The organism is Sphingomonas sanxanigenens DSM 19645 = NX02 (assembly GCF_000512205.2).
Lineage (GTDB): Bacteria > Pseudomonadota > Alphaproteobacteria > Sphingomonadales > Sphingomonadaceae > Sphingomonas_D > Sphingomonas_D sanxanigenens.
On record NZ_CP006644.1, the window covers coordinates 2,880,181 to 2,995,523 of the forward strand.

Here is a 115,343-nt window from a genome sequence, read left to right on the forward strand (position 1 = left end):
ATCGCCTTGCGGCAGATCGTCTCGGCATCGCTTTCATATTCGTTGAGCCCGCGCGCGCCAGCCAGCGCGAAATTGCCGCCCGATCCGATCGCGGCGATGCCCTCGACGGGTTCGAGCACGTCGCCATTGCCGGTAAGGATCAAGGTCACATCCTTGTCGGCGACGATCATCATCGCTTCGAGGTTGCGGAGATATTTGTCCGTCCGCCAGTCCTTGGCGAGTTCGACCGCGGCGCGCAGCAGCTGGCCATGATGCTGCTCCAGCTTGCGCTCCAGCCGCTCGAACAAGGTGAAGGCATCCGCAGTCGCGCCGGCGAAACCGCCGATCACGCTGCCGTCATGCAGCCGTCGAACCTTGCGCGCATTGGGTTTCATCACGGTCTGTCCCATCGAGACCTGACCGTCGCCCACCACCACGACCTTGCCGCCCTTGCGGACCGAGAGGATCGTGGTGCCGTGCCATTTGGGTAATTCGCTCATTGCCGTCCCGCTCGTGGTAGGTGGGGCGCGATATGGGAAGCGTGCCGCCGTCCCGCAATCGCACACCGCGGAGAGACGCGGGCTCAGCCCCGCGCGGTGCGGAACGCGGCGAGCCCGCCGGCGAGATCGGCGATCAGGTCGTCCGCATCCTCCAGCCCGACATGCAGCCGCACCAGTAGCCCCGCGCCCTCCCATTTCGCGGCGGTGCGCACGGGATCGGCGGGCACCGCCAGGCTCTCGAACCCGCCCCAGCTATAGCCGATGCCGAACAGCTCCAGCGCATCGATCAGCGCCGCGCGCTCGGTCTCGTCGCCGCCGTCGAGCTCGAACGCGAACAGCCCCGACGCCCCCTTGAAGTCGCGCACCCACAGTTCGTGGCCCAGGCAGTCGGGCAGCGCGGGGTGAAGCACACGCGTCACCTCGGGCTGCTCCGCCAGCCAGCGCGCGACCTTCAGCCCATTGTCGTGATGCCGCGCCAGCCGCACATCCATCGTGCGCAGCCCGCGCGCGCCGAGATAGGCATCGTCGGGGCTGACGCACTGGCCGAAGCCATAGGTGGTCGCGCGCAGATTTTCCCAACGGTCGGGTGCCGCCGTCACCGAGCCCAGCATCACGTCGCTGTGGCCGACGACATATTTGGTGCAGGCGAGGATGGTGAGGTCGATGCCATGCGCCATCGCCGGGAAGAACAGCGGCGTCGCCCAGGTGTTGTCGAGCAATGTCACCAGCCCGCGCGCTTTCGCCGCGGCGACGATCGCCGGCACATCCTGCACCTCGAAGGTCAGGCTGCCGGGGCTCTCCATGAACACCGCGCGGGTGCGCTCGCCGATCAGTTCGGCGATGCCCGCGCCGATCGTCGGATCATAATAGCGTGTGGTGATGCCGAACGTCTTGAGCTGCCTGGCGCAGAAGGCGCGGGTCGGGCCATAGGTGCTGTCGACCATCAGCAGTTCGTCGCCGGGCGCGAGCACGCTGAGCAGCGCCATCGTCACCGCCGCCACGCCCGACGGGTAGAGCAAGGTGCCGGCAGCGCCGGGCTCGAGCTGCGTCAGCGCGTCCGCCAGCGACCATTGCGTCGGCGTGCCGCGCCGGCCGTAATAGAGGCGGTGGTGGGTATCGTCGCCCACCGCGCCCATCGCGGCCATATCCTCGTAGAGGATCGTCGAGGCGCGCCACACCGGCACATTGACGATCCCCTGCGTCCACTCGCTGCGGCGCCCCGCCCCTACCAGTTGCGTGGGCAGGCGACGCTTCGCATCATTGCCGTCGGTCATGCAGCGCCGGTCGCCTTCGGCGTCGCGGGGTCGGCACCCCATTCGGACCAGCTACCGTCATAAAGGCCGACATCGGTCTTGCCGAGCAGATGCGCGCCGAACAGCACGACCGCGGCGGTGATGCCGCTGCCGCACGTGGTGATCATCGGCTTGTCGAGGTTCACGCCCGCGTCGGTGAAGGCGGCGCGCAGCGCGTCGCCCTGCTTCCAGGTGCCGTCGGCGTTGAACAGCCGGCTGTAGGGCAGGTTCTTGGAGCCCGGGATGTGGCCGGAGGCGACGTCCGCGCGCGTTTCCGGCTCCTCGCCGGTGAAGCGGCTGGAACTGCGAGCGTCGACCACCTCGTTCACCTCATGGCCGAGATTGGCGAGCAGATCCGCCTTGGTGCGCGCCGCCGTCTCGTCCTGCCAGACCGTGAAGTGGCGATGGCGGACCGACGGCTTGCCGCTTTCCAGCGCGCGCCCTTCGGCCTTCCACTTCGGGAGGCCACCATCGAGGATGGCGACATCGTGCGAACCGAAGATCTTGAGCATCCACCAGGCGCGCGCCGCGGTTTTCCAGGGGCTGTTGTCGTAGACGACGATGCGGCTGCCGTCGCCCAGCCCCAGCGCCTGCATGCGGCTGGCGAACTTCTCGGCCGGCGGCAGCATCGAAGGCAGCGGATCGTTGGTATCGCGCAGTTCCGCGAGGTTGAAATAGACCGCGCCCGGAATATGCTCCGCCTCGAATTCGGCGGCGGGATCGCGGCCGGCCTCCGGCAGCACGAGGGTCGCATCGACGATCCTGAGGTCCGGCGCCCCGATCTCTCCGGCAAGCCATTCGGTGGAAACAAGCGCGTCCATCTTCATCTCCCTGCGGCCTTTGTCGCCGATCTAGTCGGTGGCCGAATTGAGGGAAAGGGTCTTAAGTCCTATAGGGGCATTCATGCAGACCACCCATCTCGGGCAGACGTCGATGCTTCCGCACAGCCCGGAAGCCGCGACGCTCGACTATGTCCCCAATCCGCGGCCCGGCCGCCCCTATCTGGTGCGCTTCACCGCACCCGAATTCACCTCGCTGTGCCCGGTCACCGGCCAGCCCGATTTCGCGCATCTCGTGATCGACTATGCCCCGGCTGAAACGATCGTCGAATCGAAGTCGCTCAAGCTGTTCCTCGGCGCGTTCCGCAATCATGCGGCGTTCCACGAGGATTGCACCGTCGGCATCGGCGAGCGGCTGTTCACCGAGATGAAGCCGGTCTGGCTGCGCATCGGCGGCTATTGGTATCCGCGCGGCGGCATTCCGATCGACGTGTTCTGGCAATCGGGCGCGCCGCCGCAGGGGATGTGGCTGCCGCCGCAGGACGTGCCGGGCTATCGCGGCCGGGGCTGATCCCTCGGCCGCCGATCACCATCTTTCGACCAGTGGCGTTGCCGCGGTGCGGCGCAACCGCTATCTCCGCGTCGACACAGACAAGGGACGCAGATGCCGCTCATTCTCGATATTCTCCAGTATCTGATCAACATCGTCTGGTGGATCATCGTCATCCAGGCGATCCTGTCATGGCTGGTCGCCTTCAACGTGATCAACACCAGCAACGACTTCATCCGCCAGTTGCTCTACGCGCTGGATCGGCTGACCGAGCCGCTCTACCGCCCGATCCGGCGGATCTTGCCGGATCTGGGCGCGCTCGACCTGTCGCCGCTGGTCGTGCTGATCATTCTTGCGATCCTCAGCATGGCGATCAACCGCGCCTACTTCATGCTATGACGTCGACGGCGTCGATCATCGACGGCAAGGCCTTCGCGCTCGGGCTGCGCGCGCGCATCGCCGAACTGACCGCGGATTTCGCAGCGGAAGCAGGCCGCGCGCCCGGCCTTGCGGTGGTGCTGGTCGGCGAGGATCCGGCGAGCGCGGTCTATGTGCGGTCCAAGCACAAGGCCTGCGTGGAAGCAGGGATGGCGAGCTTCGAGCATCGCCTTCCGGCAGACACGTCGCAGGTCGAACTTCTCGCGCTCGTCGGCACGCTCAATGCCGACGATGCGGTGGACGGCATCCTCGTACAGCTGCCCCTGCCCGCGCAGATCGACGAGAACCGGATCATCGCCGCGATCGATCCCGACAAGGATGTCGATGGCTTCCACCCGGTCAATGCCGGCCGGCTGGCGACGGGGCTCGACGGCTTCGTACCCTGCACGCCGCTGGGCTGCCTGATGCTGCTCAAGAACCGGCTCGGCAGCCTTTCCGGGCTGGACGCGGTGGTGATCGGCCGCTCCAACATCGTCGGCAAGCCGATGGCGGCGCTGCTGACGAAGGAAAGCTGCACCGTCACCGTCGCGCACAGCCGCACGCGTGACCTGCCCGCGGTCGTTCGCCGCGCCGATATCGTCGTCGCCGCGGTCGGCCGCGCCGACATGGTGAAGGGCGACTGGATCAAGCCGGGTGCCACCGTGATCGACGTCGGCATCAACCGCGTCGATGGCAAGCTGGTCGGCGATGTCGACTTCGCGAGCGTTGCCAGGGTCGCGGGTGCGATCACCCCGGTGCCCGGCGGTGTCGGCCCGATGACGATCGCCGTGCTGCTACGCAACACGCTGGTCGCGGCGCACCGCAATGCCGGCGTGGCGCTCGCCCCCGACGCGATCTGATGCTGCCGCTGCTCCTGCTCGCCGCCGACACCCAAGCGCTGGCGCCTGGCGCCAAGGCCGCGGTGGATGGCGCGGTGAAGGCGGAGCGGACATTCGCCGCGGATGCGCAGCAGGGCGGGCAATGGCCCGCATTCCGCACGACCGCCGCACCCAGGGCCGTGGTGTTCACGCCGCAGGCGACGCCGGTGGAAGACGCGTTCAAAAAGCCGCCCGAACCGGCGATCCCGGTGATGTGGTGGCCGGCGACGGTGTTCCCGGCGTGCGATGGCGCGTTGGCGGTCAACACCGGCCCGTGGGTGCTTGCCGCCTCCGCCACCACCGGCACCTTCACCACCGTGTGGACGAAGCAGTCGAACGGCCGCTGGCGCTGGCAGCTCGATCATGGCCGCGACACGCCGCACATGGTCCCCGCCGGCAAGGAACCGCAGGTCCGCGCGCCCGCCTGCGCCGGTGCCGACGCCGCGACCGCGCCGGAGCGCAACGCCGCCTTCCAGGGCACGATGGCGCGGCTCGCGGAGGTTGCCGAAAGCGGCATCACCTCTTCGATGCTCGATGGTCTCGTCGCCGAGGATCTGCTGCTCCAGCGCGACGATGCGATGCCGGCGACGGGCGTCAAGGCATTGCCCGCCGCCACCTATGGCGCGCGCATCGGCTTCGGCAACGACTCGCTGTGGACATTGGTCTGGGAAAGCTATGCGACCTCGACCGGCGGGCATGACCTGCGCGTGTGGCAGTGGCGCGGGCCCGATCTGGGCTGGCGCCTCGCGCTCTACGAGCTCGCCGAGCCGCCACGGCCATGATCGAGCTCTTCGTCTCCACCTTCGTCACCTTCTTCGTCGTCATCGATCCGCCGGGCTGCGCCCCGATCTTCGCGGGACTGACGTCGGGAACGTCGGCCGCGCATCGCCGCGGCATGGCGATCCGCGCGGTGCTCTATGCATCGGGTATCCTGCTCGTCTTTGCGCTGTTCGGAGAGAATTTCCTGCGCGCGCTAGGCGTCAGCCTCGATGCGTTCCGCATCGCCGGCGGCATCATGCTGTTCCTGATCGCGCTCGACATGGTGTTCGAGAAGCGCACCGAGCGCCGCGAGGAACGCGCCGCCAAGGTGAAGGAAACGGCGGAGGCGGAAGATATCTCGGTGTTCCCGATGGCGATCCCGATGATCGCGGGCCCGGGTTCGATCGCCTCCGCGATGCTGCTGATCGGCAAGAGCGAAGGCTGGGTGGAAGGTGCGGTCGTGCTCGCCGCGCTTGGCTCGATCCTGTTGCTGACACTGGTTGCGCTGCTCGCATCCGGCCCGATGATGCGGCTGCTGGGGCACAAGCTGGAAGCGATGATCACGCGGCTGCTCGGGGTCATCCTTGCGGCGCTGGCAGCGCAATTCGTGATCGACGGCATCAGGGAAAGCTTCGCCTGATCCTGCGCGCCGTCAGCCGCCCGCGTCGAGCACGACCACCATCGGCCCCAGGGGCGCCCCGCGATCCTCGCGACCGGCAGCGGGGTCCCAAAGCCTCGAGATCGAGCCGTCGAGATAGAGCGCGTCGCGGCAGCCCAGTTCATCGCGGAACAGGCGCGCGAAACGACCGAACGACACGCGCTCTTCGCTGATCGCGAAGATCGCATTGCCCTCCTCATCGATACCGACGCCATTGCGGATATGCTTCGATGTCCCATCGGGTGCGAAAGCCGGATGCAAGCGGCCCTCGATCACCAGCATCGGGCCGGACTGGGTGGCGAAGTCAATGCGCCTCGGCCGGTGCGCGGCGAAGGCGTCGGTCGCGGCAACATGCCACCCACCCGCGTCCCCGTAGAAAACGCCATTGGGCTTCAGGTGAAAATTACCGCTGCCGTCGCGCCGGCTGAGCGCCGCCTGCTCCACACCCGCCTCGACATGGAGCCCGATCGGTCGCCCGCCCAAGTCGTACATGCCGGCATTCATCGCGAACGCCACGCGCCGGGCATCCGTGCCGAGATAGACCTTCAACGTCGAGAACTGCCGCAACGGCCGCCCGCCGGCGTCGAGATCCGCGAGGCGAATGCGATGATCGCCGGAGCGGGCGGTGCAGATGGTGAAGCGGCTGCCCTCGAACGCGAGCGGCCGGCATGCCGGCGCCACCGCACCCGTCGGCCGAGGGAGCGAGTCCCCGGCATTGAGCAGGGTGACGGCAAAAGCGGTGAGCGTGAGGCGAGCGAGCATGGCGCGCACCCTAGTGGCGCCGGCGCGGAACGCGAAAGGCGCTTTGATGGAGATGCTGTGCAGACTTGGCGCGCGGCCATTTTCGCGCGAGGGAGCGACGATGCTCCAGATACTCGTCGATGCCGATGCCTGCCCCGTCAAGGAAGAGATCTACAAGGTCGCCTTCCGTCATGCGCTGCCCGTCGCGGTGGTCAGCAACAGCGCGATGCGCGTGCCGGTGCATGACCTGATCCAGCGCGTGGTGGTGAGCGACGGCTTCGACGCCGCCGACGACTGGATCGCAGAACGCGCGGGCCCGCAGACGATCTGCATCACCGCCGACATCCTCCTCGCCGACCGCTGCCTGAAGGCCGGCGCCGCCGTGCTCGCCCCCAACGGCAAGCCCTTCACCGACAATTCGATCGGCGCCGCCATCGCCACCCGCGCGATCATGGCCGATCTGCGCGCCGGCGGCGACGCGATCGGCGGGCCCCCGCCCTTCTCGAAAACGGATCGGTCACGCTTTCTGTCGGCGCTGGACGAGGCGATCGTGAAGCTGAAGCGGGGGCGATGACGCTGCGGCCTTGAGTCAGATGAACCCGTTTGCCCTGCGTAACGGCTGAGCAAAGCCGAAGACGCGTATCGAAGGGCTTGCTCCGAGCTAGCGCTGACCGCTCCGCCGCCTTCGTCGATCACCCCTATGTCAACCATGCCGAACTTCTCTATGATGAGAATGGCTTGCCGCAAGCTGGCGATGGGCCGCCGGCAACGGCAGCAAGGCACAAGCCCGTGTCAAGGAATCGCGCGTGATTGCGCTGCTTCTCGCGCTTCAACTGGCTGGCCAACCATCCGAACCAGCCATCGCTGATCTGACCCAGCGTCAGTTGGACGAAATCTCCACCGAATGTGGCACGCCAAAACGGTGGCTAAGAGAAGGTCCTTCGGTTCGCTTTCGCCCTTCGCCTTCCGCCAAATATGCGCAGATCGACTGCATCCTGATAAGGCTGAAGCGCGACGGTTACGCTGGTCCGGTTGGCATCATCGGCAATGAAACATCGGATCGCGATCAACCGAGATGATCGACCGGAGACATAGGCGGCAAAAGAAAAGGGGCCGGAAAACCGGCCCCTTCCCTTGATCGTTCCGTTCGGAAGCGGATCAGCGCTTCGAGAACTGGAAGCTGCGACGCGCCTTGGCGCGGCCATACTTCTTGCGCTCGACCGCGCGGCTGTCGCGGGTCAGGAAGCCGGCGGCCTTCACCGGGCTGCGCAGCACCGGCTCGAACTTCGTCAGCGCCTGCGCGATGCCGTGCTTGACCGCACCGGCCTGCCCCGAAAGGCCACCGCCCTTGACGGTGCAGATCACGTCATACTGACCCGCGCGCTCGGCAACGTCGAACGGCTGGTTGATGACGAGACGCAGCGTCGGACGCGCGAAATAGATTTCCTGATCGCGGCCGTTGACCGTGATCTTGCCGGTGCCCGGCTTCAGCCACACGCGGGCGACGGCGTCCTTACGACGGCCGGTGGCGTAGGAACGGCCATAGGCGTCGACGTCGCGCTCGCGCAGCGGCGTGGTCGGCAGAACCGGAGCCTGCGGCGCCTCGCCCTCGGCTTCGGGAGCATCGACGACGGCCTGGGTGCCGATCGCCGTGGTGAGGTCCTTCAGGTCGGACAGCGACTGACGGTTATCGGACATTATGCGCCCACCTTGTTCTTGCGGTTCATCGACGCGACATCGAGCACCTCGGGGCTCTGCCCCTCGTGCGGATGCTCGGTGCCGGCATAGACGCGCAGGTTGCGCATCTGCTGGCGGCCCAGCGGACCACGCGGGATCATGCGCTCGACGGCCTTCTCGATAACGCGCTCCGGAAAGCGGCCTTCGAGCACCTTGCCGGCGGTCACGCCCTTGATGCCGCCGGCATAGCCGGTGTGCCTGTAGTAGATCTTGTCCTGCAGCTTCTTGCCCGTGAAACGGATCTTGTCCGCGTTGATCACGATGACATTGTCACCGCAGTCGACGTGCGGGGTGAAGCTCGGCTTGTGCTTGCCGCGCAGGATGTTGGCGATGATGGTTGCCACACGGCCGACCACCAGGCCATCGGCATCGATCAGATGCCACTTCTTCTCCACCTCGGCCGGCTTCGCCGGCTTGGTGGTCTTCATCAGCGCCTTCATGGGGCCAGACCTCTTGAAAATGACTGCGCCGCCCGTTCTCAGGGCGGCGTTGGTGGGGCGCTAATGACGAGTCGACCCCGAAAAGTCAAGCAAACTGCGGCTTTCCCGACGGGTATCAGGATACCCAGTCGCCGAACCGGCGTCTTTCCTCCACCACCTGCTCTCCCTTGGCGGAGCGGATCCGCTTTATCGACTGCGATGCGGTGATGAGGCCCCAGTGGCGCGAGACGGTATAGTCGACGGTCTCGTCGAAGGAGAGCGTGCCCATCGCCGCGAGTTCGCGCTCCAGCTTGGTGCGCTCGGCCGTGTCCGACGCGGCGGAAAGCTGGCGCGCCAGATCGGCAATGCGGCGGTCCAGTTCGGGTCCGCCCGAACGCGTGGTGCTGCGATAACGCGCACTGTCCGCATCGACGTCGATCCAGCCCGAGGCGATGTCGACCGGGATGGTGCCGCCGAACGGCGTCGGCGTCTCGCGCGTTTCGCTGGTCTGCACCGACGCGCCCGCCTGCCGGCCGGCGAAGGCAAGCAGCCGTTCCGGATCCTCGCGCAGCATCCGTTCGCGCGCCGGGAGCGGCAGTGCGATCAGCGCATCGAACACGCGGCGGACCAGCACCTGCCCGTCCGGCGATTTGCTTCTGGCCAGTTGCGCGTCGCGGATCGCCGGCAGCCGGCTCCAAACCGCATCGCTGTTTTCCACCGACACCACCTTGCCCGTGCGATCGATGCGGAAGCCGATCTCGATATCGGCGAGCAGCGCGGTCGACAGGCGGAAATTATCGCCGCGCCCGCCCGCCGCATCGGTGAACGCCTCGATCGCGCGGGAGGTCATGCGATAGCCACCATCGCCCGCAGGCACGAACTGCACCTCGCGGACGATCGTGTACCGCTCCTTCCCCGCCTCGCCATCGCGGATCTGCGTGGTTTCGTAGCGCAGCTTTCGTCCCGTCGGCGGCGCGAACGGCAGCATGACGGTTGCCGCGGTGCCGGCCGGCGCCTGCGCCTGCGCCTGCGCGGCAGCCGGCGTCACCATCGACAGCAGCAGCGCCGCGATCGGCCATCCCCTCACGCCGTCACCCCATCGTGCCAGGCGCTCGACGCCATCATGTTGACGCAGCCCGCCAGCCCGTCCTCCACCACCGGCTGCCCGATCCGCTCCGCCTCTTCGGCGTCGGCGAACAGCGCATAGCCGCAGGCGAGCGCGCTCATCGCCGCGATCCCAGCCGGTGTGCCGCCGCGGCCGCGGCAGCAACCAGCAACGCCCCGACCGCCTGGTGGGCGACGGCAACGTCGATCAGCACGCCGGTCAACAAGGTGGCGATACCAAGTGCGATCTGGGTGACGATGAGAAGGCCGAGCAGCAGCGCCACCCCGCCCCGCGCACGCCACGCGAGCAGTGCCAGCATCCCGGCCGCAACCCAGGCAAACCAGCGATGCGCGAACTGCACCACGATCGGATTGTCGATGAGGTTGCGCCACGCCGGCTCGATCATCGGCGTCGCCGCCGGGAACCATTCCTCGCCCATCTTCGGCCAGCTCGAAAAGGCGAAGCCGGCATTGAGACCGGCGGTGAAGGCGCCGAGCAGCAGCTGCACGAACAGCAGCGCCAGCACCGCCAGCGCGAAGCCGGTCAGCCGCGCCGGCCGTGCGCGATAGTCGCGGTGAAGCGCGCGCAGGTCGAGCGCGGTCCACACCAGCCCGCCCAGAATGAACAGCGCGGTCAGCAGGTGGACGGCGAGCCGGACATGGCTGACGTCGGTGCGGTTGACGAGGCCCGACGCGACCATCCACCAGCCGATCGTCCCCTGCAGCCCGCCGAGCAGCAGCAGCGCCACCAGCCGCGGGCCATAGCCCGCCGGGATCGCGCGCTTCATCCAGAACCACAACAGCGGCAGCGCGAAGGCCAGTCCGATCAGCCGGCCGAGCAGGCGGTGGATATATTCCCAGAAGAAGATGAACTTGAAATCGGCAAGGCTCATGCCGCGGTTGATCTGCTGATATTCCGGCGTCGCCTGATAGGCGCGGAACGCCGCTTCCCATTGCTCATGCGTCAGCGGCGGGATCGCGCCCGTCACCGGTTTCCATTCGACGATCGACAGCCCCGACTCCGTCAGCCGGGTGATGCCGCCGACGACGACCATCGCGAAGACGAGCAGGGCAACGAGCAACAGCCAGCGCGACAGCGCCAGCGGACGAGGCCGCGCCGCGCGGGCGGCACCGGAAGCGGCAAACGGAAGAGCCATCGCCGGCCTATGCGCCGCGCAGCCGGCCGAAACAAGCGAGGCGTGAGCGCCGCGCCGCGCAGATCCGCGCCAAATGTTATGTTGTCACGTCGCCATCTTCGTGGCACAGCGGCTGCCGACAAGAGGAGTCGTCGTGAGTAGCCTGCTGGTGCGTGAGGGGATGCTGGATCGGCTGGCCATCGGCCTGTCGGGCATTTGCCTCGTCCACTGCATCGCCACCTCGCTGATCCTCGCCCTCGCCGCGTCCGCCGGCGGGCTGTTGTTCGATCCGCTGGTGCATGAGATCGGTCTCGGCGTCGCCATCCTGCTCGGCGCACTGGCGCTTGGCCGCGGGGCGATGATGCATGGCCAGATGCTGCCGGTCGCGATCGGTTCGCTGGGCCTCGGCGTCATGATGGGCGCGATGAGCCTGCCCCACGACGGCAGCGAGTCGCTGTTCACCATCGTCGGCGTCGCGCTCCTCGCCTACGGCCATCATCTGAACGGCCGCGCGGCCGCGCTCGCCTGAACTTGCCGCGGGGCCACCATGGCCCTAGATTCAGGTCATGGCCGATCATCATCATGCGCTCCACGAGGGCGAGTCGCTGACCACTGCCGCGCAAGGCGCCCTCGAACGCGCCGGCGAGCAATGGACGACGATGCGCGCGAGCGTCTTCGAGGCGCTGGCGGGCTTCGAACGCCCCGCCTCCGCCTATGACATCGCCGAGGCGGTTTCGAAGGCGGAAGGGCGCCGCGTCGCGGCCAACAGCGTCTATCGCATCTTGGACCTGTTCGTGACCGCGAACCTCGCGCATCGCGTGGAGAGCGCCAACGCCTATATCGCCAACGCGCATCCGGCCTGCCGCCACGATTGCATCTTCCTGGTGTGCGATGTCTGCGGCCAGACCACGCACATCGATGACGATCATCTGTCTGACGCGGTGCGCGGCGCTGCGCGCGGCGCGGGATTCGTGCCGGAACGCCCGGTTATCGAAGTGCGCGGGCGGTGCGCGGCGTGCATGGAAAAGCAGGCGGCCTGATCGCTCCCCGGGAGTGACTTGCCTAGCCTCCCCTCACCGTCCGCCCCGCGCGACGTCGCGATCGGGAGACGGCCTCCGTACCGCGCCCCCCGCAGGGGAAGCGCCGGCCGGTCGGTCCGCAACGATTCTTCATCGCATCTCCATTCGACACTTTTATCCGGCTCGGCTAGACCCCCGAGCTTAGAGGAAAAATATGTCAGATTTGCCGAAGACCCCGCTGCTCGATCAGGTCAACACGCCAGACGATCTGCGCAAGATCCCCGTCGAATCGCTGCGCCAGCTTGCCGATGAGTTGCGCCAGGAGACGATCTCCGCGGTGGGCACCACGGGCGGGCATCTGGGTTCGGGCCTCGGCGTCGTCGAACTGACGGTCGCGATCCACTATGTGTTCGACACGCCCAACGACCGGCTGGTCTGGGACGTCGGCCATCAATGCTATCCGCACAAGATCCTCACCGGCCGGCGCGATCGTATCCGCACGCTCCGCCAGGGCGGCGGCCTCTCCGGCTTCACCAAGCGCGCCGAGAGCGAATATGATCCGTTCGGCGCGGCGCACAGTTCCACCTCGATCTCGGCGGCGCTGGGCTTCGCGATCGCCAACAAGCTCGCCCGCAAGCCCGGCAAGGGAATCGCGGTGATCGGCGATGGCGCGATGTCCGCGGGCATGGCCTATGAGGCGATGAACAATGCCGCGCAGGCCGGCAACCGGCTGGTGGTGATCCTCAACGACAACGACATGTCGATCGCGCCGCCGGTGGGCGGGCTTTCGGCCTATCTCGCGCGCCTCGTTTCCAGCCGCGAGTTCCTCGGCCTGCGCGAACTCGCCAAGCGGCTGGCGCGCAAGCTGCCGCGCCCGCTGCACAAGGCGGCGCGCAAGACCGAGGAGTTCGCCCGCGGCATGACGATGGGCGGCACGCTCTTCGAGGAACTCGGCTTCTATTATGTCGGCCCGATCGATGGCCATAATCTCGAGCATCTCATCCCGGTTCTGGAGAATGTGCGCGACGCCGCCGCGGGCCCGATCCTCGTCCACGTCGTGACCCAGAAGGGCAAGGGCTATGCTCCGGCCGAGGCTGCGGCGGACAAATATCATGGCGTCCAGACGTTCGACGTGATCTCGGGCGAGCAGGCCAAGGCCCCGCCGGGGCCGCCGAGCTATACCGGCATCTTCGCCAAGGCGCTCGCCGCCGAGGCGGAACGCGACCCGAAGATCTGCGCGATCACCGCGGCGATGCCGGGCGGCACCGGCATCGACCTGTTCGAAAAGCGCTTCCCCGACCGCGCGTTCGACGTGGGCATCGCCGAACAGCATGCCGTCACCTTCGCGGCGGGGCTTGCCGCGCAGGGCATGCGCCCGTTCTGCGCGATCTATTCGACCTTCCTGCAGCGCGCCTACGATCAGGTCGTCCACGACGTGGCGATCCAGAACCTGCCGGTGCGCTTCGCGATCGACCGCGCCGGGCTGGTCGGCGCCGACGGCAGCACCCATGCCGGCAGCTTCGACGTCACCTATCTGGCGACCTTGCCCAATTTCGTGGTGATGGCGGCGGCCGACGAGGCCGAACTGGTCCATATGGTCCACACCTGCGCGGTTCATGATTCCGGGCCGATCGCGCTGCGCTACCCGCGCGGCAACGGCACCGGTACTGCGTTGCCCGAAACGCCCGAGCGACTGGAGATCGGCAAGGGCCGCATCGTCCGCCAAGGCAAGACGGTGGCGATCCTCTCGCTCGGCACCCGGCTGGAAGAGGCGTTGAAGGCGGCCGACCTGCTGGAGGCGCAGGGGCTGTCCACCACCGTCGCCGACCTGCGCTTCGCCAAGCCGCTCGACGAGGCGCTGATCCGCAAGCTGCTGACCAGCCACGAGGTCGCGGTGACCATCGAGGAAGGTGCCGTCGGCGGGCTCGGCGCGCATGTGCTGACGATGGCGAGCGACCAGGGGCTGATCGATGGCGGGCTCAAGCTGCGCACGATGCGGCTGCCCGACATCTTCCAGGATCAGGACAAGCCCGACAAGCAATATGCCGAAGCGGGGCTCGACGCGGCGGCGATCGTCCAGACGGTGTTGACCGCGCTGCGCCACAACAGCGCCGGCGTCGCGCAGGGCGCGCGCGCCTGACGGGCGCGGTGGCCACCCTCCCCCTGCGCTGGGCGGATCATCTCCGCCGCGACCGCCGCCGCTCCCCCCACACGGTGCGCGCCTATCAGGCGACGGCCGAGCGGCTGATGGCGTTTCTGACCGATCATCTCGGCGGCCCGGTCGATGCGGCCGCGCTGGCGCGGCTGGAGGCTTCCGATCTGCGCGCCTTCCTCGCCGCGCGGCGTGGCGACGGCATCGGCAACCTCTCGGCTGCGCGTGAGCTTTCCGCGGTGCGCGGTTTCCTCGCCTTTGCCGGCGGCGAAGGCGCCACGGTGCCGCGGTTGCGCGGCCCACGCGTCAAGAAGGGCGTGCCCCGCCCGATTTCGCCCGACGAGGTGATCGCGCTCGCCGAGGATGTCGCCGAACAGCAGGAGGAACCGTGGATCGCCGCGCGCGACTGGGCGGTGCTGCTGCTGCTCTACGGCGCGGGGCTGCGCATCGGCGAGGCGATGGCGCTGACCGGCGCGATCCTGCCGCTGGGCGAAACGCTGGCGGTCACCGGCAAGCGCAACAAGACACGGATGGTGCCAGTGCTGCCGCAGGTGCGCGACGCGCTGGAGGCCTATGCAAGGCTCTGCCCCTGGGCCCCGGCCCGCACCGAACCCCTGTTCCGCGGCGCGCGCGGCGGGCCGCTGTCGGCCGCGATCATCCGGCGCTCGGTCCGCGGCGCGCGCGCCCGCCTCGGCCTCGGCGATCGCACCACGCCGCACGCCCTGCGCCACAGCTTTGCGACGCACCTGCTGGGGCGCGGTGCCGACCTGCGGTCCCTGCAGGAATTGCTGGGCCACGCGAGCCTGAGTTCGACGCAGGTCTACACCGCGGTGGATGCCGCGCATCTGCTTGACGTCTATCGCAACGCCCATCCGCGCGCGTGAGCCGCGGCTCAGTTCCGATCGGAAAGCCGCGAGATTTCACGCCCGACCAGCGCCTCGACGATCGCCGGCAGATGCGCGTCGAGCCATTCGCGCAGCATCGGGCGCAGCAGGTCGCGCACCAGCCCTTCCAGCGTATTGTCCCCCGGCGCCGCGTCCCTGACGACGAGGCCCGACAGCGACGACAGCGCCTGCCGGCTCGCCTCGGCGGCCGCATCCGAAACCAGCGACGATGCGGGGATGCCCGGCCCGGCGGCGGCCGGTTCGGCGTCGTCGGCCGGATCGTCCGGCTGATCCTCGTCGATCGCGGCACGGCGCGGGCCATCATTCTCCTCGGCGATGATCCTTTTGATCGACGCGAGTATCTCTTCCATCGACGCGTCTTGCCGGGCTTCGCCCATCATACCGGTCCCCGTGCGCGAACTACTCGCCGGGCGGCGTGGCGGGACGCTCCGGCAAAGGCTGAACAGAGGGGGTTTGGGCGGGCGTGTCAACGGTGCGCGTCGATTGCTGCTCCGGATCGGGGCGCGAATGCCAGTCGAACGCCTTGTTCTTCACCCGCCGATAATTGTCGAGCGGGTCGTAGAGCGGGCCGCCATCCAGCCCCAGGTCGCGCGCCTCGGCCTTGCCCATCGCCGCGAGCAAGGTGAAGCCGGCGACATAGGCATCCCGCCGCGCGGTTACGAGTTGCACCTGCGCGTTTAGCAATTCCTGCTCGGCGTTGAGGATGTCGAGGATGGTGCGATTGCCCACGCTGTTCTCGGCGCGCACGCCCTCCAGCGACAGGCTGTTGGCATCGACCGCGCGCTGCTGCGAATCGATGACCGCCTGCGAGGCGCGCCAACTGGCGAACGCCGCACGCGTCTGCGCGATCACGCCGCGCTCGACCTCGACCGCCTGCTCGATCGCCTGACCAGAGCGCGCCTGCGCCTGGCGGATCTGCGCGGCGGGCCGGCCGCCCTGGAAGATCGGGATCGATGCCTGCAGGCCGATCTGCGCATCCTTCTGCGTCTGGGCGACGCCGATTCCAGGCACGTTGCTGCCGAGCGTTCCGAGATAATTGACGTAAGACGCGCTGCCGACACCCGAAAGCGTCGGAAGGCGTGCGGCGCGGGCAACCCCGATATCGCGATCCGCCGCCGCGCGCCGCGCGATGGCGGCGGCGATATCCGGATTGTTCGCGGTCGCCACGTCCACCGCATCGTCGGGGTTCTCGGGCAGGTTGGGCAGCGGTGGTGGCGGCTCCAGTTCGCCGGGCGGAGTGCCGACGAAACGGATATACTGCTCGCGGCTGTTGATCAGTGCCGCTTCGGCCGAACGGAGCTGGCTCTGCGCCAGCGCCAGCCGCGCTTCGGACTGGGCGACGTCGGTACGCGTCAGGTCGCCCACCTCGAACCGGTCGCGGGTGGCCTCCAGATTGGTCTGGAGCACGCGGTTGTTCGCCTGGTTGAGCTGGACGATCGCCTGATCGCGGATGACGTCCATATAGGCCGCGACCACCTGGTTGAACACGCTCGCCTCGGTGCCGCGCAGATCGCCCTGCCCCGCCTCGACGCGCTTCTTGGCCGCGGCGATGCCGTTGCGCACCAAGCCGCCCTGATAGATCGGGACCTGGAGGTTCACCTGGCCCGCGGCCTGCCGCGACGGCGCGTTGAACGCGTTGGCGGGGATGACGACAAATTCGGTGTAGCTGCCGCCGAGGCGCAGATCGGGCAGCGCATCCGCCTTGGCGATCGGAACGCCCTCGTCGGTCGCGCGCTGCTGCGCGCGCGCCGCGGTCAGGGTCGGGTTGTCGGCATAGGCCTTGATCAATGCCTCGCGCAGCGTCTCGGCATGCGCAGGCGCACCGGCAAGCAGCGGTGCGACCGCCGCGCCTGCGCAAAGAAGAAATGACTTACGCAGGCAGCGGCGCATCGTGGCCCTCTTAGAAGCTGAAAGTTCGCGGCCGCTCGAAACCGGGCAGCACGGCTGCCTCGGCATCGGTGACACGCTGGAAGCTGACGGCGCCGCCAGCCACGCGACCGATCACCAGACGGGTGACGCCATCGTCGATCATCGGCGCGGCGATACGGCCGCCCGGCGCGAGCTGCGCGACCAGCGCATCGGGGATCTGTTCCACCGCGCCGTCGATCAGGATCAGATCATAAGGCCCCTTGTCGGCGGCACCGGCAGCAGCCGGGCCCTCGACGACCGTCACATTGGCCGCATCGGCCAGCGCGATGCGCATCTCGGCGACGAGTGCGGCATCGCCCTCGACCGCGACGACCGACGCCGCCAGCCGCGCGAGCAGCGCCGCCGCATAACCGGTGGCGGCACCCACCACGAGCGCCTTGTCGGTGGCGACGACATTCGCCTCGGTCAGAAGGCGGCCCACCACCATCGGCGGGTTGAGCGCGCGGCCGCCGGCCAGGGGCACCGGCGTATCGACATAGGCGAGCGCGCGACGCGCGGCCGGCACGAAGCGTTCACGCTCCACGGCGCCCATCGCCTCGATCACGCGCACGTCGTTGACGGCGGTGGTCCGCAGCTGGCTCGCCACCATCGCGCGGCGAAGGGTTTCAAAGCTCTGATCGTTCACAACGCCCTCGATGACATAAGTGTGTTAGTGACGCAATACACCAATTGCGCGCTCCGCAATTCCCTATCGGTTGCTGCAGCGCACGCCAAGCGTCGTTCGCCGAAAACAGTCGGTCGCTGGTAGTTGACAGACGGCTTCGCTTTCATCACATGGCGCCGCTCCGGCCCGATGGCGGAGTGGTGACGCAGAGGACTGCAAATCCTTGCACCCGGGTTCGATTCCCGGTCGGGCCTCCACTTCCTTTACCGCACCGGCGCGACATGCGCCGAACAGGCGGAAATGCCCGGCCGGTGGCGCGGCCGGGCGGCCCGAAGCCGTGATTTGCGGATGGAGCATCGCCCAAAAGTCCCATACTCTCATGCCATAGCCGCGCACACAGACTCGGCGCGACGCAGGGCGGGAGGGGATCTAGACCATGGCGATCTACAGGGTTCTGGGCGAGCAGCTCGTTGCCGAAACCGAATTCAGCGCGAAGGGCGCGGATCTCGTCCGTTCGCTGAACGCAAGCCTCGCAGGGGGCGATGCCGGGCCCGAGATCATGCTCGACGATGGCAGCCCCTTCGCCTTCGCCGCCAAACCGGCAGCAGCCGCCACCGCGGCGACGACGGGTTTCACGCCGGTCAGGTTCGGCAGCCCCGTCGCGATCGATATCCGCCACGTCTATACCGGCAAGGTCGGCGACGATGGCGGCTTCCTGAGCGGCGGCACCGGCGACATCGCGGTCGTTTCGGGGGTCAAGACCTGGGGCGCATTCCAGGCGAGCGCGCGCGCGCTGAATTGGATCGCGCCCAAGAAGGGCAAGAAATCCAATCTCGGCAAACCCGGCGCGCTGCGCGACGGGACGCCGATCATCGCCTACCAGAAGGCGATCGCCACCCGCCAGCTGACGGTCACGGTGGAACTTTCATCGGCACCGCGCGACAAGAATATTCTCGATCATCTCGCCAGCGCCTTCACCGCCGCTGCCGGCATCCCCCTGTTCATGCCCTATTCCGGCGCGCTGCTCGCTGCCGGACAATTGCTGCCGGCCGCGGGCAAGCTGCTCGAATCGATCTCGGGCAGCCACCGGCAGTGGGATGCCAGCGAGGATCTCAACTTCGGCCTTGCCGGCACGGAGGATGCGGATGCCGGATTCCGCGTGATCGCGGATGCCAATGCCGGGCTCGAAGGATTGCGGTTCGATGCGAAGAAGGGCCTTATCGATGCGGCGGGCCAAAGCTATTCGGGCGACCAGCCCTATATCGTGATCGCCGTGGACGGCGCCCCGCAGACCGAACTCGAAGCCTTCACTCCCGCCGTCACGTCGGCAGAGGTGCTCAAGCGCTTCCGCATGGGACAGACCGGCCAGAGCCCGATCATCGACGACCTGACCGACCTGATGACGATCATTTCCGACGTGAAGTTCCGCGGCCAGGCGATGGACCTCAAGGAAAAGATCGCCGATCTCACCGGCGCCGATAAGGACAAGGCACAGGCGCAATATGATGCGCTGGTGAAGAACATCATGAAGAAGGAACTCAAGCCGCCGGTCTGACGTGCGTCAGCGCAGGATGTGGAAGTCGCAATAAAGATCGGTTTCTTCCACGACGCCATGCTCGAAATCGGCCAGCTCGACGTCCGCAAGGTCGTCGTCGCTTTCCAGCAGGCCCGCCAGCCGGGCGCGGACGTCCGGCAGCTTGAGGTCGCCGCGCAGGATTCGTCCGCGCGATTGGCGGATTAGCCCCTTGTAGGTTTCGGGATTGGGCATCAGCCAGCCCTTGCTGCCCTGATGAAGCGCGAAGGCCTCGTCGGTCGGGATCAGCACCACCAGTTCGGGGTGCGTCATCAGTTCTAGCCCCTGCGCCTTCAGGGTCGCGTTGTGGCTGCCATGATGGCCGACCTTGTAGAGCCGTGCGCGCGCCAGCAGTTGCGCGGAGGTGATATCCAGCTTCGCCCTCGTCTTGTGGTCGGCATAGTCGACCTTTTCCCAGGACAGCCAGCTGCCCACCTGCGCGTCGGCGGCGAACAGCATCGTCGTGCCGTCCGGCAGCGCGAAGGCGATGACGAGGCTGGAATTGTTGGTGTTGCTGTCCATCCGGATCGCCAGCGCATTTTCGACCGGCGCCATGACATTGCCGATCTGGCGATAGCCCTGCCAGCGCCCACAGAGGAAATCCTGCGCGCAGGCATGGCCGGATGGCGCGGCCCGGCCCGCAAAGCGGCAGGGCGTCGTCGCATCCACATAATGTTCGCGCAGGAATATCTCGGCCGGGCTGAGAGCGCGCGGGGTTGCCGGCGAGAGCTGTTCGAGCGTGCGCCAGCGATAGCGATCGGAAAAGGGCGAGCGCGCCTGCGCGCGCGCATTGTCGTCGCCCGAAGCGTCGAGCCCGAGATAGGTCTCCTTCGCCTCGCCGCTGGACGGCAGCGCCTTGAACAGCAGTTTCTCGTCGCGCGGGGGCCCGAGCACATGCGCGCGCAGCGCCGTATCGCCCGGCGTGTCGAGCACATGACCGGGCGAGAGATAGATGATGTCGCCGGCCACCGCCTTCAGCTGCGCATAAATCTCCCGGCTGTTGCGCGGCTTCTTGCCGGCGGCGAGCGATGCGGGGTCTTCGTCCAGCCCCTCGAACGCCGGCAGCCCGAAAACGCCGCCGGCCACCGGCGTCGGCACGTCGAGCGCAATGCGCAGCGCGGCGAGCTTCTGGTGCGCCGCGGCGAAGCGTTCCTGCAGGCTTGTGCCCATCGCATCGTCGGGATCCTCGGTCCAGCCGAGCCAGAGCTGGCCGATCTCGATCTTGCGCCCGGCCCTGAACGCCGCCTCGTCGGGCGCCTCGATCACGTCGAAGAACCAGCCCGAGGCAAATTTGAACCCGGCGATATGGTCGAAATGCTCGTGGGTGACGACCAGCAGGTCGAGCTTGCCGCCGGTCCGCGCCCAGATGTCCGCCGCCACCTCGCGCATCCGCGTCGGCGCGCCCGACGTCCCCTGCAATATGCCGAAGTCGATCAGGATATGGCTTCTCGAACCGGCCGCGCCCGCCGTGATCAGGAAGCAATCGCCCAGGAAGCCGCGATACATGCGGACGGTGACGGGGAAGCTCATTCATGGCCTCCGTGCATGAAGCAGAACGGCTCCATCCTGAGCGCCATACCGTCCGCCGTCATCGCCAGCGCCGCCTCGTCGCCGAGGATGAAGCGGCGCTGCTCGGCGAGCCGCTCATCCTTGTCGACGCGCTTGCGCACGATGTGGGTCAGCCGCCCATCGTGGAGATTGACGATGATCGTGGCGCCGCCGAAAAAGGTGAAGTCGCTGTCGACGCGCTCCTCGGAATCCGGATCCTCGAGGATATGGGCATTGTTCGGCCCCTTCTCATCCGCCTCGCGCTGCGCGTTGGGATCGAAATAGCCGTAGCGCTTCTGTGTGACCTGCGCGATCAGCTGATAGAGTTCGCGGCCATCCACCGTGCGCCGCCGCGCGATCCGCACCGAATGGACCTCGAACTTCGGCGCGCGCCGCCCCTTGCTGGTCGTGCGGCATTCGACAGTCCGGCACGGATCGTCCGCATCCAGCTCGCGCAGGCGCAGGCCGAGCAGTTTTTCCCACAGGCGGTCCTTCGGCAACCCGTCGGACTTTTCGAGCCATCGATGCAGCGCGCGCTGGTTGTCGAGCACGATGCGCATCGATTCCTCGCGCATGTTCGGCTCATGCACCTCGGGGTCGCGATACTCGGAATAGTTGATGAAGTCGTTGCGCAGCTCCCACGGCATCTTCGGCGGCGCACTTTCGGGCCTGCGCTCTTCCTCCGTCCGGCGCGACGACGTGCCGGGCTCGGCGAAGCGCGGCGTGTAGGTCATCCCCCCCAGCGCGTCCGCGAACAGCGTGTTGGCGTCGGCGCCGTCCGTCAGCACGCTGAACTCCGACATGTCGGGCGCTTCCCAGCACAGGCTTTCGGGCGCGTAGGACAGGCACCCCGGCACCGGGATGCCGCGCTTGCGGAAGGCCTCGGCGATCGCCACGCGATATTTCAGCGGATCGTCCGGATAGAGATCGGTGTCCGCGGTCATGATCGCGCGGAGATATTCGCCGAAGGTGGCGGAGACGGCGGGCAGATAGTCGAGCGCGCGCACGCACATCTGCATCACGCTCGCCGCCGACTTGCAGGCCTCCGCCGCCAGCCGCACGACCAGGGCCTCGGGCAACGCATCCTGCTGGCCGGCGACGGTGCCGGTCATGCGGAACAGGTCGAGGGTGCGGCGCTCGTAGATCGTCACGAACGCATCGAAGATCGCCGCGACGAGGAACTGGCCGCGCTCATGCGGTTCGGCGACATCGGAGATGCGCTTGATCTTCGCCGCCGCCCCGGTCTCGCCGCCGGTGCGGCCGACGCTGGCGTTGTGCAGCGCGCGGTCCATCGCGCGCTGTTCCTCGCCCAGCGTATCGAGCGCCTTGCGCAGTGCGCCACGCCGGCCCGTCGCCCAGCCGAATTGCTCGGCCAGCCCGGTCAGCAGGCTGACCGAACGCAGCAGCCCGCGGGTGCGGCCGAGTTCATGCTCGACCACGCGCCGCATCGAGAAATGCTGCATCAGCGCGACGATGTCGGCGAACCCCTCATGGAAGGCGAGACTGTCCTCGTTGCTCGCCTCCACCGAGCGGCGGCGCATGCCGTGGAGGATCGCGTGCGTGGTTTCGTGCGCGATGATGTCCTGCGAGAGCGCGGTGAACACCCACGGCGCATCGAGGCCTGGCGCCGGCGGCGCACCCTTGAAATAGCCGAACAGCAGCGCAGCCTTGGCCGGGCTGTAATAGGCGTTGGCCGCCAGCATCGCGTGCGGATAGATGCGCAGCCGCTTGATGAAGTCGGGATAATAGCGCCCGTTGATCGGCGGTTCGCTGCCGTCTGGCGCCCGAAACTTCCACACCTCCGGCTGCGCCCAGAACACCGGCCGACCCAGCGCGCGTTCGAAATCGAGGATCGTCTTCATCGCCACCGCGAACACCATCTGCTGATGGAATTGCGGGCGCCCCTCCGAAAGCGGCAGGCCGTGCTGCGCGAGCAGCGCGGGATCGTTCAGGTCGAGCGGCTCGTAGAAGGTGCGGCTCGGAAAATCATAATCGACGATCTCGAGATATTCGTTGGTCGGCCCGATCGTGACCGGATCCTCATAGGGTCGTTCCCACGGCAGTTCGATCTCCGCATCGTTGATCACCGCGGTTTCGAGCGCGACCGACGCGTTGGGATCGAAGGCGTAGACGCGCAGGCGTCGCCGGGTCGGCAACGGATGCGGGACCGATGGAGGAAGATGGCCGGTCGTGATCTTCGTCGCCATCGTCGCGCCTCCGCTCAGAGATTGTCTTCGATCACCGCGAAGGCGTTGGCGATCGGCTTGCCGTCAGCGTTCGGAAAGCCGGCCAGGAACTGCTTCATGTCGTCGATCAGCGCGATCACGCGCGTGCGACTGCCGCCGTAGGAGATCGGCTCGTGCGCACCCGGCAGGTTCTTGCACAGGTTGATGCAACCGATCGACGCGAGAAAGCCGATGCCGGGGTGGATCAATATCTCGCTGCGTCCGCCGGTCTTGAGCAGTTCTATGCCTGGCTTGCGCAGCGCCGCCTGGTTCGCATTGCTCGTATAGTTGAGCGTGGAATATTTGCCGCCCGCCTGCGTCGCCAGCGGATAGCGGCCGGGTTTGATCCGCACGCCCTTTGTATCGTTCGAGCTCGGGCCGCGCGATTCCGCGGTCATCCCCGAAAGCTCGCCGACCGGCGCGCCATCGTGGAAGACCTGATAGAGCCCCACCGTACGGACCTTGCCGTCGCTCGCACGCTTCTGCGTCGATTTGCGGACGATCAGGATTTCCCAGCCTGTGTTGCTGATCGGCATGCAGCACCCCTCATGCCGCCCGTCTTTTTCGAAGAGCGACGCGATATCCTACGCCTTTCCCGGCGCTTCTATTGGATAATTGCGACACCGGAGCCGATCATCTGCGACGTGTCCGAATCTCGCGCGTGATCGACCGGCGGGTTGCCATCGGCCGGTCGCGCCCGGCGACATCCCCCCTGCGCCATCGCCCCCGCGCCATCGGACAACGCGCTCGACAATGCTCTCGCCCGACACATCCCCCGCCCTGCATGCGCCGCCGCCGTGCCCAGGCGGGGCGTAATCCGTTGGGAATGCACATCATGAAGCCGCGGCGATGGCCTGCGACCGCCCCGCCTTGGGGTTCGACATTCCCTGCGGCTCCTGTATTCTGCCCAACGAGTCGTAAGAACAAAAGACGGGCGCAAGATGATGGCCCGGCTGGAATCGGCATGTCGCCGTACTCTGGCCGGAGGGGAGATCTGTTGTGCGCGCTGGTCCGTTGCTTGCCTCGATTCCGCTCGTTGCCTCCCTGTTGTGCGGCACCGCCCTGCCCGGCGTCGCCCATGCGCAGATGATGGCGCCCAGCCTGCTCGACAGTTTTCGCCTCGGCACCGGTGGCGGCGTGCTCTGCCAGGCGCAGAACAGCAGCCGCGATCCGGCGCTGAAGGGCATGTTCGACCGCGCCTGGACGGTGGTGTGCCGGGATGCGGCGCGGCCGATCGCCAAACTCTACGCGCTGCGCACCGACCAGCCCGACCTGATGGCGCGGCTGGCGGACGCGCGCGCGAAGGAGGTCGATTGCGGGGCCGAGGGTCAGGGCACGGTCGCCGGGCTCGGCGCGGTTGCGGTCACCCGCTGCCGGCTCAAGACCGCCGAGGTCGATTATACCGCCTACAGCTATCGCGAGGGGCGTACGCTCTACGTCGCCGAAGGGCTGGCGGGCTATGACAGCGCGCTCGCGCTGGGCCTGCGCACGATCGTCGAGGACCGGATCGCCGATGGCATGGTGACGGTGGCGACCACCTCGGTTGCCAACCCCGCCGCGTTCGCGCGCGTGCAGGCGGGCACGCTCGATCCCGATCAGGCGCTGGCCGAGGGCTATCGCCGCAACGCCAGCGGCGACTATGCCGAGGCGGCGGAATTCTTCGCGACCCTGCAGCAGCGCGCCGGGCAGGACGACGCCCAGCGCGAGCGTTCGGGCGAATATCTGATCAACCAGGCGCTGCAGAAATCCAACCTCGGCGAGTTCGCCGAGGCCGACCGGCTGTTCGCGGAGGCCGAGCGCATCCCGACCAGCGACCGGGTGGAATCGCGGTTGCGGCGCAACTTCATGGCGCTCCACCTGCTCAACCAGCAGAAGCTGCCCGAGGCGCTGGCAGTGCTCGACAAGCCGATGGCGCAGATGGACGATCCAATCCCGGTGCGCGGATCGGCGATCGAGATCGGCGCCGACGTCGCCGCCGAGATCAACAGCGGCCTGCCCGTGGCACAGCGGCTGGGCGCGACCGAGAGCACCGCGCTGACCCCGGTGGAGCGCGCGGCGATCCTCGATGCGCAGGCCGGCCAGCTTCGCGGCACGATCTGGCGGCTGCAGGGCCGCCCCGCCGAAGCGCGCACCGCGCTGGAACAAGCGCTGACGGATGCGGTGGCGGTGCGCGAGGGCCGGATCGTCTCGATCACCCGCCTGCGCGCGCAGATCCTTGCGGAGATCGCGCTGTCCGAAGAAGCCGGCGGCAATGTCGCCGGCGGCGAGGCACGGCTGCGCGAGGCGCTGACCCTGCTGCAGACGCAATATCCGGAAACCAGCGCGGTCAACGGCGCGCGCGCGCGGCTGGCCGCCTATCTCGCGCGGCACGCGCAGGCCGATGCGGCGATGGCGCTCTATGCCGAGGTGATCCGGTCCGCCAGCAGCAACGGCGGCTCGATAACCGGCATCGCCAACCAGATCGCGCCTTATTACGCGCTGCTCGTCGAGCGGATGCCCGCCAATCCGGCGCTGGCCGACGATTTCTTCCTCGCCAGCCAGGTGTTCGTCCGCCCCGGCGTCGCCGATACCCAGGCGGTGCTCGCACGCGAACTGAGCGAAGGCGGCAGCGAGGCGGCGCGACTGTTCCGCCAGTCGGTAACGCTCTCGCGCGACATCGAGCGCAACCGCATCGAACTGGCGCAGGCGGCGATGCGCACCGAACAGGAAGGCGCGGCCCCCGTCGACGTCGACGCGATCCGGACCTCGCTGATCCAGCTCGAGGCGCAGCAGGCGGCGACGCAGGCGCTGCTCGGCAATTATCCGCAGTTCCGCGCGGTCGCCGCCTCGACGCTGACGCTCGCCGACCTCAGGGCGACGCTCAAGCCCGGCGAGGCCTATATGAAGCTGCTGACCGTCGGCGGCGCGCTCTACGCCTTCTACAACTCCCCCACGCTGACCACCGCCTATCGCCTGCCGATCAGTTCGGCGGAGCTCGACACCAAGGTGGATTCGATCCGCGAGACGATCGCCAGCGAGGTCAACGGCCAGCTGCTGACCTATCCGTTCGACATGGACAGCGCGCGCAGCCTGTTCGTCTCGCTGATGGGGCCGGTCTCGGCCGATCTCGCCAATGTCACCCACCTCGTGTTCGAGCCCGACGGCGGCATGCTGCGCCTGCCCGTCAACCTGCTGGTCGAGGATGACGCCAGCGTGCAGCGCGTCGCGGCGCGGACGGCGCAGCCGGGTGCCGATCCGTTCGACGTCAGCGGCGTCAGCTGGCTCGGGCGCAACCGCTCCGTCAGCACCGCGGTTTCGGCGCGCGCGTTCCGCGACACGCGGATGGTGCGCCAGTCGGCGGCGACGCGGCAATATATCGGTTTCGGCCAGAACGCGCCGGTAAGCGGCACGGTGCAGCTCGCCGCGACCCGATCGATGAGCGGTGCGGGCAGCACCGGCTGCGACTGGCCGCTGGCCGCCTGGGATCGGCCGATCTCCGCCGCCGAGTTGCGCACCGCCAGCAACGCGCTGGGCGATGCCTCGTCGGCGATCGTCACCGGTGCGCAATTCACCGACACCGACGTCACCTCGCGCGGCGATCTCAACACCTATCGCATCCTCCATTTCGCGACGCACGGCTTCGTCACCGCGCCGCGCATCGGCTGCCCGGCGCGCCCGGCGCTGCTGACCTCGTTCGGCCCGGCGGGCAGCTCGGACGGGCTGTTGAGCTTCGGCGAGATTTTCGACCTCAAGATCGATGCCGACCTCGTCATCCTGTCGGCCTGCAACACCGCCGGCACCGCCTCGATCGCGGCGACCCGCGAGGCGGGCGTCACCACCGGCGGCGGCACCGCGATGGATGGTCTGGTGCGCGCCTTCATCGGCGCGGGCGGCCGCTCGGTGCTTGCGAGCCACTGGCCCGCGCCCGACGATTTCGATGCCACGCAGAAGCTGATGAGCAGCCTGTTCGAGGACGGACGCGGTGAGAGCATCGGCCAGGCGGTGCGCGGCGCCTCGATCAAGCTGATGAACGATCCGCTGACCTCGCACCCCTATTACTGGGCCGGATTCGCGCTGGTCGGTGATGGCGCGCAGCCGCTGCTCGCCGCCCGCTGAGGGTGGTGCCGGGGAAAAAAGTGGCAGAGGGGGATGACGATCGGGCGCCGCGGCAGCGGCTGAAGCTCGCACGGCAGGTGATCCGCCAGACCGGCTGGGCCCGGCTGTTGGTGACCGCCATCTTCCTCGTGACGGCAGTGCTCGTCGGCCGCTACAGCTGGTCGATCCCGCTGATCAAGGATGCCGCGCGCGCCTTCTACGGCATGCGCATGCTGGTCGCCGCGCCCGCGGTCGGCCAGGACCAGCGCATCGTGCTCGTCACCTACAATGACGAGACATTGCGCAACACCGGCATCCGGTCCCCGCTCGACCGCGCGATCCTCGCGCGCGCGCTGCGCCAGATCGATGCGATGGGGGCGAAGGCGGTGGGCATCGACGTCATGATCGATCAGCCGCGTCCCGAGGATGGCGAACTGATCGCGGCGCTCGCCGCGATGCGGATCCCCACCTACCTCGCCTTCGCCACCAATGAAGCGGCACCGCGCGTCATCCAGCTCTGGCAGGAAGACTTCGTCCGCAACTTCAAGGCACAGGTGCGCAATCCCAGGGTCCGCTTCGCGCACATCATCGTCGATCCGGATCCGGAGGACGGGGTGATGCGCAGCTGGCCGCGGCCGCGGCGTGGCATGCCCCCCAGCTTCGCCAACGCGCTCGCGGGCGGCGTCCATCCCGAAATGAAGGACTATACCGGCAGCATCGCCTATCGGCTGCCCGCCGATCCATCGGTGCCGGTGTTCAGCAACCTGCCGATCGACCTCGTCGCCGATCCCGCGACCGCGCCGATCGTCGCGTCGCAGATCCGCGGCCGGATCGTCCTGATCGGCACCGACGTGCTCGAGATCGACCGCTTCGACACGCCGATCAACCTGCGCCCCGCCCCACCCGCCGCCGAGGATGTGCCGGCGGGCGACGAGCAGCCGGCCGACCTCAACGAACGCATCCCCGGCGTCGAGATCCACGCGACGATGCTTGCGCAGCAGCTCGATGGCGTGGTCATGCGCCATGCCCCGGATTGGGTGCTGTGGCTGGCTGCGGTGCTGGTGGTGATCGCCGCGATCGCCACCAGCCTCGCCGATCTCCGGCCATGGAAGCTGGTGATCGCGCTGATCGTCCAGATCGTCGGCTTCGGCCTCGTCCCCTTCTGGCTGCAGCAATGGGGGGTGGATACCCAATTCCTGCCGGCGTTCGGCTGGATCGTCGGCTGGGTCATCGCCTTCACCGCCGCCAGCTCGGCCGCGCGCGCGGTCAATTCGGAACAGAGGCGCTTCGCGCAATCCGCGCTGGGCAAATATCTGCCGCGCGACATCGCCAACGAGATCATGCGCGATCCCGAGCGGCTCGCGCTGCACGGCGAGAAGCGCGGCATCTTCGTGGTGTTCACCGATCTGGAGGGGTTCACCAAGCTCAGCCACGCGATCGAGCCGGAAATGGTCGCGCTGCTGCTGAACCGCTATCTCGACATGCTGAGCGCGGTGGTGCTGCGCCATGGCGGCACGATCGACAAGTTCGTCGGAGACGCGGTGGTCGCGTTCTGGGGCGCGCCGATCTCGCGCCCCGACGACGGCGAGCGGGCGGCCCGTGCGGCGCGCGCGATGTACGAGGCCGGCGAGGAATTCCGTCGCTCGGTGCCGCCGGGCCTGCCGCCGATCGGGCGGACGCGCGTGGGTTTGCATTATGGCGAGGCGATCGTCGGCAATTTCGGCGGCGAAGGCCGCATCCAGTACACCGCGCTCGGCGACAGCATGAACACCGCGGCCAGGCTGGAGGCGGCGAACAAGCAGTTGAAGACCACCGTGCTCGCCAGCCGTGACGCCGTCGACCGGTCGGGGCTCGACTGGTGGCGGCCGATGGGTACCGTCACGCTGCGCGGCCGCGCGACGCCGATCGAGGTGTTCGAGCCGGTTCCCGACATGCCCCCGGACGCACGTGCACGCATGCGCATGCTGTTCTCGCTCGGCAGCCTGAGCGCAGACGAGCTGCGCGCGCTGCTCGCCGCCGAAGCACCGATCGAGGATGAGGATCCGGCGCTGCAATGCCTGATCGACAGGCTGAACAAGACCCAGGAGGGCAGCTATGTTCTCGACTGACCGGTACGTCATGCTGCCGATCGCGGGTTCGCTGGTCGCGGCCATGCTGCTCGGCGCGCCGCTGCCGGCGCTGGCGCGCACGGTGATCATCAAGTCGATCGGCCCGGTCGCGGCGCGCTATCCGCGCGGCATGGTGCTGCCCGATCGCGTCCGCATCCAGCTCGGCCGGCTCGACGCGATCACGTTGCTCGATGACGAGGGCACCCGCGCGTTTCGCGGACCGATCGCGATCACGATGCCGCTGCCGCGCAACCGCTATCGCGCGCGGCCGGTGCTCGCGGGCTTCCTGCGCGCACTGTCACCCTCGGAGGTACTCTCCGTGCTCGACCGCGCGCCCGCCCCCGCCCCCGCGTCCGGCCGCCGCAGCCGGCTCGGCGCGCGTCGCGCGGCACCGTCCAACATCCCTGCGCCGGCACCGGCCCCCGCGCTGGCCCCGACACCCGCAGGATCGTTGGCCAATCTGTGGCTGATCGATCCTCAGCAATCGGGCACCTTCTGCCTGCCGGCGGCGGACGCCGCGACCATCCTCGATCGCTGGCCCGGCCGCCCCTTGCACGTAGCGCCGGTCGATGGCGCCCCGTCGATCGAGACGATCGGCGCTGTCGGCGGGATAGGCTGGCCGGTGGCCGCTGTGCCGATCGTCAACGGGCACAGCTATGCGCTGGGCGATGGCGGCGCCCGCCGCGCGGTGGTGCGGCTGGTGGTGCTCGACGGACTGGGCATGGAACCCGCCCCGGCAGAGGTCGCGCTCAAGCTCGCATCGGCGGGATGCGATTTGCAGCTCGAACGGCTCGCGGCTGATGCGCCGATCAACGGACCGGAGTAGGATGCTGCGCAGAGTCGTGTGTTTGTGCCGCCGATCACTGCGCGAGTCGCGGGGCAGTCGTAGAGCGGGGGCAGCAGGTGTGGGCCGCGATTCGCCACTGCCCGCCATGTTCATGATCGGTCGTGCACGATCGGCGATGGCGGTGCGGAATGCGGCAACGACTCCGGCGAGAATGATCGCCGGAGGACCAGAATGCGGGAGGTGAAGGTGTTGGTTAACAAGCTCAAGGCCCTCGGTTACGCCGCCGGTGTCGCGGCGCTGGCCGGTACCGCCGGCGTGGCCGCGGCGAAGACGATCGTCGTGCGGGCGACCGGCCCGTCGTCGGCCGCCTATCCGGCAGGCAAGGTCCTGCCGGACGATGGCACGATCACGCTGAAGCCGGCCGACGTGCTGGTGGTGCTCGACAGCCGCGGCACGCGCACGCTGCGCGGCAGCGGCCCGCACCGGCTCGCCGGGACCACGCAGACCGCAGCGACGACGCAGACCGCGTTCCAGCGGCTGCTGACCGACAGCGGCGGCCGCCCGTCGCGCGGCGGGGTCTCGCGGGATCCGACGACCGGCGCGAAGATCGTGACCAGCCCCAATCTGTGGTTCGTCGACGTGCGCCAGGCCGGCACCGTCTGCGTGGCGGATGCGACCACGCTGAAGCTGTGGCGTCCGTCGCTAGATGGCGGTGCGAAGGCGACGATCACTGCCGCCGGCGGCCAGGCGAACACCGTCGACTTCGCCAAGGGGGCGATGGTGCGCGAATGGCCGGCGCAATTGCCGGTGACCGACGGCGCCACCTATCGCGTCCAGATGGACGGCGCCCAGCCGGTGACGATCCGTTTCGCGCTGGTGCCCGCGGGCTCGGCGGCGCATGCGCTGCCCGACACGGCGGAGGCGCTGGCGCAGCACGGCTGCACCGCGCAGCTCAACCTGCTGGCGCAGGCGGTCAGCGCCGACGGCTCGGTGCCGCCGGTCAGCTGACGCGCCGACGCCATTCGCCTCGCTGCGGCAACGCCGTGGCGGGGCGCACACCGGTCAAGCCCTTGTAACTGTAGGGCATGGCTGGTAGCCAATTGTGGTGGTCTGATCGCGAGTCACGCGATGGGCCAAGCTCCGTGGGTCGTCGGAGTGCGGTGTTCCGGGCCATTGCCCCTCACCGCTGCAGCCGCCAACGAGTGGCCTGTGCGTAGCGGTCGGCCCCATGCCCGGCTCGCGGCGGCTTTGGCTGGACGGAGCAGGCATCGGTCGCTCCCGCCCCCTGTGCCGTCGCGTGGCCGTTTCCGGTTATGCGGTCCGGCCTCGCAAGGGGGATGGGGAATGCGCTTGATCCGGACGAGGCTGCATGTCGCCGCCTCATTGCTCACCGGAAGTTTCTGTATCGGCTTGGCTCCGTGGCAGGCGGCGGCGCAGACCACGCCGCCCGAATTTCCCGCACAGAACCCGTCGACCGGTCAGACCCGTGAAGAACTCGAGCGCGGCCGCGAGGAACCGCTCGACCAGACGCGCGGGCCGCGGCTGACCGTCGAGGGCGAAGTCGAACGCGCGCCCTGCCCGCTCGCCGATCCGCAATATGGCGCGGTCAGCGTCACCTTGTCCGAAGTCGCCTTCGACAATCTCACGGGCGTGCCCGCCGAGCGGCTGCGCCCGGCCTATGCCGAATTTCTCGGTAGGCCGGTGCCGATCGCCACGGTCTGCGAGATTCGCGACCGCGCCGCCACCATCCTGCGGCGCGACGGCTATCTGGCCGCGGTACAGGTGCCGGCGCAACGCATCGAGAATGGCGTCGTCCGCTTCGACGTGCTGATGGCCAGGCTGGTCGGCATCCAGGTGCGCGGCGACGCCGGCCGGTCCGAACGCACGATCGCCGGCTATCTCGAGAAGATCCGCGAGCAGCCGGTGTTCAACATCCGCGACGCGGAGCGCTATCTGTTGCTCGCACGCGACCTGCCCGGCTTCGACGTGCGGCTGGTGCTCCGCCCGGCGGGCGGCGCGCGCGGCGAAGTGATCGGCGAGGTCGCGGTGGTGCGCCGGCCGGTCGAGGTCGACGTCAATGTCCAGAATTTCGGCTCGCGCGACGTCGGCCGCTTCGGTGCCAATGCGCGCGTGCAGTTCAACGGCCTCACCGGCCTGGGTGACCGCACGACGATCGGCTACTTCGCCACCGCCGACTTCAAGGAACAGCACGTCCTGCAGGCGGGCCATGCGTTCAAGCTGGGGCGCGAAGGCCTGGGGATCAGCGGCGACCTGACCTATGCCTGGACCAAGCCCTCGATCGAGGGCGGGATCGACCTCGAGTCGAAGACGCTCGCAGCCTCGCTGGCGGTCAGCTACCCGCTGATCCGGTCGCAGAGCCGCAACCTGTTCGCCTCGGGCGGCCTCGACTATGTCGATCAGGACGTGACCGTGGTCGGCCTGCCGCTGACCGAAGACCATCTGCGCGTCGCCTTCGCCCGCCTCGACTATGAGGCGATCGACGATGACAGCGTGACCAGCGGCGTCGGCTACAACGCGGTCGAGCCGCGCTGGCGCGTCGGCGTCTCCGCGGAACTGCGCCAGGGCCTCGACATCTTCGGCGCGAGCGATCCGTGCGGGCGCAACTTCGCCAACTGCACGGGTGCGGGCAATGTGCCGCTCAGCCGCATCGAGGGCGATCCCACCGCCTTCGTCGCACGGCTTTCCGGCACCGCCGAATATCGCCCCACCCCTTTCTGGGCGTTCGTGCTCTCGCCGCGTGCCCAATATGCGCCGCATGCGCTTCTTTCCTATGAAGAATTCTCGGCGGGCAACTACACCGTCGGGCGCGGTTACGATCCGGGCAGCCTGATCGGGGACAGCGGCGTGGGCGTGCAGGCGGAGGTGCGCCTCGGCAGCATATTGCCGCGCGAGCGCGATGGCTTCGCGTTCCAGCCCTATGCCTTCTTCGATGCCGCCTGGGTGTGGAACGAGGATGCGGCGTTCGACGGGATCGATCCGCAGAAGCTCTATTCGGTGGGCGGCGGCGTCCGCGCCGCCTGGGGCGATCGCGCCCGGCTCGACGTCAATGTCGCGGCGCCGCTGAAGCGCGTCGGATTGCAGGAAGATCGCGGCGATGTCCGCGTGCTGGTGTCGCTTACCGCCCGGCTGGCACCGTGGCGGTAAGGAAGGCGTAAGAAAATGGAGAGCAAGGCCATGCTGCCGTCGATCCCCGCCTCGCAGGTCGCTGCCGCCGGCAGCCGATCGCGGCTGCTCACCGGCTGCGCGATCGCGGTCGCGCTCGCCGCCGTCGCGCAGGCGCCCCGCGCCCGCGCGCAGGCCTCTCCCGACAAATCGTTCCAGGGCACCGGATCGGTGGCGTTCGGCAACGCGTCGATCAACCAGACCGGCACGCAGGACACGATCACGCTCAACAGCAGCCAGGCGGCGATCGACTGGCGGCTGGACAATGAAGGCGGCACCGGGCCGATCAACTTCCTGCCGGAAGGCCGCACCGGCCTGTTCACCAGCGGCGAGGTCAGCAATTTCGTCGTCCTCAACCGCATCGTGCCGACCGACCAGACGCGCGGAATCCGTCTCGACGGCACGGTGCGCAGCCAGGTTCGGTCGGCCGCCGGTGCGCCGGTTACGGGCGGTTCGGTGTGGTTCTACAGCCCCGGCGGCATCATCGCCGGTGCCTCCAGCCTGTTCGACGTCGGCAGCCTGCTGCTGACGACCAACGCCATCGACATCAGCGGCGGCCTGTTCGGCCCCGGCGGCGAGATCCGCTTCCGCGGCGCCGAGGGCAGCCAGTCCACCGTACAGATCGATGCCGGCGCGCGCATCCGCGCGCTGGCGACGAACAGCTATGTCGCACTGGTCGCGCCGCGCATCGTCCAGAACGGCAATGTCCAGGTCGATGGGTCCGCCGGCTACGTCGCCGCCGAGGCGGCAGATGTCACGATCAACAACGGCCTGTTCGACATCCGCTTCGTCACCGGCACCACGGCGGAGAATGCGATCACGCACGGCGGCACCACCACCGGCCCCGCCTCCACCGGCGTCGGCGACAATCACCGCATCTACATGGCGGCGGTCGCCAAGAATGACGCGGTGTCGATGCTGCTCGGCGGCACGATCGGCTATGAGCCTGCGTCCAGCGTGGCGGTGGAAAATGGCGTCGTCGTGCTGTCCGCCGGCTATGCCACGGTCGGCGGCGATGGCGTCGATACCGCCAGCGCAACCGGCGGCGACGGCAATATCGAGATCGGCAACAGCGCCTTCCTGTCGCGTCTCACCGCCAATGCGTCGGGCTCGATCCTCGTCAATCCGGGCGGCCCCGCCGGCGCCGGCCGCGTGCGCTTCGATGCCGATGCCACGCTGACCGCGGTCAATTCGGTGGTCGCCGCCACCGAAAATGCCAATGAGTCGATCTCCGCCTTCGGCGATCTCACCCTGCGCGCCACGGGCACGGGCACCGGCGCCCAGCGCGCGGCGATCAGCGCACTGGGCAATGAGACCGGCTATGGCGGCATCTTCGTCAATGGCCGGCTGACCGTCGATGCGAGCGGCATCGGCGCCAGCGCCGGGCAGCTACCGGGGCCGGGTGGCGCCGGTGTCGGCGGCACCGCATCCGTCGATGTGGCGGGCACCAGACTCAGCGCCGACAGCCTCTATGTTCAGGCGAACGGCATCGGTGGCAATGGCACCGACGTGGGCGGCAATGGCCGCGGCGGCTCCGCAAGCGTCTCGCTTGCCGATGGCGACATTGCCGTCAATCGCGAGGTCAACATCTCCGCAGCGGGTCGCGGTGGCACCGGCCTCACCGCCGGCGGCATCGGCGTGGGCGGATCGACCGCGCTCGCACTGAGCGGCGATTCGCTGTTCAACGCCAATCTTCGGGGCACTGTCGAAGGCAGCGCGCTGCTCCTCGACAGCAGCGGCATCGGCGGCGGCGACTTCCGCGTGCCGCCCGCGACGGGCGGCGCTGCATCCGGCGGCGACGCCACGATCTCCGTCGATGGCGGGCTGCTGCTCGTGCCGGGCTCGGTGCAGGTCGATGCCGGCGCGACCGGCGGCTTCGGCTCGGCGGTCTCCGGTGCGGCAACCGCGGGTGCGATCGACGTGACGCTGGACGGCGGCGATGCGACGCTCGACCAGCTCACGCTGTCCGCCAATGCCGAGGCGCCCGGCAATTTCGGCAGCGAAACCGGCACTGCCGGCGCCGCCACGGGCGGCGACGTCGCCCTGTCGGTCTCGAACGGCACGCTGACGTCGTCCTTCGGCGTCTCGATCGGCGCCACGGCGAATACCTATTCGTCAACCGGTCTCGGCACCGCCACCGGCGGCACCATCGACCTCTCGGTCGGCCCGGGCGGGGGGCTGTTCGCGGGCACCGCGCTGTCGCTCAGCGCCGATGCCTATGCGTCGAGCTTTTCCGGCATCGGCCGCAACGCGACCGGCGGCGACATCGCCATCACCCTCGGCGGCGGCCAACTCGGTGCCGCCGAGCTCATCGCATCGGCGGTCGCCTTCGCCGGATCCGGCGTCGATGCCGGCGGCGTCGGTACCGGCGGCTCGGTAACTATCGAGGCGGGTGCGGCTTCTTCGCTCACGGTCGGTACCCGCACACAGATCGACGTCGGCGGCACCGGCGGCTCGGGGCTCAACCGCGATCCGGGCGGCCTGCCGACCGCGCGGCCCGGCGCCGGCAATGGCGGCACCGTCCGCATCGCCACCGAAGGCAGCACGATCGCGCTCGGCGAAACCGCGCGGATCGATGCCAGCGGCCATGCCGGCAATGCGCAGGCGGAAGGCGTCGCGGGCCCCGGCGCGTTCGGCGGTCTCGTCGATATCGACCTCGACGGCGGCGGCCTGTCGTTCGGATCGCTCGACATCGTGGCCGATGGCGGCAGTCCCTATAGCGGCGAAGGCGGATTTTCCAACGGCAATGGCGGCGTCGGCAATGGCGGCACCGTGACGATCAACACCGTCGGCGCCAGCCTCACCGGTACCAGCCTGAGCGTCTCCGCACAGGGCTATGGCGGCCCGGCGTTCGACGACTATGTCGGCGGCACCGGCACCGGCGGCACCATCTCGGTCACCACCAATGGCGCTGTCGATATCGGCACCATCGGTCTCACCGCGGACGGCATCGGCGGCGCCGGCGAAAATGGGGCGACCGGCGGCATCGGCCGCGGCGGCAGCGTGACGTTCGACATCCTCGCCGGCAGTTTCGACAGCAGCGTCGTCGGGCTCAGCGCGGCGGGCTATGGCGGCGCCGGCGGCGACGCGTTCGAGGCGGATGCCGGTGACGGCGGCGACGGCTTCGGCGGCACGACCCGCTTCACGATCGCAACCGGCGCGCTCGCCGATATCGGCGAACTTCGGGTGCTCGCCATCGGCATCGGCGGGGTCGGTGGCGATGTCGGCTATTTCGACAGCGGCTATGGCGACGATTATGGCTTCGCCGACCAGAATGGCGGCGGCGGCAACGGATCGGGCGGCATCGTCACGATCAACATCGCCGGCGGGACGGACGCGACCGACCTCATTTCGATCGGCAGCCTGACCGCAAGCACCGCCGCGAGGGGCGGCGCCGGCGGCACCTTCGTCGATTTCGGCAGCAGCTCCTCCGCTTCACCCGGCGGCTTCTCCCCCTTCGCGCTGGGCGGCCCCGGCTCGGGCGGCGATGCGACGGGCGGCAGCACCTCGGTGACGATCGCCTATGACGGCATCGACCTGGGCGCGACGCTCGTGGATGCCAGCGCCATCGCCGGCGCCGGCGCGACCGGCATCGAGGGTGGTGCCGGCGGCAGCGCTATCGGCGGCACCGCGCTGTTCGACGCCGTCCACGCCGAACTGGCGCTCGCCAACCTGCAGGTGCTGGCGACGGCGACCGCTGGTGCCGGCGCGGACTCGCTCGGCTTCGGCGGGGCGGGCGGCGATGGCGGCAATGCGACCGGCGGCACCGCGACGATCCGCGCGCAGACCGTCGACACGCGCCTGACATTGGGCATCGTCACGCTCTCGACGGACGCGGTGGCCGGCGCCGCCGGTGACGGATCGGTCGCGGCGATCGGCGGCAATGGCGGCGTCGGCGGTATCGCGATCGGCGGCACCTCGGCGGTCAGCGTCGAGGATGCGGCGCTGTTGTTCGACAATTCGCCCTTCGGCGATCCCCTGCCCCGCTACACGATCACCGCGCGTGCGACGGGCGGCGCCGGCGGCATCGGTGCCGACGGCACCGATTTCGGCGATACCGGCGGCTTTGGCGGCATCGGCGGCGCCGCCACCGGCGGTACCGCGCGCATCGGCGTAGCAGGCGGTTCGGTCACCGGGCCCGGCCTCACGCTGAATGCCAACGCCATGGCGGGCCTCGGCGGCCTGGGCGGCACCGGCGCCACCTTCCCCGGCGAGCCGGGCGGGCAACCGCCGATCGTCGGCGTCACCAAGCTGCAGGCACTGAGCGGCACCGGCACCGGCGGCACCGCCGCGCTGAGCGTCGGCGACAATGCCAGCTTCGGCAGCATGACCTTCGGCGCAACCACCCTGACCGCGACCGGCACCGGTGCCGGCGGCGCGCAGCCGGGCGCCTCGATCGGCGGGCTGATCTCGATCCGCGACACGTCTTCCACCCCGGCGGGCTCGCTGCTGCTCGCCAGCCTCGACGCGCAGGCCGGCCCGTTCGGCGGTGGCGGCTTCCAGCTCTACAGCGCCGATGGCCCGGTGCGCGTGACCGGCGACGCGACGATCGACGTCGGCGGCCAGATCCGCATCGAAGGGGCAGGTGCCGGCGGCCTTTCGGTCGGCGGCACGCTCGACCTGTTCACCAACGCCGATATCGCCGTGCTGCAGACGGGGCCGCTCAGCAGCGGCGATCCGTTCGTCACCATCCGGGCTGGCACGATCATCGCCGAATCCTTCACCGGCTTCGTCGCAGGACCGGGGTCGCGCATCGTCTCGACGGGCAGCACCCGCATCGATGCGCATTCGGGCGGGCTGGTGTTCGACACGATCATCGCCGGCGGCGCGCTCACTGCGCTGGCGGGCACGATCGACGGCACCACCGCGGAGTCGGGCGGCAACGCCTTCTTCTCCGCGCTGGGAGACGTCGCGCTGCGGTCGGTGACGACCACCGGCGAGACCGGCTATGGCAACATCACCGTCAACGCCGGTGGCAGCGCAAGCGCAGGCACGCTCGATGCGTTCGGGCGTCTCACCATCGAAGCGCTCGGCAATCTGGTCGGCCTGCCCGACCCCGGTGCGCCCGACCCGGTCGGCGCCGTGCTGATCGCAGGCACGGACATCGCCGTCACCACCGGCGTCGATGCGCAGATCCTGAGCGCGAACGCGGGCGACGAGATCGACCTCGATATCGGCGGCCGTCTGAGCTTCGGCACGCTCGACGCGGCCGGCAGCATCGAAACCGCGTCGGTCGACGGCACCGTGGGTGACAGCGTGACCGCCGGGACCAGCGCCTTCCTGCAGTCCGGGCTGGCCGGGCTGCGGCTGGGCAGCGTCACCACCGGCACCAGCGCGGCGCTCAACAGCACCGGCGCCGTCTCGCTCGGCGCCGGCAGCGCCGGCGGCGATTTCGGCGCACAGGGCGCGAGCGTAACCGCTGGCGTCATCACGACGACGGGTGCCAGCGACGCGCTGGGCAATATCGTGCTGATCGCCGCGGAAGGCGACGTGCAGGTCGATCAGGCCAATGCGTTCGGCAGCGTCGCGCTGCAGGCCACCGCCAATGTCGGCGCCGGCACGCTCGATGCGGGCGCGCATGTGCTGCTGTTGTTCGGCGGCGATGCGACGATCGACAGCGCGACTGCCACCGGCATCTTCCTGGCGCAGGGCAGCGGCGCGCTGAATTTCACCACCATCGATGCCGGGCTGCAGGCCAGCTTCGACCTCGGCGGCGCGCTCGAGGGCGGCACGATCCTGTCGGGCGGCGTGACCGAGATCGACGCCAGCGACGTTTTCCTGACCGCACTATCTTCTGACGGGCTGGCAACGGTCAACAGCGGCGGCCTCCTCCAGATCGATTCGATCACCACCCCGCTCGGCGGCAGCTTCACCGCAAGCGGCGACCTCATCGTCGGTGCGCTCTCCTCGGGCGGGCTGCTCAGCCTCGACGGCCTCAACGTCACCGTGCTCAGCGACATCACCGATGCCGAAGAGCTTGCGATCACGACGCAGAACGACCTGACCTTGCAGAACGTGACCTTGGCGGGCGATTTCGACGTCGTCGTGCCGGGCGCGATCGGTGCGGGCACGATCACCAGCGGTGGCGACATCCGCATCACCGCGACACAGATCGACCTCGCGGGCGCGTTCGCGCGCTATTCGGTGAACCTGTCGGCGCAGAGCACCGTTGCCGTCGGCGCGGGCAGCGCGGGCGATGATTTCCTGATCGATACCGGCGGCGACGTGACGCTCGGCGCCATCACCACCACTGGCGCCGAAACCGGCTATGGCGGCGAAGGCGGCGTCGGCAGCAACATCGACATCTCCACGCTCGGCACATTGCGCGCGCGCAGCCTCGACGCGTTCGACCGGCTGACGATCGACGCCGCGACGTTGACCGGCAACCCGCCGGTCGAAGGGCGCGGCGAAGGCGGAGCGGTGCTCGCTGCGGGCGACGATATCGCGGTCACGATGACGGGGAGCGCGCTGATCGCCAGCGCGGATGCCGGGCTCTCGATCGCGATCGCCAGCGACGACCTCGAATTCGGTACACTCGATGCAGGCACCAGCATCAACTTCACCGCGACCGGCGACATCGCCGGCGACGCCGCGACTGCAGGCACCGGCATCACCATCGGCACGCCCGAGGGTGTGACGATCGACAGCCTCGTAGCCGGCGGCGCGGTGGACCTGGCCGCAGGCATTTTCGACCTCGGATCGCTAACTGCGAACAGCCTGCTCATCATAAGCGTTGGCGGCGGCTCGATCGACCTCGCGCGGACCATAGGCGATTTCACGATCCAGACCGACGCCAATGTGACGCTGGGCGACATCGCCAGCAGCGCGGGCGCGATCGACGTGACCGCGGGCAATATCAGCGGCGGCTCACTCGTCGCAGCGACCAACCTCTCGCTCGACGGCGATGCGATCGCGTTCGGTACGATCCGTTCGGGCGGCGCGACCGACATCATCGTCCAGCGGCTGCTGGACCTCGGCAGTGCGCAATCCGGCACCGCCTTCACCGCACACTCGCTCGACGGCGCGATCGACATCGACACGCTGACCGCCGGCGGCTTCGCGCGGGTGACCACGGACATCGGTGCGATCCGGGTCGGCCAGATCAACACGCCGGTCGGCGGCCTCTTCGACGCGACGGCGGACCTCACGGTCGGCGGCCTCAATTCGGGCGGACTGCTGACGCTCGACGGCTTCAACGTGACGGTGCTGAGCGACATCACCGACGCCAACATCCTCTCGATCACGACGCAGAACAATCTGACGTTGCAGAACGTGACGCTGAGCGGCGACTTCGGCGTCACCGTGCCCGGTGCGCTGACCGCGGGCACGATCACCAGCGGCGGCGACATCATCGTCGATGCCGGCGCGATCGACCTCGCCGGCGCGTTCGCGCGCTACAGCGTCGACCTGACCGCCACCGGCGGCATCTCGGTCGGCACGGGCAGCGCCGGCGACGACTTCCTCGTCGACGCGGGCGGCGACGTCTTCCTCGGTGACATCCTCACCACCGGCGCCGAGAGCGGCTATGGCGGTGAAGGCGGCTTCGGCAGCAACATCATCGTCACCGCCGGCGGCGATATCGTCGCGGGCAGCCTCGACGCGTTCGACGCGATCGGCATCGTCGGTGACGGCGATCTCGTCGGCGTGCCCGTGCCCGAGGGGCGCGGCGAAGGCGGATCGGTGCTGGTCGCCGGCGGCGACATCGATGTCATGACCGGCGGCAACCAGCTGATCGCCAGCGCGACGGCCGGCGGCAGCATCGGGATCGGCGCCGACGCGCTCGAATTCGGCACCCTCACCGCGGCCGACGGCGTCACCATCGGCGCGGCTGGCGACGTGGCCGGCGATGCGATCGACGTCAGCGGCGGCTCGATCGGCATCGATGCCGACGGCAGCGTCACGGTGGATGAGCTTGCGGCATCGGGCAGCATCGGCGTCAGCGCCGGCGCGGTCGGCACCGGCATCACCATCGGCACGCTGCAGGCGGGCAACACCGCCAGCCTGACCAGCCTTGCCGGCATCCGCCTCGATGACGGGCGCTCGACGGGCAATTTCAGCATCCGGGCCGAAGGCGATGTCGTGCTCGGCGCGGTCGTCACCAGCGGCAGCGAGTTCGGCTATGGCGCCACCATCGCCATCGCCACCGGCGGCAGCCTGACCGCGGCATCGCTCGATTCCGCCGGCCAGGTCGCGGTCGACGGCGACGGCGGCATCATGATCGACAGCCTCGCCGCGGCGGGCTTCGCGCGCGTCACCGGCGGCGCCGGCGTCACCGTCGACAGCATCGATACGCCGGTCGGCGGCAGCTTCTCGGCGGTCGGCGACCTGACGGTCGGCGGCCTCAATTCGGGCGGACTGCTGACGCTCGACGGCTTCAACGTCACCGTCCTCAGCGACATCACCGATGCCGACGCGCTGTCGATCACGACGCAGAACGATCTGACCCTGCAGGATGTGACGCTGGCGGGCGACTTCGCGGTCACCGTGCCCGGCGCGCTGACCGCAGGCACGGTCACCAGCGGCGGCGACATCCTCGTCGATGCCGGCGCGATCGACCTCGCCGGCGCCTTCGCGCGCTACAGCGTCGATCTCACCGCGATCACGACCGTCTCGGTCGGCTCCGGCCGGGCGGGCGATGATTTCCTCGTCGATGCGGGCGGTGCGGTCAGCCTCGGCAGCATCGTCACGACCGGCGCCGAGAGCGGCTATGGCGGCGAAGGCGGCCCCGACGGCAGCAACATCATCGTCACCGCGGGCGACTTCGTCGCCGCCGGGCGGCTGCAGGCGTTCGACGATATCGACATCGAGGCCGATGGCGGCCTGACCGGCATCCCCTCCCCCACCGGGCGCGGCGAAGGCGGCGCGGTGCTGGTGTCGGGCGGCGATATCGAGGTGACCACCGGTGACGATGCGCTGATCGCCAGCGCCACAGCCGGCGACGAGATCGACTTCGACATCGGCGGCGGCCTCGAATTCGGCACGCTGGTCGCCGGCCGCAGCATCGAATCCACCTCCGGCGGCGCGACCGCGGGCGATTCCGCGCGCTCGGGCACCAGTTCGGTGTTCAACGCAGGTGCTGCCGGCCTGACGCTCGACAGCCTGACCGCGGGCACTAGCGCCGCGCTCAACAGCAGCGGCACGGTGACCCTGGGCACCGCCACCGTCGGCGGCGACTTCGGCGTCGGCGCGGGCGATGCCGTGCTGGGCTCGATCACCACGACGGGGACGGCAGGCAACCTGGCCGGCAATATCGTGCTGATCGCCACCGGCGACCTCGGCATCGACAGCGCGGATGCGTTCGGCAGCATCGGCATCCAGACCGGCGGCACGCTGACGGCGGACACGCTGGACGCCGGCGGCAGCATCGCGCTGATCCCGGCGGGCGACGCAACGCTGGGCTCGGCACGTGCGGGCACCGCCTTCGTCGCGCAGGGCGCCGGCGCGCTCGCCTTCGGCAGCATCGAGGCGGGCACGTCGATCGAAATGGTGGTGGGCGGCCTGACCGGCGACAGCATCACCGCCGGCACCACGCTGGCGATCACCGCCGACGACGTCATCGCCATCGCGACGCTCATCGCGGGCGGCCAGGCGACCGTCACCGGCGGGTCCGATGTAAGCATCGGCTCGATCGAGACGGCGTCGGGCGGCAGCTTCACCGCGGCGGGCGACCTCGTCGTCGGCGCGCTCTCCTCGGGCGGGCTGCTCAGCCTCGACGGCTTCAACGTCACCGTCCTCAGCGACATCACCGATGCGCAGGACCTGGCGATCACCACCGACAACGACCTGACGTTGCAGAACGTGACGCTGAGCGGCGACTTCGGCGTCACCGTGCCCGGTGCGCTGACCGCCGGCACGATCACCAGCGGCGGCGACATCATCGTCGACGCCGGCGCGATCGACCTCGCCGGCGCGTTCGCCCGCTACAGTGTCGATCTCACCGCGATCACGACCGTCTCGGTCGGCTCCGGCCGGGCGGGCGATGATTTCCTCGTCGATGCGGGCGGCGACGTCTTCCTCGGTGACATCGTCACCACCGGCGCCGAAAGCGGCTATGGCGGCGAGGGCGGCTTCGGCAGCAACATCATCGTCAGCGCGGGTGGCGATATCGTCGCGGGCAGCCTCGACGCGTTCGACGCGATCGGCATCGTCGGCGACGGCGATCTCGTCGGCGTGCCCGTGCCCGAGGGGCGCGGCGAAGGCGGATCGGTGCTGGTCGCCGGCGGCGACATCGATGTCATGACCGGCGGCAACCAGTTGATCGCCAGCGCGACGGCCGGCGGCAGCATCGGGATCGGCGCCGACGCGCTCGAATTCGGCACCTTCACCGCGGCCGACGGCGTCACCATCGGTGCGGCTGGCGACGTGGCCGGCGATGCGATCGACGTCAGCGGCGGCTCGATCGGCATCGATGCCGCCGGCAGCGTCACGGTGGATGAGCTTGCGGCATCGGGCAGCATCGGCGTCAGCGCCGGCGCGGTCGGCACCGGCATCACCATCGGCACGCTGCAGGCGGGCAACACCGCCAGCCTGACCAGCCTTGCCGGCATCCGCCTCGATGACGGGCGCTCGACGGGCAGTTTCAGCATCCGGGCCGAAGGCGATGTCGTGCTCGGCGCGGTCGTCACCAGCGGCAGCGAGTTCGGCTATGGCGCAACGATCGCCATCGCCACCGGCGGCAGCCTGACCGCGGCATCGCTCGATTCCGCCGGCCAGGTCGCGGTCGACGGCGATGGCGGCATCATGATCGACAGCCTCGCCGCGGCGGGCTTCGCGCGCGTCACCGGCGGCGCCGGCGTCACCGTCGACAGCATCGATACGCCGGTCGGCGGCAGCTTCTCGGCGGTCGGCGACCTGACGGTCGGCGGCCTCAATTCGGGCGGACTGCTGACGCTCGACGGCTTCAACGTCACCGTCCTCAGCGACATCACCGATGCCGACGCGCTGTCGATCACGACGCAGAACGATCTGACCCTGCAGGATGTGACGCTGGCGGGCGACTTCGCGGTCACCGTGCCCGGCGCGCTGACCGCAGGCACGGTCACCAGCGGCGGCGACATCCTCGTCGATGCCGGCGCGATCGACCTCGCCGGCGCCTTCGCGCGCTACAGCGTCGATCTCACCGCGATCACGACCGTCTCGGTCGGCTCCGGCCGGGCGGGCGATGATTTCCTCGTCGATGCGGGCGGTGCGGTCAGCCTCGGCAGCATCGTCACGACCGGCGCCGAGAGCGGCTATGGCGGCGAAGGCGGCCCCGACGGCAGCAACATCATCGTCACCGCGGGCGACTTCGTCGCCGCCGGGCGGCTGCAGGCGTTCGACGATATCGACATCGAGGCCGATGGCGGCCTGACCGGCATCCCCTCCCCCACCGGGCGCGGCGAAGGCGGCGCGGTGCTGGTGTCGGGCGGCGATATCGAGGTGACCACCGGTGACGATGCGCTGATCGCCAGCGCCACAGCCGGCGACGAGATCGACTTCGACATCGGCGGCGGCCTCGAATTCGGCACGCTGGTCGCCGGCCGCAGCATCGAATCCACCTCCGGCGGCGCGACCGCGGGCGATTCCGCGCGCTCGGGCACCAGTTCGGTGTTCAACGCAGGTGCTGCCGGCCTGACGCTCGACAGCCTGACCGCGGGCACTAGCGCCGCGCTCAACAGCAGCGGCACGGTGACCCTGGGCACCGCCACCGTCGGCGGCGACTTCGGCGTCGGCGCGGGCGATGCCGTGCTGGGCTCGATCACCACGACGGGGACGGCAGGCAACCTGGCCGGCAATATCGTGCTGATCGCCACCGGCGACCTCGGCATCGACAGCGCGGATGCGTTCGGCAGCATCGGCATCCAGACCGGCGGCACGCTGACCGCGGACACGCTGGACGCCAGCGGCAGCATCGCGCTGATCCCGGCGGGCGACGCGACGCTGGGTTCGGCACGTGCGGGCACCGCCTTCGTCGCGCAGGGCACCGGCGCGCTCGCGTTCGGCAGCATCGAGGCGGGCACCTCCATCGAAATGGTAGTAGGCGGCCTCACCGGCGACAGCATCACCGCCGGCACCACGCTGGCGATCACCGCCGACGACGTCATCGCCATCGCGACGCTCACCGCGGGCGGCCAGGCGACCGTCACCGGCGGGTCCGATGTAAGCATCGGCTCGATCGAGACGGCGTCGGGCGGCAGCTTCACCGCGGCGGGTGACCTCATCGTCGGCGCGCTCTCCTCGGGCGGGCTGCTCAGCCTCGACGGCTTCAACGTCACCGTGCTGAGCGACATCACCGATGCGCAGAACCTGGCGATCACCACCGACAACGACCTGACGTTGCAGAACGTGACGCTGAGCGGCGACTTCGGCGTCACCGTGCCCGGTGCGCTGACCGCCGGCACGATCACCAGCGGCGGCGACATCATCGTCGACGCCGGCGCGATCGACCTCGCCGGCGCCTTCGCGCGCTACAGCGTCGACCTGACTGCGATCACGGCCGTCTCGGTCGGCTCCGGCCGTGCCGGTGACGATTTCCTCGTCGATGCCGGCGGCGACGTCTTCCTCGGTGACATCGTCACCACGGGCGCCGAAAGCGGCTATGGCGGCGAGGGCGGCAACGACGGCAGCAACATCGTCGTCACCGCCGGCGGCGACGTGTTCGCCGGCAGCCTCGCCGCGTTCGACGCGATCGGCATCGACGCGGGCGGCGACCTGACCGGCTTCGACGGCAGCGGCGCACCCGGTGGCGGCAATGGCGGCGGCACCGACCAGCCGATCGGCGAAGACGCGCTCGGCGAAGGCGGTGCGGTACTCATGGCGGGCGGCGGCATCGGCGTCACCACCGGCGGATCGGCGACGATCCTCAGCGCCGAGGCGGGCTTCGACATCGACATCCTCACCGGCAGCTTCGTCGATTTCGGCACGCTCGATGCGGGCAGCGACGTGCGGATATCGGCGCAGGGCGTCGATGGCGGCAGCGTGACCGCGGGCGACGATGTCGACATCCTCTCGGGCCTCGCGGTCGCGATCGGCACGGTCTCGGCGGGTGACGAGGCACGCGCCAGCGCCGGCACGCAGGGGCTGCTGATCGGCACGATCACCGCGGGCAGCGCCGTCACCATCGCCAGCCTCGGCACCGCCTCGATCACCGACGGCACCGCCGGCGACGGCGACTTCATCGTCGACGCAGACGGCGATGTGACGCTCGGCACCATCCTCGCGCTCGGCGAGAGCGGCTATGGCGGCGAAGGCGGCGCGGGCAACATCCTCGTCGGTTCGGGCGGTCTGGTGACGGTGGGCAGCGCCACCGCATTCGGCGCGATCGACATCGACGCGGAGGGCGACATCAGCGGCACCAGCTTCGTCGCGGGCGACACGCTCACCGTCAACGGCCGCGGCCGCTTCACCGCGCAGTCGGTGCGCGTGACCGGCGAAACCGGCAGCGGCAACGCCGCGATCGACGCGCTGGCGGGCATCGACATCCGCACGCTTGCCGCGGCCGGCGATGCGGCGTTCACCGCCACCGGCGGCGACATCGCGGTGACCGACGACATCGCCGTCAACGGCATCGTCACCGCGCTTGGCCGCACCGTGCTGCTCAACGCCCTCGGCGGACTGCGCGTCGGCTCGGCCACCGCGACCGCGGGCGGGATCGACATCGCTGCCGGCCTCGGCCTCGCCGTCGATGCCGGCAGCGCCACCGGCGGGATCGCGCTCGCCAGCAGCGGCGGCAGCGTGACCGTGGGGACGCTGACGACGATCGCCGGCGACGGCGCGGGCGATATCGCCATTGCGGCGGCCGACGATGTGCTGCTCGATGGCGCCGTCACCGCGCGCGGCGCGCTCGCGGTCGATGCGGGTGACCTCATCCGCGTGTCGGCGCTGGCGGATGGCACCAGCGTCACGCTGGGATCGAACGATATCGAGATCGGTGCGCAGGGCCGGGTCGGCACCATCGGCAAGACCACCCTCGTCGACATCACCAACACCGGCGGGCGCCGCACCTTCATCGGCGGCGGCGGCGGCAATGCCGGCTTCGACCTCTCGGCGGCGGAGATCGCCCGGATATTCTCCGACGACATCTTCATCCATGCGCCGCCGGTCGCCACGCAGGGCGGCCAGTCGGTCGGCTCGTCGCGCGCGCCGGACGTCATCGTCGGGTCCTTCACCCTCACCTCGCGCGCGGGCACGCAGGGCGGCAACCTCGGCAGCGGCGGCACCTTCGGCATCGACACCACCGGCAAGCTGCGCGTCGTCGGCGACGCGCTGTTCACTGGCCTCGGCGCCGACAACCGCGTCGACCTGGTCGCCGACGATGCGCTGGAGGTGGACAGCCGGACGGGTTCGATCCAGCTCAACGGCGGCGGCGGCCTTGCCGGCACCCTCATCCTCACCTCCGCCGATATCTTCGTCGGCACGCTGGAGGCGCTGGCGGATATCGCCGCCGCCCCCGACATGGCGGCGATCGACGAGCGGCTCGGCCTCAACGACGGCGTCATCGACGAGGGCGGCGCGATCCAGGCGGGCGGGCTCGAGGTGAATGCGGGCAACGGCGTCTTCGTCCAGAACAGCGGCGTCGAGAGCCGCAACCTCGGCGACCGCCGCGGCTTCACCGTGGGCACCGGCGGGCTCACCATCCGCACCGGCGGCGGCGCCACGCGGATCGTGATCAACGGCCGCGAGGTGGATCCGGCGACCAACGGCTTCTTCACCGGGGTGGACCTGATCCCGCGGGTGCGCATCCTGGGCGCCGACGGCGACCTGCCGGGCGCGTTCGATCAGGGATCGACGATCAACGGCTGCGTGATCGCCAACACCGCAAGCTGCCAGATCGTCGTGACCTTCCCGGTGCAGGACGTGATCCAGGATATCACCGATCCGTCGCAGGTGACCGTCCAGCCGCTGCAATCGCCGCTGATCCAACTGCGCGGCTTCGAACGGTTCGGCTTCCAGCCGCTGATCGACGAGCCGGTGACGGGCGCGGGCAACGACGATCTGTGGACCGGGCAGTGCGGCAACGATCCGCGCCTGCCCGACTGTGCGCTGCCCAAACCGTGACAGCCGCCAACCCCGGTTGACCTTGGCGGCGATCCGTTCGAAGGGTCGCCGCCATGCCGGAACCAGCCATGACGGGTGCGCCCCTCACCTTCTACGACAGCTACACGCGCGAACTGCGGCCGTTCGTGCCGATCGAACCCGGCAAGGTCCGCATCTATTCATGCGGGCCCACGGTCTACAACTATGCCCATCTCGGCAATCTGCGCGCCTATGTGTTCACCGACACGCTGAGCCGCACGCTGGCCTTCAAGGGCTTCGCGGTCGACCATATCATCAACATCACCGACGTCGGCCACCTGACGTCCGACGCCGATGCCGGCGACGACAAGATGGAAGCGGCGGCGCGCGCGCAGGCGAAGAGCATCTGGGATATCGCCGCACACTATACCGAGGCGTTCAAGGCCAATATCCGCGACCTCAACATCCGCGAGCCGCGGCTCTGGTCGGTCGCGACCGACCATATCGTCGAGATGATCGACTTCGCGAAGACGATCGCGCCGGGCCATTGCTATGAGCTCGACAGCGGCCTCTATTTCGATGTCGAAACCGTGCCCGACTATGGCCGGCTCGCGCGCAGCGTCGACGATGAGGGCGAGGGCCGCATCGATGCCGTCGCGGGCAAGCGCCATGCGCAGGATTTCGCGATCTGGCGCAAATCAACACCCGGCGAGCAGCGCCAGATGGAATGGGATTCGCCCTGGGGGCCGGGCGCGCCCGGCTGGCACCTCGAATGCTCGGTAATGAGCCGCAAATATCTGGGCGACCAGTTCGACATCCACACCGGCGGCATCGATCATCGCGAGATCCATCATCCCAATGAGATCGCGCAGAACCAGGCGCACAGCGGCACGCCCTGCACCGGCGCCAACTGGTGGATGCACAACAATTTCCTCGTCGTGCGCAATGGCAAGATGTCCAAGTCGCAGGGCGGCTTCACCATCCTTGCGTCGATCGTCGACCGCGGCATCCACCCGCTCGCCTACCGGCTGATGTGCCTGTCGGCGCATTACCGGTCCGAACTCGAATTCAGCGGCGAGAATCTGGTCGCCGCGCTCACCCGGCTGCGGCGAATGGTGATCGCGGTCAGCCAGCTCCGCGACCGCGCCGAGCCCGAGGCGGTGGACGCGCATCCGCTGCTCGACGCGTTCGATGCGGCGCTTGCCGATGATCTCAACACGCCCAAGGCGCTGACCGTGCTCGATCAGGCGATTGCCGACAAGAAACTGGCGCCTGGGCTGCGGCTGGGGCTGATCGCGCGGATGGATGCGGCGCTCGGCCTCAACCTGCCGACGCTCACCCGCGCCGACCTGCGGCTGCGCCCCGCCGACGCGCTGCTCGATGCCGCGGCGGTCGAGGCGCGCATGGCCGAGCGCAAGGCGGCGCGCGCGGCCAAGGATTTCGCGACCTCGGACGCGATCCGCGACGAACTCTCGGCCCAAGGCATCGAGATCATGGACGGCGACCCGCTGGGCTGGGACTGGGCGATCCGGATCGACTGATGGCCGGGCTTCCCATCCTCGCGGTGGTCAGCGCCGCCCGCCCCTTCCTCGAACCCCTGCTGCCCGAGGGCATCGAGGTCCGCTGGATCGACGGTGCCGGCGATGCGCTGCAAAAGGTGACCGGCGCCGAGATCGGCTGGCTGGATCTGTTCCCGGGCGACGGCATGGGCGCGATGATCGCGGCGGCGACCGGGATGCGCTGGCTCAACACCTGGCGCGCCGGCATCGACGCGCTGCCGGTCGAGCTGTTCAAGGCCCGTGGAATCGCGCTGACCAACGGCTCGGGCGTGCATGACGTCGCCATTTCCGAATATGCCATCGCCGGCATGTTCGCGCTCGCCAAGCATCTGCCCGACGTCGTGCGCGCGCACGACCGGCAGGAATGGGCCAGGCCCATCCCCTCGGTCAATCTCGCCGGCAGCCATGTGCTGGTGATCGGCTATGGATCGATCGGCCGCCGCATCGGCGCGATGCTCGCGGCGCTCGGCGCTACCGTCACCGGCGTCCGCCGCTCCGCCCGTGATGGTGCGATCGGCGCGGATGAGTGGCGGCCGCGCCTCGGCGCATTCGACTGGGTGGTGCTCGCGGCGCCGGGCACTGCGGACACGCGCCACATGATCGGCACCGCGGAGTTCGCCGCGATGAAGCCGGGCGCGCGCCTCGTCAACGTCGCGCGCGGATCGCTGGTCGATCAGCCCGCTTTGATCGAAGCCCTCGCCACGGGCAAGCTGGCCGGCGCGTTCCTCGACACCGTCGATCCCGAACCGCTGCCGGCAGCCGATCCGCTGTGGCGCGCGCCCAATGCGCTCATCACCATGCATTTGTCGGGCCGCGCCCAGACCGGCCAATGGGAACGCGCGGCGCCGCTGTTCGCCGCCAACCTCCAGCGCTGGATCGCGGGCGAGCCGCTGAAGAACCGGGTGGATTTCGCGCTCGGCTATTGAGCAGCCTGAGCAGCCACGTCCTACCCGAACGGCTGCTCGATCGACGTCGGCGGCGTGCTGAACCAGCGCGGGCCCTGCGCCGTCATATACACGCAATCCTCCAGCCGGATGCCGAAGCGGCCCGGCAGATAGAGCCCCGGCTCGTTCGAAAAGCACATGCCCGCCGCCAGCGGCGTCGCCTCGCCATGCACGAAATTGACCGGCTCATGCCCGTCCAGCCCGATGCCGTGGCCGGTGCGATGCGACAGGCCCGGCAGGCGATAACGCGGGCCGTAGCCGATCGTCTCATAATGCCGGCGCACCGCATCGTCGACGCTGCCCGCCGAAGCGCCGAGCTTCATCGTCTCGAACGCGATCTGCTGGCCCTGGCGCACCTGATCGAACACGCGGCGCTGCTCGGCGGTCGGCGTGCCGTACACGAAGCTGCGCGAAATGTCCGATTGATAGCCCTCGACCGTGCAGCCGCAGTCCATAAGCACCACCTCGCCCTCGCGCACCTGCTGCGGCTTGCCGCTGCCATGCGGATAGGCGCTCGCCTCGCCCAGCAGCACCAGCGAGAATTCGGGCTCCGCGCCCAGCGCGCGCGTCGCCGCGTCCATCAGCGCGCCGATATCGGCGGGGGTCATCCCTGCCTCGATGCGCGGATAGGTGTGGGCATAGGCCGCGAGCGTGACGTCGGCGGCAAGCTGCATCAGCGCGATTTCCGCCGGCGACTTGATCATCCGGCAGCCGCGCACGACGGGGTTGGCGGAGACGGTGGTGATGCCCGGCAGCGCGCTGCTCAGCCCTGCGATCGCGAACTGGCGGACGGTCTCCTCGATGCCCAGCGATTTCTGTTGCAGGCCGCGCGCGCGCATCCAGTCGGCGATCGGCACGAACGGGCTCTCATCCTCCTGCCAGGTGCGGATCTCCGCTGGGATCGCCAGGCTTTCGCGAACCGAAGGCTCCTCGAAAAAGGGCGTGACGATCAGCGGCTCGCCCTCCGCCGGCAGGATCGCCGCGGTCAGCCGTTCGGAACGCCACCAGCGCACGCCGGTGAAATAGGTCAGCGATGCGCCGGGCTCGATCAGCACCGCGCCGATGCCGTTCTCGGCCATCAGCACCTGCGCGCGGGCGAGGCGGCGCGCGCGCTCGGCCGGCGTGATCGGCACGGCCTTGCCGGTGATCGGCGCGAGCGCCCCGGGTTCGGCCCCGCCGCGCGCGGGCAGCGCGGCGACGGCACCGGCGGCGAGCGCGCCTGTCAGGAAAGCGCGGCGGCTGGGCGGAGGGAGGATCGGCATGTCGCAGACGTCCGGCAGCAGGCGGCGCCTGTCAAGCCGAGCCGCAGCTTGACCCGGCGCCCGCAATCCTCTTTCCCTTGGCGTCGAGCCAATATCCGAGGAAAGCGCCAGTGGCGAAACGCCTGACCCTGTTCATCCTGATCGCGCTCGTGCTGGGCCTGATCACCGGCTGGGCGATCAATGCGGGCATCGACGACGGCAGCACCGCGGCGGATGCGCGGCTGACCGAAATCGCCGGCTATTTCTCGATCGTCACCACCTTGTTCCTGCGGCTGATCAAGATGATCATCGCGCCCCTCGTCTTCTCCACCCTCGTCGCCGGCATCGCGCACATGGGGGATACCGCGGCGCTGGGGCGGATCGGATCGCGCGCGGTCGGCTGGTTCATCTGCGCCAGCCTCGTCTCGCTCACGCTCGGCCTGATCCTCGTCAACCTGTTGCAGCCCGGCGTCGGGCTCGATTTTCCCGTGCCGCCGGTCGAGGCGGCGAGCGGCGTGGAAAAGGCCGGGTTCAGCCTCAAGGTCTTCATCAGCCACGTCGTCCCCGCCTCGATGTTCGAGGCGATGGCGGACAACGAGATCCTCCAGATCGTCGTCTTCTCGCTGTTCGTCGGCGTCGCGATCACCGCGGTCGGCGAAAAGGCGCAGCCGCTGGTCCGTGCGATCGAGGCGCTGGTCGCGGTGATGCTGCAGATCACCGACTATGTGATGCGGTTCGCCCCCTTCGCGGTGTTCGCGGCGGTGGCGGGGACATTGGCTGAGCGCGGCCCCGGCATCATCGGCAACCTCGCCTATTTCATGGGCAGCTTCTACATCGGCATGATGCTGCTGTGGGCGCTGCTGCTGGGCGTCTGCTTCCTCATCGTCGGCAAGCGCACGGGGCTGCTGATCCGCTACATCCGCGAACCGATCCTGCTCGCTTTCTCCACCGCCTCGTCCGAGGCCGCCTACCCCCGGACGCTGGAAGCGCTCGACCGCTTCGGCGTTCCGCGCCGCATCGCCAGCTTCGTGCTGCCGCTGGGCTATTCGTTCAACCTCGACGGCTCGATGATCTACATGACCTTCGCGACGATCTTCATCGCGCAGGCCTATGGCATAGACCTGACCATCGGCCAGGAAATCGTGATGCTGCTCGTGCTGATGGTGACGTCCAAGGGAGTCGCCGGGGTGCCGCGCGCGAGCCTGGTGGTGATCGCGGCCACCCTGTCCTTCTTCAAGATCCCCGAGGCCGGCCTGCTGCTGATCCTCGCGGTCGACCACTTCCTCGACATGGGGCGCTCGGCCACCAACGTCGTCGGCAACGCGGTGGCGAGCGCGGTGGTGGCGAAGTGGGAAGGCCGCCTCGACCCGCTCGAACCCGCGGAAATCGAACCGCCGCACGCACCGACGTCGCGCACCGAGGGTCATTGAAGCCCTCTCCCGCACTTCGCGCTATCGCATGCACACATCTCGTTTGCGGTCGCGTCTTGCCCTCGCCCCTATGGGGAGAGGGACAGGTCCGCGTAGCGGACCAGGGAGAGGGGCAGTCGCGCCAAGCGTAAAGGGCAGACGGGCTTGCTCTGAAAAAGGCCAACCGAGCAGTGGTGCTGAGCGCTCCGAACCTTTACGCGGAGCGCGACTCCCCCTCTCCCCGTAGGGGCGAGGGGGCGCGGCGGCAGCCTCTCTCGATCCAGGCACAATGTATGCGCACGATAGCGCCAAGTGCGGGAGAGGGCTAACGCGCCCGCCTCGACCACCGCGCCACATCCGGCAGCCTAACACGCTACCCCCTCAGGCGAAGGCATAGGGCCCGCCGCGCTCCAGCGCGCGGGCATAGGCCGGGCGGGCGTGGATGCGGTTCAGCCAGCCCATCAGGTGCGGGCGGGAAGCGTCCAGCCCGCCGCGCTGCACGCTCGCCTCGAGCGGAAAGCTCATCATCACGTCCGCGGCGGTGAAGCAGTCGCCGACGAACCAGTCGCGCTCGGCAAGCTCGGTCTCCAGCCAGTCGAGGTGGACGTCGAGCATCCCCTGCACCGGCTTGCGTGCCGGCCTGCCCAGCAGCCCGAGCCGGCCGACGATCAGCAGCGCGAGCAGCGGCGGCATCATCGATCCTTCCGCATAATGGAGGAAATGCCGGTAGCGCAGCACCGAGGGGCGATGCCCCGGCGGGCCCAGTCGCCCGTCCGCGCGCTCGACGAGATATTCGACGATCGCGCCGGTCTCTGCGATCACCGCGCCGTCCTCCTCGATCACCGGCGATTTGCCGAGCGGGTGGACGCGTTTCAGTTCGGGCGGGGCGAGCATCGTCCGCGGGTTCCGCGCATAGCGGCGGACCTCATAATCGAGGCCGAGTTCCTCGAGCATCCACAGGATGCGCTGCGACCGCGAATTTTCGAGATGGTGGACGATGATGGCCATGACATGCTCCGCTCAGTCCAGGCAGGACGCGTGACCGCGCCGGGCGTTCCCGGCCGGCCCGGTCGCTACAGGAAACGCCCGCCAAGGATCGGCCCCGCCGCGCCCTCGCGCAGAATCACCGCATAGCGGTCCGCACCCGGTACCGCCAGAGCGCGGGCGGGCAGCGCGAAGCGCACCTTGCCGCCGCGCCATTCGCCCAGCACCTTCTCCCCGCGCACGACATTGGTGTAGCGCACGCGCCGCCCGCCATTCTCGCCCGTGCCGATCGCGACATCCGCCGCTTCTGTCAGCGCCAGCAGGCGCACCGAGACGGGCCGGGCGGTACTGCCGTCGACGACCACGCCGGTTCGGCTCGCGGCGATCGCGGGCTGCGGCACGCGGCGCGCCGCAGCGATCGTCTGGCGCAACTGCTGGCCGCGCGATCCCACCATCGCCGCCCCGCCCTGCACCACCGCCTGTGGCGTATAGACGCCGGCGCCCGTGCCACCGCGCGCGGCATAGGCACGCTGGAGCGTCGTGTTCTCCTCGCGCGCCAGCGTGTCCTTCCAGCCCAGCCGGTCCCAATAGGTTACCGGCCTGGTGATCGCGACGACGCCCGGCTCGCGCGCCAGCGCCGCCAGCAGCGCGTCGGCGGGCGGGCAGGACGAACAGCCCTGGCTGGTGAACAGTTCGACGACCACCGGCGGCGCCGCTGCGGCGGGACGAAGCGCGGCATCCTTCGCGGCAATCCTCGGCGCTGCGGGCGGTTTGCCCGCACCTTCCGGACCGGCCGCCATCAACCCGCCCACTGCCATTCCGACGCCGACCGCGCCGACCATGAAGCTCCGCATCCTCATTCTCCCTGAGCGTCTTTTTTCATATTCGTATCGCTCAGCCGAAGGGTTTCACCCCGCCGGCGTCAAACAGGGTCGTACAGGCTCAATCCGTTCGGCAATCGTCGCAGCGGGCGCCCCGCCTGCAGCGCCTCGACCGCGTCGATCGCCTGCAGCAGATCGCGTTGGGGATAGGGTTTGGCGAGGCAGCCGACGGCAAGCTGGCGCGCCTCCAGCGGGCACTGGCCGCTGACGAACAGCACCGGCACGCCGCGATCGAACGCGGCGCGCGCCACATCCACGCCGCTGCCGTCGCTCAGATTGATATCGGACAGGATCAGGTCGAGCAGCGATTCGCCGAGCAGGGCCACCGCGGACCCGACCCGATCGACCGTGCCGACGATCTCGAAGTCGTGGTCGCGCAGGAAATGCTCGGTATCGAACGCTATCAGTGGCTCATCCTCCACAATCAGGATCCGCCTCAACACACGCGTCTTCCGACCGAACAGCATTGCCGCGCCGCTCCCTTTGCGCTTATGGGTCGCGTTTCGCGACACTGGTTTGGATCCTGTAACGCGCCGCCGCCGCGACCGCTGCAAAAATCGCCGGGCGGAAACCACAGATGATTGTCCTCCGAGGAGCCTACCCTGCCCGAATCCCGTCCCGCCGCTGCCAAACGCCCGGTCAAATCGAGTCGTGAGCCGCAGCGCATCGCCAAGCTGCTTGCCCGCGCGGGCGTCGCCTCACGCCGCGAGATCGAGCGGATGATCGCGGAAGGGCGGATCGCGCTCAACGGCACGGTTCTCGATACGCCGGCCACCCTGCTGGTCTCGCTCCACGGCGTCACCGTCGATGGCAATGCGGTGCAGGCCGCCGCGCCTGCCCGGCTGTTCCGCTATCACAAGCCCTCCGGCCTGCTCACCACCGAACGCGACCCCAAGGGCCGCCCGACCATCTACGACCGCCTGCCCGGCGATCTGCCGCGGGTGATGCCGGTCGGCCGGCTCGACCTCAATACCGAAGGTCTGCTGCTGCTCACCACCGATGGCGAACTCAAACGCCAGCTCGAACTCCCGAAAACCGGCGTCACCCGCACGTACCGCGCCCGCGCCTATGGCCAGGTGAGCCAGGAACAGCTCGAGGATCTGATCGAAGGCGTCGAGATCGAAGGCGTGCGTTACGGCTCGATCGACGCCAATCTCGAGCGCCGCACCGGCGCCAATGTCTGGGTCGAGATGAAGCTGACCGAGGGCAAAAATCGCGAGGTCCGCCGCGTGCTGGAGCATCTCGGGCTCAAGGTCAGCCGCCTGATCCGCACCGCCTATGGACCGTTCGAGCTGGCCGACATGCCCGTCGGCGCGGTCGACGAGATCCGCCAGCATGACCTCGTCACCTTCCGCAAAACGCTGAAGTGAGCCGCGCATGAGGATCGTTGCCGGCCGCTGGCGCGGTCGTCCGCTCGCAGCGCCCAAGGGTGCTGCCACCCGCCCCACCGCCGATCGCACGCGCGAGGCGCTGTTCTCGATGCTCGCGAGCCGGCTCGGCAGCTTCGAGGATCTGCGCGTCGCGGACCTGTTCGCCGGCACCGGCGCGCTCGGGCTGGAGGCGCTGTCGCGTGGTGCAGCATATTGCACATTCGTCGAGCAGGACCGCGCGGCGATCGACGCGTTGCGCACCAACATCCGCGCGCTCGGCGCCGAAGGCGATGTCCGCCACCAGTCGGTGGCGGCGCTCGCGCCGGCGCAGCAGCCCTATGACCTGCTGCTGTTCGACCCGCCTTATGGCACCGGCGGCGCCGGTGCGCTGATCGAGCGGCTGACGCGGCTGGGCTGGGCGGCCGACGCCGCCTGGGCGAGCGTGGAAACCGCGCGTGACGAGGATGTCGCGGCGGGCGGCTGGACGGTCGACGCCGAGCGCGTCCACGGCAAGGCCAAGCTGACCCTGCTCCACCGCTCCGCCTGACGCGCGGGCGGCGCCATTCGCCGCTCGGCGATGGCGCATGGAAGGGGCGCGCCCCATCCGGATGCATCAGCCCAAGGCGGGCGCAGCGATGGAGCCATCAGGATGGGCCTGTTCAAGTCCTTGTTCGGTAACGCATCTCCCAATCAGGACAGCAGCACGTCCCACACCGACCTGGCCTTGGCGGAGCGCCTGCCCGCCGGGCCGATCAACGCCTATGCGACGGTGGCGGATGCGCCGCCGCCCGACTTTCCGCACCGTCCGTTCGGCATGCGCGACCGCAGCGATCCCGAACTCCTGCCGCATCTGCAGGGCTTCGGGGGCTATGTCTTCAACCCGGCGCAGCGCCAGCCGCGGCAGAGCGAATGGGCGCTGCTCAACCACGCGCTGCGCACGCAGCGCCATTTCTCGTTCGAGATCGACGTGACGGCGGTGCCTGCGCTGGCGGGTTGGGCGCGCCGGACCAACGCCATCCTGTTCCTCGCCGACGGCACGGTACGCGATCCCGATTTGCGCACCCTGTTCGATCCCGCCGGCGGCGATGAGGATGGCCGCCTGCCCTACCCCGCCGACGCCGAGGCGCGCCGCCAGCGCAGCCGTGCGTCGGCCAAGGCGCAGTTCGGGCTGCGCTCTCCCGACAGCCTGCCGCCGGTGATCGGCGCCGGCGAGGTGGTGTTCCGCCCGGCCGCCGAGGTCGCCGCACGCGCCTCCGCGCTGATGGCGGTCGCGGTGCGTGCGGAAGGGCAGAACGAGGGCGATCCGCTGCCGCCCGCGTTGATCCTCGGACGCATTCCGCTCGCGGAGTCGGCGCTCAGCCCCGGCGAGCGCGCGTTCCTGTTCGACGACGCGCCGGAGGGACAAGCGGTCGCCAATGCGCTGTGGCGCTACGAGGCGCTGACCGCGCTGCTCTGGGCGCTGGGCGAGATCGACGCGCTGCCCGCGTTGTCGGGCATTTGCGACGTTCCCCATGTCGCCGGGCTGATGGTGCAACGCGGCGCGGCGCTCGCGACGGATGCGAAACTGCGCGATCCGGCCGAGATCCTCGACGCGCTCGACCTGACGTTCCGGCTGCACTGGTCGCTGGTCGACGCGCGCCAGAAGGAAACCGACATTCCCGGACTGGTCCCGGGCGTGATCGCCGAGCGGCACCACGCATTCAACTGGCTCGTCCGCTATCACGACGCCGCGTGGGACGACGTCCAGACCCCCACCTGAAGAAGTACCGCGCTCCCCGATCGGGTGACTGCGGATTCCGCGTCGCGGCATCGTCACGTCGGATGTGCCGCATCGGCAATTGACATGACAGTTCAGTGGGATGCTACGGTAAATGCCGGATAACGGGGACAAGAGTATGACAGGTCGCGTAGCGTTTTCGGCATGGGTTCGTCGTTTCGCCTTGCTGGCAGGCACAGCGATGCCGGCGTTCACCGCCCCCGCTTTCGCCGAGACGATCGCGCCCGACATCCTGACCGTCGAGCCCCCGGCCAGCTTCGATTTCGACCTTGCGGCGCCATCGGCGACCGCTTTTGCCCCCGCCGCGATGCCTGAGGCGGCCTCCCCCTTCGACGCGCCCGCGCTGCCGCACTTCGCTGCGTTGCAGGATGCGCCGGAGGCGGCACCTGCGGTCGGCCCCGCGCTGGCCGCCACGCCGGACGGCGATCCGGAGGGCCAGCGGCTGTCGTTCGGCCGGCAGGTCGGCGCGATCAAGTGGGAGGTCGGCGCCGCGGTCGCGTGGATGACCGCGACCAACATCGTCAAGGTCAACAAGGATGGCGGCCACAGCTTTCGCTTCAAGGATGAGGGCTGGTTCGGCGACAACACCGTCAACCTCGGCATGGACAAGCTTGCCCACGCCTGGAACACCTATTGGCTGACCGACGTGATCGAGGCGCGCATCCGCCACAAGAGCGGCGCCAGCAACGCCGCGCTGCCCGCCGCCGCGGTCTCGATGGGGCTCATGCTCTACAGCGAATTGTGGGACGCGCATAAGGACACCAGCGGCTTCTCGTTCCAGGACGTCGCGATGAACGCGGCGGGTGCCGGCTTCTCGGTGCTGCGCAACAGCGTGCCGGGGCTGGAGAAGAAGCTGGACTTCCGCCTGCTGCTGACCCCCAACGACGATATCTACACCTTCTCGGGCACCGAGCATTACCGCCAGATGCAGTATATCGTGGCGCTCAAGCTGTCGGGATTCGAGGCGCTGGAGAATACGCCGCTGCGCTTCGTCGAACTGCACGCAGGCTATCGCGCGACCGGCTTCACGCTGCGGGAGGAACAGCGCGGCGACGAGCGCATCCAGCGACCGTTCATCGGCATCGGCCTCAACGTCAACCAGCTGATCTTCGGCCGCAAGAAGCCGCGCGGCTGGGTGGGCCGCGCCGCGAACGAAGTGCTGAACTACATCCAGGTGCCCTACACCTCCACCCATCTGGAAATCCGGTGAGCCGCATGGCGCACACCGCACGCCGCCTTGTGCCGCTCGCGCTGGCGGTCGCGCTCGCACCCCAGGCGGCGCTGGCAGCACCCCGCTTCGTTATCGGCGAGGCCGAGCGGCCCGAGGGCAGCGATACCGCGACCGTCGAGGTGCTGCTGCTCAACGACGGCGCCGGCGAGGAGCAGGCGATGCTGCCGCCGCGCGTGCAGGCCAGCATCGGCGGCACGCCGGTGTGGCTCGACCGCGCGCCGGACGCGCCGGACGCGCCGGACAGCGTGACGATCGCGCCCAACGGCTTCGCGCGCGCCACCTATCGCTTCACGCCGCCTGCCGGGCTGACCGGCGCGGCGCTGGTCAGCATCCCCGAATGGTCGACGCAGACGGTCGCCCTCGCTGCGCCGCTGCCTGCCCGTCCCGCCGGCACCGCGCCCGAACCGGTGCGCAGCGCCGCGCTGGCGGCGCGCGACGGCACGCCGCTGGCCGCCGCCGATGGCACCGCGCAATCGGCGGTCGAGGAGCGGTTCAACCGCTTCTTCGGCAACATCTCGGCCTATCAGCCGATGTATGTCGCCTATGGCACCGCCGAGGACAGCGAACTGCGGGTGCAGCTGAGCTTCAAATATCAGGTGCTCGGTCGCACCCGGAAGGATCCCGATTTCCCGGCCTGGTCCGACGGACTCTATCTGGGCTTCACCCAGAAGATCCTGTGGAACCTCGAATCCGACGCCGATTTCCGTGATTCCAACTATATGCCCGAGCTGTTCTTCCGCACGCCCGCGATGGCGCTCGGATCGAACGGCGCGGCCGGGCTGCAACTGGGCGTGCTGCACGAATCCAACGGCCGATCGGGCGGTTTCTCGCGCAGCCTCAACAGCGTCTATGTCGCGCCCACCGCGATGTGGAACCTCGGCAATGGCTACAGCGTCACCGCGGCGCCGCGGCTCACCTTCCTGTTCGGCGGCAAGGCGGGCAATCCGGACATCCGCGCCTATCGCGGCGTGACCGGGCTGGATTTCCAGATCGGCAAGGATGACGGGCTGAAGCTGGCGACGCATGGCCGCTACAATATCTCCAATGGCCGCGGCGCGCTGGAGACCGAGCTTTCCTATCCGCTGTCGGAGATCTTCGGCGGCGGCCCGGAATTCTACCTCTTCGTGCAGAACTTCACCGGCTATGGCGAAAGCCTGATCGACTATGACCGGCGGATGACGCGGCTGCGCTTCGGCATCGCGATCACCCGCTGACGGTCATTCGCCGAGGTCGGTTCGCCGCAGCGCCAGCAGCGCGACGAGGCTGAGCGTGGACATGGCGGCAAGGTAGAGGCCGACGAGCGCCAACCCCTTGCCCGCCAGCGCCTGCGCGACGACCGGGGTGAGGCCGCCGCCGATGATCCCGGCGATGTTGAACGCCAGCGAGACGCCGGTGTAGCGCACCCGCGCCGGGAACAGGCCGGGCAGCCAGGCGCCGAGCGGGCCATAGACGAAACCCATCACGAACAGCGCGAACGCAAGCCCTGCGAAGGTCAGACCGAGCGCGCCCGAGCCCAGGGTCGGCAGCAGCAGGAAGCCGGCGACGATCGCGCCGCAGCAGCCATAGGTCAGCACGCGGCGCGGGCCGATCCGGTCCGACGCATGGCCGGAAAGGACGATGCCCACCGCCATGAACAAAATCGCCCCGAGTTGAAGCCCGAGGAAGGTTTCGAGGGGAATTTTAAGGGTTTTCGTGCCGTAGCCGAGGGCAAAGGCGGTGGCGATATAGTAGACCGCGAAGCAGGCGACCGCGCCAAAGGTTCCGCCGATCGTGACGCGCCAATGGTCGCGCATCAGTTCGCCGATCGGTACCGCGGGCGGCGGCCCTTCTTCCAGCACCTTCGAGAAAGCGGGCGTCTCGCTGATCTTGAGCCGCACCCACAGGCCGAGCCCCACCAGCAGGATGCTGGCGAGGAAGGGCAGCCGCCAGCCCCACGCCATGAACTGCGCCTCGGTCAGCCACAGCCCGAGCAGCATGAACAGGCCATTGGCGGCGATGAATCCCACCGGTGCGCCAAGCTGCGGCACCATGCCGAAGCGGCCGCGCCAGCCCGGCGGCGCATTTTCGACCGCGAGCAATGCCGCCCCGCCCCATTCGCCGCCAAGCCCGAAGCCCTGGCCGAAGCGCAGCAGGTTGAGCAGGATCGGCGCCCACCAGCCGATCGACTGGAAGGTGGGCAGGAAGGCGATGGCGAGCGTCGATCCGCCCATCAGCATCAGCGAGGCAACGAGCGTGGACTTGCGGCCGATGCGATCGCCGAAATGGCCGAACGCCCAGGCCCCCAGCGGCCGCGCGACGAAGGCGGTGCCGAGGCTGGCATAGGACAGCAGCAGTTCGAGCCCGGGATCCTTGGACGGGAAGAAGAGCGGGCCGAACACCAGCGCCGCCGCCGTCGCATAGATATAGAAATCGTAGAACTCGACCGACGTGCCGACGAGGCTCGCCAGCAGGATGCGACGATTGGATGCCGGTTGAGGCGCTGCTGCGATGCTTGCCATGAGGTTCCTCTCGCGCCGCCCTTGATGGGGCCGGCGCGCCGCGTCAAGCGGGGTCGGCGGGCGCCACCGGCCGCGCGGCGCCCAGCGCCGCGCCGAGCGAGGCGGCGACGATCGCGCCGATCGCCCCCCATTGCAGCAGGCCCAGCGTCTCGCCGAGCAGCAGCAGGCCGGAAAGCGCGCCGATCGCCGGTTCGAGGCTCATCAAGGTGCCGAAGGTCTTGGCCGGCAGCCGCGTCATCGCCAGCATCTCCAGCACATAGGGCAGAGCGGTGGAGAGGATCGCCACGCCGAGCGCGAGCGGGATCGCCGCCGGCGTCAGCATCGCGGCGCCGGCCGAGGCGATGCCCACCGGCGCGACCAGCACCGCCGCGATCACGGTGCCCAGCGTCACGGTGCGGACTGCACCGTCCTTGCCCGCCTTCTGTCCGAAGACGATGTAGAGCGCCCAGAACAGCCCGGCCGCCAGCGCGAACATCGCACCCCATGGATCGACATGGCCCCCGGCACCGGTGATCGGCAGCAGCACGACCAGCCCGGCCGCCGCGAGCGCGATCCAGGCGAAATCGAGCGCGCGGCGCGAAGCGAACAGCGCAACCGCCAGCGGCCCGGTGAATTCGAGCGCGACGGCAATCCCGATCGGCAAGGTCTTGAGCGCGTTATAGAAAGTGAGGTTCATCGCGCCGAGCACGAGGCCATAGGGCAAGGCGCGCTTCCAATCCGCCCAGCCCAGCCCGCCGCGCCAGGGCCGCGTGGCAAGCACCAGGATGACGGCCGCGAAGGCGAGCCGCATCGCGGTCGCGCCCGACGCACCGACGATCGGGAAGAGCTGCTTGGCGATGCTCGCACCGGTCTGGATCGAGATCATCGCGAGGATGGTCAGCGCGACCGGGCCGGCCACGCCTTCCAACCCGATCATCGACCTTTTGCCCATCTGAACCCCGGACATCGCTTGCATCACCCAGCATTGTGCAACATACTGCACATCGCCCTATGAGCAATATATTGCACAGTCAAGCGTCCTCAGCGCTGCTCGCCCACCTTGCCGGCAATCTCCGGCGCTATCGTCAATCCCGCGAGATGAGCCAGGGGGCGCTCGCCGTCGCCTCGGGCGTCAGCCGCCGCATGATCGCTGCGATCGAGGGCGGCGATGCCAATGCCAGCATCACCACGCTCGACCGGCTTGCCGAGGCGCTGGGCGTGCGCTTCGCCGATCTCGTCCGCGCCGAGCGAAGCGACCCCGCGACGGTCGACGCGGTCGCCTGGCAGGGGGAATCGCCGCAGAGCAAGGCGGTGCTGCTGGCTTCGGTGCCGGCCGAGCGTGAGGCCGAACTCTGGACCTGGGCGCTCGCCCCGGGCGACAGCTATACCGGCACCGCCGCTCCGGGCTGGCACGAGATCGTCTATGTACTGGAGGGCCAGTTGACGATCGAGACCGCGGGCGGCCGCCGCGACATCCTCGGCGGCCATTTCCACGCGCAGGGCCTCGACGAAGAGCGCGTCTATACCAATCGCAGCGCCACGCTCGTCCGCTTCGTGCGCACGATCACGCACTGAAGGCGGTCGAGCGCGACAGCGCATCCCACGTCGCTATTTCGGCGCGCATCGCATCGAGCTTCCGTTCGACCAGCGCGAGCGCATCCTCGCCGAGAAACAGGCGGGTCGGCGGGTCGGCAGCCTCGACCAGTTCGAGCAGCGCCTGCGCGGCTTTCGCGGGATCGCCGGGCTGGTTGCCGCTCTTTGCCTGCCGCGCGGCGCGGATCGGATCCATGACCGCGTCATAGTCGGGGATCGAGCGCGGCGTGCGATCCATCGAGCGGCCCGCCCAATCGGTGCGGAACTGCCCGGGCGCGAGGCTGGTGACGCGGATGCCGAGGCCGGCGACCTCCTTGCCGAGCGATTCCGAAATGCCCTCAAGCGCGAACTTGCTGCCGCAATAGAAGGAAATGCCCGGCATCGTGATGAAGCCGCCCATCGAAGTGACGTTGACGATATGCCCCCTGCGGCGTGCGCGCATCCCGGGCAGCACCGCCTTCATCATCGCAACCGGCCCGAAGACATTGGCGGCGAACTGGCGCTGAAGATCGTCGATCGACGATTCCTCCAGCACGCCTTCATGACCATAGCCGGCGTTGTTGACGAGCACGTCAACCGCCCCCGCCCGCGCGACCGCGGCAGGAATGGCGGCATAGTCGGTGACGTCCAGCACCAGCGCGTGCGCACGCCCCGGCGCCAGCGCTTCGAACGCCTGCGCATCCTCCGCCCGCCGCACCGTGCCGAATACGCTATGCCCGGCGGCGAGCGCACCCGCCGCGAACGCGTGGCCGAGCCCGGAACTGATGCCTGTAACGAGGAAAATCTTGCTGCTTGCCACGATCTGCTCCGACGGTTGCACGTTGATTATATCATGATATAATTCAGCCATGGCCGATAACAAGACCGACCCGAAGCTGCCGACGCGCGATCGGGTGCTCGCCGCCGCCGAGACCCTCCTCGGCGAAGGCAAGGCCGAATTCTCGATGCGGGATCTCGCCGCGACTGCAAGCGTCAGCTTCGCGACGCCCTTCAACCAGTTCGGCACCAAGCTGGCGATCATGCGGGCGCTCTCCGCAAGGCGGACCGCGACGATGCACGAGCGGCTCGCCGGGACCGCCCTTCCCGCGTCCGCAGCGCAGCGCGTGCCGGCGGCGGTGCGCATTGCGGTTGCGGTCATGACCGAGGCGACTGCGGTCAACCGTGCGGTGATGGGCGCGATCGGCGCCCCCTGCATCGACGCCGGCGACGCGCACCGGCGCTCATCCGCCTACTGGGCGGCGGCGCTCGGAGATGGATCCGGACTGGCGCCAGACCGGCGCGCGCTCGGCCTGTCGGTACTGCCCGATCTGCTGGCGATCGCTTTCCGCGGCGCGCTGTCGTTCTGGACCGCGGGAGAAATCGACGACGACGGGCTGATGCGCAAGGCACAGGCCGCTGCGGCCGGCCTGTTGCTGGGGTTCGTCGACGAACCGGAACGGGCGGCAGTGATCGCGCTTGTCGCACCGGAAACCGCCCCTATCTCAACCCCATGATCGAGACCGCGATGGTCGCCGCGCGCGACCGCAAGCGCCTGGCCGAGATCGGCGGCGTCGTCACCCGCTTCGGCCTCGGCGCGCTCGGCGCCCGGCTGGGCCTGCCTGGACATGACGGGGCGACGGCGCCGACGCCCGAGCGCGTGCGGCAGGCGATCGAGGAACTGGGGCCGACCTTCGTCAAGCTGGGGCAGATCCTCGCCACGCGATCGGATCTGCTCGAACCCGAATGGATCGTCGAACTCGAAAAGCTCCACAGCACCGCGCCGACGCTGGATTTCGAGACGTTGCGCGGCGATGTCGAGGCAGCGCTCGGCGGGCCGCCCGAGACGATCTTCGCGCGGTTCGATACCAGGCCGCTGGCGGCGGCATCGATTGCGCAGGTCCATCGTGCGACGACCGAAGACGGCCGCGAGATCGTGCTCAAGCTGCGCCGGCCGGGTATCCGCGCGCTGATGGAGGCGGACCTGCGGCTGATCGCGCAGTTCGCCAAGGTGGCGGAAGCCAATCCGATGGTGCAGCGCTATCGCCCGCGCGAGATGGTGCGCTTGCTGGCCGAAGCGGTGCTCGCCGAACTCGACTTCACCAACGAAGCGCTCAACGTCGAGCGCTTCGCCGCCAATTTCCGCGACCGCCCCGGCATCACCATCCCCGCGATCCACTGGCAGTGGACGCGCGAGGATCTGCTGGCGATGGACTTTGTGGAAGGCGTGCCACCCACCGACGCGGCGCGACTCGAGGGCGCCGGCATCTCGCCAAGCGCGATCGCCGCGCTGGGCGCGGACACCGTGCTCGACATGGTGCTGATCGACGGACTGTTTCACGGCGACCCCCACCCCGGCAACCTGCTGTGCCAGCCCGGGGACCGCATCGCGATGCTCGATTTCGGGATGGTCGGCCATGTCTCCCCCCGGCGGCGCGAGGAGATGATGGGGTTCGTCCAGTCGCTGAGCGGCGGCGATCCGGCGCGGCTGGCGGATGTGCTGGCGGCATGGACCGAGGGCACCGGTGCCGACCGCAATGTACTGGCCGAGGCCGCAGACCGGCTCGTGCAGCGCAATGGCCAGGGGCCGCTGGTGCTGGCGCGCGTGGTGGAAGACATGATGGCGCTGATCCGCGACCGCGGGCTGATCCTGCCTGCGGACCTGATCCTGATCTTCAAGGCGATGATCACGATCGACGGGGTGATGCAGCGCATCGATCCGACCTTCGACCTCAGCGCCGCCACCCAGCGCGCTTTGGGCCGGGTGATGGCCGCGCGCTACACCCCCGATGCGGTGCGGGACCGGATCGCGGCGCTGCTGCTCGACCTGTCGACGACCAGCGATAACCTCCCCCGCCTGATCCGGGCCGCCACCGCGCGACTGACAGAGCCTGCACCGGCGCCCGCCGATACAGCGGCCGCCACGCGCGATCTGACGCGCGCCGTACGCTGGCTTTCCGGTGCGGTGATCGCCGGCGCTGCCTTGATTTCTGGAACCATGTTGTTCGGCTTCGGCTGATCCTTGCTAGATTCCCCGGTAGAGGTTCCAGGCCGCGCTCAATCGCTCGATCAGCCGACGATGCCGGGGCCAGGTCGCGAGCGGCACCTCCTGAAGCAAGTCGCGGAATCGCGCGGTCCGCCGCGTTGCCCGGTCGGCCGGCTTCCAGATGTTGCGGTCCGAGGTCGGGCCGGCCCCGCCCTTATACTTGATCGTCGTTACGGTTGCCGAAAGCTGGTTACGCTCCCCGGCGGACGACCCGTTGAAATGGACGTGATACGACGCTGACGGGTTGTTCAGTGGCCGGTTGCCAGTCGCGCGGACCTTGAACTCGACGTTGAAGCCGCCAAAGCCATCGTCCCTCTCGACGATTTCGGAGAAATAGATCTCGACGTCGTCGTCGGCGCCGTAACTTATGAACCAAAGATCGTCTTGGCTGTTGCTCCACGTCATCGGCGACTCTCAATCTGAATGTTGATCGATCATATGATTTTGACGATCAGATCGAAAGAAAGACACGCGTACGACGGTAACATCTCGATTTCACCCGTAGTCTAAGCGAGGACTGAGATCCACGCGCAACCAGCCAGCGACGTGCCACCATAGGTCAGGTTGCAAAGCAGCATCATTTCTGGCGATGCATGCGGATCGGCCGATCGCGCGGATCGCCGCCAAAATATATACGGTTTTTTCAAGAGTTTATAACAGGTGGTGCGGCGATTTTGCCCCGCCGCCCGCAATTTGCCATCGCTGGCGGGATTGACAACGCGCTCCCATTAAGCAAAACAGAATCCCAAGAAGTGAGAAACATCGAAAATGGTAGCGCAATCAGTGCGCTTTCACGTTTTTCACTCTTGTAGAAAAAGAACCCCGTTGTGGGGACGAGGGACCGACAGAGAGGGGATGACATGATCAACACATATCAACTTAAATCTACGCGGAGTAATGGTAGCGCGATCATTGCACTTGTGCTTTGTGCTTTGTGCTTGTGCTGTGCCTGCGGTGGCCCAGACGGCGGACGGGCTGTCGCCGGAAGCCCCTCTGCCCGCCGCGGACGGCGCCGATACCGATGCCGACATCATCGTTACCGGCTCGCGTATCGCACGCCCGGAGACCGACGCGTCAACGCCGGTCAATGTCGTCGGCCAGGAAGAGATCAAGCTTTCGGGCAATGTGAACATCGAAAAGACGCTGGCGCAGATTCCGCAGGCGATCGGTTCGCAGTTCGGCAGCGCCACCTCCAACACGGTTCCGGGCGGCTTTGCCGACGTCAACCTCCGCGGCTTCGGCGCGACGCGCAACCTGGTACTGGTCAATGGCCGCCGCTACGCGATCTACGGCCCCGAACAGGTCACCGACCTCAACACCATTCCATCCTCGCTGGTGAAGCGGGTCGAGGTGGTCACCGGCGGTTCGTCCGCGGTCTATGGCTCTGACGCGATCACCGGCGTCGTCAACTTCATCATGCGTGACGACTTCGAGGGCGTCGAAGGCCGTGCGCAGCTCAATCTCGACCGGCCGACGGGCACCCCGGTCTACACCTTCGACCTGACCCTCGGCGGCAATTTTGCCGAAGGCCGCGGCAATCTGGTCGTTTCGGGCAATTATCTTAAGCGCAACTCGATCACGCGCGGCGAACGCGGCAGCTTCGCGTTCCTGTCGCTGAACGACGGCTGCGTCGTACGCGGCACCAGCAGCCCCAACACCGCAGGCACGCCCTTCACGCCGCCGGCGGGGATGGGCTGCGTGGCCGGCGGTGGCGAGTTGGGCTTCGTCGCCGGCGGCAGCGGCGACATTCCCAACGGCCGTTTCTCAGGCATCCCGACCTTCGCTGCGGCCAACCCGGCGCTGCAATCGGCTTACGCGGCGGCGGGGCTTGGTCAGGTTGGCGGACGCGGCTTCACGTTCAACGACGCCGGCACGGCCGCGCGGCCGCAGATCAGTCCGCAGGACGACTTCAACCTGGGGCCGGACAATTATCTGATCCAGCCGCAGGAACGCTGGATGATCAACTCCTTCGGTCATTACGACTTCACGGACTCGATCACCGGCTACATGGAGCTGCACTACAGCAATAATGTGGTGAACGCCCGGCTGGCGCCGACGAATGTCGGCGCGCCGACGCTATTCGACGTCAACAACCCTTATCTGACGCCGCAGCTGCAGGAAGTGCTACGCCAACTCGACCTCGCCGAAATTGATCCGATCACCGTTGCCGCCGGCACCTCCAGCCGCACGACGACGCGCGGGGACGGTCTTGCGGTGCTCACCGCCGGCCGTCGGTACGCAGAAGTCGGCGCACGAATGGCCAGCGAGCGCCGCAACGTGTTCCGCGGCGCCTGGGGCCTGCGCGGCGACATCGGCAGCCTTTCGGAGAACGCGCTGAGCGACCTGAAGTTCGACGTCTATTACACCTATGCCCGCAGCGAGAACACGCTGAAGCTGAGCAACGCCATCTCGCGCAGCAGGCTGCAGGCGTCCCTGCTGTCGGTCGGCGGCGCGGCACCGGTGTGCAACATTTTCGGCCAGAACATCGACGACGCCTGCGCCTCGGCGATCGCGATCAACGCCACCAACACCACGGTCGCGACGCAGCAGGTGGCACAGGCCAGTGTTACCGGCACCTTGTTTAATCTGCCCGCCGGACCTGTCGGCTTCTCGACCGGTGTCGAATGGCGCAAGACCAGCGCCGAGTTCAGCCCCGATTCCTTCCTGGCATCGGGTGACGTCGCCGGCTTCAACCCCGGCCTGCCGACGCAGGGTTCGACCTCGGTGAAGGAAGTGTTCGGCGAGGTCCGCATCCCGCTGCTCAGCGACATCCGCTTCATCGACAGCCTGACCGCCAACGCCGCCTTCCGCTACTCCGACTATAGCCTGTCGGGCGTTGGCGGCGTGTGGACCTATCTCGGCGGCCTCGACTGGAAGATCAGCCCTGACATCACCATCCGCGGGCAGTATCAGCGGGCGATCCGCGCACCGAACGTAAACGAGTTGTTCGGCGGCATCACACGCGTGGTCGGCGTCGCCACCGACCCGTGCTCGGATCGCGGCCCGGCATCCCAACAAACGCCGGCCGTGCGCGCGGTTTGCGTCGCGACGGGAGTACCGAACGCAGCGGTCTTTACGCGAGATGTTCAGCCTGAACCCATCATGCCGGCAGATTTCGGCGGCAATCCGAATCTGGGTGAGGAGAAATCCGACACCTACACGCTGGGTGTCGTGCTGACGCCGCGCTTCGACCGCCGCCTGTTCATCAGCGTCGACTACTTCAACATCGGCCTCGAAGGCGCAGTCGCCTCACTGGGCGGCGGCCTGCAGAACACGCTCAACCTCTGCTATGTGGTCCTGCAGGACGCGAACAGCGAGTTCTGCCAGGCGATACGCCGTAACCCGAATAGCGGCGGCATCACCGACCCATTCGTCGCGCAGATCCGCAACGCCAACACCGGCATGCTCAAGACCTCGGGCATCGACATCGCGGCGCGCTATCGCCTCGACCTCGATTTCGGCTTTCCTGGCCTGGGCAGCGCCAGCAACCTGACCTTCCAGACCAACTGGACGTGGCTGAACGAGTTCACCTCGACGCCGGTCGCGGCCTTCCCGAACATCAAGAACAAGTGCGTCGGATCGTTCGGGCCGACCTGCGGCCAGCCGCTACCGCGCTGGCGGGGCACTTCGCGCATCACCTGGGAAGTCGAGGATCTCAGCCTGTCTGTGCGCCACCGCTATCTGGGGCCGGTGACGACCGACCGCTATCTGGTGCCGCTGCGTCAGGGATCGGCGGCGACGCCAGCGCTGGACTCGATCGTCTATCCGCGCCTCGCGGCACAGAACTATATCGATCTGTCGTTCAATTACGACGTGAACGAGAACATCCAGTTCTTCGGCGGCGCGAACAACGTGTTCAACAACAACCCGCCGATCACCACGCAGGGGCCGAACGCCAACACCTTCTCCGCCACCTATGACGTCATCGGCACCGAGTTCTTCCTTGGCGCCTCATTCAAATTCTGATCCCTCCCCTGGGGCCGCACATGTCGTGCGGCCCCGTTTTTTTCGCGAAAGGGCCGATCGGAATGTTTGATCGACGGACACTGCTACTCTCCGCCGGCGCGGCCGGCATCGGCGCGATGGGCGCCCTCCCCTTCCCTGCCTTTGCCGCCGGGCGCGCTGCCCTGCCCACCGAAGGCTGGGTGGATGTGCGCCGTTTCGGTGCCAAGGGGGACGGCGGCACGATCGACACCCCCGCGATCAACCGCGCGATCGATCATGTCGCCGCCAAGGGCGGCGGCACCGTCTATTTCCCGGCGGGCACCTATGCCTGCTACACGATCCGGCTGAAGAGCCGGGTGACCCTGCACCTCGACAATGGCGCAACGATCCTCGCCGCCCCACCCGTCGGCGAGACCGGCTATGACGTCGCCGAGCCCAACCCGTGGGACATGTTCCAGGATTTCGGCCACAGCCATTGGCGCAACAGCCTGATCTGGGGCGAGGGGCTGCACGACATCACCATCGAGGGCGCCGGGCTGATCTGGGGCAAGGGCCTGGGCCGCGGCGACGGCAAGGACAATTGGCTGAAGGATCCCAACGGTCCGGGCACCGGCAACAAGGCGATCGCGCTCAAGCTGTGCCGCAACGTCACCTTGCGCGACATCCGCATCCTCGAGGGCGGCTGGTTCGCGCTGCTGGCGACCGGCGTCGACAACCTCACCATCGACAATGTGCTGTGCGACACCAACCGCGACGGCTTCGACATCGATTGCTGCCGCAACGTCCGCGTCAGCAACTGCACCGTCAACTCGCCCTATGACGATGCGATCTGCCCCAAGAGCAGCTATGCGCTGGGCTATCCGCAGATCACCGAGCATGTGACGATCAGCAATTGCTTCGTCACCGGCAATTATCAGGTCGGATCGGTGCTGGACGGCACGTGGAAGAAGATGCCGGCTGAATTCGCGCCGACGATCCACGGCCGCATCAAGTTCGGTACCGAATCCAATGGCGGCTTCCGCAACATCACGATCACCAACTGCATTTTCGAGGACAGCCGCGGTCTTGCCTTCCAGACCGTCGACGGCGCGATCGTCGAGGATGTGACGGTCAGCAACCTGACGATGCGCGGCATCGTCAACGCGCCGATCTTCCTGCGCCTCGGCCGGCGGATGCGCGGGCCGGAGGGGCGCGCGATCGGCACGATGCGGCGCATCCTGATCCAGAACGTGACGAGTTCCAACGCCAACCAGTTACCGTCCGTGATCGCCGGCCTGCCCGGCCATCCGATCGAGGATCTGAAGATCAGCGACATGTTCCTCCACCATGCCGGCGGTGCGCCGGCGGCGATGGCGAGCCTGCGGCCGCCCGAGAACGAACTCGGCTATCCAGAGGCGCCGATGTTCGGCGACCTTCCGGCGACGGGCTTCTTCATCCGCCACGCGCGCAATGTCGAGTTGAGCAATGTCGAGATCGCGGTCGCCAAACCCGATCCGCGCCCTGCGCTTCGGCTGGACGATGTCGACGATGTCGATCTGTTCCGCGTCACCGTGCCCGAGGGCGCGAAGGCGGTTTCCACCCAGGGCGTGCGGCGGCTGCGGAGCCTGGGCAATCTCTGGATGCCCGATCGGATGATCGCCGGGCCGACGAGCGAGACGTTCTGACCTGAAGCGATCGGTGTCACCGTCGCCGCGGACGATAGGCGGCACCCGTCCCGCATTTGCCTTCAACAGCGGTTCCGTTTTGCCGCGATCCGCTCTAGGGCCGCGACATGAGCGACCAACAGAATGACGCAGCCTCGCCCTATACCTATGCCCGTGCGGGCGTCTCGATCGCCGCCGGCAATGCCCTGGTGAAGGCGATCGCGCCGCTCGCCAAGGCGACGCGCCGGCCCGGTGCCGATGCCGAGCTGGGCGGGTTTGGCGGTTTCTTCGATCTCAAGGCGGCGGGCTATGACGATCCGCTGCTGGTCGCGGCCAATGACGGCGTCGGCACCAAGCTGAAGCTGGCGATCGACCATGGCGCGCATGACGGGGTCGGCATCGATCTCGTCGCGATGTGTGCCAACGACCTGATCGTGCAGGGCGCCGAGCCGCTTTTCTTCCTCGACTATTATGCCACCGGCAAGCTGGAATCCGGCGTCGCCGAGCGGGTGATCGCCAGCATTGCCGAAGGCTGCCGCATCGCGGGCTGTGCGCTGATCGGCGGCGAGACCGCCGAGATGCCCGGCATGTACGCCGATGGCGACTATGACCTTGCCGGCTTTTGCGTCGGCGCGGTCGAGCGCCATCGCGTGCTGACCGGATCGGCCGTGGCCGAAGGCGATATCCTGCTCGGACTCGCTTCCTCCGGCGTGCATTCGAACGGCTTCTCGCTCGTCCGCCGGCTCGCCGCCGACAAGGGCTGGAAGCTGGAACGCCCGGCGCTGTTCGACCAGGACGTGCGGTTGATCGACGCGCTGATGGCGCCGACGCGCATCTACGTGAAGTCGCTGCTGCCGCTGGTGCGCGCGGGCATGGTGCGCGCGCTGGCGCACATCACCGGCGGCGGGCTGCTGGAGAATGTGCCGCGCGTGCTGCCGGAGAACCTCCATGCGCGCATCGACGCCGATGCATGGCCGCAGCCCCGGCTGATGGCGTTCCTGCAGGCACAGGGCAATATCGAGCCCGGAGAGATGGCCCGCACCTTCAACTGCGGCATCGGCATGGTGCTGGTGGTGAACCCCATGCGTGTCGACGATGTCGTCGCGGCGCTGGAAGGCTCGGGCGAGACGGTGTTCCGCATCGGCGCGATCGAGGCCGGTACGCGCGGCTGCACGGTGCAGGGTTCGGGCGAGGCCTGGAGCGCGCGCGACGCCTGGACCGCGACGCACAATGGCTGAACCGCGGCCGCGCGCACGGGTCGGCGTGCTGATCTCGGGGCGCGGCTCCAACATGGCGGCATTGCTCTACGCATCGCGCGCGGCGGACTGCCCCTATGAGATCGCGATCGTCATCGCCAACGATCCCGACGCGCCGGGCCTCGCGCTCGCGGCGGCGGAGGGCGTGCCGACCTTCGCGCAGAGTCACAAGGGGCTGAAGCGGGCCGAGTTCGACGCGATCGTCGACGTGCGGTTGCGCGCGGCGGAGGTCAGCCATGTCGCGCTGGCGGGCTATATGCGGTTGCTGTCCGAGGGCTTCGTCAACGGCTGGGCCGGGCGGATGATCAACATCCACCCCTCGCTGCTGCCGCGCTACAAGGGACTCGACACCCACCAGCGCGCGCTGGATGCGGGGGACACGGTTGCTGGCTGCTCGGTGCATCTCGTGACCGCCGAACTCGACGACGGGCCGGTGCTGGGCCAGACGCGGGTGGCGATCGTGCCGGGCGACACCGCGGCGACTTTGGCGGCGCGCACCCTGATCGCCGAACACCAGCTCTATCCGCGCGTGCTCGCCGAACTGGTGACGCGAGAGCGCAACCCCGATTATCTGCTGGGGCTGGTGCGCAAGCACGCGCTCGCCCTCCCCGCCTCCGAGGAAACGCTCTCGCACGGCATGCCGGCGTTCCGCATCGAGGGCGGCAAGATGTTCGGCTATTTCACGCAGGACCATCATGGCGACGGCGAGATCGCGCTGATCGTCAAGACCAGCGGCGCGGACGAGCAGGCGATGCTGATCGATGCCGACCCCGATCTCTATTACCGCCCGGCCTATTTCGGCCCTTCGGGCTGGGTGGCGATCCGGCTGGACGGCGGCGATATCGACTGGGAGCTGGTGGACGAGCGGCTGCGCAACAGCTGGCGGCTGGTGGCGCCGCGCAAGCTGGCCGACCTGCCGATCTGAAGGCGGCGATCGCTCTCCCTACCCCTTCGCCCGCCCCCGCCGGAACGGGTACAGGAACTGCGCCACATAGCCGTTGGGCACCGTTTCCGGCACGCCATAACCTTGGGGCCAACGCCCCGGCGGAAAATGATAGGTGCCGAACAGCCGGTCCCACAGCGGGAAGTGGATCGCGAAGTTCACGTCGATCGCCTCGGGCTCCAGCCCGTGATGCCAGTGGTGGAAGCGCGGGGTGGCGACGAAACGGCCGAGCCGGTCGAAATCGCCGCGCAGATTGGCGTGCAGCAGCGACGAATAGACATAGACGATGCCGATATAGATCTGCAGCGCGGTCGGCGTGAACCCCAATGTCATCATCGGGATCGCGGTGACGCCGCGCAGCGCGACGATCTCGAAGAAATGCATGCGCGCGCCGGCCAGCCAGTCCATCGATTTCGCCGAGTGATGGACCGCGTGGAAGCCCCACAGGAAGGGCACGCGGTGGAACGCACGGTGGAACCAGTATTGGACGAAGTCGGTGAGCAGCATGATCTCGATCACCTGCAGCACCAGCGGCTGCCCGGCGATGAGCGCGCGAAAGCCTTCCCAACCGCCGGTCTGGCCGAGCACCGCCCGTGACGGCGCGAAGGACAGGAAGGTCAGCGCCTGCACCATCATCGAGCTGACGAGATAGTAGAACAGATCCTCGCGCCATTCGGGGCGGAACAGCCGCTGGGTGCCGTGGCGCGGCAGCAGCCGCTCGACGGGTGCGAACAGCAGACCGGTCATCACCATGTTGAGAACGAAGAAATCGAGGCCGAAGAAGATGCCCCAGTCGCGCACCTCGCGCGCCTCCGCCCCCGCACCGCCGAGCAGCCCCGCGAGCAGCGCCAGCGCCAGCGCAGTGAAGCCCAGCACCTTGCGCGGGCGCAGCAGCAGGCTGAGCAAAGCCAGCGCATAGGCGCCGAGGATCGCGCCGTGGATGATCGGACGGAGCACCGAGGAATTGCGCAGCATCGCCAGTTCCGGCGTGCCGAACAGTGCCGGGTAACGCAGCACGACGACAAGGCCGAGCCCGGTAACCGCCAGCACCAGCGCGAAGAAGCCGGCGAACCAGCCGCTGCCGAAGCGCCGCGTTTCGATCGGCGCTTCCAGATCCTTCTTCAGTGCTTTGAAATAGTCGGCCATCCGCCCTTCGCTCCGTCCCCCAGGGCCGGGTAGCCTAGCACCATCGGGCGCGGACGACAAAAAAGAGGAGCGCACCAACGCAGGGCGGTGCGTTGGTGCGCTCCAGACTCGCTCCGACGGTCCGTGGTGGGGGGGGACCCGCCGGTGCCAGCCTAACCGATCACAGGATGAAGTCGGTGCCGGTCAGCGGTGCAGGGGTGGTCACGTTGATCGTGAAGTCTGCCGCGCCGTCGCCATTGACGTCTCCCTGCACCAGATAGCCGCTGCCCGACGCCACCGAGATGAGCTGCCCCGCCACGCCGGTGAAGGCGGCGACCAAGGTGAAGGCATCATTGGTGCCGCCGGTGACCGCGTCGATCCCCGACAGGTCGATTTGGTCGCCCTGCGCCGTGGAGAAGTCGGTGATGCGGTCGACGAGGCTCAGATTGGTGCCCGCCGTATCCGACACGCTTTCGTAGACGAAGCGGTCGGCGCCGGTGCCACCGATCAGCGAGTCGCGCCCGGCGCCGCCGACGATGACGTCATTGCCGGCGAAGCCGTAAATCGCATCGTTGCCGCCGCCGCCGCGCAGCGTATCCGCACCCGCTGCGCCGTTGAGGCGGTTGTCGAAGCTGTTGCCGATCAGGGTGACCCCGGCATCGTTCTTCGCCGTGATCTGCTCGATCGAGATGCTGTCGACCAATGTGTAGCTGGTGGTGGTGGCGATGGTGTCGTAGCCGCCCGTCGCGGTGAAGCCCTCGACGATCGCGTCGATCGGCGCATCGATATAATAGACGTCGTCGCCGTCGCCGCCAATCAGCGTGTCGCTGCCGGCCTCGCCCGACAGCGTATCGTTGCCCGCGCCGCCGGTCAGCGTATCGTTCCCGACACCGCCGATCAGCGAGTCGTTGCCGTCATCGCCGTTGAGGATGTCGTTGCCGTTGTCGCCGCGGACGACATCGTCATTGGCGCCGCCGAAGATGGTGTCGTTGCCGTTGCCACCGGCCAGCGAGTCATTGCCGTCGAGCCCACGGATGGTGTCGTTGCCGCCGCCGCCGAGGATGCTGTTGTCCAGCTCGTTGCCGATCAGGGTCGAACCCAGATTGCTCAAGCCCTGCAGCCGCTCGATCGAGGATCCGGCTGCCAGCGTATAATTGCCCCGTGCCTGGACGATGTCGGTCCCCTCGCCGGCGAGTTCGACCACCACATCATCCTCATCGACGATGTAGGTGTCGTCGCCGACGCCACCGACGAGCATATCGGTGCCCGCTTGGCCATCGAGGCGATCATTGCCGGCGCCGCCGGCCAGCGTGTCGGTGCCGGTGCCGCCATAGATCAGGTCGTTGTCGTCACCGCCATCGAGCGTGTCGTCGCCGTCGTCACCGCTGATCATGTCGTTGCCGGCGCCGCCTTCGACCGTGTCGTTGCCGGCCTTGCCATAGAGGTCATCGTCGCCGCCGAGGCCGCGAACGATGTCATTGCCAGTGCCGCCATCGATATGGTTGTCGCGGCTGTTGCCGGTCAGGATCAGATCCGCGCTGCTGTTGCTGCGGAGCATCTCGACGAACTGGTCCTCGCCCAGCGTGTAGTTCACGCTGGTGAGGATGGTGTCGGTGCCCTGCCCGTCGAGCTCGACGACGATGTCGCCGGCGCTCTCGACGATATAGGTATCCGCGCCGAGACCGCCGCGCATCGTATCCGCGCCGGCCCCGCCCTCGAGCCGGTCGTTACCGTCGCCGCCGACGAGCGTGTCGTCGCCGGCATTGCCGTAGAGCAGGTCGTTGCCGCTGCCGCCGTCGATCTCGTCATTGCCATTGCCGCCCGAGAGCGTGTCGGTGCCGCCGCGGCCTTCGATCGTGTCGTTGCCGTTGCCGCCGTCGATGCGGTTGTCGAAGGCGTTGCCGATCAAGGTGACGTCGCCGGCCGCGATCGAGGCGAGGCGTTCGATCGACTGGTCGTCGCTCAGCGTATAGCTGATGCGCGTCTGGATGGTGTCGCTGCCCTCGCCATCGAGTTCGGTGACGACGTCGCCGGCATCGTCGACGATGTAGATGTCGTTGCCGGCGCCGCCCGCCATGGCGTCGGCGCCGGTGCCGCCGTCGAGCCGGTCGTTGCCGCCATTGCCCTCGATCGTGTCGTTGCCGGCGCCACCGCTGAGCAGGTCGTCGCCCTCGCCGCCGATCAAGGTGTCGCTGCCGGTGCCGCCGGTGATCAGATCGTTGCCGTTGCCGCCGTCGATCGTGTCATCCCCCGCGCCGCCGTCGAGATCGTCGTTGCCGTCGAGGCCCGAGATGGTGTCGTTGCCATTGGCGCCGTCGATGACATTGTCGAGGCTGTTGCCGGTAAGAACGAGACCGGCGTTGGAGCCGGCGCGCAGATTCTCGATATTGCTGTCTTCGCCCAGGGTATAATCGACCGAGGCGATGACGGTGTCAGTGCCGGCATCGGCGCCCTCCTCGATCACGTCGCCGGCGCTGTCGACAGAATAGGTATCGTTGCCCAGGCCACCGCGCATGATGTCGTCGCCGGCGCCGCCATCGAGCGTGTCGTCTCCGTCGCCGCCTTCGAGCACGTCATTGCCGCCCGCGCCGAACAGCTCGTCATTGCCGGCAAGGCCGTAGATCGTGTCGGTGCCGCCGGCACCGGTAATGGTATTTTCCGCACTGTTGCCGGTCAGCGTCAGTCCGTCGTCCGAGCCGGCGCTGAGATCCTCGATATTGTCGCCGTCGCTCAGCGCATAGTCGATCGTGGTGATGATGCGGTCGTTACCGCCGCCGGCATCCTCGTTGACCGCATCGCCGGGGTTGTCGACATAATAGGTGTCGTCGCCGGCGCCGCCGGTCATGTCGTCGGCACCGGCCCCGCCATCGAGCGTGTCGTTGCCGTCGCCACCGACCAGGATGTCGTTGCCGTCGCCGCCGTCGAGTGTGTCATTGCCGGTGCCGCCGGTGATCTCGTCGTCACCGGTGCCGCCCTCGAGGATATCGTCGTCGGCGCCGCCGTCGATCGTGTCATTGCCCGCGCCGCCGTCGATCGTGTCCGTTCCGGCTCCGCCGTTCAGGACATCATCGTCATTGCCGCCCGAGAGCGTGTCGTTGCCGCCCTCACCATTGACCTGATCGTCGCCGTCACCGCCATCGAGGATGTCGTCGCCGTCACCGCCGTTGAGGATGTCGTTGCCGGTGCCACCAAGTCCGGTGTCGTTGCCGCCACCGCCATTGACGGTATCGTTGCCCTCGCCGCCGTCGAGCGAGTCATCGCCCGGGCCGCCGTTGAGCACATCGTCGCCGCCCATGCCGGCCAGCGTGTCATTGCCGTCACCGCCGTTGAGCGTGTCGTTGCCGCCGGCGCCGGTCAGCGTATCGTTGCCGCCGCCGCCGTTGATCGTGGTCGTGTCGTCGGAAGGCGCGGTGATGACATCGTCGCCGGGGGTGCCCTCGATCGTCGGGAACTCATCGACATTGGTCAACAGGATCGTGATGGTCTGATCGGTGGTGGTGCCGAACTCGTCGGTCGCGCGGACGGTGATGTCGATGTCGCGATCGGTTTCGTAATCGAGCACCGCGCCGGGCGCGACGGTGATGACGCCGGTATCGGCATCGATCACGAAACGGCCGCCGCCATCATCGACCAGCGTGTAGGTGATCGTGTCACCGTCCGGATCGGTCGCGCTGACCGTGCCGACGACGGTGCCCGCGGTCGCATTCTCCTCCACCTGCGCGTCGTCGATAACGATGCCGGTGGGCGCCGAATTGAGGACCATTTGCTGCGAGACGATCGCGGTCACCCCTGCGGTGCCGGGAGTTTCCCAGGTGATCGTGATCCTGCCGTCGGACAGCACCGTCACTGCGGGATTGAGCTGGGCGCCGGTGGTGCTGGTGTTGACGAGCACCGGGCCGCCGACCTGGACGCCGCTGGCGTCGAACGCCTGCGCAAGGATCGCGGAGCCGCTGGCGTCACCATAGGAGCCGCTGCTGTCAGTCCATACGACGACGAAGCCGCCACTGGGCAGCGCCGCGATCACCGGCTCGGTCTGCGCGCCGGTCAGCACGGTGTTGACGACGAATTCGGAGCCGACCGCGACGCCGGCGGAGGTGTAGATCTGTCCCCTGACGTTGGCATTGCCGGCGCTCGGATCGGTCCAGGTGACGACGAAATTGCCGTTGTCGAGCGTGGTCACGGTCTGGTCGACCTGCGACCCTGTGGTCGTGGTGTTGACGCGGAACTCGAAACCCACGCGTTCGCCGGACGCCGAGAAGAGCTGCGCGACGATGGCCGAGCCGCTGGCATCCCCATAGTCGCCGCTGCTGTCTTCCCAGGTGACGATGAAGCCGCCGTTGGACAGCGCGGTGATCTTGGAATCGACCTGCGCGCCATCGAGATTGGTGTTGATCCGGAAGTTGGTTCCGACCGCCGCGCCCGAGGCATCGTAGAGCTGGCCGATGACTTCGCTGCTCGTCAGCCCGAAGGTCGTGAAGGTGACGAGGAAGCGGCCGCCGGCGAGCGCGACGACGTCCGACGTGTTCTGGGCGCCGAGCAGCGCGCCGAGCAAGCCGGTGTTGACGACGAACTCGCCGCCGACGGGCGCGCCAGCGGCAGTGAACATCTGGCCATGCACATTCGCCCCCAGAATCCCGACCAACGCCGGATCGGTCCAGGTAACGACGATGTTGCCATTGTTAAGCGTCGTGATCGACGGTTGGGTCTGGCTGCCGAGCAACGTTGTGTTTACGAGGATTTCTGCGCCGGTCGGATTGCCGTTTGAATCATAGATCCTGAGCTTTATGCCCGATCCGGAAAGATCAATCAGAGATCCGCTATAATCCTCCCATGCAATAGCATAGCCACCGTTGTTCAATGCGGTGATCGATGGTGCGAGTTGATTGTCGAATGAGTCATTACGGACGACAACCTCGCCCCCCACAAGAATCAATTCAGGCATCTTTATTCTCCCCAAGGAAAACGTCACGGGAGCAATGATAGATGACCAAACCTTGAGATGATTAATAAGCATGGTTAATTTTTTGTAATGGATCGACAATGGTCATATCGCGGAAGTGGGCATCGCGACCGTTTTCGCACCGATCGTCCGTGACTTGACGCGGCTGCTATGACACCCTGCGGAGTCGCGGGGCGGGAGGCTGTCATGATCTGGTTGTTTGCGGTGCTGATCGGCGTAATTGCCGGTTTGCGGGTGTTTACGGCGCTTGCAGCGTTGTGCTGGGCTGTCGCCTTCGCCAGGCTCGACCTTTCACAGACGGGGCTGGCTTTTCTCGGTTGGCGATATTTGCCAGCGATTCTGTCACTGCTTGCGGTGATTGAGTTCATTACGGATCAATTGCCGACGACGCCCAGCCGCAAGGTTCCTTCGCAATTCGGGGCACGTCTGATCGCCGGTGCGCTCGGCGGCGCGGCGTTCGCGGCGGCTGCGCAACCCGGCCAATGGCAAAGCGCGGCGCTGATCGGCGCGGTGCCGGGGCTCGTCGGCGCGGTAATCGGCACGCTTGGCGGTGCCGCCGTTCGCGCGCGGCTCGCCGCCGCATTCGGCAGCGACCGCCCGGCCGCATTGATCGAGGATGCCGTTGCGATCGGTGCTGCCGTGGCGCTGGTTGCCGCGCTATAGACCGCGCATGAGCGAAACATTCGATGCGATCGTGATCGGCGCCGGCCAGGCCGGCCCATCCCTGTGTGGCCGATTGACCGAAAGGGGTATGACGGTCGCGCTGATCGAACGCCACCTGATCGGCGGCACCTGCGTCAACACCGGCTGCATGCCCACCAAGGCGCTCGTCGCCAGCGCCTATGCCGCACGGCTGGCACGGCGCGCCGCCGATTATGGCGTTGTGATCGACGCACCGGTTTCGGTCGACATGAAAGCGGCCTCGGCGCGCGCGCACAAGGTGACGCTCGACGCGCGCACCGGCAACGAGACATGGCTGGCCGGGATGAAGGGGCTGACGCTGATTCGCGGTCACGCCCATTTCGTTTCGCAGGACACGATCGCGGTCGGCGACCGGCAGCTCACCGCGCCGCGCATCTTCCTCAATGTCGGCGGCCGTGCGTCGGTGCCCGACATGCCCGGCGTGCATGACGTGCCGCTGCTCAACAACCGCTCGATCATCGCGCTCGACACGCTGCCCGAGCATCTCGTGGTCGTCGGCGGCAGCTATATCGGGCTTGAGTTCGCGCAAATGTATCGCCGGTTCGGCGCCAGGGTAACGGTGGTCGAGAAAGGACCGCGGCTGGTGGCGCGCGAGGATCCGGACATCTCCGAGGCGATCCGCGGGATTCTCGAAGCGGAGGGCATCGCGGTGCGCACCGGCGCCGAATGCATCTCATTCCGGCCGGAACCGGACGGCCGCATTGCGGTGGGCGTGGATTGCGAATCGGGAGAGCCGGAGGTGGTCGGCAGCCACGCGCTGCTCGCCGTCGGCCGACGCCCCAACACCGACGATCTCGGGTTGGACGTCGCCGGCGTCGCGGTGGATGCGCGCGGCTATATCCAGGTCGATGACAGGCTGGCGACCAACGTGCCCGGCATCTGGGCGCTGGGCGATTGCAACGGCCGCGGCGCCTTCACCCACACCGCCTATAATGATTTCGAGATCGTCGCGGCCAACATGCTCGACGGCGAGGACCGCAAGCTCAGCGACCGCATCCTCGGCTATGCGCTCTATATCGATCCGCCGCTGGGACGCGTCGGCATGAGCGAGGGCGAAGCGCGCAAGTCGGGCCGCCCGATCGCCATTGCGACCCGACCGATGACCCGCGTCGGCCGCGCGGTCGAAAAGGGCGAGACGCAGGGCTTCATGAAGCTGATCGCCGACGCCGATACGCATGAACTGCTGGGCGCGGCGATCCTCGGCACCGGCGGCGACGAGGCCATCCACGGCATCCTCGACATGATGAACGCGGGCCAGACCTATGATGTGTTGCGCTGGGCGGTGCCGATCCACCCGACCGTATCCGAGCTGCTGCCGACGCTGATCCTGGGGCTCAAGCCGGCCCAGTAGGGGGGTGCGGCATGGATCGACGCCGTGCCGGACCCTCCCTCCCCCATCTCAGAACGAGAATTTGATCGTGCCACCCCAGGTCTGCGGATCGCCGAGCTGCGCGGAGATCAGGCCGGTATTGCCCGGGGTGACCGCCAGCGATTCGAAGTAGTTCTGGTCGAAAGCGTTCCGGATCCAGCCGAAGACGTCGAAGCTGTCGGTACGAAAGCCGACACGGAAATTGTGGATCGAGTAGCCCGAAATATCGGTGTAGATCGATCGTGACGCGTTCGACGAGAATTTGGAGCGGTAGTTCGCGTCATAGCCCAGATAGACGTCGCCGTCGCGCCCGAGGATCGCCGCCGGGATTTCATATTCGGCGCCCCACGAGAACGCCCATTTCGAGACGCCCGGCAGCCACTGCCCGGAAACATCGCAATTCGCCGGGCTGTTGACACCCGGCGTCGCCGGCGGACCGGCAGGCGTGCCGGTGCCGCCGCCCGCCAGTTCGGGCGGGCACGGCGCATCGACGAACTTCCTGAACTCATGATCGGTGAACGCGCCGCTGACATAGGCGTTGAGCCGATCGGTGGGCCGCACCGTGAAATCGGCCTCGATACCGCGCACCCGCACCTTGTCCGCATTGGCCAGATAGCCGCGCAGCACGTTGCTGCCGCTGACATTGCTGATCACGCTGGCCTGGAAATCGTCGATCTCGGTCCAATAGCCGGTGAGGTTGAAGGTCGCACGTCGGTTCCAGAACTGCGTCTTGAGGCCGACTTCGAAATGGTCGACCTTCTCGGGCCTGATCTGCGCGACTTCCAGCGCGGGGGTGCCATCGCCACGGCTGGGCACGCCGTTCAGATTGATGCCACCCGTCTTGAACGAGCGCGCATAGGTCGCATAGGCGAGGACGTCCTCGGTGACCTTGTACGACAGATTGATGTCGTAGGAGAGGTTCCAGTCGCTGAAGTCCGGCTCGAAGAATTGCGAGGACTGGGTGCCGCGCTGTGCCGCGATCCACGGATCATTATAATAGGGATGCGTCGCGTCGTTGGTGATGAGCTGGCGCGTCCCGTCCGAGGCGGTGCCGATCACGACCGAGTCGTAGAGGCCTTCCTTCTTGTCGTAATTGATGCGGATGCCCGGCGAGATCGTGAGCTGGTCGGTGACGTGCCAGTTGACCTTGCCGAACGCGGCAAGGCTGAGATTGTCGAGACGGATGTCGTTTTCGGCGACGATACCGTTGAGCACCGCGGGGTTGCGCGAGAGCGCGCTACTCGGCGCCAGCAGCCAGGCGCTGGCCGCCGGACCGGTCTCCTGAATGCCGCTGGTGCGGATCTCCTGATAGAAGGCGAAGGCACCGACGACGAAGTCCAGCCGATCGGCCTCATAGGCGTAGCGCAGTTCCTGGGTGTACTGGTTCTGCTTCGTCGGGTTGTTGACCTTGGTGTAGACCGGAAGGCCGGTGAAATCGCGGTCGTTGGACGGATCCCAATCCCAATAGCGCCACGCCGTGATCGAGGTCAGCGTGCCCGGCCCCACATCCCATTCGGCGCGCAGCGAGGCGCCGCCCATCTCGTTGCGGGCGGCAAGCGGCGCATCGAGATCGGTCCGCCGGTCGAACGCATCGGTGCTCGGCACCCGGTAGCCCGGGAACAGCGCAGTCAGCGCCGCATATTGGCGGTTGAGCGCGCGCTGGGTGGTGCCGACGCGCGCATAGATCTGGCCGCAGCAGATCGGGTCCTGCAGATTGAAATCGCCCGCCAATGTGATCCGCAGATCCTCGCCGGGCTTCCACAGCAGCGCACCGCGAATGCCGATATTGTCCTGCGCGTTGATCCATTGATCGGTCGCGACGTTGTAGATGGTCCCCCGGCGATCGGTGCTCGATACGCTGATCCGCGCCGCCAGCGTGTCGGTGATCGGGCCCGAAACCGACGCCTTGGCCTGCTTAAAACTGTAATTGCCGAGCGAGACTTCCGCCTTGCCCTCGAACGTGAAGCTGGGCGCGCGCGTGGTGACGTTGATCGCGCCGGCCGTGGTGTTCTTGCCATAGAGCGTGCCTTGCGGCCCGCGCAGTACCTCGATCTGCTCGACGTCGACGAAGTCGAGCGTCGCCGCGGCGATGCGGTTGTAATAGACTTGGTCGATATAGATGCCGACGCCCTGTTCGAAGCCGTCGTTGGTGAGGCCGAACGGCGCGCCGATGCCGCGGATGTTGATGAAGGTGTTGCGCGGATTGGTCGAGAAGAATTGCAGGGTTGGCTGCAGCTGCGTCAGCCGGTTGATGTTGTAGGTGCCCTGCGCCTCCAATGTGGCGCCGCCGACCACCGAGATCGCGACAGGCACATCCTGCACATCCTCCGCACGGCGGCGCGCGGTCACGACGATCTCACCGCTGCTGGCGCCACCGGCGGGCTCGGCTGCGTCAGCCGCATCTGCGGCAGCGGGCGCTTCATCCGCGGCGAAAGCCGGGGTGACGGCGAGGGCGGCGGAGAGCAGCAGCAAGGGCTTGAGACGGCGCAGCATGTTTTCTTCCCCTAGAAGCGGCGCGCCGACGGCACCGCCCGAGTCATTCTCGACTTGTCGGCTAGGGAAATGCGCTAAATGTCTATTACTCTAGTGGGTAGATAGATTTCTTTGCATGCGACCAAGATCGCGCTGTGCAGCCGCATTTCGCACCGGCAACACACGCGAAAAGGCCCGGCATCGCCATCGCGATACCGGGCCGATCGGTTCAGGCAGGCGCGGCGCGATACGCCGCCGCCGATTACTTGCCCTTGAGCGAGAGACCGCCGAAGCGCTTGTTGAAGCGCGCGACCTGGCCACCCTGATCCAGCATGCGCTGGTTGCCGCCGGTCCATGCCGGGTGGACGGTGGGATCGATGTCGAGCTGCAGCGTGTCGCCTTCCTTGCCCCAGGTGGAGCGGGTTTCGTACACGGTGCCGTCGGTCATCTGCACCTTGATCATGTGATAGTCGGGGTGGATATTCTTCTTCATCTCTAGCTCCGGAGTTGGCCGGTTTCCGACCGGCCGTGGATGCGAAGGCGGCGCCATAGCGGCGCTGCGCCCAAAGGGCAAGATATGGAAGCAAAAGGGCGCGTGCGGCCGCGTATCCCGCCGGCCGCAAGCGCTTCTTCGTCAGACGGCGGGCGGATCCGCGATCATCGCTGTGAAGTTCGCCTGCGCGACGACCTTGCCGTCGATCAGCGCCTTACCGGCAAACTTACACACCGAGGCGCGCTTCTGGACGAAGTCCACGTGCAGCTTCAGCAGCACGCCCGGTTCGACCGGAGAACGGAACTTGGCCTCTTCGATCGCCATGAAATAGACCAGCTTGCCGGATCCGGCGAGGCCGAGCGATTCCACCGCGAGGACGCCGGCGGCCTGCGCCAGCGCCTCGACGATCAGCACGCCCGGCATGATCGGGCGACCGGGGAAATGCCCCTGGAAGAAGCCTTCGTTGAAGCTCACCGCCTTCACCGCGACGATCGACCGGTCGAGGATGATCTCCTCGACACGATCGACCAGCAACATCGGATAGCGGTGCGGCAGCGCCGCGAGCACCTGCCTTATGTCGAGAGGCCCAATGCTCGCGGGCGCCGAATCGGCGCCGTCGTTCACCGACCCTGCGGCTTCGGCGCGGCCGGAGCAACCGGCGCACCGGCGGCGGCCGTCTGCTGCTGGCCACCCGGACGCCAACCCGCCGGCGGGTTGATCTGGACGCTCGGCACCGTCGTGTTGAGCTCGGCGGTGACATCGGTGGTGATGTCGACGGTCGGCTGGAACGAGACGGCGGCCTGCGGCTGCAGCACCAGGCTGACCTTCTTCTTGGTCATCGCCGCTTTGAGCGCGTCGTTGAGCTTGGCTGCGATCTGCTCTTCGACATAGGCCTGCGCCAGCGCGACCGGCTCATTGAGCTTCTGCAACTCGGCCTGCCCCGCCTGCTGCTTGGTCTGGATCGCGGTGTATTGCGTCTGCAGGGCAGCGCGGTTCGGGGTCGCGACCTTCTGGTCGGCCTGGAACTTGTCGACCAGCGGCTTCAGTTCGGTTTCGAGCGCCGTGGCGCGCGCCTGAACCGCATCGATCTGCGGCTTGTAGGTGGTGCGCATCTGCGTGATCGCGTTGCGATACGCATTGGTCTGGGCGATCGCCTGCTCGAGATTGGCGATCGCGACACCGGCGACCTGCGCATGCGCGGGGCCGGCGGCGACGAGGGCGGGAATGGCAGCGGCGGCGAGCGCCAGCGCCTTGAACAAGGTCTTCATCAGAATTGAGTCCCTACATTGAAGGTGAAGAGTCGGGTATCATCCCCCGGTTCCTTCAGCAGCGCCTTGGCGATGTCGATCCGGAACGGGCCGAAGGGCGAGTTCCAGTTGACGCCGATGCCCACCGAGAGGCGCGGCTTCCAGGTATCTCCGAAGAACTGCTCGGAGAAAGGCTGTACGATGTTGCGCGCTTCCGTATTGGCCACGTCACCGATGCAACCGGTCTGCCCCGACACCATCTGGCCTGTTGCGCAGGTGGTGGAGGCGCCCGCGTTAATCTGACCGGTCGGAATGGTGTAGATCTGTTCGCCAGCGGCAGTGCGAAGCGGCCCGAGATCGAGCGGATCAGGGAAACCATCGCCGTTGGTATCGGGGAATTCGGTGAGCTGTGGCCGCTTGACGCCGAACACCGAGCCGGCAACCGCGAAGATCGAGGGCCTCAGCCCCAGTTCGCGCGCACCCGAACCGAGCGGAATTTCCACCTCGAGCTTGGCGAGATAATAATAGCGACCGCCCAGCGCGTCATCGACGCGGTTGTTGTTGTCGGGCACCAGATCCAGCGGGTCGTCGGTCGTCGCGGTGTTATACTGACGACGGATGACGCGCGGGCCGATGCCGCGGATGTCGAAGCCGGGGAATTGCGGCTGGCCGAGGAAGAAGCGATCGACGAGGCGCACCGCGTCGCGACCGGCACCCTGGCTGCTCTGGAACGGGATGATCGCGCCGCCCTCGATGGTGGCCGAACCGATGAAGCCGGCGCCGATATTGACGTATTTCGCGGCATCGACGCGGCTCTTGAGATAGCGCACCGAACCGCCGAGACCCGCGAAATCCTGGCTGAACACGACGCGCTGACCACCGGTCGGGCGGACGCGGTTGTTGAGCGTGTCATAGACCAGGCTGTAGCCCACCGACGAGGTCGTGCGCTTGCCGATCGCGTCGCAGAGATAGCGGCCCGCGATGATGGGACTGCACTCGCCGTTGGAATAGTAGCTCTCGTCGAGCGTGATGTCGTCGAAGCTGAGACCGTAACGCAGCGCCAGCGAGACATATTCCGTGATCGGCACACCGGCGCGCAGCTGGAAACCGGTCGTGATCTGCTGATAGGTAGTGTTGCGGTCGTTGTTGCTGATATAGTTGAACGAGCTGAAGTCGCGGCGGAAGATGTCGCCGCCGACCGCGATCGTCTTGTCGAACAGATAGGGCTCGGTGAAGCCGACTTCGACCGACTTCGAATAGCTCGAATAGTTGACGCTTGTGCGCAGTTCCTGGCCCTTGCCGCGGAAGTTGCGCTGACGGACCGATGCCGCGACGATGAAGCGTTCGAGCGAGGAGAAGCCCGCCGAGAGCTGGAGTTCGCCGGTCGACTTCTCCTCGACATTGGTCTCGAGGATGATGCGGTCGGGCGCCGAGCCCTGCTTCTGCTCGACCTCGAGATTCTCCTGGAAGAAGCCCAGCGACTTGATGCGGTCGGTCGAGCGCTTGACGAGGAAGCTGTTGAACGCGTCGCCTTCCGCCAGGCGGAATTCGCGGCGGATCACCTTGTCCTGCGTCAGCGTGTTGCCGTTGATATCGATCCGCTCGACATAGACGCGCGGCGCCTCGCCGATGCGGAAGGTGATGTCCATCGTCAACGCGTCCTTGTCGCGGTTGAACTCGGGACTCACCTCGGCAAAGGCATAGCCGAACAGGCCGGCGCTCTCGGTCAACGACTCGACCGTGTCCTCGACCAGCTTGGCGTTGTACCAGTCGCCCTTCTTCATCGAGACCTTGCCGATAGTGTTCGGCTTGAAGTCACGGATGTCGCTCTCGACCTTCACCCCGCCGAACTTGTAGCGCTCCCCTTCCTCGACCACGTAGGTGATGATGAAGTCGCGCTTGTCCGGCGTCAGTTCGGCGACCGCGGAGACGACGCGGAAATCGGCATAGCCCTCGGTCAGATAGAATTGCCGCAGCTTCGCCTGGTCATAGGCGAGGCGATCGGGATCATAGCTGTCCGACGAGGAGAAGAAGCGGAAGAAGCGCGACTGCTTGGTCGCCATCTCCGAGCGCAGCGCGCCGTCGTCGAACGCCTCGTTGCCGATGATGTTGATCTGGCGGACCTTGGATTTGGCCCCCTCGGTGATCTCGAAGATGATGTCGACGCGGTTCTGGTCGAGCGACACCATCTTGGGCTCGACGGTCGCGGCGAAGCGGCCCTGGCGGCGGTAGAGCTCGATGATGCGCGCGACGTCGGCGCGAACCTTGGAGCGGGTGAAAATCTGGCGCGGCGCAAGACGGATCTCGGGCCGGATCTTGTCTTCCTTCAGCCGCTTGTTGCCCTCGAGCACGATGCGGTTGATGACCGGATTCTCGCGGACCTCGACGACGATGTCGCCGGTGTCGCCGCCGGTGATCCGCACGTCGGCGAACAATTCGGTCGCGAACAGATCCTTCAGCGCCTGGTCGAGCGTCTCGGTCGTGTAGCTCTCGCCCGCGCGCAACTGGATGTAGGAGCGGACGGTATCCGCCTCCAGACGCTGGTTGCCAGTGACGTTGATCGACTTGACCGTGCCCACGGTCGGCGCGGGCGCCAGCGGCACCGCCGCCGCTTGCGGCACGGCCGCTGCGGGCGCCGCCGGCGCGTCGGTGGCCTGGGCGAGCAGCGGCGTCGGTATCCCCGCGATCATCGTGCCGACGAGCAGTGCCGCCTGGCGTTTGCCGAACCGTTGCTTTTCAGTGACTGTCACGCGTCCCTACCCTTTGTTGCGCGCCCGGCTGCCTGCCATTTCCGACGATGCGTCCCCGAACGATCGTCGCCCTGCCCCACTCCCGTCACCCGATCAAGCCGCCCAGCTTCTGCCAGAGGCCAAAAGAGGTCAGATCGTTGAACGTCACCAACAGCATCAGCGAGACCAACAGCGCGAAACCACCGCGATACGCCCATTCCTGCGCCTCGACCGGCACCGGCTTCCGCCGGATCGCCTCGATCGCATAGAAGAACAGATGCCCGCCATCCAGCATGGGGACTGGCAAGAGATTGATGAATCCCAGATTAATCGAAACGAGCGCGATGAAGCCGATCAGGCTTTCCCAACCCATCATCGCCGCTTCCCCAGAGACTTGCGCGATCTTGAGCGGGCCGCCCAATTCCTTCACGGACCGTCGCCCGGTGACGACCTGGCCCAGCGTATCGACCATCAGCCGCACGATGCCCCAGGTCCGCTCCGCACCGACCAGCGGCGCTTCGAGCAGGCCGATATCGTCATAGACCGCGGGCGGCTTGCCGATGCCGAGCTGCCCCATGCGATATTCATTGCCGAAGCGGTCGCGCTCGACCAACACGCCCGGCGTCACGTCGACCGACAGCCGGTTGCCGCCGCGGTCGATCGCGATCTGCATCGGCTCGATCGGGCTGAAGCGGACGATGCGATAAATGTCCTCGAAATCGCCGATCGAACGGCCCGAGATCGAGAGGATGCGATCCCCCTCCTTCATTCCCGCCCGATCCGCGGCCGAGCCTTCCGCCACCATCGCGATCACCGGCGGCGTCCGCGGCACGCCTTCCAGATAGGCGAAGGAGCCCAGGATCAGGATCGCGAAAAGAAAGTTCACGATCGCGCCGGCGGCAACGATGATCGAGCGCTGCCACAGCGGCTTGGCCTGGAACGTCTTCGCGCGCTCTTCCGGCGGCAGTGCCAGCCATTCCGCCGTGGGCTGGCTCGCGGCGCCCATGTCGCCGGCGAAGCGCACATAGCCGCCGAGCGGCAGCCAGCCGAGTTTCCAGTGCGTGCCGCGCTTGTCGTGCCAGCCGGCGATCGTGCCGCCGAATCCGATCGAGAAGGTCTCTGCCTTCACGCCGAAGATGCGGCCGGCGATGTAATGGCCGAGCTCGTGGACGAAGACGAGCGGACCGATGACGAGGACGAACGCTAAAACAGTCAGCAGGAAGCCGGGGTTCTCGGTCACGCAGCACTCACCTTCATAACCCCTGACGCCACGTCCCGCGCTTCCCGGTCGATCGCGAACACATCGTCGAGCGAGACCGGTGCCCCCGGGTCATAGCGTTCCAACGTTTCGCGCACAATTGCGGCGATTTCGAGGAAGCCGCAGCGCCCTTCGAGGAAAGCGGCGACTGCCACCTCGTTCGCGGCGTTGAGGATCGCGGGGCGTGCGCCGCCGGCGTCGAGCGCCGCACGCGCCAGCGCCAGCGCAGGAAACCGTTCGGGATCAGGGGCTTCGAAGTCGAGCCTGCCAACCTTGACGAGGTCCAGCCGCGCCGCGCCCGTCTCCATCCGGTCCGGCCAGGCGAGCGCGTGAGCGATCGGCGTGCGCATGTCGGGCGTTCCCAACTGCGCCAAAACCGATCCATCGACATATTCGACCATCGAATGGACGACCGATTGCGGGTGAACGAGAATGTCGATCTTCTCCAGCCCGACCGGGAACAGATGGAAAGCCTCGATCAGTTCGAGGCCCTTGTTCATCATCGTGGCCGAATCGACCGAGATCTTCGCGCCCATCGACCAGTTCGGGTGCTTCACCGCCTGCGCCGGGGTGACCGATGCCATCGCCTCCAGCGTCCATTCGCGGAACGGCCCGCCGCTCGCGGTCAGGATGATGCGCTGAACGCGTTCGGGCGCCTCGTGATCGAAGCATTGAAAGATCGCATTATGCTCCGAATCGACCGGCAGCAGCGTCGCGCCGGCGCGGCGGGCGACATCCGTCATCAGCGATCCGGCGCTGACCAGCGCCTCCTTGTTGGCGAGCGCGACCGCCCCGCCCTGCTCCAGCGCGGCCAGCACCGGCGGCAGGCCGGCACAGCCGACGATCGACGCCATCGTCCAGTCGGCGCCGAGCCGGGCCGCATCGACGATCGCGCCGGCGCCCGCCGCCGCCTCGATGCCGCTTCCCGCGAGCAGTTCCTTCAGCGTCGCATAGCCCGCCGGATCGCCGATCACCGCAAGCTTCGCACCCGTCGCTCGCGCCGCCGCGGCGAGCCCGGCGGCGTCGCGATTGGCGGTGAGCGCGATGACCTCGAAGCGATCGGGATCGGACTGGAGCAGATCGAGCGTCGAGGCGCCCACCGATCCGGTGGCCCCAAGCACGGTGACGCGCTTCATATCCGAACCCCCGCCGCGAGAATCAACGCAACGACCACCGAAACCGGCACCAGCCCGTCGAGCCGGTCGAGCACGCCGCCATGGCCGGGCAGGATCGTGCCACTGTCCTTGACGCCGGCGTTGCGCTTGAGCGCGCTTTCGAAAAAGTCACCCGCCTGCGCGACCGCCGCCAGCGGCGCGCTGGCGAGCGCGAGGCCGATGGTGAGCCCGCCGAGGACATGGAACAGCAGCCCCGTGACGAGCGCCGCGACCATGCCGCCGGCAAGCCCGGCCCACGTCTTGTTGGGGCTGACCGAGGGCGCGATCTTCGGCCCGCCGATCAGGCGGCCGGCGAAATAGGCGCCGATATCGGTCGCCCAGACCAGCGCGAGCGTCCAGGCGGCGAGCATCAGCCCGCCGGGCTCGTCGCGCACGAACAGCAGCGACAGCACCGGCAGCGCGATATAGGGCGCGCCGCCCCCGAGCTGCGCGTTGCGGCTGAGGAGCCCGATGACGACCGCCGCGCCGAGGATGATCGCGATCGACAGCCAGCCCGGATGTTCGAGCGCGGGCGAGACCGCGACCAGCGCCGCCGCGAGGCCGACGATCGCCACCCAGCGGTCGCGCCCTTCGGCCGCGGCGAGCGTCGCCCATTCGACCATCATCAGCAGCGCGAACGCCGACAGCAGCAGCCACAATGCATAGCCGCCGGCAATCAGCCCGCCGAGCGCGACGGCGACGAGGATAACCGCGACCAGCGCCTTGCGCGGCAGATCGGCAACCCAGTTCGCCTTGACCGATGTCGTCATAAACCTCCGAACCGCCGCTCGCGTGCCGCGAACGCATCGACGGCGGCCGCGAGATCGTCGCGGCCGAAATCGGGCCACAACGTATCGACGAACAGCAGTTCGGCATAGGCCGCCTGCCACAACAGGAAATTCGACAGGCGCTTCTCGCCCGAGGTGCGGATCAGCAGGTCGAGAGGGGGCAGCCCCTGCGTATCGAGCCCGCCCTCGAACATCGCCGCATCGATCGTGGCGGGATCGAGCCGCCCTGCCGCCGCATCACCCGCAAGCCGGCGCGCGACGCGGACGATCTCGTCCTGCGCGCCATAGTTCAGCGCGACGACGAGTGTCTGGCGCGTATTGTTCGCCGTACGCGCGATGGCACCCTCGATCAGTTCGACGATATCGCCCTGCAGCATCCGCCAGTCGCCGAGCACGACAAGGCGGATGCCCGCCTCATGAATCTCGTCGATATCGGACAGGATGAAGCGCTTGAGCATCCCCATCAGCTCGCCGATCTCCGACGCCGGACGGCGCCAGTTTTCCGACGAGAAGGCGAACAGGGTCAGCGCCTCGATGCCGAGGTCGCCGGCGGCGCGCACGGTGCGGCGCACCGCCTCGATGCCCTGGCGGTGGCCGGCGACACGTGGCAGCAGCCGCTTCTTCGCCCAGCGGCCATTGCCATCCATGATGATCGCGACGTGGCGCGGCACCGCACCGCGGCCGCCCGTCCTCAGCGATGCGCCACCGGACTGGATCGGCAGCAGGCTCACTTGCCGAGGATTTCCTTTTCCTTTGCGGCGGCGGCGGCGTCGATGTCCGCAATCGTCGCGTCGGTCAGTTTCTGCACCTCGGTCTCGGCGCGCTTGCGCTCATCCTCGCTGATCTCGCCCTTCTTCTCGTCGGTCTTGAGCGAGTCATTGCCGTCGCGGCGAACGTTGCGCGCCGCGATCCGCGCCTTTTCGGCATACTGGTTCGCAAGCTTGGCGAGTTCCTTGCGGCGCTCCTCGGTCAGGTCAGGGATCGGCAGACGCAGGGTCTGGCCGTCGACGATCGGGTTGAGGCCGAGGCCCGCCGAGCGGATCGCCTTGTCGACCGGACCGACATTCGACTTGTCCCACACCTGCACCGAAATCAGCCGCGGCTCGGGCACCGAGACAGTGGCGACCTGGGTGATCGGCATGGTGGCGCCATAGACGTCTACGGTCACCGGATCGAGCAGCGTCGTCGACGCCCGCCCCGTGCGGAGGCCGATGAGATCATGCTTCAGCGCCTCGACGGCGCCGGCCATCCGACGCTCGAGGTCGGACTTGCTATAGGCTGGCATCGATCAACTCTCCCTCATTCTGCACGATGGTCGCGGTGCCCTTGCCCTCGAGCACCTGCGACAAATTGCCCTGCTCGCGGATGTTGAACACCACGATCGGGATGTCGTTGTCACGGCACAGCGACACGGCGCTCGCATCCATCACTTTCAGATCGGCTGCGAGCACATGGTTGAAACTGACTGTATCGAAACGCTTCGCGCCCGGCACCTTCTTGGGATCGGCATCATAGACGCCATCGACCGAGGTGCCCTTGAACAGCGCATCGCAATTCATCTCCGCGGCGCGAAGCGCTGCGGCGCTGTCGGTGGTGAAATAGGGATTTCCGGTGCCGGCCGCGAAGATCACGATCCGGCCCTTTTCCATATGGCGCTCGGCGCGGCGCTTGATGAAGGGCTCGCACACCGTGTTCATCGGGATGGCCGACTGGACGCGGGTGTCGACACCGATCTGTTCGAGCGCATTCTGCACCGCCAGCGCGTTCATGACGGTGGCGAGCATGCCCATATAGTCGGCGCTGGTGCGCTCGAAGCCGCGCGCGGCCGCCGCAAGGCCGCGGAAGATGTTGCCCCCGCCGACGACGATGCAGAGCTCATGGCCAGCTTCCTTGGCGCCCTTGATCTCGTCCGCCACGCGCGCGACGGTATCGGGATCGATGCCGAACTGGCCCGGCCCCATCAGCACCTCTCCGGATAACTTCAGGAGGATGCGGTTGAAGCGTGGGCGCGGCATAGGCGGGCGTTCCTGATCGTTTGGGGAGAAGCGGCGCGCACCTTAGTTGCGCCGGTGCGCGGTGCCAAGCCGGGCAAGACACGCTGCGCGAACACAGTTTCGCCGCCGTTCCGACCGAGGGAACGGCGGCGGGACTGCGATCAGGCGTTCGCCGGCTCGTCCTTCTTGACGCCGGCAGCAGCCGCGACTTCCGCCGCGAAATCGCTTTCTTCCTTCACGATGCCCTCACCCAGCTGGAAGCGGACATAGTTGGCGAGCGTGATCGGGCTGCCGGCTTCCTTGGCCGCCGCGGCGACCACGTCCGACACCTTCGACTTGCCGTCGATCACGAAGATCTGGCTGACCAGCGCGTTTTCCTTGCGGTACTTCGCGATCGAGCCCTCGACCATCTTCTCGACGATGTTGGCGGGCTTGCCCGATTCGGCGGCCTTCTCGGCAGCGATCGCGCGCTCGCGCTCGATCATGTCCGCCGAGAGATCGTCTTCGTTGAGCGCGAGCGGGTTGGCCGCGGCGACGTGCATCGCGAGCTGCTTGCCCAGCGCCTCGAGCGCCTCGGCCGGCGCCGCGCTTTCGAGCGCGACGAGCACGCCGATCTTGCCGAGGCCGGGGGCCGCGGCGTTATGCACGTAGGAGACGACGACGCCCTCGGACACTTCGAGCAGCGCGGCGCGACGCAGCGCCTGGTTCTCGCCGATCTGTGCGACATTGGCGGTCAGCTTGTCGGCGACGGTGCCGCCTTCCGGCCAGGCCGCGGCCGACAGCGCCTCGACCTCGGCACCCTTTTCGAGCGCGATGTCGGCAACCGTCTTCACGAACTGCTGGAACAGCTCGTTCTTGGCGACGAAATCGGTCTCGGAGTTGACCTCGACGGCAGCGCCGCGGGTGCCCGAGACGGCAACGCCGACCAGACCCTCGGCGGCGGTGCGGCCGGCCTTCTTCGCGGCGGTCGCGAGGCCCTTGGTGCGCAGCCAGTCGATCGACGCTTCCATGTCGCCGCCGGTTTCGGCGAGCGCCTTCTTGCAATCCATCATGCCGGCGCCGGAGCGCTCGCGCAGTTCCTTAACCAGGGCGGCAGTGATCTCGGCCATGTCCTGTTCCTTCAGTTGTCTCATAAAAAGACGGGGCAGACGCTGGTTAGCGCCCTGCCCCGCCCGCATGACAAGGCAGTGACGCCCTATCCTGTCGCCACCGGCTTCGGCCAGCGGCAAGTCAGCTTCGCTCAGGCGTAATCGACGTCCGGTGAGCCAGGCCCACCGGCCAGCGATCAGGCGTCCGCCTGGGCCACTTCGGCGTCGGCCAGCGCGGCTTCCGCCGGCGGCTCGTCCATCGCGCCGAGATCGACACCGCGCGACGCGGCACCGCCCTGCTGGCCACGGGTCGCCGCCTGGGCGATCGCTTCGCAGTACAGGCGGATCGCGCGGCTGGCGTCATCGTTCGCCGGAACCGGGAAGGCGATGCCGTCCGGGCTGACGTTCGAATCGAGGATCGCCACGACCGGGATGCCGAGCGTGTTGGCTTCCTTGATCGCCAGCTCTTCCTTGTTGGCGTCGATCACGAACATCACGTCCGGAATGCCGCCCATGTCGCGGATGCCGCCGAGCGACAGCTCGAACTTGTCGCGCTCACGGGTGAGCTGCAGCACTTCCTTCTTGGTCAGGCCGTGCGTGTCACCGGCAAGCTGCTCCTCGAGCGCCTTGAAGCGCTTGATCGACTGCGAGATCGTCTTCCAGTTGGTGAGCATGCCGCCCAGCCAGCGATGGTTGACATAGTGCTGGCCGGCGCGGCGCGCCGCCTCGGCGATCGGATCCTGCGCCTGGCGCTTGGTGCCGACGAACAGAACCTTGCCGCCGTGCGCGACGGTCTGCGACACGAAGTCGAGCGCGCGAGCGAACAGCGGAACCGTCTGCGACAGATCGAGGATGTGGACGCCGTTGCGCTCACCGAAGATGTAGGGCTTCATCTTCGGGTTCCAGCGATGCGTCTGGTGACCAAAATGCGCGCCAGCCTCAAGCAGCTGGTGCAGGGAGACGGTGGGAGCCGCCATAGGATCTTTCTCCTTCCGGTTGAACCTCTGGGAAGCAGTGACCAAGGCATCCGCCCCGGCACCGGTATGTGCGCTTCCCATGTGGAATGCGCGGGCCCTTAATCGAAACGGCACATCGGCGCAAGCACATCTTGCCCCATCATCGCGGCTTGACGTTGGAACAAACATCGAACATATATCGTCCAGTTATCGAACAAAGGTCCGTTTCGGGAGGTTCGTCATGCTGCATATGGTGGGTTCGCTGCTGTTCGCGTCCGGTTTGTTGATGGCGGTGGCCATGATCTGGCACATGATCGCGTCCCGGCTGGACGCGATCATGGAAGCGCTCGACCCGGCGGGTCGAACGACGCAGGCTGGCATGACAGTGGAGCATCGCTCCGCGCGCGAAGCGATGCGGGCGTCGGCGCGCGCGGCGCTCAGCCGGCAGCGGCAGCAGCAGCGCGCTGCTGCCTGATCCGGGCGTAGCTGCTGGTGCTGAACGGGATCGTCAGCAGATAGAGGATCGCGACGCCGATCAGCGTCGCCCAGGGCACCGCGAAGATCGCCCCGCCGATCAGCGCGACGCCGACCAGCAATTCCATGCGGATACGGCGCCGCGGGCGCAACGAGGACCAGCTGTAGGTCGGCAGGCTGGACGTCATCAGGAAGACGATGAACGCCATCCAGGGTGCAACCAGCATGCCGTTGCGGGCGACGTCGGCAACCGGCCCCTGCCCCTTTACGAACAGGAAGAAATAGAGCGGCAGCATTGCGAGGCCGGCCGCGGTCGGCGCGGGTACGCCGGTAAGGAAGCCAGCCGATTTGTGCGGCTGTTCGGTCGTGTCGATCTGCGCATTGAAGCGCGCGAGGCGCAGCGCGCAGCCGGCGGCATGGGCGAGCGCGAAGATCCAGCCATAGCGCTGCCCTTCCTCGCCCAGATGCTGGAGCGACCAGAGATAGAGGATGATCGCCGGCGAGACGCCGAAGGCGATGACATCCGACAGCGAATCGAGTTCGGCGCCGAACCGGCTTTCGCCCTTGAGCAGGCGGGCGATGCGTCCGTCGAGCCCGTCGAGCACGCCCGCCAGGATCACCGCGCTCACCGCCATCCGCCAATCCTCGGCGATGGCGAAGAGGATGCCGGTGAGGCCCGAGCAGAGCGCGAGCGTCGTCACGGCGTTGGGCGCGAGTGCGCGCAGCGGAATGCCGCGGCGGGGATCGGCGGGCGGGCGCATCAGCGGCGCATCACTGGGGAACGCCGGAGCCGGCGACGGGATCGCCGATCACCGCAAGCACCGTCTCGCCTGCGATCGAGCGCTGGCCGAGCGTGATGCGCGGCGCGGTGCCCGCCGGCAGATAGACGTCGACCCGGCTGCCGAAGCGGATCAGGCCGAAGCGCTGGCCCGCCGCCAGGATATCCCCCGGCTTGACGAACGGCAGGATCCGCCGCGCGACGAGCCCGGCGATCTGGGTGAAGCCGATACGCAGCCCGTCGTGCCGCTCGACGATAAGGTGTTGCCGCTCATTCTCCTCGCTCGCCTTGTCGAGATCGGCGTTGAGGAACTTGCCCGCGATATAGACCACCGCCTTGACGGTGCCGGCGATCGGCGACCGATTGATGTGGACGTCGAACACCGACATGAAGATCGAGACACGCACCAGCGGCTCGTTCCCGAGCCCGTCCGGCCCGGCGAGTTCGCGCGGCACCGGCACGCGTTCGATCAGCGTCACCAACCCGTCGGCGGGCGCGACGATCAGATTATCGCCCTGCGGCACGGTGCGAACGGGATCGCGGAAAAAGGCAGCGACCCACAGGGTTACGCCCGCCATCGGCCAGGCAACGGTCTCCCAAGCCATAAGCGCGAACGCCAGCGTGATCACCGCTGCGATCAGAACGAATTTGCGACCTTCGGGGTGAACGGCGGGAAACCGCCATTTAACGGTGGTGGTGCCCACCGCCGGCTTTTCTAGTGACGTCATCTGCACTGTCTAATGTGCGCGGCGCGCAGTGACAATCGCCGCGATCATCCTCGGCCCGGTTGATCCCGGCGCTTCGTGCTCCTAGAGCCATCGCGACCACCTCCCCCGGAGAAGAGAGCATATGGCGAAGATCAAGGTGAAAACCCCGGTCGTCGAGATCGACGGCGACGAAATGACCCGGATCATCTGGGAATGGATTCGCGAGCGGCTGATCAAGCCCTACCTTGATATCGATCTGGAATATTACGACCTCGGCATCGAGAAGCGCGACGAGACCAATGACCAGATCACGGTCGACGCGGCGAAGGCGATCCAGAAGTACGGCGTCGGTGTGAAATGCGCCACGATTACGCCGGACGAGGCGCGCGTCGAGGAATTCAAGCTCAAGAAGATGTGGAAGTCGCCCAACGGCACGATCCGCAACATCCTGGGTGGCGTCGTGTTCCGCGAGCCGATCGTCATCAAGAACGTCCCCAGGCTGATCCCGGGCTGGACAGACCCGATCGTCGTCGGCCGTCACGCCTTTGGCGACCAGTATCGCGCCACCGACTTCCGCGTGCCGGGCCCCGGCAAGCTCAAGATGGTGTGGACCGGCGAAGACGGCCAGCAGATCGAGGAAGAAGTGTTCGACTTCCCCTCGTCGGGTGTCGCGATGGGCATGTACAATCTCGACGATTCGATCCGCGATTTCGCCCGTGCGAGCATGAACTATGCGCTCGAGCGTCGCTGGCCGCTGTATCTTTCCACCAAGAACACGATCCTCAAGGCCTATGACGGCCAGTTCAAGGACCTGTTCGAGGATGTCTTCCAGAGCGAGTTCAAGGACAAGTTCCGCGACGCCAACATCAGCTACGAGCATCGCCTGATCGACGACATGGTCGCCAGCGCGCTCAAGTGGAGCGGAAAGTTCGTCTGGGCCTGCAAGAATTATGACGGCGACGTCCAGTCGGACCAGGTGGCGCAGGGCTTCGGCTCGCTGGGCCTGATGACCTCCGTGCTGATGACGCCGGATGGCAAGACGATCGAGGCCGAGGCGGCGCACGGCACCGTCACCCGCCACTTCCGCATGCATGAGCAGGGCAAGGCGACGTCGACCAACCCGATCGCTTCGATCTTCGCGTGGACCGGCGGCCTGAAGTTCCGCGGCAAGTTCGACGATACGCCCGACGTGGTGCGTTTCGCCGAGACGCTCGAAGAGGTCTGCATCAGGACCGTCGAGCAGGGCGGCATGACCAAGGATCTTGCGATCCTGATCGGGCCGGACCAGGCGTGGATGACCACCGAACAGTTCTTCGAGGCGATCCGCCTGAACCTCGAGAAGGAAATGGCCGCCTGGGCCTGACCTGCGGGGCCTGACCTGAAGCTCGGGCGGCGCACGCCGGCGCCCGGGCCCAAGGAACCGGTTTCGGTCCGTCCCCGTTACGTTTATTCGACAGAACATTCGTGACGGGGATTTTTTCATGCCGACCAGCAGCCGCGCCCGCCTTGAGGTGCGCAACGCCACGCCCGCCGACGTCCGCGCGATCGTGGGACTTGTCGACCGCGCCTATGAGGGGCTGTCGGGCTACACGGCGGGCATGATCCGCGGGCAGATCAACAATTTCCCCGAGGGCCAGTTCGTCGCCTTCTATGACGGCAAGGCGGTGGGCTATTGCGCATCGATGCGGCTCACCGCGGAGATCGCGCTGAAGCCGCACGACTGGGAAGAGATCAGCGGCAACGGCTTCGGGTCGCGCCACGATCCCACCGGCGAATGGCTTTACGGCTATGAGATGTGCGTCGATCCCAAGCAGCGGGGCCTGCGCATCGGCCAGCGGCTCTACGATGCGCGCAAGGCGCTCGCCGAGCGGCTCGAACTGCACGGCATCGTCTTCGGCGCGCGGATGCCCGGCTACCAGCGCGCGCGGCGCAAGGTCGATGGCCCCCAGGATTATGTCGAGCAGGTCGTCGCGGGCAAATTGCGCGATCCGGTGCTCGGCTTCCAGCTTTCCAACGGCTTCGAGCCGATCGGCGTGCTGCCCGCCTATCTGCCCGAAGATACCGCCTCGGGCGGCTTCGCGGCGCATATGGTCTATCGCAATCCCTATGTGGAGAGCGACCTCGCCCCCAAATTCCGGGTGCCGCGCGATGTGGAGAGCGTGCGCATCGCCACCGTCCAACTGCAGGCGCGCGCGGTCGAGAATTTCGAAGCGTTTGTCCGCAACATCGAATATTTCGTCGATGTCGCGGCGGATTATCGCTCGGACTTCGTGGTCTTCCCCGAACTCTACACGCTCCAGTTGCTCTCCTACGAAAAGAAGGAACTGAGCCCGATCGAGGCGATCGACCGGCTGACCGCGCACACCGACAAGCTGGTGAAGGCGCTGACGCGGATGGCGATGGAGTATAACATCAACATCATCGGCGGGTCGCACCCGACCCGCACCGACGATGGCGATATCCAGAACGTCGCCTATGTCGCGTTGCGCGACGGATCGATCCACGCTCGCGAGAAGATCCACCCCACCCCCAACGAACGCTATTGGTGGAACATCAAGGGCGGCGATGCGATCGAGGTGATCCAGACCGATTGCGGCCCGGTGGGCGTGCTGATCTGTTATGACAGCGAGTTTCCCGAACTCGCCCGTCGGCTCGTCGACGAGGGCGCCCGCATCCTGTTCGTTCCCTTCTGCACGGACAGCCGCCAGGCCTATCTGCGCGTGCGCTATTGCGGACAGGCGCGCGCGATCGAGAATCAGTGCTTCGTCGTACTCTCGGGCAATGTCGGCAACCTTCCCAATGTCGACAATATGGACATTCAATATGCGCAGAGCTGCATCCTCACGCCCTGCGACTTCCCGTTCGCGCGTGACGGCATCGCCGCTGAGGCGACCGAGAATGTCGAGACGCTGACGATCAGCGACGTCAACCTGGCCGACCTCACCTGGGCGCGCGCCGAGGGTACGGTGCGCAACCTCGCCGACCGGCGCTTCGACCTCTACCGGATCAGTTGGGGCAAGCGGGGCAGCAAGGCCCGCGCGGCCGGGCGGCTGCCGGTGGGTCCGGCGACGCCTGGCGGCGGCTGAAGCCCGAGTGTGAGGTCGAGGCGAGGTTGAGGCTCAGCCGCCCTCCACCGTCCGCCCGACGACCGCCTCGTCGATCATCTTCCGCGCGATCTCCCGCTCGCCCATGATCGTCAGGTCGGCACCCATCGCGGTCAGGTGCGCGATCTCTGCATCGCCGTGGGCCCGGGCGACGATGCGCAGGCGCGGGTTGAACGAGCGCGCCTGCTCGACGATCTGGCCGGCCTCGAAACATTGCGGGATCGCGACGAACAGCAGGCGGGCATTGGCGATGTCCGCGCGCGCCAGAATGTCGGCGCTGGCGGCGTTGCCGACCAGCACCTCGACGCGCGGCTGGTCGGTCGGCAGGCCGGTGACGTCACCCTCGGTCTCGATCACCGTCAGCCGTTCTCCGGCCGCGATCAATGTCTGGGCAACGGCTGCGCCGACCCGCCCATAGCCGACCAGCACGACATGGCCGGTCGGTGCCGCCACCGCACCGCCGATACCGGCGCCCGGCTCGACCGCCAGCGCCTTGCCCGCGAAGCGGTCGATCGTCGAGAACAGCAAGGGGTTGATCATGATCGAGAGGATCGCGCCTGCCAGGATCAGGTCCCGCGCATCGCCGTTGAGCAGTTCGAGCGAGGAGCCGAGCGTGGCGAGGATGAAGGAGAACTCGCCGATCTGGGCAAGGCTGGCGGCGATCGTCAGCGCGGTGCGCGTCGGCCGGCGGAACAGGCGCACGATGAGGAAGGCGGCGATCGACTTGCCGAGGATGATGATCGCCAATGTTGCGAGCAGCGCGAGCGGCTGATCCACGACGACGTGCGGATTGAACAACATGCCGACCGACACGAAGAAAAGCACCGCGAACGCATCGCGCAACGGCAGCGTTTCCTCCGCGGCGCGCTGGCTGAGCGGCGATTCAGCGAGGATCATGCCCGCGAAGAAGGCGCCCAGCGCGAAGGAGACGCCGAACAGCAGCGCCGCACCGAATGCGATACCCAGCGCGATCGCCAGCACCGCCAGCCGGAACAGTTCCCGCGAGCCGCCATGCGCGACGAGGTGCAACAGCCAGGGCACCGCGCGCCGCCCGATGATCAGCATGAAGGCAACGAAAGCGATCACCTTGCCGATGGTGACGGCCAGCGTCGTCACCAAGGCGGCGCCGCTGCCACCGTGCGCGATGGCCGGCAGCAGCACCAGCGCCAGCACCATCACCAGATCCTCGACGATCAGCCACCCGACGGCAATGCGGCCGCGCTCGGTATCGAGGATGCGGCGGTCCTGCAGCGCGCGCAGCAGCACCACGGTGCTCGCGACCGACAGCGCCAGGCCGAAGACGAAGCCGGTCCCGACGCCCCAGCCGAGCAGCCATGACAACCCCATGCCGAGCAATATGGCCATGCCGATCTGGCCGATCGCCCCCGGGATTGCGATCGCGCGCACTTCCATCAGTTGCTTGAGCGAGAAATGCAGGCCGACACCAAACATCAGCAGGATCACGCCGATCTCCGCGAGTTCGCTCGCCAGCCCCTGATCCGCGACGAAGCCGGGGGTGAAGGGGCCGACGGCGATGCCCGCCACGAGATAGCCGATCAACGGCGACACGCGCACGCGATGCGCGAGCGTTCCGAAGATGAAGGCGAGCACGATGCCGGCGACGATGGTGGCGATCAACGGCGTGGCATGGGGCATTCGGCAGCGGCTCCGTGATGGTGATGCCCCTTACGCTAGCCGTCCGGCTGCGCCGCGGCGAGCATGATCCGAATTAATGTTGCACCGCACCGTTTATTGGCCTGACAAGCCGCGAATCTTCGCGTTAAGACGGTGCCCATGTCTGGCGAACTCCACACTCTCAAGGGATTGGGCGACACGCTGGTCGTGCTGGGCGCGGCAGGAATCGTGATCCCTGCCTTTGCGCGCTTCCGGATCAGCCCGGTGATCGGTTTCATCCTCGTCGGCCTGCTGGTCGGCCCGCACGGCCTGGGTTCGCTGACCGATCACTATCCGTGGATCCGCCACGTCACCATCACCAGCCCCGACGCGATCCAGCCTTTCGCCGATTTCGGAATCGTCCTTCTGCTGTTCACCATCGGCCTCGAACTATCGTTCAAGCGCTTGTTCCAGATGCGAAAACTCGTATTCGGCGTCGGCGCGGCGGAACTTGGGCTCTCCGGGCTGATCATCGGCATCGCGCTGTGGCTGATGGGTCAGGGCTGGGCGGGTGCGATGGGCCTCGGCCTCGCGCTCGCGTTGTCGTCGACCGCGCTGGTCCTCCAGATGGTGGGCACGAGCGGGCCGGTCGGCCGGCCTGCCTTCGCGATGCTGCTGTTCGAGGATCTGGCGCTGGTGCCGATCATCTTCGCGCTGGGCGTGCTCAGCCCGCATGCGCAGGATGCCGGCTGGGACGGGCTGCTGCGCACCTTGTGGATCGGCGTGCTCACCGTCGGCGCGCTGCTGCTCGCGGGCCGCTTCCTGCTGCCCAGCCTGTTCGCGCAGGCGGCGCGCACCAAGAGCCCGGAACTGTTCCTTGCGGTCAGCCTGCTCACCGTCATCCTCGCCAGCCTTGCGACGACCGCCGCCGGTCTTTCGCCGATCGTCGGCGCGCTGCTCGCCGGGCTGCTGATCGCCGAGACCGAATATCATGGCGAGGTCGAGGTGATGACCGCGCCGTTCAAGGGCCTGGCGCTGGGTGTTTTCCTGCTGACCGTGGGCATGAGCCTGGATTTCCGCGTGATCGGTGCCAATTGGCTGCCTTTGGCGATCGCTGTGATCGGCGTGGTGCTGGTGAAGACGGTCGTCACCACCGGCATGCTGCGGCTGATGGGCATCCGGCTGGGGCCCGCCGCCGAGACCGGGCTGCTGATGGCTGCGCCCTCCGAGACAACCCTGATCGTGCTGTCCGCGGCAACCGCCGCGGGTCTGATCATGCCGCCCACCGCCGCGTTCTGGCAGATCGTCACCGCGATCGGCCTCACCATCACGCCGATCCTCGCCAAGATCGGCCATGACGTCGCGCGCCGGATCGAGTTGCGCGACGATGGCGATGGCGGCATGCCGGGCGAAACCGGCGAGGCGCCGGGCACGGTGATCATCGGCTTCGGTCGCGTCGGCCATCTGGTGGCGGACATGCTGAAGGCGCACAACCGGCCGTTCATCGCAGTGGAGGCGAACATCGATGCCGTGACCGCGGCACGGCGGGACGGTTATCCGGTGATCTTCGGCGATGTCGCGCGCTCCGAACTGGTCGACAAGCTCAACCTCGGCCGCGCCGAAGCGCTGGTGCTGACGATGGACGATCCGGTGCTGACCGTACGCCTCACCCGCCGCGTCCGCAGCTGGGTGCCGGATCTCACCATCGTCGCGCGCGCGCGCGATACAGATCACGCCGCGCAGCTTTACCGGGCGGGCGCAACCGAAGCGGTGCCCGAAACGCTCGAAAGCTCGCTGCAGCTTTCGGAGGCGGTGCTGGTGGAACTGGGCGTTGCGATGGGCCCGGTGATCGCCTCGATCCACGACAAGCGCGCCACCTTCCGCGATCGCATCAGGGAAGACGCGCAACTCGATCGCGAGCCCCGCATCGGCCGCCTCAGGCGTCCCGATGCGGCGGAGGAGAAACCGGCAGGGTGATATGTGTTTCCTCCCCGGCGCTTCGCGCCGAGGAGGAACATCACCTATACCGCCGTAACGCGCGGCACCTATGCCGCCGCGACTTGCCCTTCCAGCACACCGCGCACCGCGGCGATCGCGGCATCCGCCTGTGCGCCATCCGGACCGCCGCCCTGCGCCATATCCGGCCGGCCCCCACCGCCCTGCCCGCCCAGTGCAGCGACCGCGGCCTTGACGAGATCGACCGCGCTCACCGCCTTGACCAGATCGGCGGTGACCCCGACCGCGACCGATGCACGTCCGTCATTCACCGCGACCAGCATGGCGATGCCCGACCCGAGCTGAGCCTTCATCTCGTCGACCGCGCCGCGCAAACCCTTGGGATCGAGCCCCTCGACGACGCGCGCCAGCAGTGCATGGCCACCCACCGTCTCGGGCCCGGCGACCTCGGCCTTGCCGCCACCCATCGCCAGCGCCCGCTTGGCGTCGGCAAGTTCGCGTTCGAGCCGGCGGCGATCCTCGATCAGGCTCAGCACGCGCGCGGGCACATCGTCCGGTGCGGTCTTGAGCGCAGCGGCAACTTCCTTCAGCCGCTCGTCGCGGGCAACCAGCCACTGGCGCGCAGCCTCGCCGGTCAGTGCCTCGATGCGGCGGACGCCACTCGAAACGGCGCTTTCGGAAACGATCTTGAAGATCGCGATGTCGCCCAGCGCATCGACGTGGGTGCCACCGCACAACTCGACCGAATAGATCGCGTCCGGGCCACGGCCCATCGAGAGCACCCGGACCTCGTCGCCATATTTCTCGCCGAACAGCGCAAGCGCTCCGGCGGCAACGGCATCGTCGGGCGTCATCAGTCGCGTCGACACGCTGTCGTTGCCGCGGATCTGCGCGTTCACATCGGCTTCCACGAGCGCGATCTCGGCCGGCGTCAGCGCGCTGGGATGCGCGAAGTCGAAGCGCAGCCTGTCGGGCGCAACGAGGCTGCCCTTCTGCGTGACATGGCCGCCGAGCCGGTGGCGCAGCGCGGCATGCAGCAGGTGGGTCGCGCTGTGATTGGCGCGAAGCTGCGCGCGACGCTCGACGTCGATCACCAGTTTCACCGTTTCACCGACCGCGATCGCGCCTTCCTGGATCAGCGTGCGATGCGCATGCACGCGCCCGAGCGGCTTGGAGGTATCCTCGACCAGCCCCTTGAACCCGCCGTCATTGGCGATCGTGCCGGCATCGCCCATCTGGCCGCCGCTCTCCGCATAGAAGGGCGTCTGGTTGGTGACGATCAGCACCTGCTGGCCGGCCTCGGCCATCTCGACGCGCGCGCCATCCTTGACGATCGCGACGACCTGCCCCTCGCCTTCGCCCGCGGTATAGCCGGTGAACTCGGTGCCGCCGGCTTCCTCGGCAATATCGAACCAGACCTCGTCCGAGGCCTTCTCGCCCGAGCCCTTCCAGGCCTCGCGCGCCTTGCGCTTCTGCTCCGCCATCGATTCTTCGAAGCCCGCGCGATCGACCGACAGGCCGCGCGGACGCAACGCGTCCTCGGTCAGGTCATAGGGGAAGCCGAACGTGTCGTAGAGCTTGAACGCGGTGGCGCCGGGCAGCGTATCGCCCTCGCCCATCGTCGCGGTCGCCTCGTCCAGCAGGCGCAGGCCGTTGGCGAGCGTCTGACGGAAGCGCGTCTCCTCCTGCTTGAGCGTCGCTTCGATCAGCGGCTGCGCGCGCACCAGTTCGGGGAAGGCGGCGCCCATCTCGGCGACCAGCGCCGGCACCAGCCGGTGCATCAGCGGCTCGGCCGCGCCCAGCAGATGCGCGTGCCGCATCGCGCGGCGCATGATCCGGCGCAGCACATAGCCGCGGCCCTCATTGGCCGGCAGCACGCCGTCCGCGACGAGGAAGCCCGCGGAGCGGAGATGGTCGGCGATAACGCGGTGGCTCGCCTTGTTGGCGCCGTCGGTCGCGGTCCTGGTCAGCGCGCCCGACGCCTCGATCAGCGCCCGAAACGTATCCGTATCGTAATTGTCGTGGACGCCCTGCAGCACCGCGGCAAGCCGCTCCAGCCCCATGCCGGTGTCGATCGACGGGCGCGGCAGCGGCGTGCGGCTGCCGTCAGCCGCCTGCTCGAACTGCATGAACACGAGGTTCCAGATCTCAACGAAGCGGTCGCCATCCTCTTCCGGCGATCCCGGCGGCCCTCCCCAGATATGGTCGCCATGATCGAAGAAGATTTCAGAACAGGGGCCGCACGGGCCGGTATCGCCCATCGACCAGAAATTGTCGCTGGTCGCGATGCGGATGATGCGATCCTCGGGCAGGCCCGAGATCTTGCGCCACAGATCGAACGCCTCGTCATCGGTGTGATAGACGGTGGCCGTCAGCCGATCGGGCGAAATGCCCCATTCCTTCGTGATCAACGTCCAGGCGTGATGGATCGCCTGTTCCTTGAAATAATCGCCGAAGGAGAAGTTGCCGAGCATCTCGAAGAAGGTGTGATGCCGCGCGGTGTAGCCGACATTGTCGAGATCATTGTGCTTGCCGCCGGCGCGAACGCACTTCTGGCTGGAGGTTGCGGTGGAATAGGGCCGCTTTTCCAGCCCGGTGAAGACATTCTTGAACGGCACCATCCCCGCATTGACGAACATCAAGGTGGGATCGTTGTGCGGCACCAGCGGCGCGGACGGCACGCGGGCATGGCCCTGCCCCTCGAAATAATCGAGGAAGGAACGGCGAATGTCGTTGGTCGATGTCATAGCGTGCGACTTAGGCGAGCGCTTCGGCGCGTACAAGCGGCGGCTTGACGCTTAAACGGTCAATGACAGCGCACCGTCCGCCGTCACAGGTAGGGCAGCATCTTCATCGCCTTCTTCTCGGGCAGCGCCAGCACGGTCTCGATCAGCGCGATACGGGCTTCGCAGATCCCCTTTGGACCGCCCTTTCCGTCCAACCCCGCGGAGAGATCAGTGGTACTCATTCCGGCACGCTTGGCGGACGCCACCATCGTATCATGATCGATCCAGAATGTGCCGTCACCTTCGACATCGCGCATCTTGCCGCGTGTCTCGATCAGGATGCGATATTTTGCGGCGCGATAGCGCCGATCGAACTCGGGGGGCAGCAGTTTGCGGCCTAGAATCTCGTCCGCGCAATCCTGCGGTGACTGGCCTGCCCGACGGACGGCCTCGATCCGTATGCGCAAGAGATCGGCAAGTGCGGCATGACTTGCCTTCTCTACTATGCGTGGAAAGCGCTGGGTGAGATGGTCTGCGATGTGGATATCGAACATATCTCGCCTTTCGCCAGCCGCCTTATCGTCTTGCCATATCCGCTGCAGATCTTCGAGCAGATCAGGATTGCGGGTGGCAAGGTCCGCGGGACGATAGGCGCCATTGCTGGCCCATTCGATCGCTGCGGGAATGTCGTTCGCGGGGGCATCGAGTTGGTTGGATCGGGCCTCGATCGGCGGCGCCACCGACACCGGCGCAGGATCATCATTCCCCGTGCTGGAAAAGATCCTGAGCAGGTTGAACGCGAGGATCAACCCCGCGATCACAAGCCCGCTGGCTGCGCCACCGCCTTCACGACCGCCGGCGTTACCCTGCGCCTCCCAGAGCTGGACGCGGTACCAGTCGAAAGACTGTTCGAGTTGCGGATGATGCCGCCTGATCATCTCAAGCAGTTCGAGCACATTTTTGCGCCTCACCCAGCCACGGCGCGACGCCGCATCGGCCGGTGCTGTGAGTTCGCGCCATGCACGCCGATAGCGATGCCCCCGCGACTGTACCGCCTCGACGAACGAGAGAGCGCCGACCCGCGCGGTGATGTGCGCAATCGCCGGGGTCTCGCCGACTTCATCGGCGTTCGCCATCCAGCCGAAACGCTCCGCAACAGTCGCCAGCAACGGATCAGAGCGCGGCACCGATCCCGCCAACACCTCGCTCAGCCAGCGCTCGACGTCGCCATAATAGCCAAGCTCGCCCATCCGCGGATCGGCGAAGACCCGATCGAGATGTGTCATCCAGAGCGCGATTTCCTCCGCCGACATCGGCCCGGCGTCTTCGCCCTTTTCGGGAAACAGCAGTGCGGCCATCGCCTGATAATCATCGTCGGTGACCATCGTCTGGGGCACGACGCGGCCGTCTCCAGGCGTAATGTCGAGTTCGGGCACCGCCCATTGGCTCCGATCCAGCCGCAGTGCCTCGCCTGAACCCCGATCCACACGCGCGAAGGGCGGGGTCGCGGCAATGCCAAGCTCTTCATCGGGAACGGGCGCCCTCGTGACAACGCCATGATCGACATCGACATCCGCCAGAACCGGCCCCGTCAGTCCATATGTGGCGGATAGTTCCGCTACGCGCGAACCATCATCCGAGACCGCGGCCGGATCGCCCGGATCATCATCTCCAGCGGTCGCATCGCGGTCGGCGGCCCATGCCAGTGCATCGGCGCGCGCCATGCGCAGTTCGGCGAAGGCGTCGGCATCCTCGCCGACATCGCTTTCCTTCAGCCGGCGCGCATAGGCACGGCGGATCTCGATCGAATCGGTGGTGGGCGCGATGCCGAGCACCGCCCACATGTCACCACCATTCACCTGGCTTCCCCGCATGCCCCACCCCGAACCGCATACCCCACCTGCCGCACCATCGGGTGTTTCGGCGCAGGGTCAAGCAGCGTTGCCAAGACATCGCCGCTCAACCGCGATATGGGATAACAGCGCGTAACGGATGGGGAGCATCGGATGCAGGTTCGCTTCTGGGGAACGAGAGGCTCGATCGCCAAGCCCGGGCCCTCCACCGTCCGCTATGGCGGCAACACCTCCTGCGTCGAGGTGCGATCCAGCGCCGGCACGCAAATCGTGATCGACTGCGGCACCGGCGCGCATGCGCTGGGCCAGGCGATCCTGGCGGAGGCCGGTGGCGGACCGACGCGGGGCGCGATCCTGATCAGCCACACCCATTGGGATCATATCCAGGGCATACCCTTCTTCGCGCCGCTGTTCGCAGCCGGACATCATTGGGATTTCTATGCCCCGCGCGGCTTCGGAGACAGCCTGCGCGATACCTTGGCCGGGCAGATGGACTTCACCTATTTCCCGGTGACCCTGGAGGCGTTCGCCGCCGAGGTCGGCTATCATGACCTGGGCGAGGGCAGCTTCGCGATCGACGATGTCCGCATCACGACGCGCTTCCTCAACCATCCTGCCCTTACCCTCGCCTATCGCCTGGAATGCGACGGCGCGAGCCTGGTCTATGCCTGCGATCATGAGCCGCACAGCCGTGCGTTGGCGAAGGCGGAAGGGCCGATCCACGGGCAGGATCTGGATCACAGCGCCTTTCTGGCGGGCGCCGACCTCGTCATCCACGACGCGCAATATACCCCCGCCGAATATGACGCGAAGATCGGATGGGGGCACAGCACGCCGCATTATGCGGCGATGGTCTGCCGCGCCGCAGGCGTCGCACGGCTGGCCTTCACCCACCACGATCCGATGCGCACCGATGCCGATGTCGATGCGCTGGTGGCCGAACTCGAGCAGGATGGCATCGGGCTGCAACCGCTCGAGATCATCGCCGCTGCCGAAGGGCTGACCATCCTGGTCGAGGGCCGGGCCGCGCCTGCCGCGGAGCCCGCGCCAAGTGCGCTCGCGGCGTCGGCGCCATCGGCCGATACGTCGCCGCTGGTGCTCGTGGTCGCCAATGATCTCGATGCGGACGATCCGCTGCGCCAGGCGCTCGAGGACGAGCATGTCCGCACCGCCTTCGCGTCCAGTGCGGCGGCGGTACCCGAACTCGCCGCAACCGCCAGTCCTCAACTGCTCATCGTCGACGATGATCGCCGTCCCGCCGGCATCGACACCCCCGAGGCGGCGGAACGGGTGGTGGCGGAAACGGCCGCCGGCCTCCCGCCGCCGCTGATCGTCGCCAGTTCGGGCGCCAAGCCGGCGCAGCGCGTGCTGCCGCCCGATGGCGACTGGATCGAGCGCCCCTTCTCGCGCGAGTTCGCCCGCGCGCGCATCCGCACCGCGCTCACCCGCAGCGAATTCCGGTGGGTCAGGCCCCCCTTGCCCGATAATGAGGTGGAGCGGCTGCAGGCGCTGCTCGCCACAGGGTTGCTCGACAGCCCGCGGGAGGAACGCTTCGATCGCATCACCCGCCTCGCCGCCGCGCTGTTTCGCGTGCCGGTCGCGCTCGTCTCGCTGATCGACACCAACCGGCAATGGTTCAAGTCATGCGTCGGGCTCGATGCCACCGAAACCTCCCGCGAAGTCTCGTTCTGCGCGCATGCGGTCGCCGATGGCGGGATGCTCGTCGTCCCCGATGCGCTGCAGGACCGGCGCTTCGCCGACAATCCGGCGGTGACCGGGGGCATGCATGTGCGCTTCTATGCGGGTGCGCCGCTGCGGCTGACGGCGGGCGGCTGCGCCGGCACCTTGTGCATCGTCGATATCCGCCCCCGCGCATTCGACGATGCCGACCGCGCGCGGTTGCGCGACCTCGCCGATCTGCTGGAACTGGAGATCAACCGCTGAGCGCGCCCGAAGCGAAGCGTCAGCGCATCCGCTGGCCGACGCCGGCGCCCGCCTGCCGCGGCAGATCCAGCGCTTCCTGATCCGCCGGCACGCTGCGGCCGAACCGACCGAGGATCGAATCGGCGGTGCGCATCGCCAGCGCGATGATCGTCAAGGTCGGGTTCGCCCAGCCGGAGGTGGGAAACAGCGCGCTGCCCGCGACATGGAGATTGTCGATGCCGTGAACGCGGCCGAACCCATCGGTCACGCCGGCACGCGGGCTATCGGCCATGCGCAACGTGCCCATATGGTGATAGCCGCCGATCGGGTGCGAACTGATCAACGGGTCGGTCGCCCAGTCGCGCGCGGCGTCCTCCAGCCAGGCCGCGGGTTCGACACGCCCCAGCCCCAGCCGCTCGGTCTCGCGCCCGAGCGCCGCGACGAGGCCGGCGATGCTGTGCTTGTCGAGCGGGCTCGTCCGCCAGTCGAGCTTGACGCGCGGCACGCCCGCCGCGTCGACATCGTCGGACAGCATCACACGGCTCGCCGGGTTGGGCGCCTGTTCGGCGCGCACCACCAGCGCGACGTCGAGCCGCCCCAGCCGGTTGAGCAGCCAGGGGCGCAACGGGTCGGACAGCGCCTGCGCCTGATTCACGATCCGCTTGGTGAACTTCCACACCGACCGGCCCTGCCGGGTCGGCGCGGTCCGGTGCTTGGCGTGCAGATAGGCGCGCATCAGCAGCGCTTCCTGCGCATCTTCCGGACGGCGGCCGGCGATGGTGAGCGATGTGTTGAGCAACCCCTCACGCGCCTGCAGCGCCGCCGATGGCGCGAGTAGCGGCGCAAGCTGCTCGCCGTTGAGGTCGCGCTTCTGGAAGGCCGCGAGCAACTGCCACGCGGCGCCATCGACGATGCGGCCGCCGCGCGCGTGCGGATGCTCCATGAAGAACCGGCCCACCAGGTCATGGCCGTTGCCCAGCCCGCGCGACATCACCGAGCGCGAGGCGAGCATCAGTCGCGGCGATTCGATGCCGCCCGCGGCGAGCACATGATGGCCGGCACGCACCTGCAGCCGCCGTCCGGACAGCGCGACGACATCGAGCCGCTCGATGCATCGTCCGGATGGCGCAGCGACGATTTCCCGCACCGTCGCATGGGTGACGACGGTGCATCGCGGATGATCGACGAGATCGCTGCAGCGCGCGAAGGAGAAGCGATCGAACTGGTCGTCGAAGCTCCACAGCGGCGTCGCCAGTTCGGCGCGTGACAGGCGTGCGAGCACGCCGCCGAGTTCCGCGGCATCGGGCACCTGCGGCTTGAGCCCCAGCGCGGCGCGCGCTTCGGCATAATAGGGGCGCAGGGTCTCGGCGCCGAACGGCCAGCCCGAATGCGGCACCCAATTGCGCCGGGCGAAGTCGATCGGATCGAATTCGGCGCAGCGACCGCCCCAGATCGCGGTGGTGCCGCCGAAAAAACGCAGCCGGGCATCGCGCAGTTCGTAATAGTCGCGGCCGACACTCTCGCCATCGTTGAGATCGGCGATCGCCGCTTCCCAATCGAGCCCTCCGCTTTCAAGCAGCACGACCGAACGGCCGGCGGCAAGCAGTCGCCGGGCCATCGTGATGCCCGCCGCGCCGCCGCCGATCACGGCCACGTCCGCGGCGATGCTGTCGGGTGCATCGGAAAGAAGGTCGATATGCATAGGGATCAGTCCAGGCGATTATCGGCTAGGTCTTCGGCGGCGATGTCCAGCGCCTCCGGGCTGTCCATGCCGGTCAGGGCATAGGCGATATCGCCGTGCCGCCAATAGGCGACCGAAGCATCCCCCTTGCGGACGACGACCGGCCGCAAGGGCGCGGCAGCGGCGTTGCGCACCGCGAAGATCGAAACCGGCTGGCCGGCGGCGGTTCGGGCCATGATCTGCAGCGCCGGGCCATCGTCCGACGGAAAGATCTGGACGTCGGTGATCTGCCAGTGATCGGGCAGCACCGGCACGCGGATCTGGGTGGAACGCATCACGTCGCCGGCATCGAACACGCTGGTCTCGGGCTGCGAAACCATGGTCTCCCGCAACAGCCCCGTACGGAACGAGGTGACCGCGTCGCTGACATAATCAGGCGCGCCGGCGGAAACCTCCATCGTCGGCCCGATCAGCAGCACCCCGCAGAACACGGCGGCAAGCGCCCCGATGGCGCCGAGCCGGGCGGGCGAAAAGAAACGCGTGGCCACGCTCCGCCGGGATTTGCCGCCGGCGAGCCGGGCGGACAGCAGATCGGCAGTCGCCAGCAGGTCCGGCGGGGCATCGTGCGGCTCCGCATGGGCGAGGCGCAGCGCGGTGCGCGCGCGCATGTCCGCCAGCATCCGCGCCGCCGCTTCAGGGCATCGCGTCAGATGATCCTCGACGGCAAGCCGCCGTTCCGGATCCAGTTCGCCATCCAGATAGGCGTCGATCTCGACATCGCTCACCCGATCATGCATCGCGACCGCCGATCAGGCGCAAGCGACGCTCGTCCGGCAACGCGCCCGCGTCACGCAGCGCCGCCCGCGCTCTGCCCAGGCGGGACATGACCGTGCCAATCGGGATCGCGAGCGCATCGGCGGTCTCGCGATAGCTGAGCCCCTCGATTGCCACGAGATGGAGTACGGCACGCTGCGGTTCGGGCAGCGCCGCAAAACGATTGCCGATGTCGCGCAGCAACAGCGCCTGTTCCTGCTCTCCCTCATTCACGGCGCCCTGATGGGCTTGCGCCAAGCCCTCGAGTCCACGCCGTTCGACCGCCGCGTGGCGTCTACCGCTAATGAACTGATTATGAACGATAGCAAGTAACCAGGATTTCAGCGAAGCGCCCTGCCGAAAAGTCGAGGCGCCCTCGATCCCGCGCAACAATGACTGCTGGACGAGGTCGTCGGCGGCGACCGCATCGTGGACGAGCGAGCGCGCATAGCGGCGCATCGCCGCAAGATGCTTGGCTACATCGACCGAGAACGCCTCACTCATACGCCATATACGCCCGAACCGTTGGTTTAATCCGGGCTACGGCAAAAAATTCAGCGCATGAACTTCATGCCGTTCCCTGCTGTGAGACGCGCTCGACGCGCACCATCCGCATTGCGGCGATCGCCGAGAGCAAGCCGCCCAGCAATCCCATTCCGACAAACGCCCAACCGGCGCCGATCAACCCGTCGATCGGCAGCCGCCAGACCATCAGCCCGACGAACAGCAGCGCCGAAACCACCGCGACCGCCAGCGGCACGCCGGGCCGTCCGAGCGCGAACATGATGGGGTCCGCCGGAAAGGCGAGCACGCGGATCGTCGTCCCCGCGCCCACCGCAACCAGCACCGGCGCCGCCGCGACGAACTCGCGACCGAACACGGCATCGACGATCAGCGGTCCGAGCAGCCAGATCAGCCCGGTGACGAGAATGCCGACGCCGAACGCGGCAAGCCCGGCGCGCACCGCCGCGCGGCGCAGCCGATCCCACGAGCGCGCCGCGATCAGCCGCGCGAGATCGGGGTACAGCGCCTGGTTCATCAATTCGATCGGCTT

At 67.8% G+C, this 115,343-nt stretch carries 87 protein-coding genes and 1 tRNA gene (2 of these 88 only partly in view); 41 read left to right on the forward strand and 47 right to left on the reverse strand.

The window, feature by feature from the left end; genetic code table 11:
- The 3 genes from hslV to sseA all read right to left on the reverse strand — a co-directional run.
- Positions 1-479: the 5' portion of an ATP-dependent protease subunit HslV gene (hslV, locus tag NX02_RS13335; protein ID WP_025292697.1), read on the reverse strand. Its footprint begins 73 nt before the window's first position; the window shows 479 of its 552 coding nt (coding positions 1-479); its start codon is at positions 477-479; its stop codon lies off the left edge, out of view.
- 83 nt (positions 480-562) lie between these two features.
- Positions 563-1,753, reverse strand: coding sequence for a cystathionine beta-lyase (gene metC, locus NX02_RS13340; protein WP_025292698.1), 1,191 nt, complete (start codon positions 1,751-1,753; stop codon positions 563-565).
- Positions 1,750-2,592: a 3-mercaptopyruvate sulfurtransferase gene (sseA, locus tag NX02_RS13345; protein ID WP_025292699.1), complete on the reverse strand. Its 843-nt coding sequence runs from the start codon at positions 2,590-2,592 to the stop codon at positions 1,750-1,752. Before sseA ends, metC begins: the two co-directional genes overlap by 4 nt.
- 82 nt (positions 2,593-2,674) lie before the next feature.
- Between sseA and queF the strand changes: the two genes are divergently transcribed.
- The 5 genes from queF to NX02_RS13370 all read left to right on the forward strand — a co-directional run bounded on the left by queF (position 2,675) and on the right by NX02_RS13370 (position 5,794).
- Positions 2,675-3,121, forward strand: coding sequence for a preQ(1) synthase (gene queF, locus NX02_RS13350; RefSeq protein WP_025292700.1), 447 nt, complete (start codon positions 2,675-2,677; stop codon positions 3,119-3,121).
- Positions 3,122-3,214: 93 nt separating this feature from the next.
- Complete coding sequence (locus NX02_RS13355; protein WP_025292701.1) at positions 3,215-3,499, forward strand: YggT family protein; 285 nt, start codon at positions 3,215-3,217, stop codon at positions 3,497-3,499.
- Entirely contained in the window at positions 3,496-4,377 is an 882-nt protein-coding gene (gene folD / locus NX02_RS13360; RefSeq protein WP_025292702.1) for a bifunctional methylenetetrahydrofolate dehydrogenase/methenyltetrahydrofolate cyclohydrolase FolD, read from the forward strand. The genes NX02_RS13355 and folD overlap by 4 nt, the downstream gene beginning before the upstream one ends.
- On the forward strand, positions 4,377-5,177 hold the full coding sequence (locus tag NX02_RS30720; protein ID WP_025292703.1) for a hypothetical protein: 801 nt from the start codon (positions 4,377-4,379) through the stop codon (positions 5,175-5,177). The genes folD and NX02_RS30720 overlap by 1 nt, the downstream gene beginning before the upstream one ends.
- Positions 5,174-5,794 carry a MarC family protein gene (locus NX02_RS13370; protein WP_025292704.1) on the forward strand — a complete coding sequence of 207 codons (621 nt, stop codon included), beginning with the start codon at positions 5,174-5,176 and terminating at the stop codon, positions 5,792-5,794. The genes NX02_RS30720 and NX02_RS13370 overlap by 4 nt, the downstream gene beginning before the upstream one ends.
- Positions 5,795-5,806: 12 nt before the next feature.
- Here NX02_RS13370 and NX02_RS13375 read toward each other — a convergent pair whose 3' ends face one another.
- Positions 5,807-6,574: a phosphodiester glycosidase family protein gene (locus NX02_RS13375; RefSeq protein WP_039997519.1), complete on the reverse strand. Its 768-nt coding sequence runs from the start codon at positions 6,572-6,574 to the stop codon at positions 5,807-5,809.
- A 100-nt stretch (positions 6,575-6,674) separates the two neighbouring features.
- On the opposite strand from NX02_RS13375, the gene NX02_RS13380 reads away from it, so the two are divergent.
- Both NX02_RS13380 and NX02_RS32445 read left to right on the forward strand, forming a co-directional pair.
- Complete coding sequence (locus tag NX02_RS13380) at positions 6,675-7,127, forward strand: YaiI/YqxD family protein (protein ID WP_025292706.1); 453 nt, start codon at positions 6,675-6,677, stop codon at positions 7,125-7,127.
- A gap of 232 nt (positions 7,128-7,359) precedes the next feature.
- Complete coding sequence (locus tag NX02_RS32445; protein ID WP_158014014.1) at positions 7,360-7,632, forward strand: hypothetical protein; 273 nt, start codon at positions 7,360-7,362, stop codon at positions 7,630-7,632.
- Positions 7,633-7,711: 79 nt separating this feature from the next.
- On the opposite strand, the gene rpsI is transcribed toward NX02_RS32445, so the two are convergent.
- The 5 genes from rpsI to NX02_RS13400 form a co-directional block, all read right to left on the reverse strand.
- A complete protein-coding gene (rpsI, locus tag NX02_RS13385; RefSeq protein WP_025292707.1) occupies positions 7,712-8,251 on the reverse strand; it encodes a 30S ribosomal protein S9 in 540 nt (179 codons plus the stop codon).
- On the reverse strand, positions 8,251-8,730 hold the full coding sequence (rplM, locus tag NX02_RS13390; protein ID WP_039996574.1) for a 50S ribosomal protein L13: 480 nt from the start codon (positions 8,728-8,730) through the stop codon (positions 8,251-8,253). The genes rpsI and rplM overlap by 1 nt, the downstream gene beginning before the upstream one ends.
- Before the next feature lie 115 nt (positions 8,731-8,845).
- Positions 8,846-9,796 carry a hypothetical protein gene (locus tag NX02_RS13395; RefSeq protein WP_025292709.1) on the reverse strand — a complete coding sequence of 317 codons (951 nt, stop codon included), beginning with the start codon at positions 9,794-9,796 and terminating at the stop codon, positions 8,846-8,848.
- Positions 9,793-9,936, reverse strand: a complete 144-nt coding sequence (locus NX02_RS32450; RefSeq protein WP_158014015.1) for a divalent-cation tolerance protein CutA — start codon at positions 9,934-9,936, stop codon at positions 9,793-9,795. The genes NX02_RS13395 and NX02_RS32450 overlap by 4 nt, the downstream gene beginning before the upstream one ends.
- Positions 9,933-10,970: a COX15/CtaA family protein gene (locus NX02_RS13400; protein ID WP_025292710.1), complete on the reverse strand. Its 1,038-nt coding sequence runs from the start codon at positions 10,968-10,970 to the stop codon at positions 9,933-9,935. The genes NX02_RS32450 and NX02_RS13400 overlap by 4 nt, the downstream gene beginning before the upstream one ends.
- A 160-nt stretch (positions 10,971-11,130) precedes the next feature.
- Between NX02_RS13400 and NX02_RS13405 the strand changes: the two genes are divergently transcribed.
- The 4 genes from NX02_RS13405 (at position 11,131) to NX02_RS13420 (ending at position 15,004) form a co-directional block, all read left to right on the forward strand.
- Positions 11,131-11,478 (forward strand): MerC domain-containing protein, encoded by a 348-nt coding sequence (locus NX02_RS13405; protein ID WP_047100027.1) that lies wholly within the window; start codon positions 11,131-11,133, stop codon positions 11,476-11,478.
- Between the two features lie 37 nt (positions 11,479-11,515).
- The gene (locus tag NX02_RS13410; protein WP_025292712.1) at positions 11,516-11,989 is read left to right on the forward strand and encodes a Fur family transcriptional regulator; all 474 of its coding nucleotides are present in this window, start codon (positions 11,516-11,518) and stop codon (positions 11,987-11,989) included.
- Between the two features lie 193 nt (positions 11,990-12,182).
- Entirely contained in the window at positions 12,183-14,108 is a 1,926-nt protein-coding gene (dxs, locus tag NX02_RS13415; RefSeq protein WP_025292713.1) for a 1-deoxy-D-xylulose-5-phosphate synthase, read from the forward strand.
- Positions 14,109-14,116: 8 nt separating this feature from the next.
- Positions 14,117-15,004, forward strand: a complete 888-nt coding sequence (locus tag NX02_RS13420; protein WP_245648842.1) for a tyrosine recombinase XerC — start codon at positions 14,117-14,119, stop codon at positions 15,002-15,004.
- Between the two features lie 8 nt (positions 15,005-15,012).
- Here NX02_RS13420 and NX02_RS13425 read toward each other — a convergent pair whose 3' ends face one another.
- Genes NX02_RS13425 through NX02_RS13435 form a run of 3 tightly spaced genes read right to left on the reverse strand, consistent with a single transcriptional unit; the run spans position 15,013 to position 17,579 of the window.
- Positions 15,013-15,402 (reverse strand): DUF2497 domain-containing protein, encoded by a 390-nt coding sequence (locus NX02_RS13425; RefSeq protein ID WP_025292715.1) that lies wholly within the window; start codon positions 15,400-15,402, stop codon positions 15,013-15,015.
- A gap of 22 nt (positions 15,403-15,424) precedes the next feature.
- The gene (locus NX02_RS13430) at positions 15,425-16,915 is read right to left on the reverse strand and encodes a TolC family outer membrane protein (protein ID WP_025292716.1); all 1,491 of its coding nucleotides are present in this window, start codon (positions 16,913-16,915) and stop codon (positions 15,425-15,427) included.
- A 10-nt stretch (positions 16,916-16,925) separates the two neighbouring features.
- Positions 16,926-17,579 carry a protein-L-isoaspartate O-methyltransferase family protein gene (locus NX02_RS13435; RefSeq protein WP_025292717.1) on the reverse strand — a complete coding sequence of 218 codons (654 nt, stop codon included), beginning with the start codon at positions 17,577-17,579 and terminating at the stop codon, positions 16,926-16,928.
- Between the two features lie 162 nt (positions 17,580-17,741).
- Here NX02_RS13435 and NX02_RS13440 point away from each other — a divergent pair.
- Together NX02_RS13440 and NX02_RS13445 are read left to right on the forward strand one after the other, a co-directional pair.
- A tRNA-Cys gene (locus NX02_RS13440) sits at positions 17,742-17,815 on the forward strand.
- A gap of 179 nt (positions 17,816-17,994) precedes the next feature.
- Positions 17,995-19,113, forward strand: a complete 1,119-nt coding sequence (locus tag NX02_RS13445; protein ID WP_025292718.1) for a hypothetical protein — start codon at positions 17,995-17,997, stop codon at positions 19,111-19,113.
- 6 nt (positions 19,114-19,119) lie between these two features.
- On the opposite strand, the gene NX02_RS13450 is transcribed toward NX02_RS13445, so the two are convergent.
- From NX02_RS13450 to NX02_RS13460, 3 genes are read right to left on the reverse strand one after another with little or no spacing between them, the layout of a single operon-like run.
- Positions 19,120-20,661: an MBL fold metallo-hydrolase gene (locus tag NX02_RS13450; protein WP_025292719.1), complete on the reverse strand. Its 1,542-nt coding sequence runs from the start codon at positions 20,659-20,661 to the stop codon at positions 19,120-19,122.
- Entirely contained in the window at positions 20,658-22,886 is a 2,229-nt protein-coding gene (locus NX02_RS13455) for a gluzincin family metallopeptidase (RefSeq protein WP_025292720.1), read from the reverse strand. The genes NX02_RS13450 and NX02_RS13455 overlap by 4 nt, the downstream gene beginning before the upstream one ends.
- 14 nt (positions 22,887-22,900) lie before the next feature.
- Positions 22,901-23,440, reverse strand: coding sequence for a hypothetical protein (locus NX02_RS13460; protein WP_025292721.1), 540 nt, complete (start codon positions 23,438-23,440; stop codon positions 22,901-22,903).
- Between the two features lie 463 nt (positions 23,441-23,903).
- Between NX02_RS13460 and NX02_RS13465 the strand changes: the two genes are divergently transcribed.
- From NX02_RS13465 to NX02_RS13500, 8 genes are all read left to right on the forward strand, one after another.
- Positions 23,904-26,999, forward strand: a complete 3,096-nt coding sequence (locus tag NX02_RS13465; protein WP_245648843.1) for a CHAT domain-containing tetratricopeptide repeat protein — start codon at positions 23,904-23,906, stop codon at positions 26,997-26,999.
- A 20-nt stretch (positions 27,000-27,019) separates the two neighbouring features.
- Positions 27,020-29,086: an adenylate/guanylate cyclase domain-containing protein gene (locus tag NX02_RS13470; RefSeq protein ID WP_053000757.1), complete on the forward strand. Its 2,067-nt coding sequence runs from the start codon at positions 27,020-27,022 to the stop codon at positions 29,084-29,086.
- Positions 29,073-29,912: a hypothetical protein gene (locus NX02_RS13475; RefSeq protein WP_025292724.1), complete on the forward strand. Its 840-nt coding sequence runs from the start codon at positions 29,073-29,075 to the stop codon at positions 29,910-29,912. The genes NX02_RS13470 and NX02_RS13475 overlap by 14 nt, the downstream gene beginning before the upstream one ends.
- A 201-nt stretch (positions 29,913-30,113) precedes the next feature.
- Entirely contained in the window at positions 30,114-30,881 is a 768-nt protein-coding gene (locus NX02_RS13480; protein ID WP_158014016.1) for a hypothetical protein, read from the forward strand.
- Between the two features lie 336 nt (positions 30,882-31,217).
- Positions 31,218-33,038 carry a ShlB/FhaC/HecB family hemolysin secretion/activation protein gene (locus tag NX02_RS13485; protein WP_025292726.1) on the forward strand — a complete coding sequence of 607 codons (1,821 nt, stop codon included), beginning with the start codon at positions 31,218-31,220 and terminating at the stop codon, positions 33,036-33,038.
- Between the two features lie 15 nt (positions 33,039-33,053).
- Complete coding sequence (locus tag NX02_RS13490) at positions 33,054-48,092, forward strand: beta strand repeat-containing protein (RefSeq protein WP_025292727.1); 15,039 nt, start codon at positions 33,054-33,056, stop codon at positions 48,090-48,092.
- Positions 48,093-48,160: 68 nt separating this feature from the next.
- Positions 48,161-49,591, forward strand: coding sequence for a cysteine--tRNA ligase (cysS, locus tag NX02_RS13495; RefSeq protein WP_039996580.1), 1,431 nt, complete (start codon positions 48,161-48,163; stop codon positions 49,589-49,591).
- Positions 49,591-50,535, forward strand: coding sequence for a D-2-hydroxyacid dehydrogenase (locus tag NX02_RS13500; protein WP_039996581.1), 945 nt, complete (start codon positions 49,591-49,593; stop codon positions 50,533-50,535). The genes cysS and NX02_RS13500 overlap by 1 nt, the downstream gene beginning before the upstream one ends.
- Before the next feature lie 20 nt (positions 50,536-50,555).
- Here the strand turns inward: NX02_RS13500 and NX02_RS13505 are convergent, their stop codons facing one another.
- The gene (locus NX02_RS13505; RefSeq protein WP_025292730.1) at positions 50,556-51,815 is read right to left on the reverse strand and encodes a M24 family metallopeptidase; all 1,260 of its coding nucleotides are present in this window, start codon (positions 51,813-51,815) and stop codon (positions 50,556-50,558) included.
- A 110-nt stretch (positions 51,816-51,925) separates the two neighbouring features.
- Here NX02_RS13505 and NX02_RS13510 point away from each other — a divergent pair, with 110 nt between their 5' ends.
- Positions 51,926-53,224, forward strand: a complete 1,299-nt coding sequence (locus NX02_RS13510) for a dicarboxylate/amino acid:cation symporter (RefSeq protein ID WP_025292731.1) — start codon at positions 51,926-51,928, stop codon at positions 53,222-53,224.
- A gap of 360 nt (positions 53,225-53,584) precedes the next feature.
- On the opposite strand, the gene NX02_RS13515 is transcribed toward NX02_RS13510, so the two are convergent.
- The 3 genes from NX02_RS13515 to NX02_RS13525 form a co-directional block, all read right to left on the reverse strand.
- Positions 53,585-54,211 carry a glutathione S-transferase family protein gene (locus NX02_RS13515; RefSeq protein WP_025292732.1) on the reverse strand — a complete coding sequence of 209 codons (627 nt, stop codon included), beginning with the start codon at positions 54,209-54,211 and terminating at the stop codon, positions 53,585-53,587.
- Positions 54,212-54,276: 65 nt separating this feature from the next.
- Positions 54,277-55,041, reverse strand: coding sequence for a DUF1223 domain-containing protein (locus NX02_RS13520; protein ID WP_025292733.1), 765 nt, complete (start codon positions 55,039-55,041; stop codon positions 54,277-54,279).
- A 68-nt stretch (positions 55,042-55,109) separates the two neighbouring features.
- On the reverse strand, positions 55,110-55,643 hold the full coding sequence (locus NX02_RS13525; RefSeq protein WP_342671309.1) for a response regulator: 534 nt from the start codon (positions 55,641-55,643) through the stop codon (positions 55,110-55,112).
- Between the two features lie 27 nt (positions 55,644-55,670).
- Between NX02_RS13525 and NX02_RS13530 the strand changes: the two genes are divergently transcribed.
- The 5 genes from NX02_RS13530 to NX02_RS13550 all read left to right on the forward strand — a co-directional run bounded on the left by NX02_RS13530 (position 55,671) and on the right by NX02_RS13550 (position 60,660).
- Positions 55,671-56,438, forward strand: a complete 768-nt coding sequence (locus NX02_RS13530) for a pseudouridine synthase (protein ID WP_039997527.1) — start codon at positions 55,671-55,673, stop codon at positions 56,436-56,438.
- Positions 56,439-56,445: 7 nt separating this feature from the next.
- Positions 56,446-56,985, forward strand: coding sequence for a 16S rRNA (guanine(966)-N(2))-methyltransferase RsmD (gene rsmD, locus NX02_RS13535; RefSeq protein WP_025292736.1), 540 nt, complete (start codon positions 56,446-56,448; stop codon positions 56,983-56,985).
- A 102-nt stretch (positions 56,986-57,087) separates the two neighbouring features.
- A complete protein-coding gene (locus tag NX02_RS13540) occupies positions 57,088-58,197 on the forward strand; it encodes a DUF4272 domain-containing protein (RefSeq protein WP_053000640.1) in 1,110 nt (369 codons plus the stop codon).
- Between the two features lie 199 nt (positions 58,198-58,396).
- Positions 58,397-59,425, forward strand: coding sequence for a YfiM family protein (locus tag NX02_RS13545; RefSeq protein ID WP_025292738.1), 1,029 nt, complete (start codon positions 58,397-58,399; stop codon positions 59,423-59,425).
- A gap of 5 nt (positions 59,426-59,430) precedes the next feature.
- A complete protein-coding gene (locus NX02_RS13550) occupies positions 59,431-60,660 on the forward strand; it encodes a phospholipase A (RefSeq protein WP_039997528.1) in 1,230 nt (409 codons plus the stop codon).
- Between the two features lie 3 nt (positions 60,661-60,663).
- Here NX02_RS13550 and NX02_RS13555 read toward each other — a convergent pair whose 3' ends face one another.
- Together NX02_RS13555 and NX02_RS13560 are read right to left on the reverse strand one after the other, a co-directional pair.
- Positions 60,664-61,944 carry an MFS transporter gene (locus NX02_RS13555; protein WP_025292740.1) on the reverse strand — a complete coding sequence of 427 codons (1,281 nt, stop codon included), beginning with the start codon at positions 61,942-61,944 and terminating at the stop codon, positions 60,664-60,666.
- Between the two features lie 43 nt (positions 61,945-61,987).
- Complete coding sequence (locus NX02_RS13560) at positions 61,988-62,860, reverse strand: EamA family transporter (RefSeq protein WP_039997530.1); 873 nt, start codon at positions 62,858-62,860, stop codon at positions 61,988-61,990.
- A gap of 86 nt (positions 62,861-62,946) precedes the next feature.
- On the opposite strand from NX02_RS13560, the gene NX02_RS13565 reads away from it, so the two are divergent.
- The gene (locus tag NX02_RS13565) at positions 62,947-63,498 is read left to right on the forward strand and encodes a helix-turn-helix domain-containing protein (protein WP_025292742.1); all 552 of its coding nucleotides are present in this window, start codon (positions 62,947-62,949) and stop codon (positions 63,496-63,498) included.
- Here the strand turns inward: NX02_RS13565 and NX02_RS13570 are convergent.
- Positions 63,488-64,315: an oxidoreductase gene (locus NX02_RS13570; protein ID WP_025292743.1), complete on the reverse strand. Its 828-nt coding sequence runs from the start codon at positions 64,313-64,315 to the stop codon at positions 63,488-63,490. The genes NX02_RS13565 and NX02_RS13570 overlap by 11 nt on opposite strands.
- Positions 64,316-64,364: 49 nt before the next feature.
- Between NX02_RS13570 and NX02_RS13575 the strand changes: the two genes are divergently transcribed.
- Both NX02_RS13575 and NX02_RS13580 read left to right on the forward strand, forming a co-directional pair.
- Positions 64,365-65,009 carry a TetR/AcrR family transcriptional regulator gene (locus tag NX02_RS13575; protein ID WP_025292744.1) on the forward strand — a complete coding sequence of 215 codons (645 nt, stop codon included), beginning with the start codon at positions 64,365-64,367 and terminating at the stop codon, positions 65,007-65,009.
- Positions 65,006-66,511 (forward strand): ABC1 kinase family protein, encoded by a 1,506-nt coding sequence (locus NX02_RS13580; RefSeq protein ID WP_025292745.1) that lies wholly within the window; start codon positions 65,006-65,008, stop codon positions 66,509-66,511. The genes NX02_RS13575 and NX02_RS13580 overlap by 4 nt, the downstream gene beginning before the upstream one ends.
- Before the next feature lie 6 nt (positions 66,512-66,517).
- On the opposite strand, the gene NX02_RS13585 is transcribed toward NX02_RS13580, so the two are convergent.
- Positions 66,518-66,943, reverse strand: coding sequence for a hypothetical protein (locus NX02_RS13585; protein WP_025292746.1), 426 nt, complete (start codon positions 66,941-66,943; stop codon positions 66,518-66,520).
- Positions 66,944-67,492: 549 nt separating this feature from the next.
- On the opposite strand from NX02_RS13585, the gene NX02_RS13590 reads away from it, so the two are divergent.
- The 4 genes from NX02_RS13590 (at position 67,493) to purN (ending at position 74,307) form a co-directional block, all read left to right on the forward strand.
- The gene (locus NX02_RS13590; RefSeq protein ID WP_245648844.1) at positions 67,493-70,504 is read left to right on the forward strand and encodes a TonB-dependent receptor domain-containing protein; all 3,012 of its coding nucleotides are present in this window, start codon (positions 67,493-67,495) and stop codon (positions 70,502-70,504) included.
- 62 nt (positions 70,505-70,566) lie between these two features.
- Complete coding sequence (locus tag NX02_RS13595) at positions 70,567-72,147, forward strand: rhamnogalacturonidase (RefSeq protein ID WP_025292748.1); 1,581 nt, start codon at positions 70,567-70,569, stop codon at positions 72,145-72,147.
- 107 nt (positions 72,148-72,254) lie between these two features.
- On the forward strand, positions 72,255-73,364 hold the full coding sequence (purM, locus tag NX02_RS13600) for a phosphoribosylformylglycinamidine cyclo-ligase (RefSeq protein WP_025292749.1): 1,110 nt from the start codon (positions 72,255-72,257) through the stop codon (positions 73,362-73,364).
- Entirely contained in the window at positions 73,357-74,307 is a 951-nt protein-coding gene (gene purN / locus NX02_RS13605; RefSeq protein ID WP_025292750.1) for a phosphoribosylglycinamide formyltransferase, read from the forward strand. The genes purM and purN overlap by 8 nt, the downstream gene beginning before the upstream one ends.
- A gap of 18 nt (positions 74,308-74,325) precedes the next feature.
- On the opposite strand, the gene NX02_RS13610 is transcribed toward purN, so the two are convergent.
- Both NX02_RS13610 and NX02_RS32455 read right to left on the reverse strand, forming a co-directional pair.
- Positions 74,326-75,471 (reverse strand): sterol desaturase family protein, encoded by a 1,146-nt coding sequence (locus NX02_RS13610; RefSeq protein ID WP_025292751.1) that lies wholly within the window; start codon positions 75,469-75,471, stop codon positions 74,326-74,328.
- Positions 75,472-75,631: 160 nt separating this feature from the next.
- A complete protein-coding gene (locus tag NX02_RS32455) occupies positions 75,632-80,392 on the reverse strand; it encodes a beta strand repeat-containing protein (RefSeq protein WP_047099793.1) in 4,761 nt (1,586 codons plus the stop codon).
- 204 nt (positions 80,393-80,596) lie between these two features.
- Between NX02_RS32455 and NX02_RS13620 the strand changes: the two genes are divergently transcribed.
- Positions 80,597-81,073: a membrane protein gene (locus tag NX02_RS13620; RefSeq protein ID WP_025292753.1), complete on the forward strand. Its 477-nt coding sequence runs from the start codon at positions 80,597-80,599 to the stop codon at positions 81,071-81,073.
- A 7-nt stretch (positions 81,074-81,080) separates the two neighbouring features.
- On the forward strand, positions 81,081-82,463 hold the full coding sequence (locus NX02_RS13625; RefSeq protein WP_025292754.1) for an FAD-containing oxidoreductase: 1,383 nt from the start codon (positions 81,081-81,083) through the stop codon (positions 82,461-82,463).
- A gap of 48 nt (positions 82,464-82,511) precedes the next feature.
- Here the strand turns inward: NX02_RS13625 and NX02_RS13630 are convergent, their stop codons facing one another.
- The 13 genes from NX02_RS13630 to rpsB all read right to left on the reverse strand — a co-directional run bounded on the left by NX02_RS13630 (position 82,512) and on the right by rpsB (position 96,681).
- Entirely contained in the window at positions 82,512-84,974 is a 2,463-nt protein-coding gene (locus tag NX02_RS13630; RefSeq protein WP_025292755.1) for a TonB-dependent receptor, read from the reverse strand.
- A gap of 241 nt (positions 84,975-85,215) precedes the next feature.
- Positions 85,216-85,446: a 50S ribosomal protein L31 gene (rpmE, locus tag NX02_RS13635; RefSeq protein WP_025292756.1), complete on the reverse strand. Its 231-nt coding sequence runs from the start codon at positions 85,444-85,446 to the stop codon at positions 85,216-85,218.
- 141 nt (positions 85,447-85,587) lie between these two features.
- Positions 85,588-86,070: a 3-hydroxyacyl-ACP dehydratase FabZ gene (gene fabZ, locus NX02_RS13640; protein ID WP_025292757.1), complete on the reverse strand. Its 483-nt coding sequence runs from the start codon at positions 86,068-86,070 to the stop codon at positions 85,588-85,590.
- Positions 86,067-86,714 carry an OmpH family outer membrane protein gene (locus NX02_RS13645; protein ID WP_025292758.1) on the reverse strand — a complete coding sequence of 216 codons (648 nt, stop codon included), beginning with the start codon at positions 86,712-86,714 and terminating at the stop codon, positions 86,067-86,069. Before NX02_RS13645 ends, fabZ begins: the two co-directional genes overlap by 4 nt.
- A complete protein-coding gene (gene bamA / locus NX02_RS13650) occupies positions 86,714-89,383 on the reverse strand; it encodes an outer membrane protein assembly factor BamA (protein ID WP_084717788.1) in 2,670 nt (889 codons plus the stop codon). Before bamA ends, NX02_RS13645 begins: the two co-directional genes overlap by 1 nt.
- 145 nt (positions 89,384-89,528) lie before the next feature.
- Positions 89,529-90,662, reverse strand: coding sequence for an RIP metalloprotease RseP (gene rseP, locus NX02_RS13655; protein ID WP_025292760.1), 1,134 nt, complete (start codon positions 90,660-90,662; stop codon positions 89,529-89,531).
- Positions 90,659-91,816, reverse strand: a complete 1,158-nt coding sequence (locus NX02_RS13660; RefSeq protein ID WP_025292761.1) for a 1-deoxy-D-xylulose-5-phosphate reductoisomerase — start codon at positions 91,814-91,816, stop codon at positions 90,659-90,661. Before NX02_RS13660 ends, rseP begins: the two co-directional genes overlap by 4 nt.
- Positions 91,813-92,604 (reverse strand): phosphatidate cytidylyltransferase, encoded by a 792-nt coding sequence (locus NX02_RS13665; RefSeq protein WP_025292762.1) that lies wholly within the window; start codon positions 92,602-92,604, stop codon positions 91,813-91,815. Before NX02_RS13665 ends, NX02_RS13660 begins: the two co-directional genes overlap by 4 nt.
- Positions 92,601-93,347, reverse strand: coding sequence for an isoprenyl transferase (locus NX02_RS13670; RefSeq protein ID WP_425424043.1), 747 nt, complete (start codon positions 93,345-93,347; stop codon positions 92,601-92,603). Before NX02_RS13670 ends, NX02_RS13665 begins: the two co-directional genes overlap by 4 nt.
- 2 nt (positions 93,348-93,349) lie before the next feature.
- Positions 93,350-93,907: a ribosome recycling factor gene (frr, locus tag NX02_RS13675; protein ID WP_025292764.1), complete on the reverse strand. Its 558-nt coding sequence runs from the start codon at positions 93,905-93,907 to the stop codon at positions 93,350-93,352.
- Positions 93,894-94,637, reverse strand: a complete 744-nt coding sequence (gene pyrH, locus NX02_RS13680; protein WP_025292765.1) for a UMP kinase — start codon at positions 94,635-94,637, stop codon at positions 93,894-93,896. Before pyrH ends, frr begins: the two co-directional genes overlap by 14 nt.
- Positions 94,638-94,777: 140 nt before the next feature.
- Complete coding sequence (gene tsf / locus NX02_RS13685) at positions 94,778-95,725, reverse strand: translation elongation factor Ts (RefSeq protein WP_039996584.1); 948 nt, start codon at positions 95,723-95,725, stop codon at positions 94,778-94,780.
- 176 nt (positions 95,726-95,901) lie between these two features.
- Positions 95,902-96,681 (reverse strand): 30S ribosomal protein S2, encoded by a 780-nt coding sequence (gene rpsB / locus NX02_RS13690; RefSeq protein ID WP_039996585.1) that lies wholly within the window; start codon positions 96,679-96,681, stop codon positions 95,902-95,904.
- A gap of 220 nt (positions 96,682-96,901) precedes the next feature.
- Here rpsB and NX02_RS13695 point away from each other — a divergent pair, with 220 nt between their 5' ends.
- A complete protein-coding gene (locus tag NX02_RS13695) occupies positions 96,902-97,135 on the forward strand; it encodes a hypothetical protein (RefSeq protein ID WP_025292766.1) in 234 nt (77 codons plus the stop codon).
- Here NX02_RS13695 and NX02_RS13700 read toward each other — a convergent pair.
- Positions 97,098-97,895, reverse strand: a complete 798-nt coding sequence (locus tag NX02_RS13700; RefSeq protein WP_025292767.1) for a CDP-alcohol phosphatidyltransferase family protein — start codon at positions 97,893-97,895, stop codon at positions 97,098-97,100. The genes NX02_RS13695 and NX02_RS13700 overlap by 38 nt on opposite strands.
- A 10-nt stretch (positions 97,896-97,905) precedes the next feature.
- On the reverse strand, positions 97,906-98,640 hold the full coding sequence (locus NX02_RS13705) for a phosphatidylserine decarboxylase (RefSeq protein ID WP_025292768.1): 735 nt from the start codon (positions 98,638-98,640) through the stop codon (positions 97,906-97,908).
- Positions 98,641-98,761: 121 nt separating this feature from the next.
- On the opposite strand from NX02_RS13705, the gene NX02_RS13710 reads away from it, so the two are divergent.
- Together NX02_RS13710 and NX02_RS13715 are read left to right on the forward strand one after the other, a co-directional pair.
- On the forward strand, positions 98,762-99,982 hold the full coding sequence (locus NX02_RS13710) for an NADP-dependent isocitrate dehydrogenase (RefSeq protein WP_025292769.1): 1,221 nt from the start codon (positions 98,762-98,764) through the stop codon (positions 99,980-99,982).
- A gap of 118 nt (positions 99,983-100,100) precedes the next feature.
- Entirely contained in the window at positions 100,101-101,705 is a 1,605-nt protein-coding gene (locus NX02_RS13715; protein WP_025292770.1) for a bifunctional GNAT family N-acetyltransferase/carbon-nitrogen hydrolase family protein, read from the forward strand.
- Positions 101,706-101,738: 33 nt separating this feature from the next.
- On the opposite strand, the gene ybaL is transcribed toward NX02_RS13715, so the two are convergent.
- The gene (gene ybaL / locus NX02_RS13720; RefSeq protein ID WP_025292771.1) at positions 101,739-103,379 is read right to left on the reverse strand and encodes a YbaL family putative K(+) efflux transporter; all 1,641 of its coding nucleotides are present in this window, start codon (positions 103,377-103,379) and stop codon (positions 101,739-101,741) included.
- Between the two features lie 138 nt (positions 103,380-103,517).
- On the opposite strand from ybaL, the gene NX02_RS13725 reads away from it, so the two are divergent.
- Positions 103,518-105,314 carry a cation:proton antiporter domain-containing protein gene (locus NX02_RS13725; RefSeq protein ID WP_025292772.1) on the forward strand — a complete coding sequence of 599 codons (1,797 nt, stop codon included), beginning with the start codon at positions 103,518-103,520 and terminating at the stop codon, positions 105,312-105,314.
- A 68-nt stretch (positions 105,315-105,382) separates the two neighbouring features.
- Here NX02_RS13725 and alaS read toward each other — a convergent pair whose 3' ends face one another.
- Positions 105,383-108,040: an alanine--tRNA ligase gene (gene alaS / locus NX02_RS13730; RefSeq protein ID WP_025292773.1), complete on the reverse strand. Its 2,658-nt coding sequence runs from the start codon at positions 108,038-108,040 to the stop codon at positions 105,383-105,385.
- An 83-nt stretch (positions 108,041-108,123) separates the two neighbouring features.
- Positions 108,124-109,893, reverse strand: a complete 1,770-nt coding sequence (locus NX02_RS33305) for a hypothetical protein (RefSeq protein ID WP_211258319.1) — start codon at positions 109,891-109,893, stop codon at positions 108,124-108,126.
- Positions 109,894-110,025: 132 nt separating this feature from the next.
- Between NX02_RS33305 and NX02_RS13740 the strand changes: the two genes are divergently transcribed.
- Positions 110,026-111,816 carry a GAF domain-containing protein gene (locus NX02_RS13740; RefSeq protein ID WP_025292775.1) on the forward strand — a complete coding sequence of 597 codons (1,791 nt, stop codon included), beginning with the start codon at positions 110,026-110,028 and terminating at the stop codon, positions 111,814-111,816.
- A gap of 19 nt (positions 111,817-111,835) precedes the next feature.
- Here the strand turns inward: NX02_RS13740 and NX02_RS13745 are convergent, their stop codons facing one another.
- The 4 genes from NX02_RS13745 to NX02_RS13760 form a co-directional block, all read right to left on the reverse strand.
- Positions 111,836-113,497, reverse strand: a complete 1,662-nt coding sequence (locus tag NX02_RS13745; protein ID WP_025292776.1) for an FAD-dependent oxidoreductase — start codon at positions 113,495-113,497, stop codon at positions 111,836-111,838.
- A 5-nt stretch (positions 113,498-113,502) separates the two neighbouring features.
- Positions 113,503-114,261: an anti-sigma factor family protein gene (locus tag NX02_RS13750; protein ID WP_245648845.1), complete on the reverse strand. Its 759-nt coding sequence runs from the start codon at positions 114,259-114,261 to the stop codon at positions 113,503-113,505.
- A 4-nt stretch (positions 114,262-114,265) separates the two neighbouring features.
- The gene (locus NX02_RS13755) at positions 114,266-114,793 is read right to left on the reverse strand and encodes a sigma-70 family RNA polymerase sigma factor (RefSeq protein WP_025292778.1); all 528 of its coding nucleotides are present in this window, start codon (positions 114,791-114,793) and stop codon (positions 114,266-114,268) included.
- Between the two features lie 64 nt (positions 114,794-114,857).
- Positions 114,858-115,343 carry the 3' end of a lipopolysaccharide biosynthesis protein gene (locus tag NX02_RS13760; RefSeq protein WP_025292779.1) on the reverse strand. It continues 846 nt past the right edge of the window, so only the last 486 of its 1,332 coding nucleotides appear in the window; its start codon lies off the right edge, out of view — the gene reads right to left on this strand; it ends in the stop codon at positions 114,858-114,860.

What these genes read in the sequence shown, in the direction of transcription:
- metC (WP_025292698.1), bottom strand. Translation starts at nt 1,753, where the DNA reads ATGACCGACGGCAATGATGCGAAGCGTCGCCTGCCCACGCAACTGGTA.
- sseA (WP_025292699.1), bottom strand. Translation starts at nt 2,592, where the DNA reads ATGGACGCGCTTGTTTCCACCGAATGGCTTGCCGGAGAGATCGGGGCG.
- queF (WP_025292700.1), top strand. Translation starts at nt 2,675, where the DNA reads ATGCAGACCACCCATCTCGGGCAGACGTCGATGCTTCCGCACAGCCCG.
- NX02_RS13355 (WP_025292701.1), top strand. Translation starts at nt 3,215, where the DNA reads ATGCCGCTCATTCTCGATATTCTCCAGTATCTGATCAACATCGTCTGG.
- folD (WP_025292702.1), top strand. Translation starts at nt 3,496, where the DNA reads ATGACGTCGACGGCGTCGATCATCGACGGCAAGGCCTTCGCGCTCGGG.
- NX02_RS30720 (WP_025292703.1), top strand. Translation starts at nt 4,377, where the DNA reads ATGCTGCCGCTGCTCCTGCTCGCCGCCGACACCCAAGCGCTGGCGCCT.
- NX02_RS13370 (WP_025292704.1), top strand. Translation starts at nt 5,174, where the DNA reads ATGATCGAGCTCTTCGTCTCCACCTTCGTCACCTTCTTCGTCGTCATC.
- NX02_RS13375 (WP_039997519.1), bottom strand. Translation starts at nt 6,574, where the DNA reads ATGCTCGCTCGCCTCACGCTCACCGCTTTTGCCGTCACCCTGCTCAAT.
- NX02_RS13380 (WP_025292706.1), top strand. Translation starts at nt 6,675, where the DNA reads ATGCTCCAGATACTCGTCGATGCCGATGCCTGCCCCGTCAAGGAAGAG.
- rpsI (WP_025292707.1), bottom strand. Translation starts at nt 8,251, where the DNA reads ATGTCCGATAACCGTCAGTCGCTGTCCGACCTGAAGGACCTCACCACG.
- rplM (WP_039996574.1), bottom strand. Translation starts at nt 8,730, where the DNA reads ATGAAGGCGCTGATGAAGACCACCAAGCCGGCGAAGCCGGCCGAGGTG.
- NX02_RS32450 (WP_158014015.1), bottom strand. Translation starts at nt 9,936, where the DNA reads ATGAGCGCGCTCGCCTGCGGCTATGCGCTGTTCGCCGACGCCGAAGAG.
- NX02_RS13400 (WP_025292710.1), bottom strand. Translation starts at nt 10,970, where the DNA reads ATGGCTCTTCCGTTTGCCGCTTCCGGTGCCGCCCGCGCGGCGCGGCCT.
- NX02_RS13405 (WP_047100027.1), top strand. Translation starts at nt 11,131, where the DNA reads ATGCTGGATCGGCTGGCCATCGGCCTGTCGGGCATTTGCCTCGTCCAC.
- NX02_RS13410 (WP_025292712.1), top strand. Translation starts at nt 11,516, where the DNA reads ATGGCCGATCATCATCATGCGCTCCACGAGGGCGAGTCGCTGACCACT.
- dxs (WP_025292713.1), top strand. Translation starts at nt 12,183, where the DNA reads ATGTCAGATTTGCCGAAGACCCCGCTGCTCGATCAGGTCAACACGCCA.
- NX02_RS13425 (WP_025292715.1), bottom strand. Translation starts at nt 15,402, where the DNA reads ATGGGCGAAGCCCGGCAAGACGCGTCGATGGAAGAGATACTCGCGTCG.
- NX02_RS13430 (WP_025292716.1), bottom strand. Translation starts at nt 16,915, where the DNA reads ATGCGCCGCTGCCTGCGTAAGTCATTTCTTCTTTGCGCAGGCGCGGCG.
- NX02_RS13445 (WP_025292718.1), top strand. Translation starts at nt 17,995, where the DNA reads ATGGCGATCTACAGGGTTCTGGGCGAGCAGCTCGTTGCCGAAACCGAA.
- NX02_RS13450 (WP_025292719.1), bottom strand. Translation starts at nt 20,661, where the DNA reads ATGAGCTTCCCCGTCACCGTCCGCATGTATCGCGGCTTCCTGGGCGAT.
- NX02_RS13455 (WP_025292720.1), bottom strand. Translation starts at nt 22,886, where the DNA reads ATGGCGACGAAGATCACGACCGGCCATCTTCCTCCATCGGTCCCGCAT.
- NX02_RS13460 (WP_025292721.1), bottom strand. Translation starts at nt 23,440, where the DNA reads ATGCCGATCAGCAACACAGGCTGGGAAATCCTGATCGTCCGCAAATCG.
- NX02_RS13475 (WP_025292724.1), top strand. Translation starts at nt 29,073, where the DNA reads ATGTTCTCGACTGACCGGTACGTCATGCTGCCGATCGCGGGTTCGCTG.
- NX02_RS13485 (WP_025292726.1), top strand. Translation starts at nt 31,218, where the DNA reads ATGCGCTTGATCCGGACGAGGCTGCATGTCGCCGCCTCATTGCTCACC.
- NX02_RS13490 (WP_025292727.1), top strand. Translation starts at nt 33,054, where the DNA reads ATGGAGAGCAAGGCCATGCTGCCGTCGATCCCCGCCTCGCAGGTCGCT.
- cysS (WP_039996580.1), top strand. Translation starts at nt 48,161, where the DNA reads ATGACGGGTGCGCCCCTCACCTTCTACGACAGCTACACGCGCGAACTG.
- NX02_RS13500 (WP_039996581.1), top strand. Translation starts at nt 49,591, where the DNA reads ATGGCCGGGCTTCCCATCCTCGCGGTGGTCAGCGCCGCCCGCCCCTTC.
- NX02_RS13505 (WP_025292730.1), bottom strand. Translation starts at nt 51,815, where the DNA reads ATGCCGATCCTCCCTCCGCCCAGCCGCCGCGCTTTCCTGACAGGCGCG.
- NX02_RS13515 (WP_025292732.1), bottom strand. Translation starts at nt 54,211, where the DNA reads ATGGCCATCATCGTCCACCATCTCGAAAATTCGCGGTCGCAGCGCATC.
- NX02_RS13520 (WP_025292733.1), bottom strand. Translation starts at nt 55,041, where the DNA reads ATGCGGAGCTTCATGGTCGGCGCGGTCGGCGTCGGAATGGCAGTGGGC.
- rsmD (WP_025292736.1), top strand. Translation starts at nt 56,446, where the DNA reads ATGAGGATCGTTGCCGGCCGCTGGCGCGGTCGTCCGCTCGCAGCGCCC.
- NX02_RS13540 (WP_053000640.1), top strand. Translation starts at nt 57,088, where the DNA reads ATGGGCCTGTTCAAGTCCTTGTTCGGTAACGCATCTCCCAATCAGGAC.
- NX02_RS13545 (WP_025292738.1), top strand. Translation starts at nt 58,397, where the DNA reads ATGCCGGCGTTCACCGCCCCCGCTTTCGCCGAGACGATCGCGCCCGAC.
- NX02_RS13550 (WP_039997528.1), top strand. Translation starts at nt 59,431, where the DNA reads ATGGCGCACACCGCACGCCGCCTTGTGCCGCTCGCGCTGGCGGTCGCG.
- NX02_RS13555 (WP_025292740.1), bottom strand. Translation starts at nt 61,944, where the DNA reads ATGGCAAGCATCGCAGCAGCGCCTCAACCGGCATCCAATCGTCGCATC.
- NX02_RS13560 (WP_039997530.1), bottom strand. Translation starts at nt 62,860, where the DNA reads ATGATCGGGTTGGAAGGCGTGGCCGGCCCGGTCGCGCTGACCATCCTC.
- NX02_RS13575 (WP_025292744.1), top strand. Translation starts at nt 64,365, where the DNA reads ATGGCCGATAACAAGACCGACCCGAAGCTGCCGACGCGCGATCGGGTG.
- NX02_RS13580 (WP_025292745.1), top strand. Translation starts at nt 65,006, where the DNA reads ATGATCGAGACCGCGATGGTCGCCGCGCGCGACCGCAAGCGCCTGGCC.
- NX02_RS13585 (WP_025292746.1), bottom strand. Translation starts at nt 66,943, where the DNA reads ATGACGTGGAGCAACAGCCAAGACGATCTTTGGTTCATAAGTTACGGC.
- NX02_RS13595 (WP_025292748.1), top strand. Translation starts at nt 70,567, where the DNA reads ATGTTTGATCGACGGACACTGCTACTCTCCGCCGGCGCGGCCGGCATC.
- purM (WP_025292749.1), top strand. Translation starts at nt 72,255, where the DNA reads ATGAGCGACCAACAGAATGACGCAGCCTCGCCCTATACCTATGCCCGT.
- purN (WP_025292750.1), top strand. Translation starts at nt 73,357, where the DNA reads ATGGCTGAACCGCGGCCGCGCGCACGGGTCGGCGTGCTGATCTCGGGG.
- NX02_RS13610 (WP_025292751.1), bottom strand. Translation starts at nt 75,471, where the DNA reads ATGGCCGACTATTTCAAAGCACTGAAGAAGGATCTGGAAGCGCCGATC.
- NX02_RS32455 (WP_047099793.1), bottom strand. Translation starts at nt 80,392, where the DNA reads ATGCCTGAATTGATTCTTGTGGGGGGCGAGGTTGTCGTCCGTAATGAC.
- NX02_RS13620 (WP_025292753.1), top strand. Translation starts at nt 80,597, where the DNA reads ATGATCTGGTTGTTTGCGGTGCTGATCGGCGTAATTGCCGGTTTGCGG.
- NX02_RS13625 (WP_025292754.1), top strand. Translation starts at nt 81,081, where the DNA reads ATGAGCGAAACATTCGATGCGATCGTGATCGGCGCCGGCCAGGCCGGC.
- NX02_RS13630 (WP_025292755.1), bottom strand. Translation starts at nt 84,974, where the DNA reads ATGCTGCGCCGTCTCAAGCCCTTGCTGCTGCTCTCCGCCGCCCTCGCC.
- rpmE (WP_025292756.1), bottom strand. Translation starts at nt 85,446, where the DNA reads ATGAAGAAGAATATCCACCCCGACTATCACATGATCAAGGTGCAGATG.
- NX02_RS13645 (WP_025292758.1), bottom strand. Translation starts at nt 86,714, where the DNA reads ATGAAGACCTTGTTCAAGGCGCTGGCGCTCGCCGCCGCTGCCATTCCC.
- bamA (WP_084717788.1), bottom strand. Translation starts at nt 89,383, where the DNA reads ATGATCGCGGGGATACCGACGCCGCTGCTCGCCCAGGCCACCGACGCG.
- NX02_RS13660 (WP_025292761.1), bottom strand. Translation starts at nt 91,816, where the DNA reads ATGAAGCGCGTCACCGTGCTTGGGGCCACCGGATCGGTGGGCGCCTCG.
- NX02_RS13665 (WP_025292762.1), bottom strand. Translation starts at nt 92,604, where the DNA reads ATGACGACATCGGTCAAGGCGAACTGGGTTGCCGATCTGCCGCGCAAG.
- frr (WP_025292764.1), bottom strand. Translation starts at nt 93,907, where the DNA reads ATGCCAGCCTATAGCAAGTCCGACCTCGAGCGTCGGATGGCCGGCGCC.
- pyrH (WP_025292765.1), bottom strand. Translation starts at nt 94,637, where the DNA reads ATGCCGCGCCCACGCTTCAACCGCATCCTCCTGAAGTTATCCGGAGAG.
- tsf (WP_039996584.1), bottom strand. Translation starts at nt 95,725, where the DNA reads ATGGCCGAGATCACTGCCGCCCTGGTTAAGGAACTGCGCGAGCGCTCC.
- rpsB (WP_039996585.1), bottom strand. Translation starts at nt 96,681, where the DNA reads ATGGCGGCTCCCACCGTCTCCCTGCACCAGCTGCTTGAGGCTGGCGCG.
- NX02_RS13695 (WP_025292766.1), top strand. Translation starts at nt 96,902, where the DNA reads ATGCTGCATATGGTGGGTTCGCTGCTGTTCGCGTCCGGTTTGTTGATG.
- NX02_RS13700 (WP_025292767.1), bottom strand. Translation starts at nt 97,895, where the DNA reads ATGCGCCCGCCCGCCGATCCCCGCCGCGGCATTCCGCTGCGCGCACTC.
- NX02_RS13705 (WP_025292768.1), bottom strand. Translation starts at nt 98,640, where the DNA reads ATGACGTCACTAGAAAAGCCGGCGGTGGGCACCACCACCGTTAAATGG.
- NX02_RS13710 (WP_025292769.1), top strand. Translation starts at nt 98,762, where the DNA reads ATGGCGAAGATCAAGGTGAAAACCCCGGTCGTCGAGATCGACGGCGAC.
- NX02_RS13715 (WP_025292770.1), top strand. Translation starts at nt 100,101, where the DNA reads ATGCCGACCAGCAGCCGCGCCCGCCTTGAGGTGCGCAACGCCACGCCC.
- ybaL (WP_025292771.1), bottom strand. Translation starts at nt 103,379, where the DNA reads ATGCCCCATGCCACGCCGTTGATCGCCACCATCGTCGCCGGCATCGTG.
- NX02_RS13725 (WP_025292772.1), top strand. Translation starts at nt 103,518, where the DNA reads ATGTCTGGCGAACTCCACACTCTCAAGGGATTGGGCGACACGCTGGTC.
- alaS (WP_025292773.1), bottom strand. Translation starts at nt 108,040, where the DNA reads ATGACATCGACCAACGACATTCGCCGTTCCTTCCTCGATTATTTCGAG.
- NX02_RS33305 (WP_211258319.1), bottom strand. Translation starts at nt 109,893, where the DNA reads ATGCGGGGAAGCCAGGTGAATGGTGGTGACATGTGGGCGGTGCTCGGC.
- NX02_RS13740 (WP_025292775.1), top strand. Translation starts at nt 110,026, where the DNA reads ATGCAGGTTCGCTTCTGGGGAACGAGAGGCTCGATCGCCAAGCCCGGG.
- NX02_RS13745 (WP_025292776.1), bottom strand. Translation starts at nt 113,497, where the DNA reads ATGCATATCGACCTTCTTTCCGATGCACCCGACAGCATCGCCGCGGAC.
- NX02_RS13755 (WP_025292778.1), bottom strand. Translation starts at nt 114,793, where the DNA reads ATGAGTGAGGCGTTCTCGGTCGATGTAGCCAAGCATCTTGCGGCGATG.